Annotated in this window: 105 protein-coding genes, 2 pseudogenes and 2 other annotated features (1 of these 109 cut by a window edge); of the genes and pseudogenes, 31 read left to right on the top strand and 76 right to left on the bottom strand. The window is 37.6% G+C overall.

The window, feature by feature from the left end:
- The 5 genes from C1726_RS07150 to C1726_RS07130 form a co-directional block, all read right to left on the bottom strand.
- Window positions 1-320, bottom strand: the 5' end (the start) of a protein-coding gene (locus C1726_RS07150; RefSeq protein WP_102272564.1) for an amidohydrolase. The gene continues 1,480 nt to the left of window position 1, outside the view; 320 of the gene's 1,800 nt are visible here — the first part of the coding sequence; it begins with the start codon at window positions 318-320; its stop codon lies off the left edge, out of view.
- A 69-nt stretch (window positions 321-389) separates the two neighbouring features.
- The gene (locus C1726_RS07145) at window positions 390-1,727 is read right to left on the bottom strand and encodes an APC family permease (RefSeq protein WP_102272563.1); all 1,338 of its coding nucleotides are present in this window, start codon (window positions 1,725-1,727) and stop codon (window positions 390-392) included.
- Between the two features lie 137 nt (window positions 1,728-1,864).
- Entirely contained in the window at window positions 1,865-3,334 is a 1,470-nt protein-coding gene (locus tag C1726_RS07140) for an aldehyde dehydrogenase family protein (RefSeq protein WP_142385080.1), read from the bottom strand.
- A 45-nt stretch (window positions 3,335-3,379) separates the two neighbouring features.
- Window positions 3,380-4,774 carry an aminotransferase family protein gene (locus tag C1726_RS07135; RefSeq protein ID WP_102272561.1) on the bottom strand — a complete coding sequence of 465 codons (1,395 nt, stop codon included), beginning with the start codon at window positions 4,772-4,774 and terminating at the stop codon, window positions 3,380-3,382.
- Between the two features lie 58 nt (window positions 4,775-4,832).
- Window positions 4,833-6,071 carry a M20 family metallo-hydrolase gene (locus tag C1726_RS07130; protein ID WP_102272560.1) on the bottom strand — a complete coding sequence of 413 codons (1,239 nt, stop codon included), beginning with the start codon at window positions 6,069-6,071 and terminating at the stop codon, window positions 4,833-4,835.
- Between the two features lie 186 nt (window positions 6,072-6,257).
- Between C1726_RS07130 and C1726_RS07125 the strand changes: the two genes are divergently transcribed.
- The 5 genes from C1726_RS07125 to ald all read left to right on the top strand — a co-directional run bounded on the left by C1726_RS07125 (window position 6,258) and on the right by ald (window position 13,184).
- The gene (locus C1726_RS07125; protein ID WP_102272559.1) at window positions 6,258-7,652 is read left to right on the top strand and encodes a sigma-54 interaction domain-containing protein; all 1,395 of its coding nucleotides are present in this window, start codon (window positions 6,258-6,260) and stop codon (window positions 7,650-7,652) included.
- Between the two features lie 241 nt (window positions 7,653-7,893).
- Window positions 7,894-8,991 (top strand): agmatine deiminase, encoded by a 1,098-nt coding sequence (aguA, locus tag C1726_RS07120; RefSeq protein WP_102272558.1) that lies wholly within the window; start codon window positions 7,894-7,896, stop codon window positions 8,989-8,991.
- Window positions 8,992-9,235: 244 nt separating this feature from the next.
- The gene (locus C1726_RS07115; protein ID WP_102272557.1) at window positions 9,236-10,549 is read left to right on the top strand and encodes an aminotransferase family protein; all 1,314 of its coding nucleotides are present in this window, start codon (window positions 9,236-9,238) and stop codon (window positions 10,547-10,549) included.
- 57 nt (window positions 10,550-10,606) lie between these two features.
- Window positions 10,607-12,031, top strand: coding sequence for an aldehyde dehydrogenase family protein (locus C1726_RS07110; RefSeq protein ID WP_102272556.1), 1,425 nt, complete (start codon window positions 10,607-10,609; stop codon window positions 12,029-12,031).
- Window positions 12,032-12,050: 19 nt separating this feature from the next.
- Window positions 12,051-13,184: an alanine dehydrogenase gene (gene ald / locus C1726_RS07105; RefSeq protein WP_102272555.1), complete on the top strand. Its 1,134-nt coding sequence runs from the start codon at window positions 12,051-12,053 to the stop codon at window positions 13,182-13,184.
- Between the two features lie 150 nt (window positions 13,185-13,334).
- On the opposite strand, the gene C1726_RS07100 is transcribed toward ald, so the two are convergent.
- The 8 genes from C1726_RS07100 to C1726_RS07065 all read right to left on the bottom strand — a co-directional run bounded on the left by C1726_RS07100 (window position 13,335) and on the right by C1726_RS07065 (window position 22,570).
- A complete protein-coding gene (locus tag C1726_RS07100) occupies window positions 13,335-14,999 on the bottom strand; it encodes a glycoside hydrolase family 13 protein (protein ID WP_102272554.1) in 1,665 nt (554 codons plus the stop codon).
- A 26-nt stretch (window positions 15,000-15,025) separates the two neighbouring features.
- Complete coding sequence (locus C1726_RS07095) at window positions 15,026-16,060, bottom strand: LacI family DNA-binding transcriptional regulator (RefSeq protein WP_102272553.1); 1,035 nt, start codon at window positions 16,058-16,060, stop codon at window positions 15,026-15,028.
- 25 nt (window positions 16,061-16,085) lie between these two features.
- Window positions 16,086-16,901: a carbohydrate ABC transporter permease gene (locus C1726_RS07090; RefSeq protein WP_102272552.1), complete on the bottom strand. Its 816-nt coding sequence runs from the start codon at window positions 16,899-16,901 to the stop codon at window positions 16,086-16,088.
- Window positions 16,901-17,761, bottom strand: a complete 861-nt coding sequence (locus C1726_RS07085; RefSeq protein WP_102272551.1) for a carbohydrate ABC transporter permease — start codon at window positions 17,759-17,761, stop codon at window positions 16,901-16,903. The genes C1726_RS07090 and C1726_RS07085 overlap by 1 nt, the downstream gene beginning before the upstream one ends.
- An 83-nt stretch (window positions 17,762-17,844) precedes the next feature.
- Window positions 17,845-19,146: an ABC transporter substrate-binding protein gene (locus C1726_RS07080; RefSeq protein ID WP_102272550.1), complete on the bottom strand. Its 1,302-nt coding sequence runs from the start codon at window positions 19,144-19,146 to the stop codon at window positions 17,845-17,847.
- 246 nt (window positions 19,147-19,392) lie between these two features.
- Complete coding sequence (locus C1726_RS07075; RefSeq protein ID WP_102272549.1) at window positions 19,393-20,280, bottom strand: ROK family protein; 888 nt, start codon at window positions 20,278-20,280, stop codon at window positions 19,393-19,395.
- Between the two features lies 1 nt (window position 20,281).
- Window positions 20,282-21,973, bottom strand: a complete 1,692-nt coding sequence (locus C1726_RS07070) for a glycoside hydrolase family 13 protein (RefSeq protein WP_102272548.1) — start codon at window positions 21,971-21,973, stop codon at window positions 20,282-20,284.
- Window positions 21,974-22,102: 129 nt separating this feature from the next.
- Window positions 22,103-22,570: a DinB family protein gene (locus C1726_RS07065; protein ID WP_102272547.1), complete on the bottom strand. Its 468-nt coding sequence runs from the start codon at window positions 22,568-22,570 to the stop codon at window positions 22,103-22,105.
- 157 nt (window positions 22,571-22,727) lie between these two features.
- On the opposite strand from C1726_RS07065, the gene C1726_RS07060 reads away from it, so the two are divergent.
- The gene (locus tag C1726_RS07060) at window positions 22,728-23,636 is read left to right on the top strand and encodes a nuclease-related domain-containing protein (protein ID WP_102272546.1); all 909 of its coding nucleotides are present in this window, start codon (window positions 22,728-22,730) and stop codon (window positions 23,634-23,636) included.
- 382 nt (window positions 23,637-24,018) lie between these two features.
- On the opposite strand, the gene C1726_RS07055 is transcribed toward C1726_RS07060, so the two are convergent.
- Window positions 24,019-24,438 (bottom strand): VOC family protein, encoded by a 420-nt coding sequence (locus C1726_RS07055; RefSeq protein WP_102272545.1) that lies wholly within the window; start codon window positions 24,436-24,438, stop codon window positions 24,019-24,021.
- Between the two features lie 168 nt (window positions 24,439-24,606).
- Entirely contained in the window at window positions 24,607-27,690 is a 3,084-nt protein-coding gene (locus C1726_RS07050; protein WP_102272544.1) for an efflux RND transporter permease subunit, read from the bottom strand.
- A gap of 99 nt (window positions 27,691-27,789) precedes the next feature.
- On the opposite strand from C1726_RS07050, the gene C1726_RS07045 reads away from it, so the two are divergent.
- From C1726_RS07045 to C1726_RS07025, 5 genes are all read left to right on the top strand, one after another.
- Entirely contained in the window at window positions 27,790-28,629 is an 840-nt protein-coding gene (locus C1726_RS07045) for a TetR/AcrR family transcriptional regulator (RefSeq protein ID WP_102272543.1), read from the top strand.
- Between the two features lie 128 nt (window positions 28,630-28,757).
- Entirely contained in the window at window positions 28,758-30,533 is a 1,776-nt protein-coding gene (locus C1726_RS07040; protein ID WP_102272542.1) for a sensor histidine kinase, read from the top strand.
- Window positions 30,502-31,233 (top strand): LytR/AlgR family response regulator transcription factor, encoded by a 732-nt coding sequence (locus tag C1726_RS07035; RefSeq protein WP_102272541.1) that lies wholly within the window; start codon window positions 30,502-30,504, stop codon window positions 31,231-31,233. Before C1726_RS07040 ends, C1726_RS07035 begins: the two co-directional genes overlap by 32 nt.
- Before the next feature lie 158 nt (window positions 31,234-31,391).
- Window positions 31,392-32,843, top strand: coding sequence for a carbon starvation CstA family protein (locus C1726_RS07030; protein ID WP_102272540.1), 1,452 nt, complete (start codon window positions 31,392-31,394; stop codon window positions 32,841-32,843).
- A 213-nt stretch (window positions 32,844-33,056) separates the two neighbouring features.
- Window positions 33,057-33,983, top strand: a complete 927-nt coding sequence (locus tag C1726_RS07025; protein ID WP_102272539.1) for a ketopantoate reductase family protein — start codon at window positions 33,057-33,059, stop codon at window positions 33,981-33,983.
- A 43-nt stretch (window positions 33,984-34,026) separates the two neighbouring features.
- Here C1726_RS07025 and C1726_RS07020 read toward each other — a convergent pair whose 3' ends face one another.
- From C1726_RS07020 to C1726_RS06990, 7 genes are all read right to left on the bottom strand, one after another.
- Window positions 34,027-34,860 (bottom strand): MerR family transcriptional regulator, encoded by an 834-nt coding sequence (locus C1726_RS07020; RefSeq protein WP_102272538.1) that lies wholly within the window; start codon window positions 34,858-34,860, stop codon window positions 34,027-34,029.
- 17 nt (window positions 34,861-34,877) lie between these two features.
- Window positions 34,878-36,059: a multidrug efflux MFS transporter NorA gene (norA, locus tag C1726_RS07015; RefSeq protein WP_102272537.1), complete on the bottom strand. Its 1,182-nt coding sequence runs from the start codon at window positions 36,057-36,059 to the stop codon at window positions 34,878-34,880.
- 144 nt (window positions 36,060-36,203) lie between these two features.
- A complete protein-coding gene (locus tag C1726_RS07010; protein WP_102272536.1) occupies window positions 36,204-36,938 on the bottom strand; it encodes a glucose 1-dehydrogenase in 735 nt (244 codons plus the stop codon).
- Window positions 36,939-36,957: 19 nt separating this feature from the next.
- On the bottom strand, window positions 36,958-37,398 hold the full coding sequence (locus C1726_RS07005; RefSeq protein WP_102272535.1) for a MarR family winged helix-turn-helix transcriptional regulator: 441 nt from the start codon (window positions 37,396-37,398) through the stop codon (window positions 36,958-36,960).
- Window positions 37,399-37,425: 27 nt separating this feature from the next.
- Window positions 37,426-38,181 carry an SDR family NAD(P)-dependent oxidoreductase gene (locus tag C1726_RS07000; protein WP_102272534.1) on the bottom strand — a complete coding sequence of 252 codons (756 nt, stop codon included), beginning with the start codon at window positions 38,179-38,181 and terminating at the stop codon, window positions 37,426-37,428.
- A gap of 177 nt (window positions 38,182-38,358) precedes the next feature.
- Window positions 38,359-40,095: an ABC transporter ATP-binding protein gene (locus C1726_RS06995; protein ID WP_102272533.1), complete on the bottom strand. Its 1,737-nt coding sequence runs from the start codon at window positions 40,093-40,095 to the stop codon at window positions 38,359-38,361.
- Complete coding sequence (locus tag C1726_RS06990; RefSeq protein WP_102272532.1) at window positions 40,092-41,834, bottom strand: ABC transporter ATP-binding protein; 1,743 nt, start codon at window positions 41,832-41,834, stop codon at window positions 40,092-40,094. The genes C1726_RS06995 and C1726_RS06990 overlap by 4 nt, the downstream gene beginning before the upstream one ends.
- 665 nt (window positions 41,835-42,499) lie before the next feature.
- Between C1726_RS06990 and C1726_RS06985 the strand changes: the two genes are divergently transcribed.
- Entirely contained in the window at window positions 42,500-42,688 is a 189-nt protein-coding gene (locus C1726_RS06985; protein WP_102272531.1) for a DUF3976 domain-containing protein, read from the top strand.
- Between the two features lie 78 nt (window positions 42,689-42,766).
- Here the strand turns inward: C1726_RS06985 and C1726_RS06980 are convergent, their stop codons facing one another.
- The gene (locus C1726_RS06980) at window positions 42,767-43,630 is read right to left on the bottom strand and encodes a DUF2167 domain-containing protein (RefSeq protein ID WP_102272530.1); all 864 of its coding nucleotides are present in this window, start codon (window positions 43,628-43,630) and stop codon (window positions 42,767-42,769) included.
- Between the two features lie 506 nt (window positions 43,631-44,136).
- Here C1726_RS06980 and C1726_RS06975 point away from each other — a divergent pair.
- The gene (locus tag C1726_RS06975; protein WP_102272529.1) at window positions 44,137-44,355 is read left to right on the top strand and encodes a hypothetical protein; all 219 of its coding nucleotides are present in this window, start codon (window positions 44,137-44,139) and stop codon (window positions 44,353-44,355) included.
- A gap of 45 nt (window positions 44,356-44,400) precedes the next feature.
- On the opposite strand, the gene C1726_RS06970 is transcribed toward C1726_RS06975, so the two are convergent.
- Window positions 44,401-45,504: a response regulator gene (locus C1726_RS06970; RefSeq protein ID WP_102272528.1), complete on the bottom strand. Its 1,104-nt coding sequence runs from the start codon at window positions 45,502-45,504 to the stop codon at window positions 44,401-44,403.
- An 80-nt stretch (window positions 45,505-45,584) separates the two neighbouring features.
- Window positions 45,585-48,623, bottom strand: a complete 3,039-nt coding sequence (locus C1726_RS06965) for a sensor histidine kinase (RefSeq protein ID WP_102272527.1) — start codon at window positions 48,621-48,623, stop codon at window positions 45,585-45,587.
- A 330-nt stretch (window positions 48,624-48,953) separates the two neighbouring features.
- Here C1726_RS06965 and C1726_RS06960 point away from each other — a divergent pair, with 330 nt between their 5' ends.
- Entirely contained in the window at window positions 48,954-50,237 is a 1,284-nt protein-coding gene (locus tag C1726_RS06960; protein WP_102272526.1) for a DUF5068 domain-containing protein, read from the top strand.
- A gap of 226 nt (window positions 50,238-50,463) precedes the next feature.
- A protein-coding gene (locus C1726_RS06955) for an IS3 family transposase (RefSeq protein WP_235822726.1) occupies window positions 50,464-51,794 on the top strand; the annotation gives its coding sequence in 2 pieces (ribosomal slippage) (window positions 50,464-50,833 and window positions 50,833-51,794; 1,332 coding nt in all).
- 64 nt (window positions 51,795-51,858) lie between these two features.
- On the opposite strand, the gene C1726_RS06950 is transcribed toward C1726_RS06955, so the two are convergent.
- Together C1726_RS06950 and C1726_RS06945 are read right to left on the bottom strand one after the other, a co-directional pair.
- Window positions 51,859-53,067, bottom strand: a complete 1,209-nt coding sequence (locus tag C1726_RS06950; protein WP_102272525.1) for an MDR family MFS transporter — start codon at window positions 53,065-53,067, stop codon at window positions 51,859-51,861.
- Between the two features lie 174 nt (window positions 53,068-53,241).
- Window positions 53,242-53,916: an AlkZ-related protein gene (locus C1726_RS06945; protein WP_102272524.1), complete on the bottom strand. Its 675-nt coding sequence runs from the start codon at window positions 53,914-53,916 to the stop codon at window positions 53,242-53,244.
- A 238-nt stretch (window positions 53,917-54,154) separates the two neighbouring features.
- Here C1726_RS06945 and C1726_RS06940 point away from each other — a divergent pair, with 238 nt between their 5' ends.
- Entirely contained in the window at window positions 54,155-55,054 is a 900-nt protein-coding gene (locus C1726_RS06940; protein WP_102272523.1) for a 3-hydroxyacyl-CoA dehydrogenase, read from the top strand.
- Window positions 55,055-55,137: 83 nt separating this feature from the next.
- Here C1726_RS06940 and C1726_RS06935 read toward each other — a convergent pair whose 3' ends face one another.
- From C1726_RS06935 to C1726_RS06925, 3 genes are all read right to left on the bottom strand, one after another.
- On the bottom strand, window positions 55,138-55,824 hold the full coding sequence (locus C1726_RS06935) for an ABC transporter permease (RefSeq protein WP_235822725.1): 687 nt from the start codon (window positions 55,822-55,824) through the stop codon (window positions 55,138-55,140).
- Window positions 55,814-56,737, bottom strand: coding sequence for an ABC transporter ATP-binding protein (locus tag C1726_RS06930; protein ID WP_102272522.1), 924 nt, complete (start codon window positions 56,735-56,737; stop codon window positions 55,814-55,816). Before C1726_RS06930 ends, C1726_RS06935 begins: the two co-directional genes overlap by 11 nt.
- Before the next feature lie 488 nt (window positions 56,738-57,225).
- On the bottom strand, window positions 57,226-58,203 hold the full coding sequence (locus C1726_RS06925) for a DUF5050 domain-containing protein (RefSeq protein ID WP_180968131.1): 978 nt from the start codon (window positions 58,201-58,203) through the stop codon (window positions 57,226-57,228).
- A 403-nt stretch (window positions 58,204-58,606) separates the two neighbouring features.
- Here C1726_RS06925 and C1726_RS06920 point away from each other — a divergent pair, with 403 nt between their 5' ends.
- The 3 genes from C1726_RS06920 to C1726_RS25880 are packed head-to-tail and all read left to right on the top strand — an operon-like array spanning window position 58,607 to window position 60,159.
- A complete protein-coding gene (locus C1726_RS06920) occupies window positions 58,607-59,509 on the top strand; it encodes a hypothetical protein (protein ID WP_102272520.1) in 903 nt (300 codons plus the stop codon).
- A gap of 32 nt (window positions 59,510-59,541) precedes the next feature.
- Window positions 59,542-59,844 carry a helix-turn-helix transcriptional regulator gene (locus C1726_RS06915; RefSeq protein WP_102272519.1) on the top strand — a complete coding sequence of 101 codons (303 nt, stop codon included), beginning with the start codon at window positions 59,542-59,544 and terminating at the stop codon, window positions 59,842-59,844.
- 33 nt (window positions 59,845-59,877) lie between these two features.
- Window positions 59,878-60,159 carry a helix-turn-helix transcriptional regulator gene (locus C1726_RS25880; RefSeq protein WP_142385065.1) on the top strand — a complete coding sequence of 94 codons (282 nt, stop codon included), beginning with the start codon at window positions 59,878-59,880 and terminating at the stop codon, window positions 60,157-60,159.
- A gap of 426 nt (window positions 60,160-60,585) precedes the next feature.
- Here C1726_RS25880 and xylB read toward each other — a convergent pair whose 3' ends face one another.
- The 13 genes from xylB to C1726_RS06845 form a co-directional block, all read right to left on the bottom strand.
- Window positions 60,586-62,082, bottom strand: coding sequence for a xylulokinase (gene xylB, locus C1726_RS06905; protein WP_102272518.1), 1,497 nt, complete (start codon window positions 62,080-62,082; stop codon window positions 60,586-60,588).
- A 23-nt stretch (window positions 62,083-62,105) separates the two neighbouring features.
- A complete protein-coding gene (locus C1726_RS06900) occupies window positions 62,106-62,936 on the bottom strand; it encodes an aldo/keto reductase (protein WP_102272517.1) in 831 nt (276 codons plus the stop codon).
- Between the two features lie 306 nt (window positions 62,937-63,242).
- A complete protein-coding gene (locus C1726_RS06890) occupies window positions 63,243-64,157 on the bottom strand; it encodes a ketopantoate reductase family protein (RefSeq protein ID WP_102272516.1) in 915 nt (304 codons plus the stop codon).
- Window positions 64,158-64,161: 4 nt separating this feature from the next.
- Window positions 64,162-64,305 (bottom strand): hypothetical protein, encoded by a 144-nt coding sequence (locus C1726_RS26115; protein ID WP_180968130.1) that lies wholly within the window; start codon window positions 64,303-64,305, stop codon window positions 64,162-64,164.
- Between the two features lie 38 nt (window positions 64,306-64,343).
- The gene (locus C1726_RS06885) at window positions 64,344-65,327 is read right to left on the bottom strand and encodes a 2-hydroxyacid dehydrogenase (RefSeq protein WP_102272515.1); all 984 of its coding nucleotides are present in this window, start codon (window positions 65,325-65,327) and stop codon (window positions 64,344-64,346) included.
- Between the two features lie 77 nt (window positions 65,328-65,404).
- Window positions 65,405-66,553 carry a galactonate dehydratase gene (gene dgoD, locus C1726_RS06880; RefSeq protein WP_102272514.1) on the bottom strand — a complete coding sequence of 383 codons (1,149 nt, stop codon included), beginning with the start codon at window positions 66,551-66,553 and terminating at the stop codon, window positions 65,405-65,407.
- A 15-nt stretch (window positions 66,554-66,568) separates the two neighbouring features.
- Window positions 66,569-68,050, bottom strand: a complete 1,482-nt coding sequence (locus C1726_RS06875; protein WP_235822724.1) for a tripartite tricarboxylate transporter permease — start codon at window positions 68,048-68,050, stop codon at window positions 66,569-66,571.
- 15 nt (window positions 68,051-68,065) lie between these two features.
- On the bottom strand, window positions 68,066-68,509 hold the full coding sequence (locus C1726_RS06870; RefSeq protein ID WP_102272513.1) for a tripartite tricarboxylate transporter TctB family protein: 444 nt from the start codon (window positions 68,507-68,509) through the stop codon (window positions 68,066-68,068).
- Between the two features lie 89 nt (window positions 68,510-68,598).
- Window positions 68,599-69,597 carry a tripartite tricarboxylate transporter substrate binding protein gene (locus C1726_RS06865; RefSeq protein WP_102272512.1) on the bottom strand — a complete coding sequence of 333 codons (999 nt, stop codon included), beginning with the start codon at window positions 69,595-69,597 and terminating at the stop codon, window positions 68,599-68,601.
- Between the two features lie 25 nt (window positions 69,598-69,622).
- Complete coding sequence (locus C1726_RS06860) at window positions 69,623-70,642, bottom strand: 2-dehydro-3-deoxygalactonokinase (RefSeq protein ID WP_102272511.1); 1,020 nt, start codon at window positions 70,640-70,642, stop codon at window positions 69,623-69,625.
- A 26-nt stretch (window positions 70,643-70,668) separates the two neighbouring features.
- On the bottom strand, window positions 70,669-71,307 hold the full coding sequence (locus C1726_RS06855) for a bifunctional 4-hydroxy-2-oxoglutarate aldolase/2-dehydro-3-deoxy-phosphogluconate aldolase (protein WP_102272510.1): 639 nt from the start codon (window positions 71,305-71,307) through the stop codon (window positions 70,669-70,671).
- A gap of 55 nt (window positions 71,308-71,362) precedes the next feature.
- On the bottom strand, window positions 71,363-72,259 hold the full coding sequence (locus C1726_RS06850; protein WP_102272509.1) for a sugar phosphate isomerase/epimerase family protein: 897 nt from the start codon (window positions 72,257-72,259) through the stop codon (window positions 71,363-71,365).
- Window positions 72,256-73,083, bottom strand: a complete 828-nt coding sequence (locus C1726_RS06845) for a sugar phosphate isomerase/epimerase family protein (RefSeq protein ID WP_102272508.1) — start codon at window positions 73,081-73,083, stop codon at window positions 72,256-72,258. The genes C1726_RS06850 and C1726_RS06845 overlap by 4 nt, the downstream gene beginning before the upstream one ends.
- A 285-nt stretch (window positions 73,084-73,368) precedes the next feature.
- Here C1726_RS06845 and C1726_RS06840 point away from each other — a divergent pair, with 285 nt between their 5' ends.
- Window positions 73,369-74,568, top strand: a complete 1,200-nt coding sequence (locus tag C1726_RS06840) for an ROK family transcriptional regulator (RefSeq protein WP_102272507.1) — start codon at window positions 73,369-73,371, stop codon at window positions 74,566-74,568.
- Between the two features lie 635 nt (window positions 74,569-75,203).
- On the opposite strand, the gene C1726_RS06835 is transcribed toward C1726_RS06840, so the two are convergent.
- The 9 genes from C1726_RS06835 to C1726_RS06795 all read right to left on the bottom strand — a co-directional run bounded on the left by C1726_RS06835 (window position 75,204) and on the right by C1726_RS06795 (window position 83,461).
- The gene (locus C1726_RS06835) at window positions 75,204-76,139 is read right to left on the bottom strand and encodes a sensor histidine kinase (RefSeq protein WP_102272506.1); all 936 of its coding nucleotides are present in this window, start codon (window positions 76,137-76,139) and stop codon (window positions 75,204-75,206) included.
- Between the two features lie 3 nt (window positions 76,140-76,142).
- The gene (locus C1726_RS06830; protein WP_102272505.1) at window positions 76,143-76,838 is read right to left on the bottom strand and encodes a response regulator transcription factor; all 696 of its coding nucleotides are present in this window, start codon (window positions 76,836-76,838) and stop codon (window positions 76,143-76,145) included.
- Between the two features lie 120 nt (window positions 76,839-76,958).
- Window positions 76,959-77,462, bottom strand: coding sequence for a DinB family protein (locus C1726_RS06825; protein ID WP_102272504.1), 504 nt, complete (start codon window positions 77,460-77,462; stop codon window positions 76,959-76,961).
- Window positions 77,463-77,625: 163 nt separating this feature from the next.
- The gene (gene corA, locus C1726_RS06820) at window positions 77,626-78,567 is read right to left on the bottom strand and encodes a magnesium/cobalt transporter CorA (RefSeq protein WP_102272503.1); all 942 of its coding nucleotides are present in this window, start codon (window positions 78,565-78,567) and stop codon (window positions 77,626-77,628) included.
- Window positions 78,568-78,718: 151 nt separating this feature from the next.
- Window positions 78,719-79,522, bottom strand: a complete 804-nt coding sequence (gene mutM, locus C1726_RS06815) for a DNA-formamidopyrimidine glycosylase (RefSeq protein ID WP_102272502.1) — start codon at window positions 79,520-79,522, stop codon at window positions 78,719-78,721.
- Between the two features lie 116 nt (window positions 79,523-79,638).
- On the bottom strand, window positions 79,639-80,847 hold the full coding sequence (gene thrS, locus C1726_RS06810) for a threonine--tRNA ligase (RefSeq protein ID WP_102272501.1): 1,209 nt from the start codon (window positions 80,845-80,847) through the stop codon (window positions 79,639-79,641).
- Between the two features lie 58 nt (window positions 80,848-80,905).
- Window positions 80,906-81,141, bottom strand: a binding site (T-box leader).
- Between the two features lie 33 nt (window positions 81,142-81,174).
- Window positions 81,175-81,410, bottom strand: a binding site (T-box leader).
- A gap of 174 nt (window positions 81,411-81,584) precedes the next feature.
- Window positions 81,585-82,727: a diguanylate cyclase gene (locus C1726_RS06805; RefSeq protein WP_235822723.1), complete on the bottom strand. Its 1,143-nt coding sequence runs from the start codon at window positions 82,725-82,727 to the stop codon at window positions 81,585-81,587.
- 44 nt (window positions 82,728-82,771) lie between these two features.
- A complete protein-coding gene (locus C1726_RS06800) occupies window positions 82,772-83,119 on the bottom strand; it encodes a DMT family transporter (protein WP_102273226.1) in 348 nt (115 codons plus the stop codon).
- A gap of 18 nt (window positions 83,120-83,137) precedes the next feature.
- Window positions 83,138-83,461, bottom strand: coding sequence for a DMT family transporter (locus C1726_RS06795; protein ID WP_102272500.1), 324 nt, complete (start codon window positions 83,459-83,461; stop codon window positions 83,138-83,140).
- Window positions 83,462-83,592: 131 nt separating this feature from the next.
- Here C1726_RS06795 and C1726_RS06790 point away from each other — a divergent pair, with 131 nt between their 5' ends.
- From C1726_RS06790 to arsC, 3 genes are read left to right on the top strand one after another with little or no spacing between them, the layout of a single operon-like run.
- A complete protein-coding gene (locus C1726_RS06790) occupies window positions 83,593-83,934 on the top strand; it encodes an ArsR/SmtB family transcription factor (RefSeq protein WP_407642013.1) in 342 nt (113 codons plus the stop codon).
- Window positions 83,935-83,952: 18 nt separating this feature from the next.
- The gene (locus C1726_RS06785; protein WP_102272498.1) at window positions 83,953-85,251 is read left to right on the top strand and encodes an arsenic transporter; all 1,299 of its coding nucleotides are present in this window, start codon (window positions 83,953-83,955) and stop codon (window positions 85,249-85,251) included.
- Between the two features lie 22 nt (window positions 85,252-85,273).
- Window positions 85,274-85,687 (top strand): arsenate reductase (thioredoxin), encoded by a 414-nt coding sequence (gene arsC, locus C1726_RS06780; protein WP_102272497.1) that lies wholly within the window; start codon window positions 85,274-85,276, stop codon window positions 85,685-85,687.
- Between the two features lie 67 nt (window positions 85,688-85,754).
- Here arsC and C1726_RS06775 read toward each other — a convergent pair whose 3' ends face one another.
- The 3 genes from C1726_RS06775 to C1726_RS06765 all read right to left on the bottom strand — a co-directional run bounded on the left by C1726_RS06775 (window position 85,755) and on the right by C1726_RS06765 (window position 88,293).
- The gene (locus C1726_RS06775; RefSeq protein WP_102272496.1) at window positions 85,755-86,666 is read right to left on the bottom strand and encodes a class I SAM-dependent methyltransferase; all 912 of its coding nucleotides are present in this window, start codon (window positions 86,664-86,666) and stop codon (window positions 85,755-85,757) included.
- 174 nt (window positions 86,667-86,840) lie between these two features.
- A complete protein-coding gene (locus C1726_RS06770) occupies window positions 86,841-87,278 on the bottom strand; it encodes a GNAT family N-acetyltransferase (RefSeq protein WP_102272495.1) in 438 nt (145 codons plus the stop codon).
- A 121-nt stretch (window positions 87,279-87,399) separates the two neighbouring features.
- Window positions 87,400-88,293 (bottom strand): LysR family transcriptional regulator, encoded by an 894-nt coding sequence (locus C1726_RS06765; protein WP_102272494.1) that lies wholly within the window; start codon window positions 88,291-88,293, stop codon window positions 87,400-87,402.
- Between the two features lie 142 nt (window positions 88,294-88,435).
- Here C1726_RS06765 and C1726_RS06760 point away from each other — a divergent pair, with 142 nt between their 5' ends.
- Window positions 88,436-88,975, top strand: a complete 540-nt coding sequence (locus C1726_RS06760) for a flavodoxin family protein (protein WP_102272493.1) — start codon at window positions 88,436-88,438, stop codon at window positions 88,973-88,975.
- An 87-nt stretch (window positions 88,976-89,062) separates the two neighbouring features.
- Here the strand turns inward: C1726_RS06760 and phoU are convergent, their stop codons facing one another.
- The 10 genes and pseudogenes from phoU to C1726_RS06710 form a co-directional block, all read right to left on the bottom strand.
- Window positions 89,063-89,722, bottom strand: coding sequence for a phosphate signaling complex protein PhoU (gene phoU / locus C1726_RS06755; RefSeq protein ID WP_102272492.1), 660 nt, complete (start codon window positions 89,720-89,722; stop codon window positions 89,063-89,065).
- Window positions 89,723-89,740: 18 nt separating this feature from the next.
- A complete protein-coding gene (gene pstB / locus C1726_RS06750; protein ID WP_102272491.1) occupies window positions 89,741-90,550 on the bottom strand; it encodes a phosphate ABC transporter ATP-binding protein PstB in 810 nt (269 codons plus the stop codon).
- A 14-nt stretch (window positions 90,551-90,564) separates the two neighbouring features.
- Complete coding sequence (gene pstA / locus C1726_RS06745; protein ID WP_102272490.1) at window positions 90,565-91,389, bottom strand: phosphate ABC transporter permease PstA; 825 nt, start codon at window positions 91,387-91,389, stop codon at window positions 90,565-90,567.
- 1 nt (window position 91,390) lies between these two features.
- Window positions 91,391-92,305 carry a phosphate ABC transporter permease subunit PstC gene (gene pstC, locus C1726_RS06740; RefSeq protein ID WP_102272489.1) on the bottom strand — a complete coding sequence of 305 codons (915 nt, stop codon included), beginning with the start codon at window positions 92,303-92,305 and terminating at the stop codon, window positions 91,391-91,393.
- A 62-nt stretch (window positions 92,306-92,367) separates the two neighbouring features.
- A complete protein-coding gene (locus C1726_RS06735; protein ID WP_102272488.1) occupies window positions 92,368-93,213 on the bottom strand; it encodes a phosphate ABC transporter substrate-binding protein in 846 nt (281 codons plus the stop codon).
- 376 nt (window positions 93,214-93,589) lie between these two features.
- Window positions 93,590-93,696: pseudogene (locus C1726_RS06730) on the bottom strand (butanediol dehydrogenase); the annotation flags it as partial.
- 61 nt (window positions 93,697-93,757) lie between these two features.
- Window positions 93,758-94,444, bottom strand: a complete 687-nt coding sequence (locus C1726_RS06725; protein WP_102272487.1) for an SDR family NAD(P)-dependent oxidoreductase — start codon at window positions 94,442-94,444, stop codon at window positions 93,758-93,760.
- A gap of 12 nt (window positions 94,445-94,456) precedes the next feature.
- Window positions 94,457-94,828, bottom strand: a complete 372-nt coding sequence (locus C1726_RS06720; protein ID WP_235822722.1) for a MarR family winged helix-turn-helix transcriptional regulator — start codon at window positions 94,826-94,828, stop codon at window positions 94,457-94,459.
- Between the two features lie 405 nt (window positions 94,829-95,233).
- A complete protein-coding gene (locus C1726_RS06715) occupies window positions 95,234-96,253 on the bottom strand; it encodes a 2,3-butanediol dehydrogenase (RefSeq protein WP_102272485.1) in 1,020 nt (339 codons plus the stop codon).
- An 18-nt stretch (window positions 96,254-96,271) separates the two neighbouring features.
- Window positions 96,272-96,877: a TetR/AcrR family transcriptional regulator gene (locus C1726_RS06710; protein ID WP_102272484.1), complete on the bottom strand. Its 606-nt coding sequence runs from the start codon at window positions 96,875-96,877 to the stop codon at window positions 96,272-96,274.
- Window positions 96,878-97,037: 160 nt separating this feature from the next.
- On the opposite strand from C1726_RS06710, the gene C1726_RS06705 reads away from it, so the two are divergent.
- The gene (locus C1726_RS06705; RefSeq protein WP_235822721.1) at window positions 97,038-97,613 is read left to right on the top strand and encodes a hypothetical protein; all 576 of its coding nucleotides are present in this window, start codon (window positions 97,038-97,040) and stop codon (window positions 97,611-97,613) included.
- A gap of 44 nt (window positions 97,614-97,657) precedes the next feature.
- On the opposite strand, the gene C1726_RS06700 is transcribed toward C1726_RS06705, so the two are convergent.
- Window positions 97,658-99,241: an acetolactate synthase large subunit gene (locus C1726_RS06700; protein ID WP_102272482.1), complete on the bottom strand. Its 1,584-nt coding sequence runs from the start codon at window positions 99,239-99,241 to the stop codon at window positions 97,658-97,660.
- Between the two features lie 304 nt (window positions 99,242-99,545).
- Here C1726_RS06700 and C1726_RS06695 point away from each other — a divergent pair, with 304 nt between their 5' ends.
- Together C1726_RS06695 and C1726_RS06690 are read left to right on the top strand one after the other, a co-directional pair.
- Complete coding sequence (locus C1726_RS06695; RefSeq protein WP_102272481.1) at window positions 99,546-100,421, top strand: MerR family transcriptional regulator; 876 nt, start codon at window positions 99,546-99,548, stop codon at window positions 100,419-100,421.
- A complete protein-coding gene (locus C1726_RS06690; protein WP_102272480.1) occupies window positions 100,422-101,444 on the top strand; it encodes a serine hydrolase domain-containing protein in 1,023 nt (340 codons plus the stop codon).
- Between the two features lie 79 nt (window positions 101,445-101,523).
- Here C1726_RS06690 and C1726_RS26930 read toward each other — a convergent pair.
- From C1726_RS26930 to C1726_RS06650, 8 genes and pseudogenes are all read right to left on the bottom strand, one after another.
- Window positions 101,524-101,835, bottom strand: a pseudogene (locus C1726_RS26930) (DUF5915 domain-containing protein); the annotation flags it as partial.
- Between the two features lie 88 nt (window positions 101,836-101,923).
- Window positions 101,924-103,006: an AI-2E family transporter gene (locus C1726_RS06680; protein ID WP_102272478.1), complete on the bottom strand. Its 1,083-nt coding sequence runs from the start codon at window positions 103,004-103,006 to the stop codon at window positions 101,924-101,926.
- A 103-nt stretch (window positions 103,007-103,109) separates the two neighbouring features.
- A complete protein-coding gene (locus C1726_RS06675; RefSeq protein WP_102272477.1) occupies window positions 103,110-103,769 on the bottom strand; it encodes a uridine kinase family protein in 660 nt (219 codons plus the stop codon).
- Between the two features lie 344 nt (window positions 103,770-104,113).
- Entirely contained in the window at window positions 104,114-104,917 is an 804-nt protein-coding gene (locus tag C1726_RS06670; RefSeq protein WP_102272476.1) for an ABC transporter ATP-binding protein, read from the bottom strand.
- Window positions 104,917-105,954 (bottom strand): FecCD family ABC transporter permease, encoded by a 1,038-nt coding sequence (locus C1726_RS06665; RefSeq protein ID WP_102272475.1) that lies wholly within the window; start codon window positions 105,952-105,954, stop codon window positions 104,917-104,919. The genes C1726_RS06670 and C1726_RS06665 overlap by 1 nt, the downstream gene beginning before the upstream one ends.
- On the bottom strand, window positions 105,951-106,991 hold the full coding sequence (locus tag C1726_RS06660; protein WP_102273225.1) for a FecCD family ABC transporter permease: 1,041 nt from the start codon (window positions 106,989-106,991) through the stop codon (window positions 105,951-105,953). The genes C1726_RS06665 and C1726_RS06660 overlap by 4 nt, the downstream gene beginning before the upstream one ends.
- Window positions 106,984-108,051, bottom strand: coding sequence for an iron-siderophore ABC transporter substrate-binding protein (locus C1726_RS06655; RefSeq protein ID WP_102272474.1), 1,068 nt, complete (start codon window positions 108,049-108,051; stop codon window positions 106,984-106,986). The genes C1726_RS06660 and C1726_RS06655 overlap by 8 nt, the downstream gene beginning before the upstream one ends.
- 180 nt (window positions 108,052-108,231) lie before the next feature.
- Complete coding sequence (locus C1726_RS06650) at window positions 108,232-109,146, bottom strand: tetratricopeptide repeat protein (protein WP_102272473.1); 915 nt, start codon at window positions 109,144-109,146, stop codon at window positions 108,232-108,234.
- Between the two features lie 229 nt (window positions 109,147-109,375).
- Between C1726_RS06650 and C1726_RS06645 the strand changes: the two genes are divergently transcribed.
- Both C1726_RS06645 and C1726_RS06640 read left to right on the top strand, forming a co-directional pair.
- On the top strand, window positions 109,376-109,654 hold the full coding sequence (locus C1726_RS06645; protein WP_102273224.1) for an ArsR/SmtB family transcription factor: 279 nt from the start codon (window positions 109,376-109,378) through the stop codon (window positions 109,652-109,654).
- A 95-nt stretch (window positions 109,655-109,749) separates the two neighbouring features.
- A complete protein-coding gene (locus tag C1726_RS06640; protein WP_102272472.1) occupies window positions 109,750-110,133 on the top strand; it encodes a VOC family protein in 384 nt (127 codons plus the stop codon).
- Between the two features lie 206 nt (window positions 110,134-110,339).
- Here C1726_RS06640 and C1726_RS06635 read toward each other — a convergent pair whose 3' ends face one another.
- Together C1726_RS06635 and C1726_RS06630 are read right to left on the bottom strand one after the other, a co-directional pair.
- Window positions 110,340-110,546, bottom strand: a complete 207-nt coding sequence (locus C1726_RS06635) for a cyclase (RefSeq protein ID WP_102272471.1) — start codon at window positions 110,544-110,546, stop codon at window positions 110,340-110,342.
- 302 nt (window positions 110,547-110,848) lie between these two features.
- Entirely contained in the window at window positions 110,849-111,625 is a 777-nt protein-coding gene (locus tag C1726_RS06630; protein WP_102272470.1) for a helix-turn-helix transcriptional regulator, read from the bottom strand.
- 212 nt (window positions 111,626-111,837) lie between these two features.
- Here C1726_RS06630 and C1726_RS06625 point away from each other — a divergent pair, with 212 nt between their 5' ends.
- A complete protein-coding gene (locus C1726_RS06625) occupies window positions 111,838-112,812 on the top strand; it encodes an aldo/keto reductase (protein WP_102272469.1) in 975 nt (324 codons plus the stop codon).
- Between the two features lie 483 nt (window positions 112,813-113,295).
- Complete coding sequence (locus C1726_RS06620; protein WP_102272468.1) at window positions 113,296-113,835, top strand: GNAT family N-acetyltransferase; 540 nt, start codon at window positions 113,296-113,298, stop codon at window positions 113,833-113,835.
- Window positions 113,836-115,343: the final 1,508 nt, after the last annotated feature.

Here is a 115,343-nt window from a genome sequence, read left to right as displayed (position 1 = left end):
TTGTCTTCCAGATCAATGACCTCCGTGTCGTCTCCTACATACTTTTCTACATCAGAACTGCTTCCTACAAACTGGATTTCTCCATCTTTTACGGCGACCGCTTCAGCAATTGGCTGATCTTCCTCCATGGTGTAAACGATCCCATTTTTTAATACGAGTGTGGCTTGATCATCAGATGCCTCCTCGTTCTTTTTACCTGTAGAATCTGTTTTCTTTTGGGGGGTTACATCTGATTTCTCAGTACAAGCACCTAGCATGAAAACAAACGGAATAAGGATGAAGATCAAAAAAAGCAGCTTGCTGCGCAAAACACTATTCATAAACATTTCACTCCTTATTGTTTTTGGATATTTTAAACATGCCAATATTAGAAAGTAGGGATTTTAAGGTTACATTTCTAACTCTTCAAAGTCGATCTTTGGAGGGTCTTTCTTGAAGAAGCCGGTTGAGAAGATTAAATAAATGATACCAAGGAAAGCCCATATTAATCCTACAATAATTGAAGTTAAATCAAGGCTGCTCCATAAATAGATAATGAAGCCCAGTCCAATTAGGGGACCGATCAAATTTCCAAAGGTAAATCCAATCGTACGCTTTATATTGGATTTAAAATAATCTACAATTACACAGATATTTACAAAGCTAAACGCGGTAAATGCACCGACATTTATAAGGGATGTTGCCATTGTTAAATCTAGAAATAAGGAGGAAAGCGCTAGAAGCCCAATAAATAGAATATTTGGAACGGGTGTATTAAATTTAGAATGAAGATGTCCAAAGAACCGTTTAGGCAAAACCTTATCCCTTCCCATAGCATATAACAGCCTTGATGCACTTACTTGAGATGCTAAGCCGGAAGCAAATACGGAGAATATGGCACCTGCTGTGAATATTGACAAGAAAAGGTTTCCTCCAATGGTAAAGGCAATCTCTGGAGAGGCACCTTCGATATCATTAAACACAGATACATCTGGAAAAAGGGACTGCATAAAGTAAGTAACCAAGAAGAAAAAGATTCCCCCTATTGACGCTACTAAAATAATTGCCCTTGGAATTGTCTTTTTCGGTTCAACCGTCTCCTCTGAAAGTGTAGTAATCGCATCAAATCCGATAAAGGATAAAGCTAGAAGCGCAGCACCTGCAAAAAGACCAGAAATCCCCATACTAGAAGGAAATAATTCACTAAGAGAAATAAAGGATTCTGGACCTTTTATAATTGAACGCACATTAAGGTAAATAAAGATGACCCCAACAATAAACTGGAAAGCGACAAGCAGCATATTTAAAGAAGCCGCCAGCTTAACCCCGAAAATATTTAAAATACTAATGACAAGAATTAACCCTACAATCCAAACCCAATCAGGCACTTCAGGCATGGCAGCAGATAAATAGATTTTGGCCAATAAGGCATTGATCATCGGCAAGGCTAAATATGCAAGAAAAGTGATCCATCCAGCAATTATTCCTAAGTATGGATTCAAAATATTTTTAGTGTATGTGTAAACTGAGCCTGCTGTCGGATATTTCTTTACTAACTTTCCATAGCTTAAAGCAGTAAAAAGGATTGCCGTAAAAACGACAATATATGCTGCCGGCACATGTCCTGAAGACACGTCTGAAGCAATTCCAAAAGTATCAAATACAGCAAATGGAGACATATAAGCAATTCCAATTGCGACAACATGCTTTAATTTCAGCCTTCTCTGAAGCTGATTCGTCTCATCCATATGAACACCCTTTTCCTCTAAGACTTTAAGTTTAAATAATTTCTCTCTTAATTGAATCCGCTTTCAATTTTTAACAGTCTTACCTAACACCCTTCAATTACCCATCCTATTAATTGAGGGTTGTTAGGTAAGGCTTTTTATTCTAAGTTAACCCATACGCTTTTCACTTCTGTGTAATTATTTAAAGCATACGATCCCATCTCGCGGCCGAATCCAGATTCTTTATACCCTCCAAAAGGAGCAGCTGCATTCGTGATGTTATAGCAATTAACCCAGACAGTGCCTGCCTTTAATTTTCTTGAAATCGTATGAGCATTTTTTAGATTTTCCGTCCACAAACCTGCTGCTAATCCGTATGGGCTGCTGTTGGCACGTTGTACAACTTCATCGATACTTTTATATGGCATTGCAGCTACAACTGGACCGAAAATCTCTTCTTTGGCTATGGTCATATCATCTTTTACATCAGCAAATACGGTTGGCTTTACAAAATAGCCTTTGTCAGAGCTCTTCCCGCCGATTAAAAGATTCGCTCCTTCTTTTATCCCCTTTTCAATATAGGAGGTAACAATTTCTAGCTGCCTTTTAGAGACGAGAGGACCCATTTCTGTTGACTCTTCCAATCCATTTCCTAGTTTTACCTTTCCAGCATACTCTACTAATCTATCCATTACCTCGTTATAAAGATGATCTGGTATAAACACTCTTGAGCCTGCACAGCATACTTGACCTTGATTTGCCATAATCCCTGAAAATACACCTGGAATCGCTTTATCCAGATCCGCATCAGGTAAAATTATATTTGGTGATTTGCCTCCAAGCTCCAGCGTGACCCGTTTCATTGTGTTTGCGGCCTCTTTCATAATGGCTTGACCAACAGGGGTTGAACCAGTGAAAGCAATTTTATTGACTTTTGGATGTTTGACTAGCGCATTTCCAGCTATTTTTCCAAAGCCATTAAGAATGTTGATAACTCCTTTAGGAAATCCTGCCTCCTCTATTAACTTAGCTAAATATAAAGCTGATAAAGGGGTTTGTTCCGCAGGCTTTAGGATGATTGTACAACCTGTTGCAAGAGCAGGGGCAATCTTCCATAGAGCCATCATAATTGGAAAATTCCAAGGAATAATCTGTCCAACCACACCAACTGGCTCATGGTGGGTGTAGTTTAAATGGGATGTTGAAATAGGAATCGTCTGACCAGTCATTTTTGTCGTCCAGCCTGCAAAATATCTAAGCTGTTCGATTGCATTAGGAAGATCGCCAGTTAGCATTTCTTTAATTGGCTTGCCATTATCTAATGTATCAAGCTCTGCAAACACCTGTATATCCCGCTCCATTAAATCAGCTAGTTTATGCATGAGTTTCGATCTTTCTGATGAGGAAATGTTTGGCCAAGGCCCCTCTTCAAAAGCGTTTGAAGCAGCTTGGGCAGCTAGATGAACATCCTTCTCTGATGCCGCATATACATCTGCTAGTTTTTCTCCTGTTGCAGGATTAATCGTTTGAAAAGTTTCCCCTTCAACAGATTCAACCCATTCTCCATTTATAAATAATTTTTTTGGCCCTTTTAAAAACTCAACTACTTTTGGGTGTAAATGAACCATGTTCCCTATCAATTAAACTGCCTCCTTTCTACCCTTCAATTTCTCTTAAAGCTTTTTTGAAAAGGCCGCTAAAGAATCATCTACTATATTAATAATTCGTTCTAGCTCATTATCAGTAGTGATAAAAGGCGGTGCAATCGCGATAATATTCATCCCTGGTTCAAAATCAAATGGCCTGATCAATAAGCCCCTTTGATAAGCTTCATCTACAACACTGACTGACGCTTTAACGGATTCATCGAAAGGAATATGTTTATCAGGATCTTTCATTAAATCAAAACCAGCCAATAAACCCTTAACTCTTGACCCTGATACAAATTCATATTTATCTTCTAAATAGCGAAGCCCTTTCTCTAGTTGCCCCCCCAATATTTGGGTTCTGCCAATTAAGCCGTCACGTTCTAATATCTCAATATTTTTCAAGCCTACTGCACAAGCTGTTGGATGCCCGCTGTAAGTGAAACCATGCGCAAGCATGCCATCATATGACGTGAAAGCATCTCTGATTTTTTCTCTCATCACAACACCGCCAAGCTGGATGTATCCGCTAGTGATCCCCTTTGCAATGGACATAAAGTCAGGAACTACATCCCAATGATCTACCCCGAACATTTTGCCTGTACGTCCAAAGCCACAAATAACCTCGTCCGCAATAAGATGGATATCAAACTCATCACATAGTTTTCTAACCGCCTGAAGATACCCATCGGGAGGAATATGAACTCCGCCAGCACCTTGAATTGGTTCCAAAATAACAGCCGCAACCTTATCTTTGCCGAGCTTTTCAATGATGCTTCTAATACACCCCTCATACTCTGGATGATTTTTGTCACCAAGCTCACATTCTGTCAGATGCGCTTTAGCATTTACAATATCAGGGTCAGTTGATCCCGAGAATTCACGGTAAACCTCTATGCCAGTTGCCCTTTGTGCAGCTACTGTTACACCGTGATACCCTCTCTTTAATGAAATAATCGTTCTTTTCTCTGTATATCCTTGTAATTGCCAATAGAACCTCGATAATTTAAATGCAGTATCATTTGATTCTGATCCTCCGGAAGTGAAGAAAACTGTATTTAAATCTCCCGGTGTTAATGAAGCAATTTTTTCAGCCAAGCGAACAGTGGGCTCATTTGCATAGCCATAAAATGCAGAAGCATACGCCACATTTACCATCTGATCGTAAGCAGCCTCTGCCAATTCTTTGTTTCCATGCCCCAAATTGACATTCCAAAGCATGGAAACTCCATCAATATATTTTTTTCCGCTCATATCATGGAGATAAATTCCCTCTCCTCCTGTAAAAATAAGTTTGGGACCAGTTTGCGCCTGTAATTTTGGATTTGTGGATGGGTGAAGAAGATGTTTACGGTCTAATCCAGAAAGTTCAACTGCCAATGATTTGTACTTTTCATTAATAATTGTTTGATTTTGATTCATTTCAATCATGCCCCCAGTAAATATATTTTTATAAAAGTCAGTTTAACTAAATTAGAAGTTATTGGGTCATTGCAAGTTTTAGAATGGTGTACAGAAGGACATTTGCCCCCTTCTCAATATCATCCTCGAGAGTCAATTCTTTTTCATTATGGCTTATCCCGTTAATACTAGGTAAAAAAATCATCCCAGTATCAGCTATTTTACTTATATATTTTGCATCATGTCCGGGGCCGCTAAATAATCTTGTCTTTGAATATCCCAGCAAGTCTGCCGCTTCATTAATAGCATCCATGACACTCGAGGAAAATAGTACGGTATCTGAATGCCAGTCCGTTGAAATGGTAACCTCTACATTATTCATTACGGCAATGGTACTTAACTGCTCTCTTAGTCTATCAATTGCACTCGCTCTAACTTCATCATCCTCATGCCGAACGTCAATCATAAATTCAACTTCACCGGGTATAACATTCGTAATATTCGGTTTGACATTAAGTTTTCCTACTGTTGTTTTTAAACCTTCCATTTCATTTGTTATTTCATAAACTTTCGTGACCATTTTAGCGGAAGGTGCAAGTGCATCTTTGCGGTTTTCCATCGGAGTAGGTCCAGCGTGATTTGTCTCTCCTACTACCTTTACATTCAGCCAGCTTATTCCTTGAATTCCTTCAACAATTCCAATTAACTTGTTCTTATTTTCAAGAACGGGGCCTTGTTCCACATGGAGCTCGATAAAGTTCTTTATATTTCTCAATCTGTGCCTTTCTTCCCCCATGTATTGAATTTTTAATAATGCCTCTTGAAATGAAATGTCTTCATTATCCTTTGCACTATAGATAAAGTCTTTTGTAAATTCTCCTACAACACCACCAGAGCCTAGCATCGGCGGTTCAAAGCGGGCACCTTCTTCATTTGTAAAATTAACAATTTCAATCGGATAATCAGTCTCAATATTATTCTCGTTAAGTGTACGGATTACTTCTAATGCAGTTAAAACACCTAATACTCCATCAAAGCGTCCGCCGCAAGGCTGTGTATCTAAATGTGAGCCGACTGCTACGGCTGGACGATCATTCCACTTCCCTTTTCTTCTTCCGTATATATTTCCAAAGTCATCATATCGAACTTCTAACTTCTCATCTTGCAGCCATTGAACAAATATGTTTCTCATCTCTTTATCTTCTTCTGTTAAAGCTAGCCGATTTAACCCCCCATTATCTAATGTTCCTATGGAAGAGCTTACATTAATAGTATCAAGTAAACGCTTTCTGTTAACTCTAAGTTTCGTTATCTCCATTCACTTACCTCCTCAATCAATATTGATGCAATTTTTATGCCAAAGTGCAATTCATTGAAAAACTCTAAAGATATTTGACTATTAATCTGAAAATTTATAATATAGTAATTATTGTGAATCATATTCGACTCAATCCGAACCAAAAACGAATCAATACTCAAACGATCATGCTTTGGGGGCGTTAGTATGAGCAAAAAGTTTTTTGAGGATAAACATTTTCATCAAATGTTTAATTATCTTAAAGATGGGATCTTTATTGCTGACCATAATGGCATCGCTCTATGGATTAATGACACAAGCTCTAAGCAAATGGGAGCACCGCGCTCCAAGGTAATTGGCAGAAGTGTATCCGACCTTGAAAAAGATGGCCTGTTCACTCCATCCATTACGAAAATTGTGCTAGAGAAAAAAGAAACAGTGACAAAGGTTCAAACATCTAAAGGCCGGCAATACTTAGCCACTGGCTATTTTGTTGAAATCAAAGAAGATAACACCCAGTATGTCCTCGTCAATGTGAAAGATATAACGGATACTGTCAGGTCCTCCCTTCAGCTTGAAAAGGCTGAAATACTTCTCCAAAAGTATTGGGATGAGCTTCAAGAAATGAAGCTCAAAGAATCGGAAAATAAAAACAACCAAGTTATTATTGGCAATAGCAAAAGACATGAAGAGATTTTAGATTTAATCGGAAGAATTGCTTCATTAGATGTAACCATCCTCTTAACTGGAGAGACTGGTGTCGGGAAAAGTATGATTGCTTCAAAGATCCATCGAAAGAGCAATCGATCTGATAAACCCTTTATTCAAATAAATTGTGGGGCAATTCCAGAAACTCTTCTGGAATCTGAATTATTTGGCTATAAAAAAGGAGCATTTACGGGGGCAAACAGTAGCGGGAAAATTGGATTAGTAGAAAAAGCAAATGGAGGCACTTTATTTCTTGACGAAATTGGAGAATTGCCATTAACACTGCAGCCAAAGCTTCTTCAATTAGTGCAGGAAAAATCATTTTTCCCCATCGGCTCCACTGAATTAAAACAGGTAGATATACGAATTATTACTGCTACCCACCAAAACCTTCTAGAGATGGTCCAAGAAAAGCGATTTAGAGAAGATTTATACTATCGATTGAACGTTGTTTCAATTCAGATCCCGGCACTAAGAGAAAGGAAGGATGATATACTTCCTCTGGTTTTTCATTACCTTGAACTATTCAAAACAAAGTATCGAAAGTCATCTGTCTTAGGAAAAGAGCTAATTGAGTATCTGCAAAACTATAGCTGGCCAGGAAATATTCGTGAATTAGAGAATATGGTGGAACGTCTAGTTGTTACCGCCAAGTCAAACATCATTGATAAAAGCGACCTATCGGAAAAGGTATTGAGGGAAGTGCAAAATGAAAGTGAATTTCCTATGAATCTAAATGGACAAAGCCTGCCTGATTATATTGAGGAAATTGAGAAGAAGCTAATTATTGAAGCAAAAAAGGAGCACACATCTACTAGAAAAGCGGCTAAAGCGCTTGGAATCACACAATCCTCATTTATAAGAAGACTGCAAAAATATAATTTATTAGCTTAAATTGACTGATTCGCAATCGGTTCAGTTATTCGAAAATTCAATTTACTATTAGATTTAGTAATTGGACATCGCAAAAAAAGTATATAGAGAGTCTATATCTCTAGTTTTACTTGGCATGGAACTTGCAACAGAAACTTAGTAAATACATTTTAAGGAGGGAGTTTTTAAAAGCATTCGCTGCTTATTTCATTTAAAAGCTCTGTCAACTATTACTATGATTACTGAGTTTAGGGGGATAAACATGGTATTAACAATCAATGGTACACCAAAAAAGGACGGCTTTAGAATGCCTGGAGAATTTGAAAAGCATAAGGGGACATGGATGCTTTGGCCAGTTAGAACGGATACCTGGAGAGCTGGTGCTAAGCCTGCTCAAAAAGTTTATGTTGAGGTTGCCAAGGCGATTGCACAATTTGAACCTGTTACCATGTGTGTAAGACCGGAACAATTCGAAAATGCTCGTGCCCTTTTACCCGAACATATCCGGGTAATTGAAATTTCCTCTAATGATGCTTGGATGCGCGATATTGGTCCAACCTTTGTAAAAAACGATCAAGGTGAAGTTCGCGGAATTGACTGGGGATTTAATGCCTGGGGAGGAATTGAAGAGGGATTATATTTCCCGTGGGATTTAGATCTTCAGGTAAAACGAAAAGTATTGGAAATTGAGCATATTAACCGCTATGATGCAACGGACTTTGTTTTGGAAGGCGGAGCGATTACCGTGGATGGTGAAGGCACACTAATCACTACTGAGCAGTGTGTTTTAAATAAGAACCGAAATAAAAATTTGACAAAAGAAGCGATAGAAGAAAAACTTATTGAATATCTAAATGTAGATAAGATCATCTGGCTAAAGGATGGGCTGCTCGGAGATGAAACAGATGGGCATGTGGATGAGGTTTTATTTTTTGTTAAGCCTGGTGAAATTGCCCTGGGCTGGACAGATGACCCGGCTCATCCGCAGTTTGCAGTACTTCAGGATGCTTACGAGAGACTAAAAAATACAACAGATGCAAAAGGCAGAAAGCTAAAAATACACAAAATACAAATGCCGAAGCAAATTACATTGAGCGAAGCAGAAAGTTTTGAAATTGATTACTCTAGACATAGTTACGCACGTTCATCAGATGTAACCTTTATCTCTACTTATATTAATTGCTATTTATGTAATGGCGGAGTTATTTTGCCAACATTTAATGATCCTCAGGATGAGCATGCTGTTGCTGCTTTTCAAAAATTGTTTCCAGACCGCCAAATTGTTACTGTTAACACACGTGAAGTTTCAGTCGGAGGAGGAAATATTCATTGTATCACTCAGCAGCAGCCTTGGCCATAAGAAAAGTGCTGGCGAAATAGAACTAAACATTTTCATATCTTCTATATCAATCGTCGAGCTGAATTTTAAATCATTCAGCTCTTTTTTTGTAATCCTCCGAAAAAACGACTTAACAATAATATTTGGCACAATCCTTGCATTGTAAATACATAGAGGGAAGAAAAGATTCTTTATTTTTCAAAATAGGTTTCATATGAAACAAAGTTTCTGTAAATTAAATTTTTTGTATGAGGAGAGAATCATAATGATCGCTAATGAACGTACTTATCAAGATTTAGTGGAACTGGACAAAAGGCACTTTTTGCATCCGACCTCCCCTATTCAGCAACAGCAAGAACATGGTCCAGCCTATATTTTTTCAAAAGGAAATGGTGTATATCTCGAAGATATTCATGGAAAAAAAGTGATTGATGGCATGTCCTCTCTTTGGAATGTAAATATTGGACATGGGAGAAAAGAGCTGGGTCTTGCAGCCATGGAACAAATGAATAAGTTAGCCTTTAGCTCATGTTTCGCAACATTTAGCAATGAACCTGCCATTCGATTAGCTGCAAAAATAGCCGAAGTCGCTCCTGGGGATTTAAATACAACCTTTTTTACATCTGGAGGTTCAGAAGCCAATGATACAGCTTATAAGTTAGCAAGGCATTATTGGATATTAAGAGGGCAGCCAGAGAAAAAGAAAATAATTTCTCGAATAAAATCCTATCATGGGGTTGCAATGGGAGCAACTAGCGCAACAGGTCTAAAGCCTTTCCGAGATTTCACGAATTCCTTGGCACCAGATTTCTATCATACAGATAACATGTCGGCAAAAGCGCTAGAAGACGTAATTATTTCTGAAGGACCTGATACAATCGCAGCTTTTATCGCCGAGCCTGTACAAGGAGCTGGCGGAGTTCATATCGCTCCTGAGGATTACTTTAAAAACGTCAGAACGATTTGTGATCAGTACAATATTCTATTTATCACTGATGAAGTTATTACCGGTTTTGGCCGGACAGGAAAATACTTCGGAATTGAGCATTACGGGGTTGCACCCGATTTAATGTGTTTTGCAAAAGGAGTGACTAGCGGGTATGCACAGCTTGGCGGAGTTGTCATTTCTGAAAAGATATATGAAGATTTTAAACGATTATCCACTGGAACACTCTTACATGGCTATACTTATAGCGGTCATCCAATGGCTTGTGCGGTAGCCTTAAAAAATATTGAAATTATTGAAAATGAAAACTTAATCGAAAACGCTAAAAATATGGGTGAGGAATTACTTAAGGGCTTTAGATGGATCGAAGGAGAGAGAGAGATTGTCAGAAATGTTAGGGCATTAGGGCTAATGGGAGCTATTGAGCTTAATAGCCAGCAACTAACAACAGGGCCTGTAGCCCCACTGATTGTAAATGAGGCAGCAAAGCAAGGACTCATTTGCCGATCTGTCGTATTCGATGGGATGGATATACTTGTATTTGCTCCTCCGCTTTCAATTAATAAGCAGGAGATTGATCGTTTAGTAGAAATTATTGACCGTGCAATCTATACAATCGGGACAACTTTATAAACATCTATCTCTTATTAAGAAAATTGGCCGGTTCAAAAATTTGGAGGTTATATTCTAATGAAAAAACATCATTTGTTTATCAATGGAGAGTGGGTAGAAGCAAAGCATTATATCCCCCTATTCTCTCCATATAGCAGAGAACTGATTGCAGAAATCCCAAGTGCTGCGGTTGAGGAAGTCGATTCAGCTATAGATGCAGCATACAAGGCAAGAACGAGTATGGCTGAAATGCCAAGCCACCAGCGGGCCAAAATCCTTGAAAACCTTGCTAATCTATTTGAAGCACACTTTGATCAAGCTGCTGAAATTCTTGCCTTAGAAGCAGCCAAACCACTAAAAACCGCTAAAGGAGAAGTGTCCAGAACGATCCAGACTTATAAATTTGCTGCTGAGGAAGCTAAGAGAATAAGCGGGGAAACGATTCCACTGGATGCAGCTCCTGGCGGTGAAGGGAGATTTGCTTACACTGTTAAAGAACCGCTTGGAGTTATTGGAGCTATTACGCCTTTTAACTTTCCAATGAATCTTGTTGCCCATAAAGTTGGTCCTGCCATAGCTGCTGGAAACACAGTTGTATTAAAGCCTGCAAGCCAGACACCCCTTTCCGCCTATTTTCTTGCTGATCTTTTACAGAAAGCCGGGTTGCCGTCAGGTGCTTTTAATGTAGTAACAGGAAGCGGTACAGTCGTTGGCGAAAAGTTAATTTCAGATGATCGAGTGAAGAAAATTACCTTTACAGGCAGCCCTGAAGTAGGAATTGGCATTCGAAATAAAGCCGGACTAAAACATGTGACTCTTGAGTTAGGATCCAATGCTGCACTTATTGTTGATAAAAATATTAATATCGACAAAATCATTCAGCGCTGTGTTGAGGGTGCCTTTAGTTTTCAGGGCCAAGTTTGTATTTCCCTTCAAAGAATTTATGTCCATAAGGATAGCTATGTCACCTTCGTTGAAAAATTTGTTAAGGCAACACAACACTTAAAGATCGGTGATCCTTTAAATCCTGACACAGATGTTTCTGCATTAATTCATCCTAAAGAAGTGGAAAGAACACTTGACTGGATTTCTGAAGCTAAACAAAATGGGGCAACCGTAGCTGCAGGCGGGATCAGTGAAGGCAATGTTCTCCTCCCTACCGTTTTATTAGGAGTGGATCCTGCATCAAAGGTATCATGCCAGGAGGTTTTTGCTCCAATCGTATTAATAAACAAAGTTGACTCTGTCGAGGAAGCAATTGATTATGTTAATGATTCTCGTTATGGGCTGCAGGCTGGAATTTATACAGACAATATTCATACGGCCATGCAAGCATCAAAGAACTTGCATGTTGGCGGAGTCCTAATCAATGATATACCAACCTTCCGTGTTGATCATATGCCTTATGGCGGTGTAAAAGAAAGCGGCGTGGGTCGCGAAGGGATTAAATACGCAATCCAAGAAATGACAGAGCTAAAGCTAGTAATCTTTAATAATAATTAATTTTATGGAGGCTATTCAAATGATTATTGGAGTACCAAAGGAAATTAAAAATAATGAAAATCGTGTAGCACTAACCCCAGCTGGTGCTATGAGCCTTATTAAAGCTGGACACACAGTAATTATTGAAACCAATGCAGGGCTTGGAAGTGGATTTGGAGATCAATCCTACCAAGAGGTTGGTGCATTAATTGAAGCTGATGTAACAAAAGTTTGGGCAGATGCAGAAATGATTATGAAGGTAAAAGAACCAATCTCAAGTGAATATAAATATTTCCGGAAAGGTCTTATCTTATTTACTTACCTGCATTTAGCCGCGGAACCAGAACTTACAAAAGCATTAGTAGAAAAAGAAGTAACAGCTATTGCATATGAAACCGTTCAAATAGGCAGAACGCTGCCGCTGCTTACTCCAATGAGTGAAGTAGCCGGAAGAATGTCTGCTCAAATTGGTGCCCAGCTTCTAGAGAAAACAAAAGGCGGGAAGGGAATTCTTCTTGCAGGTGTACCTGGCGTTAAGCGTGGCAAAGTAACAGTCATCGGCGGTGGAGTTGTAGGAACAAATGCTGCAAAGATTGCAATGGGTCTAGGTGCTGATGTAACGATCATCGATTTAAGTCCAGAGCGCTTACGCCAAATTGATGATATTTTCGGCAACCAAATCCAAACACTAATGTCTAATCCATTTAACATAGCTGAGGCGGTTGCTAAATCCGATTTAGTGATTGGGGCTGTCCTCATCCCAGGCTCAAAAGCACCGAGACTTGTGACAGAAGAAATGATTAAATCAATGGAAGCTGGATCTGTCGTTGTTGATGTCGCTGTTGATCAAGGCGGCATTATCGAGACTGCTGACAGAGTCACTACTCATGATAACCCCACTTATACGAAGCATGGTGTTATCCATTATGCGGTGGCAAACATGCCAGGAGCTGTTCCGCAAACATCAACTATTGCCCTTACAAATGCGACAGTGCCCTATGCATTGCAAATTGCTAATAAAGGTGTAAAGAAAGCATTGACCGAAAACCCTGCTCTTGCAGCAGGACTAAACACAATCAATGGAGAAGTCACATACGAGGCTGTGGCAAAAGATCTCGGCTATGACTTTGTTTCACCAATGGACATTTTAGCGAAAGAAAAAGTTACTAATTGAGGTGTCTTTTCATAACTGCTATAGATGGGGACCTTTTCATGGTCCCTTTTTTTAATATATAGTAGCTGGAGTTAAAAATTATCATAGTAGAAATTGAATACCCCGTTCTATATTTTAGGACGGGGCGAAAAATGTTCTTTTATTATTCCTTTACACTTTATAAATTCTCGCCTCAAATGGGGCAAGCTTAATAGTAGCAGTCTCGGTATGATCCTCTACTTCAAGATTTGCCAGTATTAGATTTGGCCACTTATAGGTAATACCCTCCACCGGATCAACAGACACCTGCTTTTCCGATAGATTACACAAAACAAGCACCTTCTCTTGACCTAATGTACGAGTATATGCGTAAAGCGATGGATGCTCCTCTAACACTAAATCATATGCACCATACACAAATACCTCATTGGATTTACGTAAGTGAATCATCTTTTTATAATAATTCAATATAGAGTGCGGGTCTTTTTTCTGGGTATTTACATTAATTTTAGTATAGTTCGGATTTACTTTGAGCCATGGGATTCCTTTTGTAAAGCTGGCATTTTCTTCAGCAGACCATTGCATCGGTGTACGTGAATTATCTCGGCTTGTTTTCCTGATGACGTCCATTACCTGGTCAGAGGATTCTCCTTGTTCTATTCGGTATGAATATAAATTTCTTGTAGCAACATCATTGTACTCCTCAATGGTCCGGTAGTTTACATTGGTCATGCCCAATTCCTGTCCCTGATAAATAAAAGGCGTTCCTTGCATAAAAAAGTACATCGTTGCAAGTGACGTCGCACTTTCCCTCCAGTATTCACCATCATTTCCCCAAGTTGAGACACAGCGTGCCTGATCATGATTTTCTATAAATAGCGCATTCCATCCGCTTCCTTCTAACGCTTTCTGCCACCTTGTTAAAACACGTTTTAACTCTTGAATGTTGAGCTTTTTCTTTGTTTCTGGATCCCATAAACTCAGATGTTCAAATTGAAAAATCAAATTGAATTTTCCATCTGTCCAATCCACCCAGTCATGTATATCCTGAGTTCCAACACCATTTGCTTCTCCTACAGTCATAATGTCATATTTTGCAAAAGTTTCTTGTTTTAATTCTTCAAGGAAATTCATGATGCCAGGAACGTTCATATACTTTTCCCATGCAGGAACATAAGAAAGCTGATCTGGATTTGGCATATCAGCAAATGTTGTGTCTTTTTTAATATGACTGATTGCATCTACTCGGAATCCATCAATCCCTTTATCTAACCACCATTTGATCATTTCATATAAAGCATCTCTTACATTCTTATTCTCCCAATTCAAGTCAGGCTGCTTCTTCGAAAATAAGTGTAAGTAGTATTGCTCCGTCTCTTGATCAAGTTCCCAAGCAGATCCATTAAAAATACTTCCCCAGTTATTCGGCTCTTTCCCGCCGATCCCATCTCTCCAAATATACCAGTCACGCTTCTCTGAACTTCTTGAAGACCTGGATTCAATAAACCAAGGATGTTCATCACTCGTATGATTAATGACTAAATCAATTATTATCTTCATACCGCGCTGATGTACTTCTTTAAGGAGCTGATCAAAATCAGCCATCGTGCCGAATTCTCCCATGATTTCTTGATAATTACTAATATCGTATCCATTATCATCATTCGGTGACTGATACATGGGGCAGATCCAAATGACATCGATCCCTAAATCCTGAATGTAATCTAATCTAGAGAGAAGTCCTTGCAAATCTCCAATTCCATCATCATTCGAATCTTGAAAGCTTCGTGGATACACCTGATAAGCAACTACTTCCTTCCACCAAATTCTCTTCATAATTATCCCTCTTATCTGTCTGTTGTTTATTCAACCAATCCGTTCATTCTTTTACAAGATTCTCTTTCAATTAAAGTAGTTGACACAAAATGGGATTTTACTGTCACCTCTGGATTACTAACCATTTCTAATAAAAAGTTTGCTGCTTCAAAGCCTAGTTCAAAAATAGAAATGTCAACAGATGTTAAAGGTGGCTTCACATAAGCTGACAGTGCGTGGTTATTAAAGCTCACGATTGAGACATCCTTAGGAACTTGAATGGAAAGCTCTTCTAAATAACGTATGATCTCATATGCAACTAAATCATCATGTGCAACGATGGCAGTCGGTGGAGCATCTTGCTTCATCAATTCATGAACTGAGCCTTTTCCTTGTGATTTAAATACATCATCATGGATAAAATAGGCATCTGAGTAAGAAAGACCAGCCTCTATTAGAGCTTGACGGTATCCTTCCAAACGGTCAGATGAAACGACATAGTCGAGATTCCCCCCAATGAAGGCAATCTTTTCGTGCCCTAAGCTAAAAAGATAATCAACGACCTCATGTGCTATTTTTTTATTATCATTATCTATATATGTAATCTCATCCTCGTATTGATACGGTCGGCCTACCATTGTAAACGGAAAGCCTGAACGCTTTAAATAGTTCATTGTCCGATCATTCACACGAGAGTAAAGCAGAATAATTCCATCAACCTTTCTTCCTTGCACCATTGATACAACTTCTTGATAAATCTCTTCCTCTGTACCGCCTGTAGATAAATAAATTCCATATTGGCTTGAATGAGCACTTGTGCAAATCCCACGAATGACTTCAGGAAAAAAAGGATTTTGGAATGCCAGTGAAGTAGAGTGCGCCATGATCACGCCAATTGTTTTCGTGCTTTTTGCAGCTAAGTTTCTCGCTTGAAAGTTTGGATGATACGCTAAACGCTCCATGACCTCTCTTACTTTACGCTTTGTTTGTTCACTAATTCTTGGACTATCTGCAATGACACGGGAAACGGTAGACGGGGAAACATTGGCTTCTCTCGCTACATCAATGATTGTCACAGTCATTCGAACACCCTCCTTTTTTTACATTTTACTTTACGGCTCCCTCTGACACACCTTTTATTATTTCTTTTTGAGCAAAGAAATACAGGATAATGACCGGAATGATCGCCAATGTTAACCCAGCCAATGCTAGATGCCACTGCTTTGTATACTCTCCAAAAAAAAAGAACATCTTTAACGGAATGGTCTCCATCCCTTTCTGGTTAATAACAAGCGATGGAAGCAAGTAATCATTCCATATCCAAATCGTATTCAAAATGGCAACAGTCACTGTTATCGGCTTTAGCATTGGGAAAATAATGTACCAAAATACTTGAAATTTATTCGCTCCATCAATGGTAGCAGCCTCATCTAATGATTTAGGAATGGAAGATAGAGCGCCATGATACAAAAAGATCGATAAACTTGCACCAAAACCCAGATACATAAATATCAATCCGCCCCGATTAAGCATTTCAAACTTCCCAAAGATTGTCACGAGCGGAATCATGACAGATTGGAACGGGATGAGCATGGCAGCCACAAATACAAAGAAGATAATTGTACTTAGACGGCTCTTTACACGTGAAAGGGCATATGCTGCCATCGATGAAAAAATAACGATAATGGCTACGCTAAGCACGGTAATCAAAACTGAATTGGAGAAGGTTCTTAAAAAATCCAATTCCGAAAATGCCTGCACATAGTTTTCAAATGTAACAGTACTAGGCGGCTTCAATGTATCCTCAAAAATTTCCCGTTTAGTTTTCAGCGAGTTTACGATCATTAAATAGAAGGGCGCCAGCCAAATAAGCGCTAAAAATATCCCAGCTGCCTCTAGGGGAACTAAATGCTTTTTCCGCACTACATTTCCACCTCACGTTTCTTAGAAAGATAGACTTGCAGTAAAGCAATAACTGCAACAATTAAGAAAAAGATAACCGCTTTCGCCTGTGCGTAGGCCATATCATAACGGCCGAAAGCTGTATTAAAAATCTCCATCGCTACCATTTGTGTTGAATTATATGGGCCCCCACCTGTTAAAGAGAGGTTTTGATCATACAGCTTAAATGTATTCGACAAGGTCAAAAACATACTTACCGTAAACGCTGGAGCAACTAACGGAAACACAACATGGCGGAAACGCTGGAAAGCATTCGCACCATCGATTTCGGCTGCTTCAATTAACTCTTTTGAAACACCCTCTAAATAAGCAATATAAATCACCATAATATACCCGGACATTTGCCAGCTCATCAATATAACAAGTCCCCAGAACCCAGTTCCTGGCGTTGAAAGCCAGCCTTGTAAGCTCTCCATTCCCACAATGGAACCAAAGCCTGCAAATGCTTTAGTAAAAATAAACTGCCAGATAAATCCTAGAATTAGTCCGCCAATTAAATTTGGCATAAAGAAAATGGTCCTCAATGCTTTATTTGTTTTTAATTTTGCTGTAACAATTAAAGCAAGTGATAAACCTATTAGATTAATTAGAATCACAGAAACGATTGAAAACTTTACCGTGAACCAAAGTGAATCCATGAAACGCTCGTCTTGGAACAATGCGATATAATTATCAAAACCTACGAATCCCTTCGTCTGAATGCCATTCCAGTCTGTGAATGAATAATAGATCCCAAGCAATAAAGGGGCGATGACAACTAGCAGCAGCGCAGCTAGCACCGGCATTAAAAATAGCCAATAGGATAGATCTCGTTTACGCATTTGTTCACCTCTTCTTAATGAAAGATTCTATTTCGCAAAACAAAGTAGCACGAATGCTACTTTGTTTCTAATTAGATGTATGCTTACTGGCGAGAAGACTCCCATGCCTTTTTCGTAGCATCGATCACGTCTTCCCAGCTCGCTTCATCACTTAAGTATTTCTGAATCTCAACGCCTAATTCATCCTGTCCCCAACCAGTTGGATATCCCATGAATGTCCAGCCAATCGTTTTGCCCTTCTCCGCATATTCATAAACAGCTTTTGAAAGAGGATCTGATATTTTCGAAGAATCATAGCCGTTATACGCAGGTATAAATTTGAAATCATTTAACACTGTTTCTTTTCCTTTATCTGAAGTGTAAAGCCAATCCAAGAATTTCTTCGCCTCTTTAACAACAGCTTCGTCTGCATTGCTGTTTACTCCCCAGTACATTGGAATCCCTACTGGAATATGATCTCCTTTGAACCCTTCCACTGGAATCGGTAATAACCCAATTCCTTTGTTAGCAAATTCCTCATCAATCCCTGCAATGGAACCATACACCCAGTTTCCTTGTTGAATAATCGCCACTTTTTGTAACGAGAATAACTCTTCTACTTGTTTTGAATAATCAAGGCTAACTGTCGGCTGCACTGAAAAGTCATTCTGCAGATCGAGGACCTTTTGGAACGCATCCCCATATTGAAATTCAATATTTTTTGACTCAAAAGCTTTTAATACATTGCTATCGAACTCTGGAGCAATAAACGTATTCGATAAATGCAATCCAGTTACCCACGTTTCTTTCCCTGGCAGAGCAAATACTGCTTCAAGACCTAATTCGCCTTTTTGGCTGTCCAGTTTTTTAACCGCTGCCTCTAAAGAAGCAAAGTCAACAATCGTCGAAGGATCGATTCCAGCTTTTTCGAATATATTTTTGTTATATATAAATCCGTAGCCTTCCTGATTATACGGAAGTCCTAGCACTTTCCCATCTACTGTGACCCCATCAAGCGTCCCATCTAGTGCCGCATCAGCTGCTGCTGAATCGGATAAGTCTGCTAATTTATCCTTCCAATCTTCTACATCCTGCGGTCCTCCAATATTATATATAGCTGGCTCATTGCCGGAAGCAAACTTCGAACGAAGTGCTGCACCATAATCTTCTCCTCCGCCAACAGTCGTAATATTAATTTTCACATTCTCATTTTCTTCTTCGTACGCTTTTGCAACTGCCTCGAATTGGTCTTTAAATTCTACTTTAAATTGAAAAATATCTAATGCTACTTGTTCATTTTTCGAATTATTATCCGATTTGCCTGCCTCGTCTGAACTGCAGCCTGTTAAAAACCCAGCTAAACCGATTGAAGCCGCCAATATTCCTGCTCGGCATTTCCTTTTCATTTTTCTCTCCCCCAAAATTTATTATTTTGTGAAAACGTTTGCGCAAATGGACAAAAAGAAGAGCAAAGCTAATGAAAGCGTTTGCGCAATGTAGATTTAAATTTATCCTATCACATCGTCTGGGCTACTACAACTAATTTATAAAAAATTCTGTTTTTTTATAAATTCTTTCTGTACGCTGAAATAAATTCGCTCCCTTGTTTGCACAGTATTTCTTGTATTCACTTTTCGATCCTTCTATTTAAATTAATCGATAATAAGCATTGCTGCACCAAGCATTCCTGCCTCATTGCCAAAAACAGCCCGCCTCATCTCGAATGGTTTAAGCTTTAATGGTTCTACTTTCTCAAGCAGGAGATCCCACCAATCATCCGCCGAATCTGATACCCCTCCGCCGATTACGACACAGTCCATGTCCAATACTGCCTGAAGGCTGGAAATAACAATAGCAAAATCAGAAAGAAAGTGTTCGCGAACCGAGATGGCACTTGCTACCCCATCCACTGCTAACCGGAAAAGATTTTGCGGCATTGCAAGTTCACCTGTTTCGGGATCGATTACATTCTCCTCGCGAATGAGCCTTCTCAATGCCGTGCCAGACACATATTGTTCACTGCAGCCTTTTCTGCCGCATCCGCAAAGCAGCCCATTTGGATATAAGATCATATGGCCGACTTCTCCGGCACCTCCGTTGGCCCCATTCATTATCCGCCCATCGAAAATGAATCCGCCTCCGAGTCCTGTTCCAACCGTCAAACATGCAGCCCTTCGAAAACCTTTTGCTGCTCCTAAATGAACTTCCGCAAGAGCTGCACAGTTCGCATCATTATTGACTTCAACCCTCAGACCCGTTGCGACTTCCAACTGGGATTTAACCGCAGTACCCTGCCATCCTTCCAGTTCCTTTTCAAAAGTGATGATACCTGTCTCTGCATCCACCATTCCTCTTGTACCAATACCTATTCCTGAAAGATCTGGAAAATCCTTTTTTATCCTAAGAATCTGTTCTTCTAAATACGGATATAGAGGAATCTTTGTAGGAATCGTCCAATCTGCCAATACTTCGCCTAACTCATTTACAATACCAAAACGGATTTTTGTTCCTCCAATATCAATACCAGCTATTTTTCCCATCTTACTGCCTCCTTTCATAAGCAAGCACAAACGCCTCATAAGGGCGAAGGTTTATTATTTCTTTTTCTAATTTAAGAGTATCATAGTTAGCTATGATAAGATTCCCTTTCCAATTTGGGACATTACATTCCTCACAGGTTAACTGCTCCATCTGTTTAGAGAAATTGGCTGCAACGAGCCATTCTTCCTCCTTTGTTTGCCTTTTAAAAACAAATAAATATGGATGGTCTGGCAATAACAATTGAAAACTTCCATTAGAAATGATGTCATGCTCTTTTCTCAAATGAATCAGTTTTTGGTACGTATAAAAAATAGAGGATCGATCTGCAATGGCTTCCTCAGAATTTATTCTAACTGTATTCGGATTCATCCGGATCCAAGGAACCCCATCTGTAAATCCTCCTTCTGCAGTCCATTGCATAGGAGTACGTGCATTATCCCGCCCTTTCGCATAAATACTTGCCATGATTTTTTCATGAGAGATTCCCAGTTCCCGTTTCTCTTTATACATATTGTGCGTTTCAATATCCCGATAATCATCAATCGCATCAAACTGCACATTTGTCATGCCTAGCTCTTCTCCTTGATAAATATATGGAGTCCCTTGGAGCATATGCAGACAAATGGCCAGCATTTTCGCTGATTCCTCCCGATACACCTGGTCATCCCCAAACCTTGAGACAATTCGCGGCTGATCATGATTATTCCAATACAGACTATTCCATCCAACATGATGCAGCTTATTCTGCCATTTCTTAAAGTTTCGCTTTAATTCTTTTAACTTTAATGGCCGAACATCCCATTTTTCAAAAGGACCACTGTCGAGATTCATATGTTCAAAAGTGAATACCATATTCACTTCCTGATTCTCCGGACTTGTATAGATTTGCGCATCCTCAGTCGTTGCTCCAGGCATTTCTCCTACTGTTAATACATCATAATGGCGTAATACCCTTTCATTCATTTCTCGTAAATACGTGTGAATCCTTGGTCCATTCATATAAAATGGGCTTCCATCTCCATACTTTTGATTAGGAGGAATTGCTCCATTAGGTAATTGCAAATCTTTCGAAATAAAGTTGATCACGTCCATGCGAAATCCGCCAATTCCCTTTTCCAGCCAATAGGTCATAATGTCATAAATTTCATTTCTTAGAGGTGCATGCTCCCAGTTCAAATCGGGCTGTTTTTTTGAGAATAAATGCAAATAATACGCATTCGTATTTTCATCTTTTTCCCAAGCAGACCCAGAAAAAACAGAACCCCAATTGTTCGGAGGATTGTGTTCATTCCCTGTACGCCATATGTAATAATCCCGATATTTTGAATTTATAGATGAACGTGATTCAACAAACCAAGCATGTTCATCAGATGTGTGATTCACAACGAGATCCATTACAATTCGAATGCTTCGCTGTTTTGCTTCTTTAACTAATTGTTCAAAATCAGCCATTGTGCCAAATTCTTTCATGATTTTCCGGTAATTCCGAATATCATAGCCATTGTCATCATTTGGAGAATCATAGATTGGACTCAGCCAAATAACATCTATTCCTAGCTTTTGCAAATAATCTAATTTTGAAATAATTCCCTGCAAGTCACCAATTCCATCTCCATTTGAATCCTTAAAGCTTCTCGGATAAATTTGATACACTACATTGCGTTTCCACCACGGATCTATTGACTGGGACAACTCTTTCCACCACCTACAGTATTTCGATGGAATTATTTTAATATTTAAACAATAATAATGCAATCGATTGCACAAAAAATAAATAGAAAGAGAGCGCGATACAGCCCTCCCTTTCTATTTACATGTATTTTATTTTGCTTGTGCTGCTTCTATTACACGTTTCATCGCTTGAATTTGACCAAAATGAATGGATTCGTGAAATAATGAAAAATTACTAATCTCACCGAACGTTTCCTGACCCAAAAAAGGTGTGGACAATTTTTCACTAAAACGTTCTGCTGGAATCTCTTTCATGCGCAGTAATTGATCTTTTAACTGTGCTGTAAGTTCAGAAACTGAAGGAACCTCCCCCTGCCAATCTGAAGGTTTTGTACCAGTTGCAAACAGCTCCAAGTAATTCGCAGGGATACTTGCTGATTTGTGAGGATATCCAAACATAAATTGCTCTGCTGAAGTTAGCACATGGCCAATATGCCATTTAATTGTATTGTTAAAGCCTTCAGGCTGAACATCTACAATCTCTTCATTTAAGCCAGCAATAGTTTTTAAAAAGAAACCCCGTGTTAATTCCATATTTTTAAATAATAACTCACTCATTTTAGCAGCCTCCCTATTTTTCAATATCAATCTATATTCTATACTAAAGTTATCCAATACTTAATTAATAAATGCTAATAAATTTCATGGATTTTCCATAAAATTCTCGTTCTACTTATTATAGAATGAACATAACAGGATGGAAAGGAAGTGAAATATGCTTATAAAAAATAGAAATGAATCGATGGAATTAGTCATGTTAAAATTATTACATGCCAGAATGAAGTTAACGGGAAGTGAACAACAGCATCACTTAAACCTTAAGAAAGGCCTTGAAGGAGAAATGAAATTTGACTCATTAATTTCCAATCTTAATAGTAAATTTCTTATATTGAATGACCTTCTTATTGAAAGCAACAAAACTACCTTTCAAATTGATTCTTTACTCATTACGCAAGATGCGATCATCCCCTTCGAAGTAAAAAATTATGAAGGCAATTACTATTACCAAGATAAGAATTTTTATATTTGTTCTACTGGAAAAGAAATTACGAATCCACTGCATCAATTGAATCGCATTGAAACACTGCTTCGCCAATTTCTTCAAAAGCACGGATTCAATTTTTCTATAAAAGGTTACCTTGCCTTTGTTAACCCCGAATTCTTCTTATACAACGCACCCCAAGATGAGAAAATGATCTTCCCACCACAATTAAATTACTTTATAAAAAACTTAAATATGAAACCATCCAACCTCAATAGCTTGCACCGCAAACTAGCCGACCTATTAATACAGGCTCATATCTCAGAATCACCTTACACCCGGCTACCCACTTATCATTATGACCAGATGCGGAAAGGGATAACTTGTGCAGCTTGCCAATCATTCCTTCTGTCTGTTGGCGAAAGAATAGCACTCTGTGATCAATGCGGGCATAAGGAAAATATACAAGAGGCCATCATTCGCAGTGTCGAGGAATTCAAATTACTTTTTCCAGATAAAAAGGTTACGACTAACGAGGTTTATGATTGGTGTCAACTAGTACAGTCTAAAAAGATGATTGGAAGAATATTAAGGCAAAATTACCAGGCTACGGGTTATGGTCAATGGACTTACTATAAGTAAACCCATTTTCGAGAACTTCAAGAGTTTAATTGGAAATAATTTGTATTGGATACTCTTATATCTACTTTTTCGGTTATACGGTAGCTAATAACCTCTATTGGCTACCCAGTTCCTTTTTTCTTTCCTTATCCGGTCGTTAATGACCCTTATTAGATACTGCCAACTCTTTTTTCTCGATTGTTCGGTCGCCAATGACCCTTATTAGATACTGCCAACTCTTTTTTCTCAATTGTTCGGTCGCCAATGACCCTTATTGGCGACCCGTTCCTCTTTTATGCCTCTTGTTCGAGTGCCAACCTTATCTACTTTATTTAATTACAAGCCAAATCCGCATTGAAAAAATAGTTCAACGCGGATTCTGTATTTTCCTAAAATATTTAAATTAACCCTCTTGGCCAAACGCACTTTCATCCATATAGGAAACCTCCCATAGATGGCCATCAAGATCCTGGAAGCTCCATCCATACATAAATCCATGGTCAGTTGGATCATTCGAATGCTTTCCGCCGGCATCTAATGCCTTGTTTACAATCTCATCTACTTGTTCTCTGCTGTCAGCTGATATCGCTACGATTACTTCTGTACTTTTTTCCGCATCCGAAAGGTTCTTTTTCGTGAAGGTCTTAAAGAAGTCTTCTACCAATAACATCACAAATGTATTCTCGTTGATTACCATGCAGGTTGCATTTTCATCGGTAAATTGAGCATTAAATTCAAATCCAATTTTCGAAAAAAATTCAACAGATTTATTTAGATCTTTCACCGGCAAATTTAGATATAGTTGCCTTGCTTGCAATCCCATTTGACTCACCTCATTTTAGTATTCTTTCATTCATAATATAACTCATAGAAGATAAATCTGTAAAATATTATTACTAAAAATTCCGAATATTTACGATATATTAACCCACTGTTAATAAAAAAACCTGCAAGGCTATTTTCGCCTTGCAGGTTTTTGGTTCGATGGGAACTAGTTTTCCTGAATGTCTTTACGGTTCTTCTTAAATAGCTTTGATAACACTTCATAGACGATTGGTACAACGATTAATGTTAATAGTGTTGAACTTGTTAATCCGCCGATAACTGTAATACCAAGGCCTTTTGAGATGAGTCCGCCGCCGCCAGAACCAAGTGCTAATGGAATTAAAGCACCGATTGTTGCAATTGCAGTCATTAGGATTGGACGCAGACGTGTTGCACCCGCTTCTAGGATTGCTTCACGCATAGTCAATCCATCACGTTCCATGTGAATAATTCGGTCTACAAGTACGATCGCATTTGTTACGACAATACCTATTAACATTAGTAGACCCATCATGACAGATACAGAGATCGTTTCACCCGCGATTAATAAACCAACAAATGAACCAATAACCGCAAATGGCAATGAGAATAGAATCGAGAATGGAGCGACACCTTCACCAAATGTAACAACAAGGATGAAGTATACAATTGCGACTGCCGCAATCATCGCTACACCAAGTTGTGTAAATGTTTCAGTCATGTCTGCTTGCACTCCGGCAACACCAACTGTTACACCTTTAGGTAAATCTAATTTATTTATTGCTTTATCTACTTTAGATGTTGCTTTGGAAATATCGTCACCAATGATTGTTCCAGAAACACTTGCATAGTATTCCCCTTTACTGCGCGCAAGGGTATTTAACGTTGTCCCCTTCTCAACTGTTACAAGTTTAGAAAGCGGCATCGTCGTGCCAAGTGCTGTTGGTACTTCTGTTGCTAAAATATCATCGACTGATTTTGGCTGTTCTGTTTGTTCTTGCTGAACGATGACTTCTAATGTATCTCCGTCTTTTTCAACCGTAGTTAATACATCTTGTGTTTTATTCGGGTTCAACATCATCACAATTTGACCAGTTGTTAACCCGTACTGCAGCAGCTCATCCTGTTCTACTTTAAATGTATATTCAACATAAGCATCCTCTGCACTTGAAGAAACATCTTCCAATCCATCCGTTTCTTTCATTACATCTTCTACCATTTTTACAGCACTGTTTAGTTTATCTAAATCCTCACTGTAGAAAGTATAGCTCACTTCATTTGTTGACATCGACATGGATGAGAAGTTCTGGCTCTTCCATTCGCCCGATTGTCCGATATTAAACACATAGTCTTCAATTTCCTCACGCACTTCTGGGAAATCTTCCATTTCAGGGTCAAAGATGAGGTACATTAATGCGCCGCCTCCGCCGCCGCCCATCATTGCCGACATCTCATCCCCGCTCTCAGTTACAGAAACTTGAACGATATCAATGTCACCTCGTTTTAACATCTCTTCCTCAACAACCGCGACATTGGCTAACGTATCTTCTTTTAATTCTCCTGTTTCTGGAGTGTACGTTAAGTACATTACCTTTTCCTCTTCACTGCCCATAAAGCTAAAGCCAATTAATGGTGTTAATGCTAAGCTGCCTGCTAATAAAACAATGGAAATAATGGACGTTATCACTTTATGGTTCAAAGTCCAATTTAAGATACCTTTGTACGATTTAGCTAATTTACCAGCCTCTTTATGACTTCCTTCTGTCTTTTCACTATATAGCTTCTTCTTAAATAAGAAGTGAGATAACGCGGGTACAACTGTAATAGCCACAATTAACGAAGCTCCAAGCGCAAATGTCATCGTTAATGCGAATGGCATAAACAGTTCGCCGACCATCCCGCCAACGAAGATAAGCGGAGCAAATACCGCAACTGTTACTAGTGTGGATGACAGAATGGGTTTGAACATTTCAATCGTCGCTTCACGTACAAGTGCACGACCTGTTAATTTCTCCCCTTTTAAATGCAAACGGCGATAAATATTTTCTACTACTACGATGGAGTCATCAATTACACGGCCGATCGCCACAGTAATCGCTCCAAGCGTCATGATATTTAGCGTAATATCCAGCCAATTCAATAGCAATAAAGCCATAAAAATGGATACTGGAATGGAAATAATCGAAATAATAGTAGATTTAAAGTCACGCAAGAATAGGAGGATAATTAATACAGCGATTAATCCGCCAAATAATGCTTTTTCAACCATCGTTGAAACGGAATCTTCAATCGGCTTCCCTTGGTCAAGCGAGACATCAACCACAAGGCCATCGATCTTTTTCTCTTCATCCTTAATTAAATCCTTCACACTGTTAACAACATCAACAGTGTTTGCTTGCTGTCCTTTAACAATTTGAATCGCAATCGCATTTTCACCGTTCGTACGTGAAACAGATTGTACTTTACCTACTACTTCAATAGTAGCAATATCGCTTAGCTTCACAAAAGGAGAAGGCTGGGTTGCAGATGGTGTTACAGGAATAAGCATTTCCTTTAATTCATCCGCTGTCATGAACTTTCCATCAATTGCTACAGCCTGTTCACCTTCTTCAAATTCGTAAAGCCCTAATGAAACGGCCAAGTCACTTGCTTGAATCATTTCTTTTACTTTATCTTCCGTTAAACCAAGCTCAGCCATTTTTTCTTCATTATAAGTTAGCTGAACCTCTTCTATATGCTGACCAGTAATCGTAGCAGAGGCAACTCCATCGATTTTTTCGATTTTCGGAAGTAAAATTTCCTCAACTGTTGATGTCAGTTCAACAATATCCTCTTTCTTACTGCTAACGCTCAACGCCACAACTGGCATCATATTCATGCTAATTGCTGTAATGGTCGGCTTTTGTGCATCTTCTGGTAAAGTCACTGCATCAATAGCAGATTCTAATGCACGTTTTGCTTCATCCATATCGATTCCATAATCGTATTCGACCTGAATATTTGCCATGTTTGAATATGAGTTGGAATAAACAGCCTTCACATCTTCAAGGTTTTCTACCGCTTTTTCCAATGGCATCGATATATCATTCATTACTTGTTCAGGAGTTGCTCCAGGATACACACCCATGACCATTAAATACGGAATTGAAATATCTGGAATCGTCTCCGTTTTCATTTGGGTACCCGAATAAATACCAGATACGGTAATAATTATTGTAAGCAACCAAACTGCCAGTTTATTCTTCAGAACAAAATTAACTAAGCCTTTCACTTTTACACCTACCCTTAATTGACTTATCAAGCTCATTTTTTTATAATAATGACTAATAAGTCATTTGTCAACAAATAGGCCTAGGAGCGATTAATATAGATGATAAAAAAACAATTAATTATGGAGAAAGCACTGGAGCTCTTTGCTCAACAAGGAATTGAAGCTACTCCTATTCAACAAATAACAGATTATTGCGGCATTTCAAAAGGGGCTTTTTACCTATCATTCAAGTCAAAGGACGAACTGATCATCGCTTTAATTGACCATTTTATGAAAGAGATTATTTCTGATATTGACTATATGGTCAACAACACAAAAAATGATGAAGAGCTTTTATATACCTTTTATTACTCAACATTCCATGCTTTTCATAAGCATTCCGACTTCGCCAAAATCTTCATTAAAGAACAAACACAATCGTTCAATGAGGAGCTTATTGTGAAAATTCATTATTACGACCGATTAATGGAGGGCATTATCTTGTCATTGATTGAGCGATTATACGGCGAAAAAGTTGAGCGTACAAAATATGATTTAATTTATTGCATCAAAGGACTAATGAACAGTTATTCCGGGTTGTTTTTATTTAATAATGCCCCATTGAATAGAGAGTTACTCTGTCAATCACTTGTAGAAAAAACGAACCTTTTAGCAAGCCATACAACCGTTCCATTTATTACACATGAAGATTTCCAGATGCTTAAGCACCCAATAAAAGAAGAGATAACAATCGAGCAGATCATACAAATGATTGAACAAGTACTAAAAGAAATAGATGAGCCAATCGAAAAAGAATCTTTAATTCTATTAAAGCAGCATCTGCTGGAACCAACTTTAAGCCCCGCGATTGCGAAAGGCCTGCTTGAGAATATTCGAAATCATCCTCATTGTAAGTGGATTACTTATTTACTTTTTAGATATTATGAGATTGAAAAATAAGAAAGGCAGAATGCTTACCTTGCATTCTGCCTTTCTTATTTCGTGTTCAATTTAGATATTTCTAAATATTCTACATTCTAGTAAAATAGAATCTAACATAAACGGTATCTTCCTAAAGGAGAATTCACATGTTCGAACTGCTGCTGACTATGCTTGAACGACTTGGAATTATCGTAACGATTGCATTTATCTTAACGCGGTTTCAGTTTTTCAGGGATATGATCTATGGTGAAAAATTAAATAGACAACAGCAATATACAGCTATTTTATTTTTTGGATTTTTTGGCATTATTGGCACCTATTCTGGTCTTTCCTTAGACACCGATACCCAAAGTTTTAACCGCTGGGCAACCGAACTCTCTTCAAATGAGGCGCTTGCTAATTCAAGAGTAATCGGGGTTGTACTCGCTGGACTGCTTGGGGGCTATAAAGTAGGCATTGGAGCTGGTTTAATCGCAGGGATTCACCGCTTTACTTTAGGAGGATTTACTGGAATTGCCTGTGGATCAGCCACGATTATTTCTGGCATCCTTGCTGGATTTTTTCACTTTAAAAATAAGCATGTCAAGCTATCCACTGCCTTTTTTATAGGTGCCTTGGCAGAAAGTATACAGATGCTTATAATTCTATTGATTGCACGGCCATTTGATAAAGCCCTTACCTTAGTTGAAATTATCGGCCTCCCAATGATTATTGCCAATGGTCTCGGCTCGGCACTTTTCCTGCTTATCATAAAAAATGTTATGACCGAAGAAGAAAAGGCAGGAGCTTCACAGGCGCAGTTAGCACTAAGGATTGCGGATCAAACGCTCGTCTATTTGCGTAAAGGCCTTAATATTGACTCTGCTCTTGCTGTTTGTACAATCCTGCATAACGAAATCCAAACAAAAGCTGTTGCTCTGACGAATTTGACCGATATTCTCGCACATGTAGGAGTTGGAGATGATCATCACAAGCCAAATAGCCCGATTCAGACTCAGATAACAAGAGACGTTATCCAAAACGGCAAGCTAATTGTAGCCAACGATCAAACGATACATTGCCGTGTAGAAAGCTGCCCGCTTGGCGCAGCTGTCATTGCTCCTTTAAAACAGCGCAGCGAAACAATTGGCACACTTAAATTCTATTTCAGCAATGATAAAGAAGTAACAAGCCTAGCTATTGAGCTGATTTCAGGTCTTAGCGCACTTTTAAGTAACCAGCTGGAAATTTCTGAGGCAGATAAAGCATACCAGCTGGCAAAGGAAGCAGAGATTAAAGCACTGCAAGCACAGATCAGTCCTCACTTTTTATTTAATTCATTAAATATTATTGTTTCCTTAATTCGAATTGATCCTGATAAAGCTCGAAAGCTTCTCGTTTCCCTGTCCCACTTCTTAAGGCAAAATCTAACAACAACGACCGTCAACATGACTACTCTTGAACAAGAGCTTAAGCACACGAAGGCATACCTATCGATAGAAGAAACACGCTTTGTTGATAAACTGAAGGTCTTCTATGAAATTGATGAAGAGGCTCTTCTAGAAAAAATCCCTCCATTGACCTTACAGCCAATTGTAGAAAATGCGATTAAGCACGGAATTAAGGATAAGGATCACGATTGCATCATTAAGGTTTCTATTAAAAAACAACAGGCAATGACATACGTTAAGGTAACAGATAACGGACAAGGAATAAATGAAGAAAGAATAAAAAGAATTGGCAAAGAAACCATTCAATCTGAATCTGAATCAGGCTCAGGACTCGCACTTTATAATGTGAATCGGAGACTGACAATGATGTTCGGAGCCCATTCATCTCTTTCCATTAAAAGTGAGCTTGGCAAAGGCTCCTCAATTGGCTTTGCTATTCCACGGGCGGAGGAAGTTTTAAATGGAAAAAACAATCAAAGTATTAATAGCTGATGATGAACGATACAGCAGGGATGAATTAAAACATTTACTAAAGCCTTTTTCTTCGTTACAGGTGATTGATGAAGCAGAATCGGGGGAGGCAGCTATTATGAAGGCCGTACACCTTCAGCCTCATGTCGTTTTTCTGGATGTTGAGATGCCTAAAATGAACGGGATGGAGGTGGCTAAATCATTAATGGCACTGAAAAAAGTTCCTTTAATCATTTTTGCAACTGCTTATCCGCAATTTGCTGCGGAAGCATTTCGTTATGAGGCAACCGATTATTTACTTAAGCCGTATGACGAAGAAATGGTGAGGCAAGCAGTCCATCGAATTGAAAAACAATTACTTCATAAAGCTAAACATGAAACAGTTAAAACAGCAGGAAAACTTGCCATCGAAGAGGATGGAGAAATTATTTATATTGAACCGAAAGATATCATCTATATGTATAGGGATGATAAGGTTTCTAAAATCATTGCTAAATCTGGCAATTATGAAACAAAAATATCACTTAAAGAGCTGGAAAGCCGACTAATCCCATTCTCCTTTTTTCGAATTCACAAAAGCTATCTTGTAAATTTAGAATATATCACTCGGCTTACCCCATGGTTTAACGGAGCCTATCAGCTAGAATTGGAGAATCGAAAGGAAATGCTATCCGTCAGCCGAAACTATGTGAAGGCATTAAGAGCACGATTGGAAATTTGATAGTTGTCAGATTATACAGATTATTATTTGCATCTTAATCTCCTTTAACCGCCTTTTAATCTGTCATTTTAGCATTTCAGACACAAAATGGTCACATATAAATCTAGCTCTTTTATACTTTATGTAAACGTATTCAAATTTTCCTAAGGAGGTTTTTTATGTTTACATTTCTAGGCTGTATTGCACTCTTAATTATTGGTTATTTTACTTATGGAAAATATGTTGAAAAAATGTTTGGCGTGAAAGCAGCACGGCCAACCCCTGCCCTCACTCAAGCGGATGGTGTTGACTACATTCCAATGAGCACAAAAAAGAATTCATTGATCCAGCTGCTCAATATCGCCGGAACTGGGCCTATCTTTGGTCCAATCATGGGAGCACTTTATGGACCTGTTGCTTTTATCTGGATCGTTATAGGCTGTATTTTTGCGGGGGCAGTTCATGATTATTTAACTGGAATGATTTCCATTCGCAACCGCGGGGCTCATCTGCCTGAACTTGCTACCAAATTTCTTGGGAAAGCGATGAAGCATGTCGTTAACGCATTTGCTCTACTGCTTCTATTATTAGTTGGAACCGTATTTGTTACTACACCCGCAGACCTTCTATACGTCTTAATGGATGGGAAAGTAGCCTTATTTCTAATCGTCGGAGCCATTTTCATTTACTACATTTTAGCTACACTTTTACCAATTGATAAAATTATCGGTCGCCTTTATCCATATTTTGGAGCATTATTATTAATTAGTGCTGTTGGTGTATTTATCGGATTGCTTGTAACAGGCGCCAATATTCCGGAAATTTCTTTAAGCAACTTCCATCCTGCCAATGCACCTATTTTCCCGTTACTATTCTTTACAATCACTTGTGGCGCCCTTTCAGGCTTCCATGCAACACAAACACCCATTATCTCGCGGACTACACAAAATGAAAATCAAGGCCGTAAAATTTTCTATGGCATGATGATTGCAGAAGGAATTATCGCTATGATTTGGGCTGCAGCTGCTATGAGCCTATTCGATGGCTATAACGGGTTGAACGATCTGTTGGCAGCTGGAGGACCAGGACTAATTGTAAGCGAAGTGTCTAAGATGATGCTTGGAGGTATTGGTGGAACACTAGCTGTTCTTGGGGTTGTTGTCTTGCCAATTACATCAGGTGATACTGCTTTCCGAAGTGCGCGTATGATTATCGCAGATTATATTAACTTTGCCCAGAAAAAATTATCAAGCCGATTATGGATTGCTGTTCCATTATTTGTTATTTCACTGGCATTAACACAGATTGACTTCAATATTTTGTGGAGATATTTCAGCTGGGCCAACCAATCGACAGCCGTTATTGCTTTATTCGTCGGAGCGATGTACTTATATATCGCTAAGAAAAATTACTGGGTTTCACTAATACCTGGCACCTTTATGCTAGTCATGGTTTTAGCCTATATTTTAAATGCTCAAATTGGATTCCGTCTATCGATGACGACTTCATGGATTGGTTCTGCAATCGGCACTGTCATCCTTGTTGCATTATTCTTCCATACTGCTAAAAAGAACCGATCACTTGCCCTTCCCCTCGAGGATGATGTATCAAACTGGAAAAAAGCAGCCTAATGAGCTGCTGCAATCCTAATTATCGTAAGACGGTGAACGATCAAGAAGAGAAAGTGAACCTCAAAGGAAATGATACTCTTCCTTTATTTATAAAAATCATAATGATAGTCATTTCGATTACCGCAGGTTTGTTAACAGTTATTTTAGTATAGTTAAACACTTAAAGTGCACGTTACTACGTGCACTTTTAAATTGAAATAGGAGGCAATCAGAATGAGAATTTTAGTCGTAGGAGCAGGAGCCATTGGAGGTTATTTCGGGGGCCGTTTGATAGAAAAGGGAGAGGACGTAACCTTTCTAGTTAGAGAAAAAAGAAAGCAGCAGCTTGATCAGGATGGGCTAATAATTGAAAGTATTCATGGCGATTTGAAACTGAAGCCAAAAACTATTTTGAGCGGAGATAGCGCAGACCCATTTGATGTTATTCTTGTCTCTACAAAAGCTTATCAGCTAAAAGATGCAATGGAAGGCTTTCGTGCCTATGTAAATGAAAACACAATGATCCTGCCCCTTCTGAATGGCTATGCACATCTTGATAGATTAATCAGTGAATTTGGAGAGGAGCGCGTACTTGGAGGCTTATGTTTTATCGAGTCCACACTTGATCATAGCGGAAAAATCCTTCAAACAAGTCCCGCCCATGATTTAGTATTTGGTGAACGCACAAGGAAAAAAACAAATCGCATCCTTTCCCTTCAAGCATCATTTTCAGACACAAAAGCTGCTATTACTCTTTCTGAAAATATCGAACAGGATATGTGGCATAAATATTTATTTATCACGACCTTTTCTGGTGTTACCTCCCTACTCCGCTCACCAATCGGTCCTATACGCGAGCAGGAGTACGGTCTAAAAACTGTTCAAAATCTCCTAAATGAAACAGCTGCCATTATGAGGGAGATTGATGCCCCTATTGATAACCATATTGAAGAAACACAGATGAATAGAATACTGGGACTTAGCTATGGAATGAAATCTTCTCTGCAAAGAGACATGGAGAAACAACAGCCAACTGAAGCGGATCACTTCTTCGGCTATCTCCTCCAGCATGCAAAAGAAAAAGGAATTGACTCCCCGCTACTCTCAGCCATATATGCAAATTTAGCAGTATATGGGATAGGTCACTTGTCCTTGAAATAGGCAGTGGGACAGCGGGACTGGTCCCTTGTCCCACTTCTCCCATCTAATCATCTATACGGATTTTCATTTCAACGATATATTCATGTTCATTTGGAGAATAATTACTGGAAGTAAATAATTCATAAATATCCCCAGTTGCTTGAAGGTCATGATCAGTTACATATTCCATTAATTTTTTTAAGTTTAGAAAATATACTTCTGGTGAAAAAATATAGTAAATACAAGCGTAGCGGGCAGCTGGTATTTTCGAAACCTCTATTTCAGTAGAAATTGTGGAGATTCGTTTATCTGTTAAGATTGGCGTAAAAATTTTCGTATAGGTAATTTCGTCAATATGTGAATATGGCTGATAAGAAATAATAGCCCCATAGCTATTATTAATCACCCCTTCTTCTGCCTCAACAATTCGTTTCAATTCACTATACGATGCGTTTAAAAGATCTAAAGGAGTTAAATTTTTTGCCGCCGCTTGTATGATGCGCATCTCTTCCTCATGCCGAATAACCACTTCACCAAACACTGGATAGTTTAACTGTTTTTTAATACGTCTTTTCGCATGAACGACATTTTGTTGAATCTCCCTTAAACGGGCTAGCTGTGCCTCAATAATCTGCTCCTGTTCATTCATAAACTGCAATAAATCTTCTCTTTTTAACTTCTGAACCTTCTTAATATCCTCTAACGATGTCCCAATATATTTAAGCGACTTTATTAAATCTAAGTGGTATAGCTGCAAATCTTTATAATATCGATAATTTGTTTCCGGATCGACATAAGCAGGCTTAAATAAACCAATTTGGTCGTAGTATCGAAGTGTCTGAATCGAGACATTTGCCAGTTTTGCTACCTCTCCAATTGTATATAAAGTTTCTTCCATCGCATCATTTCCTTTTTCTATCCTATTTCTTGTGGTTTTCCCTTCTTCATTTGTACTGGCTGCTTCCAAACAACTGAAAGAACAATACCAATTACCAAAAAGACTGCAGAAAAATAAAACGGATAATTTAAATCTACATCAAATAGGATTCCACCGACAATAGGACCAAACACATTTCCGATACTTGTAAACATAGAGTTCATCCCACCAACGAATCCTTGCTCGTTCCCTGCAACTTTTGACAAGTATGAAGTAACAGCTGGCCTCATAAGGTCAAAGCCAACAAAAATAACAAAGGTAACCAATAAAATGCTGAAGTAGGAGCTAGCTACAGTCATGACTAACACAAGGATTGCTGAAAAAATAAGACAGTAGCGAATCAAACGGATTTCACCAAAGTACAAGGTTAACCGGTCGAATAAAGCAACTTGTGCAATTGCCCCAATAATCGCTCCTCCTGTAATCGCAATTGCAATATCCTTTGGTGTAAAGCTAAATTTGTGATCAACAAATAGGGAAAATAACGATTCAAATGAGGCTAGGCCAAATGCCGAGATTAAAATGATCATAAAGGCAATAAAATACATCGGTGAAAAAATTCGTTTAATCCCTGACTTTTGCTCCTCTGCTTGCTCTTCATGGTTTCTTTCCGGTTCACGAAGCGTAATTATTGATAATATAGCTGCAACTAACGCAAGTACTGCTGCTGAAAAAAACGGAATACGCGTGCCAATTTCAGCTAAAAACCCCCCAATTCCCGGTCCTATGATGAAACCGGTAGAGATAGCTGCTGACATATAGCCTAATGCTTTCGGACGCGTTTCGACTGTTGTAATATCAGCGATAAACGCGGTTACCGCAGGCATAATAAACGCTGCACTTACCCCGCCAAGCATCCGTGAAATAAAGAGCACTTCTACCGTTTTTCCTACTCCAAATAACAATTCCGAAGCACTAAAGAATAATAGACCAAGAATAATCATTTTTTTACGCCCAAACATGTCTGCCCAGCGTCCTGCAAGCGGGGATACAAGTAATTGTGTAACAGCAAACGCTGCAACCATATATCCAACAACAGAACCTGATAAATGCAGCTCATTCATAATTGTGGGCATAACTGGAATGACAAGTCCAATTCCTAAAAAAGCAATAAATAAATTTACCAATAATATGGCTAATGTTGTATTTTGATTTTTCATCTTTTTCCTTCTCACTTTCTAAACAAAACGTATAAGAAACAATATAAACCCTATAGTAACTATAGAGTCAATTATTTTATCCCCACGCTTTGAAAAACAAAAAAATGGAGCTCCTTTTAAGTAGGATCTCCATTTTAGTATTTCTTATTGGGCTGTTAATCCGCCATCTACCACAAACTCAGAGCCTGTGCTGTAGCTAGATTCATCTGAAGATAGGAATAAAACAAGATTAGAAACCTCTTCAGGCTTAGCTACTCTTCCTGATGGGATATATTTAGCAAATTCTTTAATCGCATCCTTTGAATCCTCTTGAACGATCATTGGAGTCTCAATCACTCCTGGATGAACAGAGTTAACACGAATGCCGTAATGAGCTAATCCTAGTGCAGCCGCTTTTGTCATCCCTCTTACAGCAAATTTTGTATCCGTATATCCGATCGCACCACCAACAAGCCCATTAATGGATGAGATATTTACAATCGAACCGCCATTGCCTTTTTTCATTGAAGGGATAACTGACTTCATGCCAAGAAATACAGAAACTTGATTTATATCAAGAATTCTTCTGTAATCCTCTTCTGATGTTTCTTCAATTGATTTATTCATACTGATGCCTGCATTATTCACTAATACATTAACTGGTCCAAAGGCTTTTTCAGTTTCCGCAACAACTTCTTCCCAGTTTGCTCCCTTTGTTACATCCAGCTTAATAAATTTCGCATTTTCTCCCAGTTCATTAGCTAATGCTTGTCCTTCTTGTTCAAGAATATCAGCAATCATTACTTTTGCGCCTTCTTTTATAAATAAGCGTACATGGGATGCTCCCATCCCACGTGCTCCTCCTGTAATAATCGCTACTTTGCCATTTAATCTGCTCATGCTAACTCCTCCAATAATGTTAATTTTGATTTTTTCTATCTTGTATGCCCTTTACTAGTTTTTCTTGAATACGTAAATATTGATTAATTTCTTCTTCATTCAATACTTCAAAAAGTTGAGTAAAAACATCTTGCCCGATTCTCTGTGCTTCTGTTAGCGCTTGGTCCCCAGCAGCTGTTATCTTTAGCTGAATGGTGCGGCGGTCATTTTCATCATACAGCCTCTCAGCAAGTCCTAAATCAACAAGCTTGTTTGCAATATTCGTCATGGCGCCTTTTGTATAGCCAACCGTTTCTGCTAATTCAACCTGCTTCTGCGGGCCCTTCATACGCAGCTCACTTAGTACCAATATTGGCGATATGCCAATCGGATACGGAAATGCCTTCGTAAACCTCATGATGTTGTCGTTATTCATTTGTTCAATTGCTTGAATAAGTTTAAAAATATTTGTTTGATTCAAAAAATTCCTCCTAAAAACCGAGAATTTTTAATGCAGCATTAATGATCCACCATCAACCATAATCGTCTGCCCTGTAATGTATTGTGAATCCTCTGAAGCTAAGAATACTGCAACTCGCCCGATATCATTTTCTACATCACCAAAGCGTCCCATTGGAATTTTGCTTCTAACTGCTTCGTAATATTCAGGTTGTGCTTTTGCCCATGCTTGTACACCTGGTGAATCTGCAAGCGGACTAATAATGTTTACATTAATGCCAAAGCGTCCCCATTCATTCGCAGCTACACGTGAAAGTCCACGGATGGCTTCTTTCGCCGCAGCATAAGCACCTTGTGTCTCATGCCCAGCAAGACCGGCACCAGACGCAAAGTTAATCACATTTCCTCTTGATTCCTTTAAATACGGAAGTGCAGCTTGCATTAGATAAAAGGTTGGATAAAATCCAGTACCAAATGATAAATCTAAATCTGCTTGTGTTGTTTCTTCAATCGTTACCTGTTTTGCCGCATGTGCATTATTTACTAATACATTTAGTTTACCGTATTTACCAACAACAGTTTTGATAATTTGCCCAAGATTTTCACGATCCATTAAATTTGCTTGAAGAAACATTGATTTTGGAGAAATGGCTTGTAATTCCATTTCCATTGCTTTTCCTGCTTCTTCATTTAAGTCTACAATTGTTACGATTGCCCCTTCTTTTGCCATTGCTTTCGCCATTCCGCTGCCGATGCCGCCTGCACCGCCAGTAATAATAACGACTTTATCTAGTAATTTGCCCATCCTAAGCATCCCCTTTTACAAATTAACCACAAATATAGTTTAGCACTAAACTATTTTAATTAAAAGCATTTTCACTCCGTATAAATAGGTATTTTGTGCCACTAGCAGGATGGGTTCCTATCCTCTTGTCTCACCCCTTCCATCGCACAAAAAGGGACAGGGTTTCTGTCCCCTGTCCTAAACCTGAAGTGATTTCGCTTGCATTTGGTACATTTGATTATAGATGCCGCCTTCGGCGAGCAGTTCGTCATGGGTGCCTCGTTCTTTAATGATCCCGCGGTCTAATACGAGAATGCGATCAGCATTTTTGATGGTTGAGAGGCGGTGTGCAATGATAAATGTTGTACGGCCTTTCTTTAACACATCCATCGCATGCTGGATAATTTCTTCTGTCTCCGTGTCAATATTCGATGTCGCTTCATCCAATATTAAAATCGCAGGGTCAAAGGCAAGTGCTCGTGCAAATGATATAAGCTGTCGCTGACCGGAAGATAACGTGCTGCCTTTTTCAATAACAGGTTCGTCAATGCCTTTTTCAAGATGACCAAGTACTCGTTCCGCACCTACTGCCTTCAGCGCTTCTTCTACCGTGTCTCTTGTTATCCTCGGATCATTCAAACTTACATTTGATGCAATCGTACCTGTAAATAAATACGGATCCTGCAAAACAATACCCATATGCTGTCGTATCGTTTGTCTTGGCAAAGCCGTTACATCTATACCATCAATATATATTTTCCCTTTCGATGGATCATAGAAACGAAATAACAAATTCATAATCGAACTTTTTCCTGACCCTGTATGGCCAACAAGTGCAACTGTTTCTCCGCGCTTTGCTTCAAAGGATAAATGCTTCAAAACATATTCGTCATCTTTATAGGCAAATGAAACATCCTCAAATACAACATTTCCCGCGTATCTTGGCATTGTTTCTTGTGAAACATTCTCCCCGGTTATATCTAACACCTCAAACACACGCTTCCCAGCTACAAGTGAGCGTTCAAGCTGCGAAAACTGATTAACGACATTCGTAATTGGATTAAATAACTTTGTTAAATAATCAACAAATGCATAAAGTGTCCCTGCAGATACCACCTCAACAGCTGTTAGCGACTGCGTCCCAAAATAGATAATAAATATTGTAAACATAATAAGCCGCAATGTATTTACAAGATTAAATGAGGTGGCCGAATCCAAGAACAATAGTTTTCTCCCATAAGCATAATGTTCCTCATTCATCTCATCGAATTCATTCGTCATTTGCTTTTCACGGCGAAAGGCTTGAATGATTGTCATTCCTTGAATAGACTCATTAATCATTGCATTAATATCGGCAATTTTTGTACGAATTACTTCATTATATTGTGATGCATATTTTCGGTATAATATCATCCAGAGATAAACAATCGGGATCATGGTCAAGGCAATCAGTGCCATTTTCCAATTTAAAATAAACAGCGCAATATACACTCCAGCAATAGAAATGAAGCTTGTCGCGAAATTTGAAAGCACTTGCACATATAAATTCCTTACTGCTTCTGTATCATTTGTGACTCGTGCAACAATTTTCCCTGCTGGCAAGTGGTCGAAATATTGAATAGGCAATGTTTGAATATGCCCAAATACATCCTTACGCAGCTTTTGCACGACCCGATTCGCACCCATTTGCAAATATATATACATAAAATAACGCAAAATCGCTGTTGCTATCGCTAAGATCAAATATAAACAAAGCAGCCAGGCTATCGGTTCCATTTCAATTTTCCCAATGGTCATATGTTCATCAATAATATATTTTGCTATAAATGGACCTGCAAGCTCGGTAAATACCGCAGCCGTTAAGAAAAATAACCCGAGAAAAATAGGTCCCTTATAGTACATGGCATACTTCATTAATCGTTTACTTGTGCTCATGACGCGCCTCCTTCTAGCTGTTGACGGTCAAATTGTTCCTTATACCAGCCATTTTGTCTGAGCAGCTCTTCATGCGTTCCATGCTCTGTAATTTGCCCTTCATCTAATACGATAATCTGATCTGCATGCTGTACACCAGATAAACGATGAGTCGTTATGATTGTCGTCTTCCCGCTTCGTTCATTCTGGATGTTTTGAATAATCCTCGTTTCCGTCTTTGCGTCAACTGCTGATAAAGAATCATCTAGGATTAATATTTCTGGATCTTTGATAAGTGCACGAGCAATTGATACCCGCTGCTTTTGTCCCCCTGATAAAGAAACGCCTTTTTCCCCAACAAGGGTTTCAAGCCCCATCGGTAAATTTCCCAAATCCTTCTCAAAATAGGCAAGGCGAATAGCTTTCTCTAAATCATCCTCTGTCGCATCCTCTTTCCCGAATAAAATATTTTCTCGTATTGTCCGCGAGAACAGCACATGATCCTGTGGAACATAACCTATCCAATCAAGAATCTGCTCCTTTGTTTGTGAGGCTATATCGATACCGCCAATATTTAATTGCCCTTCATCAATCGGATACTCACGCAGCAGCTGTCTTAGAAAGGTTGTTTTTCCTGCACCCGTTTTTCCGACAATCCCAAGCGTTTCCCCCTTCTTCAGTGATAAGGAGATTTGCTGTAAATTTTTCACCTGGCTCGTTGGGTATTGAAACATCAGGTCATCAAAGCCAATCGTACTTGGTGACTTCATTACTACAGGATCATCCGTGTTTTGTACATCTGCTTTATAGTTAAGCGTTTCCTGAACACGGTCTAAAGAAGCATTCCCCTGCTGCATAACATTAATCAACTCACCAATAGCAAAGATTGGCCATACAGCAAGCCCTAAATAGACATTAAACGTTACGAGCTGGCCAACAGTCATTTCCCCATTTGACACAAGAAATGCACCGTAACCAAGTGCAACAACAAAGCTAATCCCTGTTCCAATTTTAGTTATCGGTCCAAATAACGCATTAATTTTTGCTGTATGCATATTTTTCTTATATACTTCCTCACTCATATCTGCAAAGTTCTTTTCATCTTTACTTTCTTGTACATAGGCACGAATCACGCGCACACCTGCAATTGACTCTAAAACATTATCATTCAGTTCACCAAATGCATCCTGTGCCTTCATATATCTTTCATGTACAAGCTTCCCTAAATACTGAATTAAAACGGCCATGATCGGTACAGGCAGCATCGCAAAGAACGTTAATTTCCATGAAATCATAAAGCCCATGGCAAATATAATCGAACCTAAAAATAACGTAGAGTCCATTAATGTCATGATTCCAAAGCCCGCTGTTAAAGAAACAGCATTCAAATCATTCGTTGCACGAGCCATTAAGTCACCCGTCCGATTTTTTTCGTAAAAGGTCGGCGTCATTTTTAAAAATTGCAGCATTAACTTACGGCGCATTAATTTTTCAAGATTAAGCGCCCCTTCAAATAAACGGTATTGCCAGAAGAAATTCAAGAAATAGCCAAAGACAATAATAGCAGCGAAAATCAGTATATATTGGACTAATACCGCTTTTGTCATATCACCAGCTGCTATGATGTCGATAATAGAACCAAGTAAGTATGGTGGGACGACTTCTAACAGGGTGGCTATCATTAATAGAATAATCGCAATCGTATACTGCTTCCAATACTGTTTAAAAAACCAGCCTAGCTTCCCTAAAACATCAAACATGTATCATTCCCTCTTTCCCCTCAAGCTTTGTACAATCGCTACCCACTATCCAGCAACTCACCATTAAAAATCAATAATCTTAATCTGCTCCACATCGTCCTCGACTCCTTATAATTTTTCCACTAAAAAACTCCATCAACAAAAAGATGCATACCCTAGAAAGAGCATGCATCTCTAGAAAAGGCATAGGAGTCGTACCTATACCTTTTATCGTATAAAGGAATTCACAATTATACTAGAGAAGAGGCATGGACAATGTATGAAATTAATATCAATGAAGTGTATTCTTAGATCTCGCATTGTCCATACCTCCTTAGTAAAAAATTTTTTAGTGTTCTTGAAGATTACCATTTTTATCTAATAATTGTCAACAGTCAGACAATAATAATTCTCCCTCCAAATTTTTTGCACATACAATCATTCTTATGATATTTTTCCGGGAATTATTTCAAATTTTTCACTCTCCAGGAAATACTGCTTTTTTAATAATAAAAAATGAATCCCATTGTTCACATATCATCCATTCTTTTATAAGGTTAATAACGTTATAATATTTTTTGAAAATAAAATTTAAGCAGCTCAAATGAAAAGGTTGCCCAAGTGCTTCAGCAATGGATATATAGCATACATGCATTCTCAATTTATTAGGCAAGGAGTTGGACATTGTGGTTGGTTATTTTTCATTAACAATTACAATTATTGGATTAATTGCGGCCCTTATCATTACAAGAAAAGATAGCGCAGCAAATAACAGATTAACGAAAAAGGGAATATACAAGCTAGTAGCTATTTTAGCAATCGTCTTTTTTTCGGTAGTTACTGAAGTATTCCTTACTCCTGAAAGCTGGCTGTAATTAAACAAAGCAGCCTGAATGCAAGAGCAAAAAACCTCTTAGGCCATTGCTCCTAAGAGGTCTTTATTTCTAAATCATTTATTGATTTAAGGAATCATCTGAATTAGTTGATTGATTATTTCTTTTCTTTTTCCTAAGGAATCCAAATAAAGCTACAATACCCGCTACTGCAATCACGCCAAATTTTTTCCCAAATGCAAGAACAACCGCAAGAATGCCCGCCTTTTTAGCTACAGCTAGACCAGCACCACCTAGAATAAGTCCAGTTAAACCGTAATCTGCAACTTTATCAGTAGACTTATCAAAGTCTTCATATCTTTTTCCTTCATTTACCTTGAACTTTGAAAGGATTTTTTCGTCTAGGAGCTTTTTATCCGCTTCTCTGTTTTGTGGATCAGTTACAAGAATAACAGAAATGTTTCCCTCTCTTGTGAGGATTCTTGTATTATAGTTTAAAAATGTTTCTTTGTTTTCATCTTCAAGCAGCATAGACCAAGTCAGGTTATGCGTTTTTTTCTCGTAGAAAGGTTTAATATCCCATCCCGTTACATGGAAACGGTCACCTGGCTGGCGCTCTTTGTTTGCTTCTTCGGTACCTTCCTTATAGCTCTTTAGTAATGCCTTTGCATCAATTTTCTCTTTTTCAGCATCTTTAATGTGACCGGTCTCTTCATAGTCAAAAAAGACTGCCCAGGTTGCATTCTCATCCGTTGGAAAGATACTGCCCACTTCAAGACCTGTAACTGGGTCACCATAATCCATACTCATTTTCTTTGTATTTTCTGCGTCAAGAAAGACAAAGTCCGGATCAAGATCAACGGTCGCAATGCCACCAAGATCAACTGTTTGGCCTCCCTCAATCCAATTATAATCTTCCTCTGCTGCAACTGTTGTACTAAACATCATGCATAGTACGAACAGCATTAATAACAGTCGTTTCATAATAAAGTTTTCCTCCTAATCTCTCATCCACTAAAAATTTATAATATTATTCACTTACCAAAATTACCCATCCATGATTTTATCACACTATCATTGCAAAAAAATGGGTATAATCACATAAATTTTACAATTGTTAACAAACGCGATGACAATGGTTTCCACAACTGGTTCTAATTGCTCAAATATAGGTGATATGTAATTATCTTTTATTTATATATACACTCTGCAAACCTTAATAAATAACTAATTCTGTATAAATAGGTACTTCTTTTGCACTTTACTATTTAATAACCTTTTCATCTATTTATCTCTTTAACAATTAAAAAACATTGGTAAATACCCCTTTTTCTACAACCAAAGAACTAGGTCTTTTTGGGCATTTTTTTTTTTGGGAGCATATGAAAAAAAGGCAACTTTTTATATAATTTTGGTCTTTACCTACCATTCCTTACATAAGTTTAAGAGAAGTAGAATATCACATTATATATGAAATAGGGGAGGCCGAAATGTTTACTGTTTATTTTTTTGAAAACAAAAATCTTTTATTAAGCCAGCTGCTTAATCGTGTTCCTACTGTTGGTGATCATTTAACGATCAAAGGGCGAAAGGGTAAAGTTTCAAGCGTTTCTAGCTCCGATGAAAAAAGTTACCATGTACAAGTTCTCCTAGAAAAGGTTACTAAAAACAAAACGCCAATTGACAACTCAAAAAAGAAGAAAAGATAAAAATAGGGCAAGGGAATAAAAATGTCCCCTTGCCCTTACTATATTTTAGGATTTGATCTTTTTTATCATAGCTTCTAACTTTTCACGTGGCATAATGCCCAATTGAATCCAAAGGGAAGTTTTATACTTATCATAGATATTCATTGCCTCGCGTTCATTTCCTTGCTGAATGTAATACTGAATTAATTCCATTGTGTAATATTCTTCCCAAGGGTCTAACTCAATTAACTTTTCAATTGCCTCTTTATAAACGTTATCCAACTTTGTTTCATCCGGGGAACCCTTAATAAAGGTTCTTACATATTGTGTGGTCATTTTCCTTAGCTGCTCACGCTCGTTAATCGACCAATAATAATCTTCTTCTACTAGATAATCACCTTTATAGAAAGAGAGCAGAGCCTTTACATTGTTGTTTGTATATTGCTTTTGATTCAAAATACGTTTTATTTCCATCACATCACTAGTTATATCTATGACAAAAGAATACCTCTCATTCACATACTTAATTGCTTCTAGAAATCCCCGATTTTTCAATTCCTTTCGAAGATGATAGACACTTGTATGCAGAAGAGCAGATGCTTTCTCATGTGATTGATCCGGCCAGAGCTCCTCCATAATTTTATCCCGGTGAACTGGCTCATTTTGATGGACTAAATAGGCACAAAGCTCCTTTACCTTTTTCGTTCGCCAATTTATTTGCTTGCCTTGGAGATCTGTTAATCGAAAGCTTCCTAGAAAATACGCCTTAATTGCTAGGATTTGATTGGGTTTTGATTGTTTTGCTTGGTTTCTCCGTTGATATATTCTTTGAACTGTTTTATTTAAGCGATCCTTGTCAATAGGCTTAAGAACGTAATCAACTGCTTGGACATTAAATGCCTCGAGCGCATATTGATCATAGGCAGTAACAAATACAATTTCTGCTTGTCCTGCCATTCCTTCCAATTTTTCAGCCAGTTTTATGCCATTCATTTCCTGCATTTCAATATCAAGAAACAATATATCAGGCTTAAAATGATCAATCATCTCCAAGCCTTCTATTGGATTTGTATACTTTCCAACAATATCAACTCCGCCAATCTCCTTAAGCATCGCCTCTAATAAATCTAATGCCAATACCTCATCATCAACCAAGATAGCTTTTAACATTGCTTTCACCTCTTTTCCAAACGACAGCCAAACAAAGGGCTACTATCTCCCAAATTGATCATCTATTCCTGAAACTGCACTCAATTATGGCTATTGGCATCACGAATCACCGGGAATTTAATTTCAACTGTCGTACCATTATTTTCTTCACTTTCAAAATGAATAGAGGCTTCCTCATAATATTTTAGCCGTTTAGCAATATTATGAAGTCCAACTCCATGTTTTAAAGGTCTATCTCCATTGCTATATTCTTCAAACCATCTTTCAGAAATTCCCTTTCCATTATCAGTAACTCGGCATATGACCATCTCATTTTCCTCTTTGATTGCAAGTGTCACTTTTCCGCTTGTTTTTTTCGCTTTAAGTCCGTGGATAATCGCATTTTCTACAAGCGGCTGCAGCAGCAGAGGTGGAATAAAGCAATTAATTGGCTCCTCTATTTGCAGATTAAACTCCATTTGCTCCGGAAATCTCGTAAGATGAATATTTACATAGGATTGAATAAGTGAGATTTCCTTTTCTAGCGGCACCAGTGTACTTGTATTTTCAAAAGAAAAGCTTCCTCTTAAGAAATGCGCAAAGTCTGTAATCATAGTTCTTGCCTTGTCCAAGTCCAGATAGCTAAGGGATAGAATCGAATTTAAAACATTATAAATAAAATGCGGCTTAATTTGTGCTTGTAAAAAGGCAACCTCCATTTTTGTTGCTGTTTCTGCTGATTCCTTCATTAAAATAAGATTTCTTATTCTTGTTTTCAATTCTGATGCATCGAGTGGTTTATGCAAAAAATCATTTGCACCTGACTGAAAAGCTGCAACCATATCTTCAGGCCGAATCGCAGCTGTAAGCATTAATACTGGCAGCTCAGAGAGAGGATAGGATTTTCTTATCTGCTGGCATACTTCATATCCGGACATTTCAGGCATCATAATATCCAAAATGACTAGATCCACATCAGGGTGTTTTTTAATTTGTTCAAGAACCGCATTTCCACTGTCAACAGCAATAATAAAATATCCCTCTTGTTTAAGCGTGTCGATTAGTACTTTTAGGTTAATATGATCATCGTCAGCAAGTATAAGCTTTTTCTGCCCTTCATTTTTAACAAGGTAAGGAATAGAAAGCTGAACCGGACGCTGTTTTCCATAGTCTCTTTTATCAACCTTTCGCTTGTCTCCATCTGTTTTTGCTGCACGAGGAAGGGTGAAAGAAAACGTTGTTCCCTTTCCGATAATGGAATCAACTGTTATTTCTCCGCCCTGAATATTAACAAGCTCTTTTGTCACACTGAGACCTAGACCAGTCCCGCCAACTGAATTTTCAAATTGCCGGAATGGTTCAAATAGCGTCTCTATATTTTCAGGCGGAATGCCAATACCCGTATCACTTATTTCAATGACCACTTTTCCACCCTGTTCGAAGCAATTAATTTCCACTTTTCCTTGGTGAGTATATTTAATCGCATTTTCTATTAAGTTATATAAAATTTGCCGGATTCTTTCCTCATCCGCTAAGACAAATTGCCCCCGTTTAATATGATTAATAATCTTTACATCTTTGTCTATCATGTATGAAAATGTTTCTACTACGACATGTGTAATAGCAAATAAATCTACTGGAGCAATAACTAGCTTTAATTCCCCGACTTTCAGCTTAGAGAAATCTAGAATATCATTCACAAGATGAGATAGCCGCTGAGCAATATTAACAATCAGTGTTACTTTTTCCTTTTGATCATTTGTGAAAGAGGTTTCATCCCTGTCTAACATCGATTGCGAAATGGCAATGATTCCATGCAGCGGAGTTCGAAATTCATGTGATGTTTTTGCAAGAAATTCATCCTTTACTTTATCAACGTGTAAGAGCGCATTTGAAAGCTCTTCCTTTTTCAAAAACGAATTCGTAAACCGATGTGATATATAAAGAGCAAGCAGTGTTAAGCAAATAAAAGGAAAAAGTGGCGGAAGGGCATTCAATTCGATATCTATCATCACATTTAGCGTTGCAACGATGAAATAGACAAATATTGTAAGGGAAGTGAAAATTAAATACGTCGCCCCGACCGACTGTCTATAAATAGCAATAATTTGGATATAGATGATATAAATTAAAACAATAAATATATAAAGTGAATTAACACTTTGCAAATTAGAGTTGATATGCACTGGCAGCAATGCCGAGCCTAATAATAGAAATCCAATGCTGCTAAGTACGGTCACGATTTTGCGATGAGCAAATTCCTTTAATGCATAATGAAAATATAACAGCACAAGCAACCCAATTAAAATACTTGATAGTGATTGAATCCTTTCAAATATTTTATAGGGGGTATCAGGAAAAAGAACAAGAAAAACCTTTTCTCCATGAGAGAATGTATATAAAACATTTGCAAAACAAAATAGCGAAAAGAAAAGCTGATCTACCCCAATCCTCGCATGCAGATAAGTGCCTAAGAAAAAAATAAACATTGTTAAAAAAGCAGCAATTGTTACCCAATCATAAACGATGGAGCTCTCCCGTATTTTACCAATACCTTCTTGTCCACCCATAAAGATGGAGCCTAATATTCCCCCACCTGAAGCATAGTCAAAATTAGCCACATGGATTAAGAGTTCGATTTCATGCTTTTCAGGTGAAAAATAGGATACGTATGGGATATTATGTGGGGTATACGATGAATCCTCGGCAGGGCTCCCACTTTGGCCGATCAGTTTCCCATTCATATACACAGCGTTAGACATACGAATATTGCTTGTCTTTATGCCTAATATTTCTTCTGTATTACCAACCTTGATCTTTAAGCGATATGTGCCACTCGTAAATTTAGGCACTTTTTCCCCATTTAGGTCATAGCTTGTCCATAAGGAAGGAACTTGTACAAGATAAGGTGTCTCATCTTCAAATTCAATGGAGTCTAGCAATTTTCCAGGGAAGAACTCCCACTCTCCATTCAACTCAACAGGCTCTTCTTGACTAAAATCATAATCGCGAAGATCTAAAATTCCATTAACCGCTTTTGGCTGAACAGCCTTCTCTTGACTTACCCATCCATAGAAGACAATTACACATACAATTAAAATACTAATAGGTATACATATCCTTAAAGTGCGATTTTTCATTTGTTTGAGTATCCTTATGGTTTATTTTTATTAAAGTGATTTAGCAGGCAAATCGAATATATAATATTTGAGCCGTATTGCAAAGAATTTCAAAACAAACTAAAAAAATTCTATCCATTGTCATGTAAATATTTGAGCCTTTTAACACTTTATTTATTCACATAAATAGAATTACGGTGTACTTTTCCCATTTTTTAGACCAAACGGAATAGATTCCCTCTCCTTATCATTAGACATATTTTGCCAACATTAGACCTTTTTACACTTGTGAGATTACCATATTATAGTAGGATTAGAGAATAATTTTTTATTTGGAGGTTGTTCAGATTTATGCCAAAAAAACTATTTACCTTACTCCTCGCTATGCTGGCAGCTGCATTCGTCCTAGCTGGCTGCAGCGGAGATAAGCAAGCTTCTAAGGAGAAGGAATCAGAAGGTTCTAAAGAACCAGCTGTAGAAGAAACGGATAAAAAGGAAGAAAGTAAAGAGAGTGAAGATAAAGAAGAAGCGGAAGAAGATGTTGATACAAAAGAAAGTTCCAGTGACTTTTCAGAATTAATTAGTTATATGGAAAAAGAAACAGAAGGAACAACAAAGATCCTTTATGAAAATGACACCCCGCAAACGCATGAGATGGAAGGTGTTTCTGTTACACTAGACGCATATAAACTAGTTGAATTAAAAGACTTTCATACTGATTTTAGTATTCCTTTTAATGATCAAACAAATGGCGGTGTTATCATTGCTAAATATACTGTGAAGAACGAAACAGATAAGGATGCCTATTATATGCCTGCGTTTTATCTGAATTTTACAGGTGCTCCAAAGGCATACAATAATTATAGAGATCTTTTGCCTGAAGAGGAACAGCTGCCAACAAAGCTAGCTCCTTCTAACGGATACTTAATTAAATCTGGAGAAACGATTTCCGGCTATTATACGTACCCATTTGGTGATGATCATTTAAAACAAGTACTTAATGTAACAACTGCAGCAATTGAAGTCCCTGCTCCTCAATCTGTGAAGGATGATTTTTCATCTACATTTGGAAAGGAAGGGCAATTCACTCTGTCTCTCAATGAAAGCGGCGAGAAAAAAGTAGAAGGAAATAAGAGCTTCTATCAAGATAAGGCAACTGTCGATGACTGGGGCACAAAGACAATGATCGAAGAAAAGAGCGGCATTGGAAAAAGTGAAACACTAGGAAATGCTACTGTTACTTTAGATGGATATCAATTCACTGAATTTGTACCAAATGAAGTGGAAGCACCAAGATTTGACGCGTTCAATAATGGGGTAGTTCTATTAACTGTAAAGTTTAATATTGATAATAAAGAGTCTTCAGAAATCGCCCAGAGTTCAATTAGCTCTAAACTAACGGTAAATGATGGCACACAATACATGCTTAATGAAGGCATGCTGCTTAATTATCGATATGATGATGCCATTGCCCCTGGAACTTCGGGTGAACTGCTGCAAATCTATGTTTTAGAAAAAGAAATGTACGACAAAATTTGGAAAGATAAATCATTTGAAATTGAAATCGGACCAATGAAAGATAAAGAAGCAAAAGATCTTTCAAAAGGGAAAAGAGTTACGTTCACTCTAAAATAATTTGATCTCTTTAAAGCCGTTCCTCGCTTAAAACGAGGAACGGCTTTTTATTCGCGGGACATAGGAACAGGTCCCTTGTCTTATTTAATAAGCATCAAAATTTAAAGGGACAAGGTTCCTTAAAATGTACCCTATAGAGTAGACACTTTAAAAAAGTGCTTTCTATAGGGTACTTTTTTTGTATAATTTAATAACACAACTAGAGACATACTGGAGACGGAGAAACATGAGTAAAAAGACTTTTACAGAGAAAGAAATCGTAATTTTATCTAAAAACCCCTATGTTAAATCTGTTAGTTCAAAAGGAATCACTTATTCTGATGAGTTTAAACAACATTTTGTTTCGGAATTTAGTAAGGGGAAGTTTTCAAGACAGATCTTTGAAGAAGCAGGTTTTGACGTTGAAATCATTGGAAGGCAAAGAATTAAATCTGCTTCCGAACGTTGGAGGGCTACATATAAAGCTGAAGGCGTATTGGGGCTGAAAGACACCAGAAAAGATAGTTCCGGAAGGCCACGATTAAAAGAACTAACAATTGAGGAGAAATATGCAAGATTAGAAGCTCAGATGAATCTTGTAAAGGCAGAAAATGAACTCTTAAAAAAGATTCATATGTTAGAAAGGGGGCTGAAAAGGTAAAGCTTCCTGTAAGTCAGAAGTACATTCTTATTCTTGAAGTTATTGAAAAATATAACTTGAAACACATGGTGAAATTCCTCTGTGAAGCTGCCGGTGTGTCAAGAAGTGGTTACTACAATTACTTCTCAGCTAAGTCAGAAGAAAGACGGGAATACCAAGAAGCGAAAGATGAAGAGGCAAAAACCATGATCTTAAAAGCTTTTCACTTTAATAATCGTAAGAAAGGGGCACGTCAAATCAAAATGACATTGGCGGGTCAATTTCAGTGTGTCTTCAATTTGAAAAAAATTCGTAGAATCATGAAAAAATATGATATCGTTTGCCCAATTAGGAAAGCAAATCCTTACCGGAGAATGATGAAAGCTACTCAGGAACATCGAGTCGTTCCGAACCTACTAAATCGTCAATTCAAGCAGGAGACGCCCGGCAAAGTACTTCTTACAGACATCACTTACCTAAACTATTACGGTGGACAGAGAGCTTATTTGTCCGTCATTAAGGATGGGTCTACAGGTGAAGTTTTAGCACATTATATGTCAAGCCGTATCACCATGGAATTGGCCACTAACACCTTGACCAAGCTGAAGAAGAACAAAAGCTTTAAGCAGGCTAAAGATGCCCTCATCCATTCCGATCAAGGTACTCATTACACGCATCCTGATTTTCAAAAACTCGTTCGAAAACTAGGATTGCGCCAATCCATGTCTAAAAGAGGGAACTGTTGGGATAACGCTCCTATCGAGTCATTTTTTGGTCATCTTAAAGACGAAGTTGATATAAAGGTATGTAAAACAATTGAGGAACTTCAACGGGAAATTAATAAATATATCCACCATTATAACCAAACTAGATATCAATGGAATCTAAAAAAGATGACTCCTGTACAATACAGAAATCATCTTCTTCAGGTTGCCTAAGCCTTTTTTCAAAATGTCCTTTACAAAGGGTACACTTTACCTGTCCCCTCGCCCCTTATTTTTTCTATAGCGCCTCAAATCTCTGTACTTCTTTAGCAGATTTGGCAACATGGTCGCCCGCCCGATAAAAAATTATACTAAGCAATACAAGCAAAGCCATTGTGCCAAATAAATAGGCGCCGCTGCCAAACGTCAATAGCCAGCCGCCGATTATGGGACCGGCAAAGCTGCCGATATTTCTAAATTGTGCTGCCCCTAGAAAGGTACCCTTTTGATCATCTGGTGCAATTTGATCAATAAGAATATTCATAGAAGGAAATGTGAAAATTTCACCTAATGTTATGACTGTGATTGCCACAATAAGCATAGGGAGATTTGTTCCAAAAATAAAAAGTATATAGCCCGCAACAAAAAAGAGAATCCCGATGGTCATTGAATTGACAGCCGATAATTTTTCACTCCAAAGACTAATTGGAAATTGCAGCAGAATGACGATCGCAGCGTTTAACGAAATAATGACTGAATATAAATATACCCCATTTTCGAAGTTCATTTCTAAAAATTGCGGAATAGTGGAATCCAATTGAGAATATCCAATATTAATAAAGATCGCCCCTAAAATAAAGAAAACAAGTGCGCGATTAGAGGATACAATTTTCAGCATTTGATAAATATGAACCGGTGACTTGCTTATTACTTGCCGCATCGTATAGCGATTTAAAATAATGAAGAGAAAAACGCCATACACACAATACATAAAACCTGTAATAAAAAATGGGATGCTTTGCGTTGAAACAGTTGCAATGTACGCCCCAAGCAACGGACCGATGACACCAGCAATATTAATGGCTGTATACCGAAGCGTAAACATCCTTTTACGCTGATTAGGTTCAGTGAAGTCAATCATTAACGCTTGTGTCGATGGCTCAAAAAACGAACGGCATAAACCATTTAAGGCATTCAGGAAAATAAACAAGTAAATACTTTTAGCTAAACCAAAACCAATAAAAACGAAACTCCAGACAAAAATGGTTGCGAGAATCACCTTTTTCCGACCAAATCGATCTGTTAAATACCCGCCAATAAAACCGCCGATTGTTGAAACGAGCGGTGCGACCCCTACGGTAAGTCCGATTAATATCGGATGAACATCCTGCGTATTATGCAAATATAGGGCCAAAAACGGAATAGCCATAAAACTTGCTATTCTCGTAAAAACCGTGCCCCCAAGAATAACCCAAACAAGAATGTGGAATGATTTTGTCGTTTTCATTATGTACGTATCCCTTTCCCTTAGAAACTGTCCGGCCAATTTGTATAAAAATTGCCACAAAAAAACACACGTTCGATTATGTTGATTATAATCGAAGGCGTGTTCCTTTTAAACATTTTTTTGCAATTAAATGGTTTATCAAAGACTTTCATGATAAATAGCATGTTTCCTATATCACTCAAGAATTTTTTTGAGTTTTTTTACGGATGTTTCATTCGTACATATATTTTTAAAGTGTGTCAGAAGATAGTTCCTGGCTTCATCTTTATCGAGGCTAATTGATTCTATACCGTTTCTTTTTGCCCACGAGTCATACGTTTCAAAAGAGGTGCTGCTCCAGCCATTCTTTTCTCCATTTTCATCCCTTTTTTCCTGAATGCCCGAAATGACTATATCCATTGTTCCTTGCAATTCAACTAATGCATTTTCAAATATCTTCTTTTTTCCCTTCTCCCGCATTTCTGCTTTCGTTCTTAATGCCCTTGTATCGATCCCTTCTTCAAGATTAATAATCCTAAACAAATGCAGTGCTTCTTTTGATACATTCCCATTGTTATAACGTTCTTCAACCGAATCATTATAGCCAAGCACCTTTTTCACATAAGGGAGTAACTGCCGGGATATAAGTATTGATTTTTTCTTCATAAATTTCCCGTATCCTGCCACTCCATCTGCAGAAAACTTCGTCCTCCAATTCCAGGGATCAAATTCTGTCCCTGAATGCCATGCATCTTCCAAAGTAATGCTATTTAGGGATGGAAAATCAGGTATCAAATGGGCTAGAGGCAGCAATCCAACCTCTTCAACTACTTTTACAGCTTCCTCATACGTTTTCACTGTATAATTCATCCACATAACTCCTTCGTATAAATCTTTTCCTCCTATCTTCGATAAACCCGTCAAAATTCCCTTCTTTACGGGACATAGGGCTGTCCTAAAAATATATTTTTAAAAAACGGGACAAGCTTCCTATTCCCTCGTCCCTAGGCAAATTCTTTCATCTTTTCTTAAGATATGTGCCATAATAAGAAAGCAGATTTTAGGTAATAAGAAGCAGTTATTTAAGAGTAAGTAAAGGAGAATTGCTATGAATTATAAAACTATTACAGTTGCCGGGAGCGGTGTTTTGGGAAGTCAAATTGCGTACCAAACCGCTTTTAAAGGATTCGATGTAGTTGTATATGACATTAATGATGAGGCATTAGCACGTGCAAAAGATAGAATCATGAATTTAAAGCCGCATTACCAAGAAGATTTAGACGCTACGGAGGAAGAGGTTAACACTGCATTCAATCGAATTTCTTTCAGCAGTGATCTGTCTGAAGCAGTCCGTGATGCAGATCTTGTAATTGAAGCCATTCCAGAAGTAGTACAAATTAAAACAGATTTTTACACAGAGCTTGGGAAGGTTGCACCTGAAAAAACAATTTTTGCAACGAATTCTTCCACATTGCTGCCAAGCCAATTTGCAGAGGCAACTGGGCGTCCTGAAAAGTTCCTGGCCTTACATTTTGCCAATGAAATTTGGAAAAACAATACTGCTGAAATCATGAAACATTCAGGAACAGATATGAAAGTTTTTGATGAAGTCATTGAATTCGCTAAAGCCATTGGAATGGTTGCATTGCCATTACAAAAAGAGCAGCCTGGCTATATTTTAAATTCTTTATTGGTTCCTTTATTAGATGCAGCACAAATGCTTTTAATAAAAGAAATTGCTGATCCGGAAACCATTGATAAAACTTGGATGGTAGGAACAGGCGCACCACTTGGTCCGTTTGCAATTTTAGATGTAGTAGGAATCAATACTGCTTACAATATTACACTTGCAAAAGCGAAGGCAACAGGGAAGGAAGAGTTTGAAAAATTAGCTGAATTGTTAAAGGCTGAGTATATCGATAAAGGAAAACTTGGCCGGGCAACAGGAGAAGGCTTCTACACGTATCCGAATCCCAGTTTTATGAGACCGGATTTTTTGAAGAGTTAATTTACTTGAATAAGCAAGTCAAACCTATGATACTAAAGTGTTCCTATTAAAAACTGGGACAAGGTTTCTGACCCTCTGTCCCACTAAATATCCCCCAATTTATCGACTAGTTTAATGGAAAGATACACACTTGCAGCGCCTAATATGCATAGCACGAGATTCACAAGATCTGGATTCAGATTCATCTTCAGAAGATAAGAAAAGTTTTGAAATTGCATAAGAAAGATCGCACAAAGGACTAGCGGGATTGTTGCTCTTTTCCATAATCCAAATAAAAAGAGTGGAATTAGACTGATAAGGGTAATGATAAAAGAATGAAGGAACATTTTAATGAAAAATGTTGATATGTCCGAACTTGTCGGTTGCCCATTAATAGTAGAAAATGCCTGATCAATCAAATAGGTGGTTATACCTGTCAGCAAAAAGGATCCTAACGTCACCAGAAAAACAAAAAGTGAGATAAACAGCACCTTTGCCATAAAAAGTTTTTTCCGGCTCATTGGATAGCCAAATGATAGGGATATCGTTTTATTCTTATATTCATCAATTACTACTTGATTAATGAGCGATGCGCCAAAAAGAACAAACCCCATCTGAATCGGCAAGATCAGTTCGATCATTGCTGCATAGCTCTGACCAAAATCAGCAATAACCATTTTTATAAAAAATGTCGGTAAAAACATCACGATAAGCAAATATACAACTACTTCACCAATAATAGACTTTTGTTTTAATTTCCCCCATTCCAGCTTCATTAGTTTAAACAACATTCCCACCCCCATGTATTTGATTATAGAAAAAGTCTTCCAATGAGCTTGTATGTTTTTGTATTTCTTCAATGACAATATCGTGCAGAACTAACACCTTTGAAAGTTCATTTTGTGATCGGGTCAAATCGTATATCCGAATTCTGTTTCCTTGAATAATTTTCATGTTAGTAATGCGGAGTTTATTTTCAAGCAAATACACCGCTTTTTCCACATTAGGAGTCACAAGCTCTATATAATCTGTCCGCTGCTTCCGAATATCCGCTAACGTAACTTCATTTAAAAGCTTCCCCTTATTAATCACACCAATCCGGTCAACGACCTGTTCCATTTCTCCTAAAATGTGGCTAGAGAGCAGAAAAGAAATGCCGTATTCCTTGTTAAGCATCCTAATTAAATCACGTATATCCTTTATGCCAATCGGATCTAGACCATTTGTCGGTTCATCTAAAATAATCAGCTCCGGCTTCGTTATAATCGCACGGGCTATCCCTAGACGCTGCTTCATTCCAAGTGAAAAGTCCTTCACTATTTTATCCTCTATTCCCTGTAAATGAACCATATCCAACGCCTGTGTAATTGCAGCCTTATCATAAAAACCTAAATATTCACAATGGAGCAGAAGATTCTCCATTGCTGTTAAATGCTCAAAAAAGACCGGATACTCAATAATACTCCCAACCCGTTTCAAACTAGCCTTTGAGGCTTCTGTAAGCTTCTGGCCAAATAATTCTATTTCACCTGCTGTTGGGCTTAATAATCCAGTTAGCAATTTCATGATCGTTGTCTTCCCAGCACCATTTTGCCCAAGAAAACCATATATTTCCCCTTTTTTAATATGAAGATTTACATTAGACACAAGCGCTTTCCCTTTTACAATTTTCGTTAATCCACTTGTTCGAACAACGTATTCCATTCAAGTGACCTCCCTTAATCCTTCTACTCCTATCATAAGCAGGGAAAGTATCTTTTTTCTTTCGCATTCCTTACATGTTTCTTACGTTTATAGTTCCCTTCAGAAATGTTTATAGTTAGCACTATTTTTCTTATAGTCCACCGTTAAATCCCTTGATATTACTTTCATACAGCATCCTCAAATATCATTTGCAAAATCTTTTTGGAAAATTAGCTAAATTTAAATTAAAAAAATCGCCTGCAGGCGGAATTACATTGTCATTAACATATCTCATTTTATTTTAAGTTTTTCTTTGATATTTCAATATCTTCTTTGTCAATCTTACTTTCCCTCAATCTAACTCTGACAGAAAGCAGGAAATAAATTAAACAAGCCGTATATTTCTATAAAAGAAAACAAAATATACGGCAATTTGCGAGTATAGAATGGTTACTTATTTTGATAACTCGGGCTTACAATGAACGTGGCTAAGATAATCGTTTAGGATTCTACTTAATGGATACTTTAAATAATTCCATAGTATAAGATGCCGGAAGCCGTTGGATTTCCATATAAAATGCACCATTTAAATATTCAATATTTGATACAGTGCCTGGAATCATTGCTATTCTTTTCTTATTCTTTCCGTCTACCGTCATTTTATATAAATATTGCTTTTCATCAAATGTGTTATATTCAAAATAGATATATTTCGAATCTATGAACGCTGAAGATACATTAGAAGATGAAATCTTTTTAATGTTTTTTCCATCTAAATCCATACGGAATAAGTTTCTGCCATTCTCGTCAGCATACTTATGAATTACAGCATAAATAAAACCATTTCTAATGATAATCGAATCAATATTATTTATGTTGTCTAATAATACAGATTCTTCATCCGTCCCATTTATCGGGACTTTAGCGAAGTATTCATCGATTGTATAATCCCCTTCTTCTTCATCGCCTAAGAAGATATCATAAACAAAATAAATCCAACCATTGTTTATCGTAAATTCCTGAACAGTACCTTGTGGTTCATAAATAAATGTATTTTTAGTTCCATCTATATTTATTTGGAAGAATCCATCTGCTCCTATGTAATAAATTTTATCTTTATTAATTACATAGGATGAATTATTTACTCTTGAGTATTCCTTAATTACTTTTCCTTTAAATGACATTTGTTGAAGTTTAGAACTATCGTCATTAAACACAAACATACTATTTTTGTAAACTTTGATGTTTGAAAATAACCCTTGTTTTATAAGAGTAGCCTTTTTTAAATCCTTGCTCATTTTATAAATTCCGCTTTTTTTCCCCGGCAAAGTGTAGTTGTTTAGATAATAAATGTTTCCGTCCTTTTCAGCAAAAGAGCTAGATAAAACATTACTACCTTCGAGCTGCGGTGCTGTTTTCCCTAGTGCGTTAAAAGGGAATAGTAAACTAGAGGCTAACAACAATAAACATACTATCCATTTTTTCATCTTACTTCTCCTAATCTCGTATTGTAGTGAATAGACTACTAGGAGTATCATATCATATTGCCAAAAGAGAACCATATCATCTATAGTAACTCTTTTTATGGTGTTGCCTCCTAAGTTTCTATTCTCCCTGTGTTCTTCTTTCATTAAGTCAGGCAAATATTGAGGGGAGAACTTGCTGCTGCATTCTTTTTATTAGAGTGCCCGATTCTTTCCACTTCCCCTGCCCAACAGAATAGTTTCAAGCATTTCGTTAATCTCTTCATTTTATATTTTTATTAGTTATGATACAAAATCAATATAAAATAAATATAATTTTATAATATAATTGACAAAATCGATAAAAATCGGTATAATTTAATTAACAAAGGACGAAAATCAGATACATAAAAAGGGAGATGCTCTTATGACAGGGATTAGTTGGTTTTCACCACAACAAGGAATGTTAACGATATCTATTGCTTCTTACGGGATTACTTTAAGCCAAGCTGCTACTCAATATTTAAAAGGCGGAGAAAAAGTTCGATTTGGTATATCAGAGGATTCTAATCAGTTATTAATTCAAATAGTGGATCAAAATGAAGAGGATTCTTATAGTATTCCTGATGGTATTAAAGAAGGGAAACCGATTCGCATTACATGCAAAGAATTCATTCGTTTTCTTCAATTTAAAACAAATATAAATATAGAAACGACAAGTAAATATTTTGCTTCATATGATACAAGTTCAAAAATAATCACAGTAGATTTAAATAAAGAATTGAGTAAAGTCAGAGAGTCCAAACAGCTTACAAAAGATGAAAACTCAAATAACGAATTTATTCAAAATCTTTTTAGCCCTTTATATAAATCTTCAAATAGAGCGTTTACCCCAGTCTCAATAGAAGACGGAGAAAATAAAATGGTAAATACTGAAGTAAAACCAATCATTCGATATGGCGAAGTTGCTTTTGAAATGGATACAGAAGGAATACAAGATTTCCAATTAATTCTTAATCTAGTATTAATAAATGATATTTCGGAAAAGCTCTTGGGTTATTTTTTAACAGGCGGAAGTTTAGAGAAAATGACTGAATCAGAAAAACAAGCTATTTATGATGAGGATTTTGGGCTATTAATAGGTGTGAATAATAATCAGATACAACTGATGTGTTTTGTAGAGGTGTATAATCGGACAGGTAATGATTCTATTGTTTCATTAAGTCATTTTGAGAAGAAAAAAGGGATTAATAATGACTTTATTATTAGACAAATGATAAATAAACAGTTGCCATTTCTTTTAGAAGATGTAAAGAAACAAAATATATAAAAGACAACTAATTGGGAAAAGGAGAATCTGCAATGTCATCTAGAAATGCAGTATACACATACTCGACAACTAACACTCTGCGTCACTACATTAATATTAAAAAAGCAGAAAAGGTTGCTGAAAAGAATGGATTAAATGTCCTGATAAGAGAGGTAGAGCAGGATTTAGCTGATTATTGCCAAGTAACTAGGGATTCCATATTAATGATTAAGAGGGGCGTAAATCAACCTTCCTTACCCGTTGCATTGAAGATTGCTGAATACTTTCAAGTACCTGTGGAAGAAATATTTAAACTAAAGGAAGATCAAAAAATTAAAACGGGTACCAATGGGTAGAATTGATTAGACAATACATACGGAGGTCTTTTTATGGCTAGAAGAGAATATCCATTCAAATTAAAAAATAACTTAGACAGGTATTTAAGAGTTAAACAGGCTAAACTTACAATTGAACGCAATCAGTCTTTGACATTACAAGATTTATATAAAGAGATGGCTGCTTATATGGGAGTAACGGTGAATACGGTCGCCCTCATTAAAGCTAATAATTACAATCCATCTGTAGTGGTTGCTTTGGCAATGGCAGAATTTCTAGGGGCAACAGTCGATGAATTGTTTTCTATCGAACCAAGGGAAGTCATAGGAAATTAAATTATATACGTATCGTTCTGTATATTATTTTACATTATTTCTATACATAACTTTTAAAGACAAGAAGAAGAACATCGTGCTCCCGCACCGTGTTCTTCTTATATTAAGTCGGGCAGCATTCTCTTTGAATAAAGTTAAAGGCAAGGAAAAGAATGTCGCCAAAGTCGAGTCAACCTAGATGAGTAGAGTCAGGAAACTGCATAACTCATTTACAACAATCTTATCTATCGTATATAACTTATATCTTTTGCCAATTCAATGTAGTTCTTAATTTTAGTTATTCTGTATCATAAGAAAACTGATACACAATTTGATGACCATCTCTCTAAGGTTGCTGCTGGTGATATCTAAGAGTTATTGGTGACTAGAATAGATTACCTTAACTTATCTTTAGGGTTATCCCAGGTGCCGGAATTAGAAATTATGTTATGAGCGAAACTGGATTAATTTCTCGTTGATTTCCTTTGTATGAGAATACACCATTTGATAGACTTCAAATAACGATTGGTATTGTTCAACTTGATCCTTTTGAGGGTGAAAATCCTTAGTATAAATAATAAATTTCTTGGCACATTCATTCAATGAAGGAAACCATCCAACTCCATATGCGGCTAACATTGCAGCACCTAAACTAGGTCCTTGTTCATTTTTCAGCTTTACTATACGGGCATTAAAGATATCAGCCTGCATTTGCAACCAACTGTCATTTTTTGCTCCACCACCAACAGAAATAATTGTATCCACCCGTTTTCCTTTTTGACGAAAAAGGGAAATAGATTCGTTTAGGGAAAAAGTGACTCCCTCCATCACAGCACGAACAAAATGCGATCTATGATGGGCACCGTTCATTCCTATGAAACTTCCACGAATGATAGCATCCGGATAAGGGGTTCTTTCTCCAAACAAATAGGGGGTAAAGATTAATCCATCTGAACCAACTGGAATCTCATCAATCCCTTCTATTAGTTGATTAAAAGTTTCATTTTCTGCAAATGTGTTTTTAAACCAAGTTAGACTTTGACCAGCAGCTAAGGTTACGCCCATAGAATAAAAGGCGTCTTCCTTTCCATGATTAAAAAAGTGAAGCCTGCCTTGATATTCTGTTTCTTTATTCGATTCATAGGAAAGAATAACCCCTGATGTGCCAATACTACATAATGTTGTATCTGGTGACAAAATCCCCGCCCCAATTGCTCCACAGGCGTTATCAGCACCTCCAGCAAACACTTTCGTTTGGGCTGCAAACCCTAATAGATTGGCAACTTCTGGTTTTACTGTGCCGACAAGTTCATGAGACTCCAACAGCGGTGGACACAGTGTTTCGGGAATATTAAATTTATTAAGAATCTCCGCATTCCATTCCTTGTTTACTATATCTAAAAGAAGAGTTCCTGCTGCATCAGAATAGTCAGTATGAATTTTTCCTGTCATCCAATAGCGAATATAATCCTTAGGTAGTAGGAATACGGCTGATTGTTTAAAAATATCAGGTTCATGTTCTTTCACCCATAAGAGTTTAGGAAGGGTGAAGCCTTCTACTACTGAATTTTTTGAGATAGCCAAAATCTCCGTTCCAAATTCCTTAATAATTGATTTACATTGGGAACTTGTTCTTGTGTCATTCCAAAGAATCGCAGGACGTAATAGTTGAAAATCCTTATCTAATAATACTAGCCCATGCATTTGTCCGGAGTAACTAATTCCTTCGATATCGCTAGGATTACCTTTAAACTTCGCCATTATATCCGCAATGGCCTTTATTGTTTGTCTAACCCACTCAGCAGGATCCTGTTCACTATACCCCGCTCTTTTTTGAATAAGTGGATAGGAATACGAAGCTTCCGCTATCAATTCACCGGACTGATTAATTAAAATTGCCTTGACTGCACTCGTTCCTAAATCAATCCCGATTACGTATTTCATCCTTTTCACTCCTTAACGATCCATTAAAAGTTAAAGGTATCGGGATCAGCTCCAGTACGTTCATTTAGATTGAGGGAGTTTATTTTTTCCATTTCTTCCTCAGAAAGCTGAAAATCAAAAATATCAGCATTTTCGATAATCCGATGTTCTTTAATTGATTTGGGAATCGTGATGACTTTATTTTGCAGATCCCAGCGTAATATCACTTGTGAAGGAGCTTTTTTATGGCTAGCAGCAATATTGACAATCGTTGGATCATTAAGAAGAAGACCCTTTTTTAAGGGTGACCAAGCTTCCAGCTGGATTCCATTTTGCTTACAAAATTCTTGTAGCTCTACCTGAGTTAAATGCGGATGGTACTCCACTTGATTGATGGCTGGTTTAATCTCACAATCTATTAGTAGGTCTTCCAAATGGTGGATATTGAAATTACTTACACCAATAGCCCTTACTTTCCCCTCCTTATATACTTTTTCTAACGCTTTCCATGTTTCTTTATACTTCCCTTTTACCGGCCAGTGAATAAGATAAAGATCAAGATACTCTAAACCAAGTTTGGTAAGACTTAATTCGAATGATTTTAAGGTTGATTCATACCCTTGATCAGAATTCCACACCTTTGAGGTAATAAACAGTTCTTCTCTAGGTACACCTGATTCCTTAATTCCCTGCCCTACACCTTTTTCATTATTATAATAAGAAGCCGTATCAATGCTGCGATATCCATTCTTAATTGCAGATTTCACTGAATCCACAACAACCTGTCCATCTTCCACTTTAAAGACACCCAAACCTACCCAAGGCATTTTTACACCATTATTTAATGTAACTGTATCCTGCAAACTTGTTAACATACGTTTCCCCTTCCTTATTCATAGTTTTTAAAGAGATTGTAGTTCAGGCACAACATTTTCAGGTATCTTGCTTGGTAACACCAGCAACTAAGTTCTTAGCGGCTTTCATCGACATATCAAATCGTGCTTTTCCAGTAGCAGATCCTATATAAGGAAGAGCCACACTTTACAGATGCCTGTAAACCTTCTTTTAAATATTTTACGGTTTAACACCTTTTTTCTGAATCCAGTACTGAAACATCAAGGTCTTTTTCAATAATCAGATTTGTTAGCTAGGCTGTGACAATCAAGAATCGTAGTTGTTAATTAGGCTTTAAATCCAAGTTTTTGTGCAATGAATTCATAAGTGGGCACAGGAACATCATATTGTCTGCCCAAACGAACTACTTCAAATATAAGTCCATCTATTTCAGAATTCCTACCCTGTTTTAAATCCCTCTGCATAGAACTAGAAGCTGAGGGTGATAGATTATCTAAGATCTCCAAATTGGTTTCTACAATATCCACAGAAAAGTATATACCCATAGCTTGAGCCAGTGCATCAATCTCCCACATTAAAGAAACAAAAGTATCTCTTACTTTTCCCTTATGCTGAGCAGCTTCAGCATTAATATCATAATACACACCGCATGCAGAAAATGGAGATACATAAGTAAACTTTTGTAGAGTATCTCTCTTGATATTATCAGATATAATTCCTTCGATGCCGCTATCCTTCAAATCTTTGGATACCTGTTCAAGAACTGGACGATATTCCTCTGTTTTTCTTACACCATATACTATCCGGAAAATATCTCCATTCTGCCAAATCACACCTGGCTCTTTAATCTCCGCAGCCACATAAATACAGCCATCTGTCACCAATATGTCTGGCAAAAGCACTTGTAGCTTACTGCCAGTTCCATAGATATTTAGTATTGGAATAACGACCGTATCATGATGGGCTACTCTTTTGATAAAAGGAACGGTATCCTCCAGCGAATAGCCTTTTACACACACGAAAATTACATCTGGCTGTTCATGGTAATGATCCATATCGCATGCCTTCATGGGGTAGACTGTATAATCTCCTTTAGATGTCGTCTCCATTTTCATACCATTTTTTTGAATCTCCTCAAGATGTTTTCCTCTGGCGATTATTGTTACATCCTTACCAGACTCTGTCATAAATGCACCGATAATTCCACCCGTACCACCGGCTCCTATTACTAAGTATTTCATAACGTTAATTCTCCTTTATACTGCAATAACCATTTCGTATGACAGGTTTTACAGCTTCAACAACAACTTGACCAACCTCCACATCAAAGACTCCTAAACCAACCCAAGGCTTTTTTACTCCATTAATCAGAGTATTTGTACCCTGCAATCAAATTAGCCCTCCACTTCCTCCTCATTAATCAGCTACTATTTTACAAGACATTTCAGTTCCTGAACCACGTTTTCAGGCACTCGTCCTGTGACACATGCTACTAAATTCTCCGCCGCTTTCATGGCCATATCAAATCGGGTTTGTTCCGTGGCGGAGCCGATATGCGGGAGCACTACAACATTGTCCATTTTCAAGAGTGGGTTCTCCTTATCCACTGGTTCTACTTCGAATACATCCAACCCTGCCCCATAAATTTTGCCTTCTTTTAGTGCAGCAATAAGCGCTGTTTCATCTACCACCTGTCCCCTTGAACAATTGATAAAAATCGCATTTGATTTCATCCGGTTAAACTGCTCTTCTCCAAAAAAATGATAGGTGGAATTATTCAGCGGCAGCATCAATAACACAAAATCTGCACTTTCTAATAAAGGATTGAGCTCACTATAATGAATGCCATATTTCTCCTCCAAAACGGGTTTTCTCCTTATACTGTTATAGAGAACTTTCATTTCAAATCCAAGTGCAGCTCTTCGGGCAATTTTTTCACCAATTCGTCCCATACCAATAATACCTAATGTGGCATGATGGACATCTTGACCGTAGAAATACGTTTCACGAATGGATTTATCCCATTTTCCACCTTTAACCATATTGTTAAATTCTGTTATTCTTCTAGAAGCAGAAAGGATCAGACCAAAAGCCAAGTCGGCAACCGATTCATCCAGCACATATGGAGTATGAGTACCTAATACGCCTTGTTCCTTCATGGCATGGATATCAAAAGCATCATAACCAACTGCAATATTACTAACAATTTTCAATCGCGGGGCTTTTTCTAAAAACTCCCTCGTAATAATCCCTTTTGGTGTCATGAGACCTTCCACGTCAGCTACTTCCTTTAAAAGAACATCCATGGGGATTGGCTCCTGGTTTTTCCATATCTTGTAATCACAATATTGCGCAATATAATTCTCTACTTCTTTTGGAATAGGCTTTGCAATAAAAACTTTTGGCTTCATTTTAACTCTCCCTCAAATGTATTCAGGGTCGTTCTACTTTAAATAACAGGTTTTTTAATCTCAACATAATCATGATTCTACCATTCTGCAATACTACCATCCTTATGACGCCAAACAGGATTTTTCCAATTATGGCCCACTTCGGCTTGTTTTCTTACAAACTCTTCATCAATCTCAATCCCTAACCCAGGACCTTGGGGAATGCTGACATACCCATCCTTATAATCAAAAACAGAAGCATCCTTTATATAATCAAGCAGATCACTTCCCTGGTTGTAATGAATCCCCAAACTTTGCTCCTGAATGAAGGCATTATATGCGGTTGCATCTACTTGCAGGCAGGATGCAAGAGCAATCGGTCCTAATGGACAATGCGGTGCAAGAGCCACATCATAAGCTTCCGCCATTGAGGCGATTTTTTTGCATTCCGTTATTCCTCCAGCATGAGATAAATCAGGCTGAATAATGTCAACATATCCATCAGCAAGTAACGATTTGAAATCCCAACGCGAAAACATTCTCTCCCCCGTTGCGATTGGAATGGTCGTATGATTTGCGATGTCTCTTAGTGCTTCAAGATTTTCTGAAAGCACAGGCTCTTCAATGAACATTGGACGGAATGGCTCTAATTCCTTTGCAAGGATCTTTGCCATTGGTTTATGTACACGACCATGAAAATCGATTCCAATTCCAATATAATTTCCGGCTGCTTCACGTACAGCAGCAATTCGCTCTATCACCTGATCAATCTTTTCGTAAGAATCCACATATTGCAATTCCTCAGTTGCATTCATTTTTACGGCTGTAAAACCGGCGTCAGCAACCATTTTTGCTGCGTGCCCAACTTCAGAAGGGCGATCTCCGCCAATCCATGAATAGACCTTGATGGAATCCCGGCATGCACCACCTAGCAGTTGGTAGACCGGAGCATTATAATATTTTCCTTTAATATCCCAAAGGGCTTGGTCAATTCCAGAGATTGCACTCATTAAAATCGGACCGCCACGGTAAAAACCGGAACGATATAGCATGCTCCAGTGATCCTCAATTCGTAATGGATCCTTATCGATTAAATATTCCATCAACTCTTCTACACAGGCCTTAACAGTCGAAGCTCTTCCTTCAATGACTGGTTCTCCCCATCCAACAATCCCTTCATCTGTTTCTATTTTCAAAAATAACCACCGCGGAGGGACTTGAAATAGTTCATAGCTTCTAATCTTCATAGTTAATCCGTCTCCTTATGATACATTCGACTTTTTGAGAAACCTTGTAATCATTGGTGTGAACAAAGTAATAATCGCGATTATGATTAGCACGGCTGATATTGGTCTAGTAAAAAAGATACTAATATCCCCTTCAGACATAACAAGAGAACGACGAAGATTGCTTTCCATCATTGGTCCTAAAATTAGTCCTAATATTAATGGAGAAGCTGGAAAGTCATACCGTTGCATAAAATATCCAATGATGCCTGCAATAAACATAACAATCACATCAAAATAGCTATTACCTAATGAATAAGAGCCAACAATACAAAGAACAAAGATCAGTGGTGTTAACACTGCCTTCGGTACAAGTAAAATCTTCGTAAATAAACGAATTCCAGGTAAACCAATGATGATAATTAATAAGTTTGCAAGAAGCATCCCAATAAATAAGGTGTAGACTAAAGAACCATTTGTTTCAAATAACATTGGACCAGGTTGGATTCCTTGAACCATTAAAGCCCCTAAAAGGACGGCTGTAACAGCATCCCCTGGAATTCCTAATGTTAATAAAGGAATCATCGCACCGCCGGTTACAGCATTATTCGCCGACTCCGGTGCTGCAACACCTTTTGGTTCTCCTTTTCCAAACATCTCTTTATTTTTTGAAAAACGTTTTGTTTCGTTATAAGCAACAAATGCAGCAATGTCAGCACCCGCACCTGGAATCATCCCAATAAACGTACCAATTCCAGTTGAACGCAGAATAGTTCCAATTAACGCTTTAAATTCACGCCACTTTAACTTCACCTTTTCTACCGTAATAATTAGTTTTCTGGTTGAAAAAGCATCCTCCATTGATTTAAATGCTTCTGATGCAGCAAATAACCCAATCATAATCGGAATAAAGTTAACCCCGCCAATTAGTTCCATCCGATCAAACGTAAATCTCGGAATCCCAACCATAGGGTCTAAACCAATGGTGGCGATTAACAATCCCATGACTCCAGTAATAAGACCTTTTACAAGAGACTTTCCAGCCAAACTTGAGATGATCGATAAACCAAATAACGCGAGTGCAAAAGTCTCTGGAGCGCTAAACTTTAGCGCAAAGTTTGCTAATTGTGGTGCTACCAATATCAACACGATGACACTTAGAGTCCCGCCAATGGCTGATGAGAGTGTTGATATTGTTAATGCTTTATGCGCTAATCCTCCTTTTGCCATCGCATAACCATCAAGCGCCGTTGCTGCCGAAGCAGGGGTTCCTGGTGTATTGATCAAAATGGCGGTTAAGGAACCACCGTATACTGAACCAAAATACACACCAATAAGCAATAAAATACCAGTAACCGGCTCCATCCCAAAGGTTACTGGCAGTATCACCGCAACCCCCATCGTTGATGTTAGCCCTGGTAATGAACCAATTGTGATTCCGATGATCGTCCCCACAATTAACGTTAACAGAACTTGCCACTGCATAATATTCGTTAATCCGTCTACTAATATATTCAATTCATTCACCTCCACCTATGAAAATAACGAACCCACTGGAATAGCCACTTTTAACAGTTTTTCAAATCCGATATAGATAAATAATGCAGCCCCTAAAGGAACGGATGTAAGGATAATTTTATTTCTAACCTTTGAAAACCATAATAATCCAGCTACAAGCAATACGGTGGATAGATAAAATCCGGTAAATGGGATCAATAAGATATATAGAAGGACAAACCCCATTGATGCAACTGCATAGCCCATAGTGTTTTCCCTTTCCTCTTTAGCACTCTTATCTAAAAACCCTTGAATGACGACGATTCCGCCTAGAATAATCAAAAGTCCGCAATAAATCCTCGGTATAATAATCGGTCCTATTTCTGCAACATTTACTTCTTTAATCTGATAAGACTGTGCGTAAAAGAATCCTGCAATACACATAACAATAAATCCACAAATGACGTTTGGAGTTCTCATCTATCTTCCTCCCCCTAGAAATTTGTCTCTTTGCACAAGTTTCATTTTAAAAATAGAGATTGGGAATTTCCCAATCTCTTATTCTTTGTTTAATTCAAATCAAGTCCAGAGATAATTTCTCCATAAAATTCGTAGTTTTCATCCATAAACGTCCTAAACTCTGAAGAGCTTTTCAGCTGGATACCAAGACCGCTATTAGACATGAATTTCGTGAAGCTTTCCTTTTCAGCAGCCTTTAAGAATGCATCTTCTAAAACTGCAACGACTTCATCAGGAGTATCTTTTGGAACAGTTAAACCTCTCCAAGTACCTATTGGTGCTACATCCAAACCAGCTTCCTTAAATGTCGGAACATCTGGAATGATATCTGAGCGATTGTCTGACATAACTGCAAGTGTTTTCACATTTCCTGCATCGAGCTGTGCTTTTACCTCCGCTGGACTTACTGTGACTGCGTCCACATGACCGCCAACAAGTGCGGTAGCTGCTTGAGCTGCACCTTCAAATGGAACGTGATTTACTTTAATATCAGCATTTGTTTCTAAATTCGCAGCAGCAATATGCCAAATTGAGCCTGTACCAGAGTTGCCAATTTTCACTTCACCTGGATGTTCTTTAACGTAAGCAATGAATTCATCTAAGGTGTCATATGGTGCATCAGCGGGTACAGTTAATGCAGCAGGATCGAAATTGATTAATGCAACTGGCTTAATTTGCTTTGGGGTAAGCGGTGAAAGACCAAGGTGTTCATACATCGTTAATTCAACAAAAGCCATTGTTACTGTATATCCATCTGGCTTAGCATTGGCACCCTCAGTCATTCCAATAGATCCACTACCACCTGGCTTATTCACAACTCCAATGGCTTGTCCTAACAATTTCTCCGCTTCGGCCGCTAAGGCTCTAGCGGTTGCATCTGTTCCACCACCAGCAGTGCTAGGAGCAATTAACGTTATGGACTTTTTGGGGAAATCTGATCCCTTACCAGATTCAGAATCCGTAGTGCTAGTATCACTGCTGCATGCTGCCAATACTGTAAGTATAATTGAAATAATAACCGCTCCAAATACCTTTACCGACTTCTTCATATTTTCCCCACCTTAGTTAATTTGGTTACAACCTTATCGAGCGCATTCCTTTTTTATTTGAAATAATGTCACTAGCACCGAATATGAGGGAATTTTCTACTTGTTGTTCATTTGCCTCAATGATTTCCCACTTGCAATTAGTATATTTTAATAGATAAGCGAATGCCTTCCTTAAGGGGTTAGATCCCCCAACAATGAACCATTTGATTTCTCCCTTATCCTCTATTGATTGAAAAAGGGCTTGAACATCATTGTAAATAATCGATCCAACAAAATAATTAGCCCGTTGATTCTCATTCAAATGCGCAAATAAATGAAGTAATCGGACATGATAAAAGCTCCTTGTTAACCCATATTGTTTTGCAGCGTTAAAACCGGCTTTGAGCATTTCTTCGTCAATACTTTCTACCAACGTTTGGTCAAGCGAACTAGAAAGGATTGTTTCTTTCTGCAATGCCATTAGGGTTTCTCCCCCCAACGTTGATAGACAATGCGTTAATGACTGGTGCTCATCTACTGCGACAAATTTTGTATGAGAACCAGGAAGTACCATTATTCCTTTTCCTTTAACATCAAATTGTCTTATCAGACCAAAAGATTCCACTTCCTCACCGCGCATGACATCAAAATCATTTATGTTTGCTAACAAATCATCGCCATCGACATGCACTTTGTTTTTCATCCCTGGAATAAAAATACATGGTATTTCATAGAACGCTTCTAATTTTATAACTTTAGAATGAACTGCGAAGTCCGACAGGCTTGCAGGACTAGTAATATGAGGAATTTCATATACTCCTAGATTAGAAGTGATCATTCCTGAAGCAGCTATATATTCGATATCATCAGGTACAAGCTTATTATTTGTTAATAGCTTTCCTATACCCGCTCTTATCTGCTCGATCAAATTTTTATTGTTCCCTTTTATGGCGGTATCCCTAACACCGACACGAACCTTTTCTGAATCGATGATCGTATAGCTTTCTCGATCCATTAGTCTAAGTCTTGAATTCGTTGTACCAGAGTCAATTAAGATAACTTTCATTACCTATCACCACTTTTCTTATATTTCTATTGGTGATTAAAATTTTTTACGCTTTCCACAAATTGCGCTGCCCGTTTCTCAATTTCTCCAAAATCACCTTGTTGGACTAGTTGGTCATTAACGAGAGTGCTGCCAATTCCTACAGAATTTGCTCCAGCCTTAAAATAAGTGTGAACATTATCCAAGGAAATCCCTCCGACTGCCATGGTTTCAATAAATGGCAAGGGTCCCTTTAAATCGGTAAGATATTTGGGTCCAAAATGGCTTACGGGAAAGATTTTTACCATTTTCGCCCCGTATTCATATGCCGTTAATGCCTCCGTAGGGGTAAGTACGCCTGGAATAATTGGTGTATTATAACGATTGGCTATCTCGATGGTTTGATGTTTCAGCGTTGGTGTTAGTAAAAAACTAGCACCTGACAAAATAGCAAGTCTAGCTGTCTCCGAATCTAAAACCGTCCCTGCACCAATAAGCAAGTCGGGATACAGCTGTTTTACTCTTTCAATTCCGTTAAGGGCACCCGGTGTATTCATGGTTATTTCTACTGCACGAATCCCGCCTTGATAAAGGCTTCTCACAGTATTTTCAAGTCCTTCAGAAGAGTGGCTACGAATGATGGCCACTAACTTTTCCCTTTTGATTTCATCTAATGGGTATCTCATTTTCACTCATTCTCCTAATATAGCTAGGGCAATTGCAATTACCCTTTGGTTATAACTAGCTGTGTATTAGTAACGCTTTTTCTAGTACGACCCGTAACAATTTTTCATTCTCATGAAGAGCTTGTTTCTCTGACCCACGCACCTCAATTGACACGCGCAATCCTTGATCACTAGCAATTCCAATATCTTTAACCGCTTGTAAAATATTACCTATTTCACGATTGTCCAAAAACCCAGGTTTACCAATTCGAATGTGGCGGTCACCATATAAATTATGGTCAATATTTAATACTGCATTTGAAAAGTGAAGTTGATTTATATAAGGTTTTGCTAACGCTAACGCTTCATAAATACTTTCGCCATTGAGTGCTGCATGAGCAGTATCAAAGGCGAAACCAATATTAGAGTAGGACACTCTCACTTTTTCAAATAACGCGACCGCCTCACTCGTTGGTCCTAAGAAACGCTTTTTGTGGGCCTCTCGATCAAGTGGCTCGACTAATACCTTCATATTAAACCGTTCTGCTTCCTCACAAACTTCACATAATGTTTGATAAAAACTCTGAAACGCATCCTTCCGGAAGTTAATCCCCGGGTCTAAGCCGCTAATAAATGCGATATTAGATGCGCCACACTCTGCGGCTGCCTGTAAGGCTTCTTTTAAATATTTTACGGCTTCACGCCTTACTTCTGAATCAAGTGCTGAAACATCAAGATTTTTTTCAATAATCAAGTTTGTTAGCCAGGCAGTGACAATCAAGTTATGACTTTCAGCTGTTTTTAATATTGACTTTCGTTCGGATGTTTCATATCCACTTCCAATTTCAACTGCTCGATAGAATCCATCCTCAGCAACCTTTTCAATAATATTGGCGGTAGCTCCCTTTTCATTACTATATGGATAGTACACTTCTGGTATCAGCAGTGTGGGGAGAAATAATTGTTTATTCATGTCCTTGCTCCCTTAACAATCGGCTCTAAATGTTTTTTTACATAAGTTCCAATGTTGCCCACTGCACTATCAGGATCAGCTGTTGATTCCTTGGTTTCTTCCTCAACCATTATCCAACCCTCATACCCATGCTCCGTCAGGATTTGTACAATCTGAGGAAAATCGATATCCCCCTCGCCCATGGTTTTCCATTCGGGTGTAAAGGAAGCATCCTTAATATGTACATGCTTGATCATTGGCAAATATCTTTTAAAAATTTCTACTACGTCCATACCCCCAAAGGCAATATGACCTGCATCAGGCGTGTACCCAATATATCTTGCATTCAACCCTTCAAACAGAACTTTATAGTCTTCTTCCGTTCTAAAATAAGAAGTGGGCGGAGAACTTGGATGAAAGCAACAAATAATTCCTTGATCATGTGCTCTCTTTGCTAATGCGTTTGCACATTGGATAATATCCCTTTGTCGTTCTGCCAAATGCTCACGATCGGGGCCGACTCTTGGAGCAATATTCATAAGGGCACCAGGAAAGTGCTTTAAATAATCCATATAATAATCAGCTAGTTTACGTTCCCCCTCTGTTTCTTCATTATGGCTCCAAGTAAATGGAAGTGTAAGAGCAGCAAGCTGAACACCGTGTTTATCAAGTTCTGCTTTGAGAAGTTCTGGTGCATTCTTAAACCTCCCAAGTAAAGAGACCTGGACGTCAATTCCCTGAAAGCCCGTTTCCTTTACTACACGAATAATATGATCTAGGTAATCTGTTTCTTTATCATAATCCAACTCCCAGGTTGAACCATGACACCCAAATTGAATAGGCAAGGTACAATCTCTCCTTCTTTATTTATATAGAAAATGGACTGCGCGAAATAAAGCGCTTACTTTCTAAAAAAAAACATTTCTTACGTTTCCGTTCAATCGTGGTAAATTTATTATTTTAGAGACTTAGTTTGAAAAAATAATCACCTAAATTTCTATATTCTGAATATTAACACACACAAACTTTGTTTGTCCATAGGATAAACAAAGTTTGCTATATTCTATTTGACAAATTATACTAAAATGGAAAATGATTAAATGCAACCATAATATCCAAGAGGTGACATTATGACGTTAACGGGTGACCAATTCCTCGTAAAAGAAATAAACAAAACGCTGGTGCTTGAAGCAATTAGACAGCACTCTCCTGTCTCTCGCTCTGAATTATATAGACTTACTGGTCTTAACAAGAGCACTGTTTCTAATCTAGTCAATGAATTAATTGAGAGTCATTTTGTATATGAAACTGGTCCTGGCATATCTAGTGGTGGTCGAAAGCCGGTGATCCTAATGTTCAACAATCTTGCAGGTTATGCTATAGGCATTAACTTAAAAGTTGAACTTATTTCGGCCATCTTAACAGATTTAAAAGGAAACGTAATTGAAAAAGTTGAGGTCCCACTTACTACCATTCTTTTGGACGATATCTATGGGAAATTAAAATGTGTGATAGAGACCCTTATTTCAAAAGCACCTGAAAGTCCTTATGGCATCGTTGGAATTGGTCTTGCATTCCCTGGAACCATCAATGATAACGGTAGCGTCCTGATAGCTCCGACACTAAAGTGGAAAAATATACATTTAAAAACTATGCTCGAGAAGGACTTCTCCCTTCCTGTTGTCGTGAATAATGAAGCTAAGGTAGGAACACAAGGAGAAACGGATTTTGGACTTGGCAAGGATTCTACGAATATGCTTTACATTAGTATTGGTCACGGTATTGGAACCGGTCTCATGATAAATAAAGAACTTTATAAAGGGAATCTTGGCTTCTCCGGTGAGGCAGGCCATACAACCTTCGACATAAATGGTGAGGTATGTGAATGCGGGAATGTCGGTTGCTGGCAGTATTATGCATCCGTAAAGACACTTTTAAATCGAGCAGAACAAATAGAGGGGATGAACGAAATAATAAACCGTTTTGGCAAGACCCATCTAGATATGGATATCCTTGTACAGCTCGCTAAAGAGGACAACCAAGAAGTTGTCAAGCTTTTTGAGGAAATCGGGAAAAATATCGGTATCGGCATCAGCAATCTCGTTCGAATTCTTAACCCTGAACTAGTCGTTATCGGTGGGATCATGGCAGCTGCGGAACAATGGTTAATCAATCCAGTCAAAGAAATTGTGAAGGAGCGCGCAAGACTCTATTATGAAAGTCAACTTCGGATCTGTTTCTCCCAACTAGGCGATGATGCCATCGTCTTGGGAGCAGCAACCATTGCAATCTCACAGCTCTTTAAAAAAACCCGAGTAACTATAGGATAATATTCAAAGAAGGAGCTATTACGGAGTTCGGCTTTCAATTATTTCCGTTCCAGATAGGGAAGACAAATTTAGACACGCTTAAAAATAAAATTTAGTGAATTTTTAGAGTATTAGGTACTAACAGCCAAAGACTAAAAACATACGCTAAGAATTTATTTTGAAAGTTAGAAGTTTTTGAGCGCTTATGAATAAAGGAATTATGAAGATTTTCCTCAGTTATTGATGTACAATAATCCATTCGCTTATCTATGTTCAGTTTATAGATCAAAGATAAGTTTTGTAACAACCATTATAATCTTAGCGTATAGAAAACGTGTTATTTCTATATCGACGTTTGCTTAATGTATGTTTTCCGTAAAATATCGGTGCTTCCTCTGAAAGAAGAACATCGTGCTCCCGCACCGTGTTCTTCTTTCAACAAACGTTTTTGAAGGAAGCAAACGCTGCAAATTCCTTTTATAAGAGTGTTCGACACTTTCCCCATCTTTCTTCCATCTGTCCCCAGATAAAAGCGAAAGGCTCTATACAAAATGATAGATTTTTATGGTTATTTAAAAGAAGAAAAGATATAACAATCCTCGTTTTATGATTTTCTTGATTGCTTCAATATAAAATTAACCTCTTTTTACGAAAGATTAATAGGTAATTTGTTTAAAAACACATGTGAAAGTTGTTTTTTCAAAGGGTTTGCTGCTTAGGTGGATGGTACCCTTCATTGCTTCAGTTAAACGTTTCGTAATGCTTAGACCTAGACCGCTTCCTTGAAATTGCGGATTTCTTGCATCATCTAATGTATAGAGCCTTTCAAATACCCGATCTTGATGAACCTCTTCAATCCCCTTCCCTCTATCCCAAATTTCAACTGCAACTGCTCCTTCCTTTTCAAGGAGGGATAAACCAAATATTCCACCATCACTTCCGTACCTTATAGAATTTGAGATTAGGTTATTAAGTACGCGGGTTAATGCTTCCTCATTGCCAAGGATATAAAAATTTTGCTCAGGAATGTCGATATCTACCCGAAGTCCTTTCGCAATTAGCAAATCATAAAATTCCAAAACAGTCTTTCTGCAAATCTCATTAATGGGTATCTTACTTAATGGGATCACATAATCATCTGATTCAATTTTAACTAGGTCAAAGAATTGATTAAGTAATGAGATTAAGCTCAAAACCCTTTCGTGAAGGCGTAAAAGGGTCATCTCCTTCTCTTCCTCAGTTATCTTTTTATCCAGTTTTAATTTTTCCACATACCCTAAAATAACGGTTAGCGGTGTTTTTAAATCATGTGACATATTCGAGATCATTTTTCTCAAGCTATCTTGCGTTTTTGCATAATCTGCAGCTACCCTTTGGTTGTAATCCAGGAGACGATTTATTTGGATAAGCAAAAGCTGGATGAAATGTTCATCCGTTTGAAGTAATACTTTTTCAGCTGTCTCTTGTTGGATGATCTCTGTTAACTTGTCACTAATTTCATTTATGTCTTTGTTAATTTTCCTGCGAGAAAAAAATAGCCATCCATTTATAACAACTAAAACGATAATAATGGCACTTAGACCAAGAGTCATGAATTATTCACCTAATTTATATCCGATTCCCCATATTGTTCGAATGTACTGTGGGTTAGACGGATTCTCTTCAATTTTTTCCCGTAGCCTTCTTATATGTACATTTATCACATTTTCATTTCCATAATAATCGTCTTCCCAAATAAAATGGTATATTTGTTCTTTCGTAAACACCCTGCTCTGATTTGTCAGAAACAGTTTTAAAATATGAAATTCCTTTGATGTAAGCTGCACCGTCTTCCCCTTAATTTGTGCAGAAAAAGAATGCAAATCGAGGGATAATTCCTTAAAACAAATCGTATTTGATGCAGATTGATTCATAATAGGTGTATATTGTGTAGCCCTGCGAATAGCTGCCTGTACCCTAGCAGTCAATTCGATCATTGATACAGGCTTGCTTATATAATCATCTGCTCCAAAGCCGAGACCAAGCGCTTTGTCTATATCACTCCCTTTAGCTGAGATAATCAATACCGGGAGCAAGCTTTTTTCTCTAATTCGTTTCAAAACATCCATCCCACTTAATTTAGGGAGCATTAAATCAAGCAAAATGGCATCAAATTCCTCTTTAGTAAAAAGAGCTAAAGCTTCCTCTCCATCAAATGCAGAACATACCGTAAAACTTTCCTGTTCCAGATGATCCTTAATCAGCTTGCTTATTTCCCTATCGTCCTCTACAAGCAAAATCCGCTTTTGCATACAGCCCCACATCCATTCAATTGCGGGACATTGGGACAGGTTCCCTGTCCCAATGTCCAAATCGTTTAATCTTTTATACACTAATCAATTAGTGGGACGAGTTTCCTGTCCCCTTGTCCATTATTTAAAAAGATAGTATATATAGTCCGTTGGAATTCCTTGTTCGCCTTGCTGATGCAGCATGGCTGATATGTTACCACGGTGATAGGTTCCATGATTGACTACATGGTGAATAAGATCAGCAAGTACGAATTCCGCACGTCCAAATCGAGGATGCTCCGTAATAATGATTTCCTCTCCATCCTGCTGCTCTGCAAAAAAACGACCATATTCTTCTGAAAGCGCTTGATAAAGCCCTTCAAGTTCATCGATCGATACTTCCGATGCCTCTTGCTTTCGGCGGTTAACCTCTGTAACTGTATTCTGATAACTGTTTCCCTTCATCGTCTCCAGCCACGTAACATCTGTTGCATACAGGTGAATCATTACATCTGAAATCGATGAAAACACACTCTTTATCTGCTCTTTATATATCCTCTCAGGCAATTGCTTCAAATGCTGGAATACTTTCTGGTTAGCCCAAACATGGTAATCATACATTTTCTTGGCTCTATTATCATCCATTTCCCTATTCCTCCCGCATGTATTATTCTTTGAAACTATTACTACCAAAAACTCTATTCTCCACTTATTCCATTAAATCCTTTTTCAAATAGCTATGAACAACATACTTATTTGATTCAAAAAACAAAAATGGGACAAGGTTCCTGTCCCCCTGTCCCACTATTTATTTAAACCAGCCTTTAATCCATAATGCAATTAACATAACAGATCCCACTACAAACATAACTGTTAATACACCGAAGTATCCAAAATGCCAGGAGAGTTCTGGCATATATTCAAAGTTCATTCCATAAATGCTTGCGATAAAGGTTAAAGGAACAAAAACAGATGTCATTACAGTAAGCGTCTTCATAATCGTATTCATTCGATCAGAATTAATGGAAAGATAGCTGTCCCGAATATCTGCTGTCATTTCTCGGTTGGACTCAATCATTTCAGAAAGCTTCAGCAAATGGTCATATATATCCATAAAATATATCCGCTCTTCTTTTGGAATGATTAAGTTCTCGGAATTTAATATCCTGTAAAGCAGTTCTCTCATTGGTAAAATCGTTCTGCGTAATCTAAGCAATTTTCTTCTGATTTCATAAACTTCCTCAATTAAATTTTGATTTGCATCTTTTGCTTCGATTTCATTTAATTCATCTTCCATTTGATAAACACTTGGGAAAAATTCATCTACAATTTTATCCATGATCAAATAGTAAATATACTTAGCACCTTTACTTAAGATAGCCTTATCTTTCAATAATCTTTCTTGAATAAATTCAATTTCAACTGATTCTGTAAGATGGAAAGTTACAATGAAATTATGTCCTACAAATACATCCACTTCTTCAGGCATTAATGAAGATTGGTTTAATGTATGCAAAACAAAGAAATCATAGCCCTCGTAATGGTCTAGTTTAGGCCGCTGCAAAAAGTGCAAGCAGTCTTCTATCGCAAGTGGATGAAATTTAAAATATGTTTTAAGAAGCTTTGCTTCCTCTTCAGTAGGTGAATCAAAATCGATCCAAAACCATTTAATAGTTGAATCAGATAAACAATCCATTGGAATATCATTTATGAGTTTCAAATCAGCAGTAACTGCAAAAGTTCGAATCATGTGTAAAATACCTTCTTTATTTTTGGCAATATACATAAGCTTTTGCTATCATTACTAAAAATATGAATTGAAAGTAGTCTTAAAAGAAAAAGCACTGTAGTCATATCAAACTAGCTACAGTGCTGTTTGTGATAATTTCTATCTTTTTTTCTTAATGCTGGCAGTTTTGACAGAAATACGTTTTGCGCGAGGAAATCTCATTCATTACTATCAGTGAATGACACCGTCTGCAATTTTCCCCTTCGCGGCTGTGGACAATCATTTCATAGCCGCCAGTTTTTTGATCTCCCTTAAAAAGAGGCTCCTCCATATAACCGCCCTGCTGAATTCCCTTCTGAAGAATATACTGCATTGATTCGTATAGGCGCCCAAGATCACCAGAATCTAGTTCATTTATCTTTCTTTCTGGCAGAAGCTGTGCCTGCCAAAGAATTTCATCCGAATAGCGATTCCCGATACCTGCAATGACCTCTTGATTCAGCAGTGTTGTTTTCAATCCGCCTCTCTTGTCTTTCAAAATAGTTTGAAAAGCATAGAAAGAAAAGTTTTGATCAAGCGGTTCAGGACCAATATGTTGAAATTCCTGCTGTACCATTTCATGTGATAAAAGATGTAAATACCCTAAACGGAGACCGATAAAGTAAAGTTGATGATTTCCAAATGATAATTGTACCTGTACTGTACGATCTGGACGGTCTTCTTCGTTTCCCAAAAATATTCGGCCCCCAAGCATTAAATGCAAAAGTAAATTCGAGTCATTTTGCAGCTGGAAAACTAAATATTTTGCTCTTCTTTCAATGCTTTTTATCTTCTGATTAATAACAAGAGAAGTAAATTGCTCAACTGGTACATTAATTGATTTTTCTCGGTTAATCGTGACACCTGTAATTGATTGACCGCCAATCAATGGTTGCAGCAGCGATTTATATGTCTCCATTTCAGGAAGTTCCGGCATGACTTCACTCCTATAAAAGCATCACTACTAGCATTATTCCTCCATACTTATACCCCTATTCAGATGTCTTATAATCTACTAAGGGAAAGAGGGACAAGATTCCTGTCCCCACGTCCCTACTTTCCCTTTATTTTCTCGCCGAAATGCTCAATTACATCTCGAACACTCATGATGCCAAGATTTCCTTCCTTACGCTTTCTTATTGCTACAGATTGATTCTCCGCCTCTTGATCACCTATGATCAGCATATAAGGGATTTTTTGCTTTTCCGCTTCTCTAATCTTAAGTCCCATCTTCTCAGACCTTGAATCGAGTTCCACTCGTATTCCTGCAGATTCTAATTGAGATTTAACCTCAGACGCATAATCAATATGGGAATCTGAAATAGCGATTATTTTTGCCTGAACAGGTGCCAGCCATAGTGGAAAATCACCCGCAAAATGTTCAATTAATATCGCCATAAAACGCTCAACCGAGCCATAAATCGCCCGATGAATCATAACAGGGCAATGAAGTTTCCCATCTTCACCTACATATGAGCAGCCAAACTTTTCCGGCATTTGAAAATCAAGCTGAACTGTTCCGCACTGCCAGCTTCGTCCGAGTGAATCCAAAATATGAAAGTCAATTTTAGGACCATAAAAAGCTCCATCTCCAGGATTGATTTGGTATGGCAGCCCTTTGCTTTTCAGAACAGACTCCAATGCAAATTCAGCTTCATCCCAAATTTCTTTTGAACCCATATATTCTTCAGGCCGAGTAGAAAGCTCTACCTTATACTCAAAACCAAAATGAGCATAAAATTCATCAATTAAGGATAATACCTTATCTATTTCAGATTCAATTTGGTCAACCCGGACAAATAAATGAGCATCGTCTTGAGTAAAGGAACGGACCCGTAACAGTCCATTAATTGACCCTGACAGTTCATGCCGATGGACTAATCCAAGTTCAGCAAAGCGGATTGGCAATTCGCGATAACTTCTGCGTTTGTTGTTAAAAATTAAAATCGCCCCTGGACAGCTCATTGGTTTAATTGCATAACTATGATCATCCACATGGGAGAAGTACATATTATCCTTGTAGTGATGCCAATGGCCTGATTGCTCCCAAATTTCCTGTTTCATCATAATTGGTGTTTTAATTTCCTGATAGCCTGCCTTTTGATGCTTCTCCCGCCAAAGATTTTCAAGCTCATTACGAATGATCATTCCTTTTGGCAGAAAAAAGGGCATCCCTGGTGACTCTTCCATTGAAGTAAAAAGCTCTAACTCTTGACCTAACATTCGATGATTTCTTTTTTCTGCTTCGATTTGATTAGACATTTTAAGGTCCCCCTAATTTTTATAATTTTTATAAATAAAAAAACGCACCCGTCCCAACAAAAGGGACGAGTGCGGTCGTGGTGCCACCCTAATTCCATAAGGGCACATATGAAATGTGCTTTATGCTCAAAAAGATAACGGATTTACCGATTATAGTTAATTTGGTTTCAAACCAGTTCCCCATAATTGCTCCAAGGCGGTAAACTATTCCCTTTTCTTCAGGGCTTCCAGCCAATGACCCTGTTCTCTGATAAGAAAGTTAAAAATAATTCATGTCCTTTTCAACGCGATAAATATTTGTTTTAAAAAAAACGCACCCATCCCTATAAAAGGGACGAGTGCGGTCGTGGTGCCACCCTAATTCCATAAGGCACATAATGAAATGTGCTTTACGCTCAAAAAGATAACGGATTTACCGATTATAGTTAATTTGGTTTCAAACCAGTTCCCCATAATTGCTCCAAGGCGGTAAACTATTCTCTTTTCTTCAGGGCTTACAGCCAATGACCCTGTTCTCTGGAAAGAAATTAAAAAAAAGTTCATGTCCTTTTCATTGCTAATAACTGATCATATTTTATTATTGAAAACAACTCTATTGCAAAAATTTAAAAATGTCAAGCAGATTCATATAATTATCGCAAGCATCATATTTTAACTATTTTGGAATAATTTCATACAATACTGCCTGCTGCTAAGCTGACAGCTTTTTGTAAAGGTTCTTCTTATCAAGTGAATGCTTATTGCCCGTAAATACAAACTTTATTCCTTCCAGATTGCTTAGCTTGATATAAAGCTTTATCTGCATCCTCTATTAGCATAATTGGGTAGTTAGTCGTTTCTTGATAGCATGCTACACCAACAGAAATAGTAAGATCAATTTCTTCCCCTGAATTCAGGGTAAAAGGCGTCTCCTCAACATTTTTCCTAATTCGTTCCGCTAATTCATTTGCACGATTTAACGGGCAATCTAAAAGAAGAACGGTAAATTCTTCTCCGCCATTACGGCTTACAATATCAAAGGCTCTAGTGCTGCGCTGAAGTCTTACTCCCAGTTCTTTCAGAACTGCATCGCCCTCTGAATGCCCGTACGTATCATTTACCTTTTTAAAAAAGTCAATATCAATAAAAAGAAGCGCTAGTTTCTGTCCATTTGTTTGTAAATCTTTGATTAAGCGGGCAAACACTTCTTCAAATTTTCTCACATTGTTTAATCCTGTTAATCCATCAGTTGTAGATTCTGTTTGGTATTTATTAAATAGCTTTTGACTCTTCCTTATATAGCCTATTACAAAAAATGATAAATAGGCTGATAAATAAGATACGACCCAATAGATTGGCAAAACCTTTAAAACTATGATGAGGCTACTGACAAGATAACTAAATACAATAGAAAACACTACATTGTTAAAGGTTACTATCGCAAGGACCTTTACTTTTTTAGAATAATTTTGTTTTGAAAAAAATATTGCAAACAAAGTCCCTGACACACTAATAAGTATCGCAAGATAAGAAGATAAACTCGCTGAAATTAGAAACCTTCCTATAAGCGTCATAATCATAGAAATCAACGCAGGTATTGCTCCACCATAGTAGGCTAATAGAATAGTCGGAATATGCCTGAGATCCACCATTGTCTTATCGACGGGGATACTGTATTGCATAAGAATATTACTTAAAACGCCGCCTAATACACCTATTAAAATCTTTATTTTAAGCGTAGATTTAGCATGAAGAGGATACTTATTTGATACTTGAGAATAGAAAAACAAAACTGATACGAGAATAGCCAAATTCGTAAAAAGGTCTTTAATCATCATTTTTATCACCAAAAAGAAAGATAGCATACTTTCAAGCCGATGAAAATCATTATTTCCTTCCATTCCCTGCCCATTCACACCGTAAAAACTTAATAAAAAAGGAACTATCAGTTTGATAGTTCTTTTGCCGTTTCTGGTTTATCTGATAGATTCAAAAGAACCACTCCGCCAATAATCAGGATAATACCTGATAGTTTAAGCATGTTAAATAGTTCACCCCACACTAATACACCAATTAGAGCGGTTAAGGCTGTTCCAACACCTGACCATATCGCATAGGCCAGACTTAATGGAATCGTCTTAAGGCACAATGATAAACAATAAAACGAAAGTGCATAACCTATAATAACTCCAACTGAAGGGAATAAAACGGTAAACCCTTCTGACATTTTAAGCATGGAAGTTGCAAATATTTCTCCTATTATAGAAATAGATAAGTAAGCAAATCCCTTCATTTTTGCATCCCTCCACATTTAATGAGCTCCCCCGACATTCAATAGAATGACTCCACCGATGATTAAAATTAACCCTATTAGCTTTTTGCTGCTAAACTTTTCTTTGTAGATTGTAAATCCTACTACCGCTGTAAGCGCCGTTCCTAATCCTGCCCAAATCGCATAGGCCACTCCAAGTGATAAAGTTTTTAACGATATAGATAAAGCATAGAAGGCAATCCCGTATCCGATTACGATTCCTATAGAAGGGAAAATTCTCTTAAATCCATTTGAGACTTTAAGCATGGAACTGCCAAATACTTCGCTTACAATGGCTATTAATAATAGTACAAAAGCATTCATCTCTTACTCCCCTTTATGTAGGATTGAGTTATATTAAAAAAACACCTACATAAGAATATGCTTATATGGTAATATAAGATTATCATAACCACTCCAATAATATTATGATTGATTAGGAGGTTCTCATGCAAATGAAACATGAGTTAGATATTGAAACAGCAGCCAATATCCTCAAGCTTTTAGGAGACAAAACTCGTTTAACCATGATAAAAATTCTCGCTGATCACGAGTGCTGTGTATGTGAATTTGTAGCCCTTTTCCAAATGACCCAACCCGCTGTTAGCCAGCATTTAAGAAAATTAAAAGACAGCGGTCTAGTAAAGGAATCAAGAAAAGGCCAATGGGTTTTTTACTCTTTAAATCCTTCACACCCTTCCCATGCCTTTGTCCGTAATGTAATCAGCGATTTGCCAAATCAACTATCAAAATTAGAAGAATTAGAATCACAAGGGAAACGTATTTCCTGTGACTAACCATGGAGGATTAACTGAATGATTTCAATTATTTTAGCCATTATCATCTTTTTAGCTACATTGACTTTAGTCATTTGGCAGCCAAAAGGTTTAGGCATCGGCTGGTCTGCCTGTGGAGGTGCTTTCTTAGCACTTTTAGTTGGAGTTGTAGACTTTCATGATGTGATCGATGTAACTTCAATCGTATGGAACGCAACATTAACATTCATTGCCATTATCATTATTTCCTTAATCCTTGATGAAATTGGATTTTTCGAATGGGCAGCACTTCATATGGCAAGAGCAGCAAGAGGAAACGGGATACTTATGTTTGTCTATGTGTCCTTACTTGGTGCATTAGTAGCTGCATTCTTCGCGAATGATGGTGCAGCGCTCATTCTGACTCCTATTGTATTAGCCATGGTTCGTAATCTAAAGTTTAATGAGAAAATGGTATTCCCATTCATTATTGCAAGTGGGTTCATTGCAGATACTACATCACTTCCCTTAATCGTAAGTAATTTAGTGAATATCGTATCTGCTGACTTTTTTGGAATTGGGTTTGCTGAGTTTGCTTCAAGAATGATTATTCCAAACTTCTTTTCATTAGCTGCAAGCATTCTTGTGCTTTTTCTATTTTTCCGTAAAAGCATTCCGAAGAATTATGATATGTCCCAACTGAAGCAGCCCGCACAAGCCATTCGGGACAAAAAAATGTTCAAATTATCATGGGGCGTATTAGGGATCCTGCTTATTGGGTATTTTGCAAGTGAATTTACGGGTGTGCCTGTATCAATTATTGCTAGCATCGTTGCAATCTTTTTCCTTTTCATGGCGAAAAGAAGTCATGCTGTGAACACACGTACCGTCATTAAGGGTGCTCCTTGGGCCATTGTATTTTTCTCCATTGGGATGTACGTGGTTGTTTATGGATTAAGAAATGAAGGGCTTACTGATGTATTAGCCAATCTTATTCAAGCAACAGCTGATCAAGGATTATTTGCTGCAACAGTAGGAATGGGATTTATTGCTGCGATTCTCTCTTCGATCATGAATAATTTGCCTACAGTAATGATTGACGCACTTGCCATTGCAGATACCGAAACAACCGGGATAATTAGAGAAGCACTTATTTATGCGAATGTAATCGGGTCAGATTTAGGTCCTAAAATTACACCAATTGGTTCTCTCGCAACTTTATTATGGCTTCACGTCCTTTCACAAAAAGGAGTCAAAATTTCTTGGGGGACTTATTTTAAAACTGGGATTGTGTTAACGATTCCAACCCTGTTTATTACTTTAGCTGGGTTATATATATGGTTGTTAATCATTCATTAAGCATAAAAGGAGGAGCAAATTCATGAAGAAAACAATCTACTTTTTATGTACAGGAAACTCTTGCAGAAGCCAAATGGCAGAAGGGTGGGCAAAGAAATATTTAAACGGCGAGTGGAATGTATACAGTGCTGGAATTGAAGCGCATGGGTTAAACCAAAATGCAGTCAAGGCGATGAAGGAAGCTGGCATTGATATTTCTAAGCAAACCTCAGATATAATTGATCCTGCTATTCTAAATCATGCCGACTTAGTCGTTACTTTATGTGGAGACGCAGCAGACAAATGCCCAGTTACACCACCGCATGTAAAAAGAGAGCATTGGGGATTTGATGATCCGGCAAAGGCAGAAGGAACAGATGAAGAAAAATGGGCTTTCTTTCAGCGTGTTCGTGATGAAATTGGCGATAAATTAAAACATTTTAGCCAGCTGCAATAGGAAAGAAATAAGATGATAAGAAAATCCCAACTTTGATCAAAAAGTTGGGATTTCATGTAACAATCAATTATTTCTTTACAGCATGTATATAATGAATCGTTTCAAAGGCAGATAGATAATCTTCTCGGTTGCGAAAATAACGATCATCAATCTCAAGCGGAGTTAGATGCTCATATATGAGCAGACCTACATCCTCTAAAAGGCTTTCCATTTCATCATAGGAGAAACAGGATTTCATCGGTTCCCCGCCAACAGCTGCCATGGCTACAGTATTTTTTACTCGATTGGATAACCCTGATTCGTGAAATAAATTCTCATCTGCATAGTCAAATACTATGGAACTGCCCAAAGGCATTTGATCAAATAGATTTTTAATCATAACCTTGATTTCTGATTTTGTTAAATAGTACGTGACACCCAAAAGGCTAAAAAAGGTCTTTTCTTGCTTAAATCCAGCTTTTGCGAATGCTGCATTTGAGAACTCCTTCGTAAAGTCCATAGGAACAAAATGCAGGTTATTCAGAATCTCTAGTTGCGCATCAGCTATTCTTTTCTTCTTAGACTTTTGTGTAATAGGATGATCAACCTCAAAAATATTTAGACTGCTAGTTAATTCAGGATAGCGGAAAGAAAATGTATCCAATCCAGCCCCCAATATCACGTATTGTTTAACTCCCAGCTCTATTTCATTTAATAATACGGACTCACAATATGCAGCCCGTGCCAATGGTGTTGGTGAAAGCTGTACTTGTGTAATCCATTTTAATATTTCATCCGGATGATGTTTAAACCTTTCAGCAATCTCTTTATTGAAGAATTGTATCCCTTGGAGCATATTCTTTTTAATATTGGAAAATTCATTTTCAGTTAACAGCTCTTTTGCTATAAAATCATCAAAAATCTTGGGTGTGTCAAATTGGCTATGGTATAATCGACCAAATGCTGAAACTAAAGACGTAACGGATTCATTTTTTTCCACACAATCGTCCCCCAAAAAAAAATAAGATTCCCCCTGGCCAGGAGAATCTTATTATATAACCGAAATTATTAATTGTAAATTATAGCATAAACGATAAATTTCGTCAAATATATTGTCTTTATTTAAAATTCCCCTTTCATTTCAAATGGATGGATGATTTAATTTTGAGATTGCTTATAACTGCAAACTCATAGTGACTGTTCTTATGCTAAATCCTAATTTTTCATAAAGTTTAATAGCATGATTGCCTGCAAATGCACTTAGCCGTACTTCTGAATGTCCTTCTTTTTTTAAATGGTCAATTCCCTTATTCATTAACTTTGTAGAAATTCCATTTCCTCTAAACTCTTCTAAAACATATAATTCATAAATAAAACCATACTTTTTATCTGTAAATTGGTCCTTGCTTGTTCCTATGAGAATCCATCCCATTAAAGTATTGTTTTCTGTTGCAATCAAATAAGAGCTGCCCTTCTCCAGAAGAGGCTCTACAAGCTGTTTAATCTTCTCATTTGACGGTTTTATTTCCCCCAAAGTGCCATCAAATAAGGCTTGCGGCGAAAGTGATATAATTTCTTCAAGTTCCAGCTTAGTAGGTTTTCTAATCTCCATTTATCATTGTCCTTTCCTCATCCTTTTACAAATTTTAACACATCATCCTAAGGACTTTTCTAAAACCTAGCACCCTATTTATCTATTTTCCGTACTATTCACAAAAATTTACTGCTTTATATTACACAAGCCATTCAGTTAAGTAAATCTCACGTGTTAAACGAATAAATGCTTCCAATGGAGGAGTCATCAATTTATCTTTATGCCAAGCAATTTGTGTATAAAGCGAGGAGTCGAAAATCGCCAATGATAATTCTTTCATTCTGCCCTCTTTAATATCTTTTTTTACGGCCATCTCAGGCAATAGCGCCACACCTAGCCCCGCAATAACACATTGCTTGATTGCCTCTATACTGACAAATTCTATTTTATCAAGCGGATATACTCCCGCATATTTAAGGGAGTCTTCAAGCATCATTCGATAAGAACATCCTATTTCTGTTAGCAACAAAGTTTCATTCTTAAGATCATCTAGTGAGAGGATCGAATTAGAATGGTTGGGTGCGACGACTAGCTTCAGCTCCTCTTTGATTAGTTCCTCTACTCTCAAAGATCCCTCTGGTCTAACCTTATCCATAATAAAAGCAATATCTAATACGCCTTCCATAAGATGTTTTCTCGCCATCTCATCCGAATGTGCTGGTTTAAAAACAAGCTTAACTTTTGGAAATGCAGCCTTAAATTCTTTGAGTATTGGAGGTAATCGATAAGTACACTGGCTTTCCTGGGCACCAATTGTTAAGGTACCAGTTGGTACTTCTTCCCCATTGGCTGCCATGATTGCTTCTTCGCTTAACCGAATCATCTTTTCTGCATATTGTTTAAACTTTTTTCCGGCTTCTGTTAATATTAATCGCTTTCCTAGACGCTCAAATAAGGGTTTGCCAATTTCATCTTCAAGTGCTTTTATTTGAGCTGTTACACTTGATTGTGCAAAATTCAAAAGTTTAGCTGTCTGCGTAAAATTCAAATTTTCCGCAGCATGATTAAAAGTAATTAATTGCTTAATCTCCATAATAACCGCCTTTTATAATCGTTTTTTTCGATTTAATTAATCAAATTAATCATCTTTATCGATTTATACATTCATTATAAGATAGAACTAATCAAGGAACAATTAGTATACAATTTCATTTAAAGAAAAGGAGAAATATACAATGACAATTGCAGTTATTGATGGAGGAACCCGGCAAAATGGCAATACAGAAATGCTGACAAACTACGCCATTCAAGGAATTAACGCGGAAAGAATTTACTTGAGAGATTATCAGATCGAACCAATTATTGACATGCGTCATTCACCAGATGGCTTTCAGACCAGAAATGATGACTATAATTCCATTATTGATCGTATTCTCCCGCACGAGATTTTAATCTTCTCTACCCCTATTTATTGGTATAGCATGTCAGGAATCATGAAAAACTTCATTGATCGATGGTCTCAAACATTAAGAGATTCTAACTATCCTGATTTCAAAAAGAAAATGGCTGCAAAAAAGGCATATGTCATCGCTGTCGGAGGGGACGATCCATCGATTAAAGGACTCCCGATGATTCAGCAATTTAAATACATTTTTGACTTTGTTGGAATTGAATTCGCGGGGTATATCATTGGAGATGGAAACAAGCCTGAGGAGATTAATCAAGACATTGAAGCATTATTCAAGGCTGAACAGCTTCAAAAAAAGCTATCATAATACCGCCTTAGAAATTAATAGATAATATTAAAGGAATGCCTAAACAGGGGCATTCCTTTAATTAAACACAAGCATTCTTCACAATTTTTAAGAATTTAAATCATATATACGCCCTTTAATCAAATAAGCTGCACTCTCTGCAATATTCGTGATATGATCAGCTGTTCGTTCAAGATAACGATTAATAAATAATAATTGCACTAATTGATTGGTTTCCTCAGGATGCTCACTTAAGTAGCTAGTGATCCGCTTATATGTCTCGCCATAGTACTCATCCACTTGATCATCCAAACTGGCTACCTCTTTTGCAAGCATCATGTTTTCATCTAAAAATGCCTGTACTGCCTTTTGCAGCATGATAATCGATATTTCCTTCATTTCTTCAATATTTGTCATGCTTAATAGAGATTTGGAATTTCCAATTTTTATCGTAGATTTTGCAATATTCACAGAAAAATCCGCAATTCGCTCAATATCTGAGGAGATTTTTAAAGCACCAATAATTCCTCGTAAATCTCTGGCAACAGGCTGCTCTTTTACCATTAGCCACACGACAAATTGATTAATTTCCGCTTCCAAATTATCAATCGCCGTATCTTCTTCGATTACTTTTAATGCCAGTTCAATATCTTGCGTTTTGAAAGCAGTAAAAGCCTTTTCAAACGAAGAAACGGTGAGCCTGTTCATTTCTATTATTTTATCTTTTAATTCCTGCAGTTTATTCTCAAAGTTTTCACGAACAACCATTTATTCTCACTCCTATATTTAACCGAATCTGCCAGTTACATAATCTTCCGTTCTTTGATCCTTCGGCATGGAAAAGATATTGTTTGTTTCGTCATATTCTATTATTTCACCATTTAAGAAAAAGGCAGTTTTATCTGAGACTCGTGCAGCCTGCTGCATATTATGAGTAACAATTACGATTGTATAATCCTTTTTCATGTTGGCAATTAACTCTTCTACTTTTAACGTTGATATTGGATCTAATGCAGAAGTAGGTTCGTCCATTAAAATAATTTCTGGTTTCATCGCAATGGCACGTGCAATACAGACACGCTGCTGCTGCCCGCCTGATAATCCGAGCGCTGATGTCTTCAAACGATCTTTCACTTCATCCCAGATTGCTGCACCACGCAGGCTCTCTTCAACAATTTTATTTAATTCCTTTTTGCTTTTTATCCCCTGCATTCGCGGACCATATGCGACATTATCATAAATACTCATTGGGAATAGATTGGGCTTCTGAAATACCATCCCTACCTTTGTCCGCAGCTTGATGACATCATTTGTTTCGTATATATTTTCGTTATCAATCACTATATCCCCTGTAATTTTCACTCCATCAATTAAATCATTCATACGGTTTAACGATCGTAAAAAAGTTGATTTTCCGCAGCCCGATGGACCGATTAAGGCTGTTACTTCTTTTTCATGAATATCTAATGATACTTTATAAAGTGCCTGTTTATCACCATAGAATAAATCTAAGTCTTTTACAATAATTTTAGCTGTTTCATTTGTTTGCTTCGAATTCCTTACTTCTTCATTGCGTCCAATCACTGTTGTCCCCATTCATTACACCCCTCTTAATAGTCAGCTTTGTTTAACTTTTTGGATATAAATGTAGCCGAGAAGTTCAGAATCAAAATGATTACAATTAATACGATTCCAACCGCAGCTGCAAGTTCGATGTCACCTGACTCCTGTGTAACTAAAAAGGAATGAACCGTTAATGTTCTTGCCGATGAGAAAATACCTTCTGGCATAGCAGCAACTGTTCCTGCTGTTAAAAATATTGCTGCGGATTCGCCAACAATTCGCCCGATTGAGAGAATAATCCCAGATAGAATACCTGGCATGGCACTTGGCAAAATGACCTTATACAGTGTTTGAAGCTTGGTTGTTCCTAAAGCAAGAGATCCTTCACGATAAGATTGTGGCACTGTTTTTAATGCTTCCTCAGTTGTTCGGATAATGACCGGCAATACGATTATCGCTAATGTTAACGAGGCAGCGATGATTGACATTCCGAATTTGAGCGTTGTCACAAAGAATACTGCACCGAACAATCCGTAAATAATCGAAGGAATTCCTGTTAAGCTTTCCGTTGCATAACGGATTAGCTTGACCAATCTGCCTTGTTTTGCATACTCCTGCAAATACACAGCTGCTAATATCCCGATTGGAGTGGCAATAATCAATGATATGAAAATGGTATAAAGAGTTGTAACAACCATTGGCCATATGCCGCCATGCCCTACTGGAGAGTAATCACCAAAAATAAAATTGAAGTCAATTAATCGAAAGCCTTTGTAAAAGATATAGCCAACAATAATAACGAGTACGGCAACAGTTAAGAAAGCTGATGCCCATAGACATCCACGCAACAACTGATCCTTAAACTTTCTCAACTTAATTCCCACCCTTCGAACCGATTTTTGCTAATACAAAATTCAACAATAAGATAAAGGAGAATAAAACAATACCTGTTGCAAATAGCATTTCTTGATGTGTACCGAATGCATAGCCCATTTCCAGCGCAATATTCGTTGTCAGCGGACGAACACTGTCAGTTAAGCTCGTCGGCAGGATAAGACTATTTCCCGCTACCAAAATAACAGCCATCGTTTCTCCAATCGCTCTACCTAAACCTAGTACAATCGCAGCCATAATCCCCGACTTTGCTGCTGGTACAACAACTTTAAAAATCGTTCCAATTTGTGAAGCCCCTAATGCCAAGGAACCTTCACGATACATTTTTGGAACAGCGCGAATAGCCGTTTCGGCTACAGTAACAATCGTTGGCAGCATCATAATTGCTAAAACAAGAATGACTGCCAATAAACTTTGCCCTTTTGCTAAACCTAAATTGTTTTGCAAAAAAGGGACAATGATAGCAAGTCCGAAAACGCCGTACAATACGGATGGAATACCTGCCAGCAGCTGGACTGCTGGAGAAATAATTTTAGCAACCCTTTTTGGTGCTATCTCAGCTAAGAAGATAGCTGTAAATAATCCTACCGGAACGCCAAGAATTAACGCACCCATTGTAGCGAATAAAGAAGCAACGATCATTGGAAAAATCCCAAATTTATCTTCGCTCGGTACCCAATCCATCCCAAAGATAAAGTCAAAAAAACTATACCCTTCTGCCACAAATGGATGGGAGCCTTTATAAAATACAAATCCGACGATTAGTAATAAGCTAATCACTGAAAGAAGTGCACAGAATAGAAATATTCTTCCTGACAACTTTTCCAGCATGTATTTCCTTCTATTTGATTTCTCGATAGTTATGAATTGCTTATCATTTGATATGCTTGGCATGTTGCATTCCTCCAAGGTCGCTTATACACATTTAGTTTTAGAATGTGCCATCAGTAAAATGATTATTTTACTGGTATCGCTCCAGCTTCTGATACAATCGCTTGTCCATCTGAGCTTAGAATAAAATCAATAAATTGTTTACCTGCTTCAGTAATGTTTTCTTCCTTGTGGACGAATAAGAATGGCCGTGACAAGCTATATTTTTGCTGCAGTACATTTTCAGCTGTGGCCTTTACACCATCTATCTGTATAGTTGATATAGAGTCATCAATATACTCAAATGATATAAACCCTACTGCATGCTTGTTTGTAGCGACAGTTGTTTTAATATTCCCGTTGCCGCTTGCAATAATGGCATTTCTAATTAATTCACCGGAACTATATCCAACTATTTCTTGGAATGCATCACGAGAGCCTGAGCCGTCCTCCCGAGATACAACAACAATTTCCATATCCTCTCCACCAAGCTGGTTCCAGTTTGTCACTTCACCCGTAAATATTTGCTTCACTTGCTCTAACGTTAGATTATTCACTTTATTGCTTGGATGAGTGACTACTACAATTCCATCATAAGCGATGATTGTCTCCTTCAAACCATTTGCCTTTTCTTCTTCTTTCAAATCACGCGATGACATTCCGATCTCTGATACACCGCTTGTTGCATTTGTAATGCCGGCAGATGAACCAATCTGATTAACTTCTATATTAATATTCTCATTATTGCCTTTAAATTTTTCTGCTAATTTTTCTGCTAAAGGTCCTACCGATGTAGATCCCGAAATTGATACGATTTCTTTACTGCCGTTCGACGATCCTGTGCCATTACCAGTAGTTTCGCCACATGCTGATAATACAGCAGCTAAAAATAACACCAATAAACCGATTGTTGTTTTTCTAATTAACTTCATATTTAAGCCTCCAAGATGATCGATTGGCAACGACTCTGTTCCCTTCTGTCCTCTATAATAAGCTTGCTTAGTAAATGTTTTATTAATGGATTGTAAAGAGTTTGTAAATTTTATAAATGAAGTGTAAATAAATTATGGTATTTGTGTAAAAATGAGCCATCCATTAGACCCTTCAACAAAATATATACTTGACCTAAAAATGGCCTTTTGCTTGATGATATAATAAAACACCGTTCAAATTTTGAACGGTGTTTGAAATAGTTGTTTAATACTTATATGTTTTTATTTAAATCAATGAGAATCTTTGCATGACTTTTATCTCTTTTTAATAATTCGAGTCCATTTTCTACTAAGTCCTCTAACCTAGATTGAATCCCCATAAATGCAAATCGCTTCCACAAATTCCAGCCCAGCCTACTTTTACCTTTACTTCATTTTTGATACAGAAGGTTCTTTTATTTCTTCAATTTTTACATCTTTGATTCAATAAATGACAGCTGCTTTCATAATAAAATCCTCCTTTATGTATGGATCCTGTGTTTTTTTATTGGTTCGCTCTGATAACCTGTCCATTCATTCCGTCTGCTGGTAAGGTTGCCAACTTCACAATTCCAGGAACAACCGTAGCAGGATCTCCTTCTCCATAAGGGTTTTGTTCTGTTTTCAAATTTCCAGGATCGAACATGTTTACTAATATATCATGTTTATTTTCTTCCATTGCCACTGTTCTCATTAGGCCTTCCAATCCTGCTTTAGCAGCGGAATATGCTCCTAATCCCTCGTACTCATAGTTGGCCATCGCTGAGGTAATGGATACAATTCGGCCATATTGCTGTTTTCTCATTATTGGGAGAAAGGCATTAGTTACTAAGAAAGAGCTATATAGGTTGAGACGAATCGTGTGATCCCATAATGAAACTGTCATGTCATGCACTGTGCTGTAATCTCCAGTTCCACCAACGTTATTGATTAACACGTCAACCCGACCTACTTGCGCAATTAATTCTTCACGCAGCCTGTTAACCTCTTCCGAATCGGTTACATCCGACGGGAATACAATGGATTGTCCACCTGAAAGTTCAATAATTTTTGCTACTTCCTCTAATTTTTCCTTGCGTCTTCCTGTTAATATCACCTTTGCCCCTTCGGCCGCCAATTGAATAGCCGTAGCTCTGCCTAGCCCCGTTCCCGCACCTGTTACTAAAGCCACTTGATTAGTCATTAATCCCATATTAAAATCTCCCTACCTATTATTTTTTTCTATCAATTCACTTGCTTCATGAAGCAAGTGGATCAACTGCTGACTATGATTTTCATCCAAAATTTCTAAGTGGCGTAAATAAATATTATTCAAACACTCATATATTTCGTTACACAAAGATTTCCCCTCTTTTGTTAAATGAATCAAAATATGTTTACCGTCAGGCTTTCGCTCCACAAATTTGTTTTTTACAAGTTTATCAATGAATCTTGTACTTGTTGAAGGAGCAATCGTAAGCTTTTTACATAGTTCCTTTTGTGAAATTCCTGGATAATCATTGATTGTAATAATCAAATATGCATAAGAAGGGGATATATCCATTGATGAAAATGCTTCCTCAGCCAATTTTTCCATCTGCCTAGCGAACCGGGAAGCGGTAAAATAAAGGCAGTTACTTAACAAAAAATCAGAATTGGGTGTCTGCATGATAATCCAACCTATCCATCTTGATTTCCGTCATTATTCGGTTTTCCTCTACAGTTTTTTCTTTCAACTAGTCACTTTCTCCCTTTTTGCTAGATATTTGAAAAGCTAATTCCACCTTCATTTGTATATACAAATGTTTATTATATTTATTATATTCATGTATTACTCTATTGTAAATAAAAAGACTTTTGTTCAGTTTAGTAGAAAAAAGAGAGACTAAAAGAAGTCTCTCTACTGTTGACACTATGATTTTTTAAATCTACTAGGTGAATACTTTTCGCTGGTTTTGAAATTATAAACTGGTTTAAATAGGCAGGCAATCTTGGATTTTAATTATAAATTCATATTCACCAAGATTTTACATTGGCTGCGATCTTTTGTTAGCAGTTCAAATCCCTTATCTACAATATCATCTAGTGCAATCTCACTTGTTATAACTGCCTTCCCATCAATCACGCCACTTGCAAGCAGACGGATAACTTCAGGGAATAAACGAACATATGCATAGGATCCACTGATCTTCGCTTCCGTTCTTACAATCATATTAGGATCAAAATTAACCGGTTTCTCCCAAACACTCACTATCTTGAATTCACCGCCTGGACGGACAGAGCTAACCCCGCTTGTAAATGTTGCCTGAACACCTGCAGCATCATAGACCACATTCACTCCACCATTTGTTTTTTCACGGATAAACGCAGCTGCATCTGTATCGATTGGATTGATCACATGTGCAGCGCCAAGTTCTAATGCTTTTTGACGACGCTCCTCTGATACTTCTACTACAAAAATTTCACTGGCTCCTGCTGCTTTGACAGCTTGTAATAACAATAATCCGATTGGACCAGCACCAAATATAGCTGCAGAATCCCCTAGCTTTAATTGGCTTTGACGGACCGCATGGACAGCAACAGCTGTTGGTTCAACAAGGGCACCAAGCTCTAAACTCATGTTTTCAGGCAAGTGAAAAACATTCTCTTGCTTCACCACTGCAAATTGGGCAAATCCTCCTGAAACTGTATATCCATATCCTTGGCGTGCTGTACACAAGTTGACAAACCCTCTTTGGCAATTATCGCATTTGCCACAAGGAATGAGAGGCTCAACTGCTACCCGGTCACCAACCTTCGCATTTGTTACTTCCTCTCCAACTTCTACAACAACACCAGAAAACTCATGACCTAAAACTGGCTGAGTACGCATTGGATAAGCACCTGCTAAATACTCATGCATATCGCTCCCACAAATACCGGCATACTCAACTTTTACCTTCACCATTCCTTTTTCAAGGACAGGAATGTCTGCTTCTTCTACTCGAATATCTCTTGGTCCATATATTTTAGCTGCTTTCATGTTCTAAACCTCTTCCCCTTATTCTTTAGCTGCTTGAAGTCCATTGATGATAAACCTTACAGCGAGATCCGCTACCTGTTCTGGAGACAATTCCGATTGAGTTCGGTTCAGAAATGCATTATTGTGTGAATGCATTAAAGTTCCCATTATAAAATTAAGTGACACATCAACCGATGGAAATCCAATTACTTTTTTATCCTGGCATTCTTGTAAAATCACTCGAAGCTGCTCCCAAGATGGCAGAAAGACATCTGTCAGCATCTCTAATCTAGGACTATTCATCACTAACTCTTGCTGTAAAATGGCAATTAATTCATGTTCTTCATTTCTAAAAATAATAAACTGTTTACAAAAATTTTTAAGTGCATCTAGTGGATCTGTTAAATCATATTTCATATTCAAAAATAACTGCCTTATTGGTTCAAATAATTGGAAGAAAACATTTTCTTTTCCACCAAAATGATAGGATACAAGGGCTAAAGAAACTTCTGCCTCTTGACAAATCTGCCTAACGGTTGTCCCTTCATATCCTTTTTCTGCAAACAATATTCTAGCTGCAGAAAGGATTTGTTCTTTAACCTCTTTATTTTTTTCATTCCCACTAGTTTGTTTGAATTGAACCATCCCCTTTATCAATTTTAAACAAACGTTTTGAACAATTGTTCAATTATTAGTATACGCCTATGGCTTTATATGTCAATGAATAAGCAGAAGGTACAGTTTAAGATAAAAAGACTTTCCTTGCATATAGTGAAAAGTAAGGGAGGAATTGCAAATGAACATAATGAAAAAGGATATTCATCAAATACAAATAGAATTTGGGAAGTGGCCCAAGGCAAAAAAGATTGTGCTTATTTCTATTTTGAGCAGCATCGGTGCCATTTTTCAATCAGCAGGAGGCTTTTTACCCGGAGCTGGTTATCTCATCAGCCCTTTGGCCACTGCCCCCATCATTCTATGTACGATTTTCTCCATTCCGCTTGGTCTCGCTTCTTATGTTTTAACAGCTCTTTTACTTTTGATATTACAGCCTGCCGAGCTGATTATTTTTCCATTTACAACAGGTCTGCTGGGTTTATTTATAGGAATTTCCTTTAATCTATTTCAAAAAAAGTCAAGTCATATTTTGAGCGGATCGGCAGGCTTAGTGATTGGCATCTGCATTTTATTATATGGTGTAAAATTCCCAGTGTTAGGGCCTGCCTCCTCCCATCAATTTAACTTTCCAATGATAGGCTTATTTTTTATTTTCTCTGCTTTTTATAGCTGGCTTTGGGTTGTTTTAAGCACTAGATTCATAAAAAGAATCAAAGAACTATATTTTCGTAACCTTCCAGATGACACCCGTCTCAGGAATTGATTGAATACTATCTCTTCACATGCTTTCATTCCGCTAAAGAACCTTTACTCATTCTCTAATTTAATCTCAATCAATGTTAATTCATTTTGCGATAATGCCTTATCAAGTATTTCTTCAAATTCTTGAATAGAAACTGGCCACTCTCCTCTTATGCCAAAACTTTTGGCAAGCTGCACAAAATCAGGGTTTCCAAAAGCCGTACCGTGATTATTGCCCAGTTTTTTCAGCATCATTTGTTCTTCAAGTTTCAGCTTCGAATCGTTAAGGACAATCATCACAAAAGACAGACCTAGCCTTACTGCTGTTTCAATTTCGGCAAAGTTCATTAATGCACCGCCATCACCAGTTATACAAATTACCGGATCAGCTGGACATGCCAATTTTGCACCAATAGCACCAGGAATACCTATACCCATAGAAGCTAAGCCGTTTGAAATGATAACCTTATTTGGCTTCTTCGGCTGAAAGGTTTGGGCTATGGAATTTTTATGAGAGCCGACATCCGATATGACAATCGTATTTTCGCAGATACGCTTTTCAACAGCGTGTAAGATTGATGTAATCGATAAAGAAGAATCTGCCCCACGATTCAAATGGTAAGTTTGTTTTATTTGCTCTCGCAAATTTCCAGATGGCTCCCAGGGCTTAGGATTAATTTCAAACTCAATCAACGCTTGCATTACCCGTTTTACATCTCCTATGAGCTCGCCTTGAAGAGGATAATATTCATCCAGTTCTGCTGAAACTGCATGTATATGAATAACCGGTACCTTCTTTTTATTCCACTCCTTAGGGAGACGCTCCACAAAATCATAGCCAATAACGATAAGCAGGTCTGCCATTTCGATTCCCGGCAACACCACATCCTGCTGGCTAAAGCCAAACGTAAAATAATTGAACGGATGATTTTTTGGAAGAATTCCTTTTGCTTTCATGCTATGAATAGCTGGCGCTTGAAGAAAATTAATGAATGTCTGTACCTCTGTTACTGCCTCCGCTCGAATAACCCCGTTACCAATGATGATAAACGGTCTTTGGCTATTATTGATTTTGGCAATTGCAGCGATAATCTCCTCGTCTACAGACATGAATATTGGTGCCGGTTTAATAGTTATCGCATCATTAGAGATCTCTTGTGCCGCTAAATTTTCGGGTAATTCCACAATAACAGCACCCGGCTTTTCCATTTTTGCCGTTCGAAACGCTTTATGTACAATCTCTGCGAGCGTTAAAGAATCCTTTATTTGAATGCTCCACTTTGCTGCGGGCTCGAATATTTTAACCAAATCCAAATATTGATGGGATTCCTTATGCTGTCGTTCAAATCCAGCCTGACCGATAATCGCCACAACAGGTGAAAAATCAAGAGTGGCACTGGCAATGCCCGTTAATAAATTGGTTGCCCCCGGTCCCAATGTGGACGTACACACACCTGCTTTATGAGACAGCCTCGCGTAAACATCTGCCATAAAGGCAGCCCCTTGCTCATGCCTCGTATTCACAAATTGAATTTGCTTTGATCTAGAAAGCGAATCAACTAGATCCAGTGTTTCTTTTCCCATTATTCCAAAAATATACTCCACACCTTCATTTTCTAAACATTGAATAAGAATATCTGTCGCTTTCATATGATCCTCCCAAATAGACTTTTCACTTACAAAAATAAGTTGTTATTTTATAGCTTTGCCTATTATTCCAGGAATCATTAAATGTAACTACACCTGGTGTATTTGTTATATTTTTTCCCAGTGACGGATATGGCAATCTGTTTACCAAGAAGGAGATTTTACCCGCGTATAGTAACCCAAGAGGCGTATATTTTTATTTATTAAATACACAGTTGACTTTACCCTTAGGGGAAAGTGTATAAATGAATGGAACACAAGGTATATAAGAATCATTTAAATAAGCATGAAAAATGGAGGTGGTCTCTTGCTATCGATTGGCGAATTTTCAAAGATATGCAAAGTATCTACAAAAACACTTCGATATTATGATGAAATTAGTTTAATTACTCCTGATGAGATTAACCCAGAAAACGGTTATAGGTATTATTCCATCAGCCAGCTAAAAAAGATGCTATTAATAAATCGCCTGAAATCTTATCATTTTTCTCTTGAAGAAATTAAAGCCATTTTAGAATTGGAAGAAGATCAATTAGAAGAGAAACTTTATTCTGCTCTTAATTGCAAGAAAAAGGAGATACAAGAAAGACTAAATGCCTTTGAACACACCCTAAATCAAATAAGTTGCGATATTTTAAATTTAAAGGAGGGGAATTCCATTCTGTCTCACCTTGATCGTTTAGAAGTTCAGCTTGTTGAAACCCAGCCAATGAACCTACTTTATATACGTCAGATGATGAGCAGTGACGACTTTGCTGATGGATATGGCAAGTATTTTAGCAGGCTGTATGAAAAGATAGCTGCTGAAAAGCTCACCTTACTTGGCACCCCCATGACAATTTATCACAGCCCAGAATACAATCCTGCAGGCAATGATACAGAGTTTGCGATTCCAATAAAGGAAGGTATAAAAGGAACGAGAGATTTAACTGGAAGCCTTTGTGCGAAATCTGTTTTAAAGGGATCCTATTCAGAATTAACATCGGTATATGCCAGATTAAGAGAATGGGCAGAAAACGAAGGATATGAATTAGTGAATTCTCCATTTGAAGTATATATAACCGACCCCTATCAAGCTAATGTTCCTGAAGATTTTATTACCGAGGTTTATTTTCCTGTTAAGAAAAAGCAGCAGGCTAAACACCAATTGCCAAAACTAACTTCTAATAGGGAGGCATACTAAATGAAAAGAAACTATTTGCCAACGGGAGAATGGCAGATTGCTGCTCCAGAAGCATTGGAAATGGATGCTGAAAACCTTTCAAGGCTAGAATCTATCATAAAATCTGAGTATTGGAATGTGAACGGGATTGTTGTAGTGAAAAATGGATTGATCGCTTATGAACACTATTTTAACGGATACAGTTCAAATGATGTGCACCATGTGGCATCTGTTACTAAAAGTATCCTATCTGCCCTTATCGGAATTGCCATTGATACAGGATATATTAAAAACGCAGACCAATTGGTACTGGATTTCTTCCCAGAGTATTTTTCCAAAGATGCTGATAGTGAGAAACAAGAAATCACCATACGCCATCTTCTTACGATGACAGCTCCTTATCCATTTGAGGACTGGCACGAACCGCTGGATAAGATGTGTATGCAGCCAGACTGGGTAAACTATACGCTGGATATGCTGGGGCAAAAGGGGAGTATTGGAACATTCAAGTATTCGACTGCGGGGGCACACTTGCTTTCAGCCATCATCACTCGCAGCACTGGAATAACTGCCCGGGAATTTGCCAACGAACATCTATTTAAACCACTCGGTATGAGGGAAATTCCTGATTATAAAATGGCGTCATTTGAGTTTGATGATTTATTCGGAAAAAATGTAAAGGGATGGGTTAAAGACCCAAACGGCATCTCTACAGGAGGATGGGGACTTACACTAAATCCTCGAGATATGGCACGTTTTGGTTTACTCTATCTAAACCATGGCATTTGGGATAATGCACAGATAATCTCCAAGAAGTGGATCCTCGAATCAACAGCGATGAATTCCAATCATTACGGGTATCTATGGTGGTTACTTAATGAAGATGGGCTGTTAGCATACTCAGCACTAGGTGATGGCGGGAATATTATTTGCTGCATACCAGATAAAGACCTCGTTGTAGCCATTGCATCAGAATTCATGGTAAATGCTCGTGATCGATGGACGCTAATAAAAGAACATATTATCCCAGCTGTAATTGACTAAATCTCATTGTCACAATGCAAGAGAAAATATTAGTAGTAACATTAAAATTAGGAACCCCTGTATAAAACAGGGGTCTGCATTATGACTGAATGTACAATTTCACTTCATTTCCTTCCACCTTGAAACTTTTCATAGTTGGTTTGCTTTCAAAGTGGATTACATTCAATATAAGATTCCTTTGCACTAATTCATCATATTCGATCAATATTTTTTCAAGCCATGGATCAGCCTGAATATAAAGGTCTGCTCGTAAATCAACTGGCAGGTTCAATTCCTTTCGATAAGTTTGAACAGCCCGAACAACTTCCCTTACTAGCCCTTCTTCTTTTAATCCTCGTGTTAATGTTGTATCTAATAAGATTAAGAATTTACTTCCTTCTGCTAACTCATAACCATTTCTTCCTTTTTAAAAAATTGTGTTGTAATCCAATCCATATAAGAAAAAAGCCATCAAATAATTGATGACTTTTTCATTAACATTATTCTTCCTTAAAAATTTTTACGATATTCACTACAAGCACTTTTGCAATGGAATAAGCCGGGATGACAAATATAATCCCAATAATCCCCATAAAGTTGCCAGCTGACAATATTAAAACAATGATTGTTAATGGATGAATGTTTAGCGTTTTCCCCATTATATTTGGCGAAACGATATTTCCTTCAATTTGTTGAGCAACTAACATGATAATCGCAACGTATAGAGCCATAATTGGATCTTGAAATAACGCTACTAGAAATGCAGGAACGACTGCAATATATGGTCCTAGGAATGGAATAACATTTGTGAACATTCCAAACATCGCTAGTACAAGTGAGTAGTCCAGGTCTATAATCAAGTAGCCAATATACAAAAGTACCCCGACAATAATACTGACGAGCATTTGACCTTGAATGTAGGTTGAAATGGTCTTGTCCATTTCTTTTAATATGTTTTTCACATGTTGTTTTTTAGACTGCGGGAACAAAACAGCCACACTTGGAGCAAAACGATGACTATCCTTTAACATATAAAATAAAATAAACGGAACAAGAACAAGATAGAAGATCGTATTAATAAAACCGCCAATCCATCCGAAAACACTGAGAATTCCGTTCGCAATATTCCCTACATTGGATTCAATTCGAGATTCTAACTCTGTGCTTGCAGTTAACAAAGCTTCTTGAACGAAATCTGGAAAAGTAGACCGATTTTCCTGAACATATTTAACCCCATCCATTACAGTGGAAACCATGGCTGGCACATTATCTACAAATCGTTCTAATTGGTCATTGATGACCGGTCCAACCAATCTTATAATTCCATAAATAATCAGGATGATGGCAACATAAGCAACTAAAATGGCAATCCATCTCGGTACTTTCTTCTTTTCTAGCCAAGCTACTAATGGACGGCATAAATAAAATAAAATACCTGCTACAACAAACGGCAAAAAGATGGTCTTAAACAAAACAATTATTGGCGTTAATATAAACTGATTCTTATTTAGTAAAAACACAATGATTAAAAAGAGGATAACGGCAACCATACTTTTAAACCATCTTTTTTCGAACATCGACATATACCATTCTCACTTCCTAAAGCTGCTAATATTTCCCTCTCTTGAATATTACAATTAAATGGCTGAAATTCCAATCATATAATATCGGAAATCATTTTAAAACTTATAGGTTCCTTATAAATTCTGTTGTGTTTTTTTCAATACTAATTGCCTCATTTGAGCTTTTAATAATAATATCAAAGTGCTGGCTGTACGGATGCATAAACAATTCATACTGAATCCGGCGTTCCTCATGAGACTGCCTCAAATAATTGATATTGGTTCCCCTTTCAACAATATCACGACTTGATCTTCTCATTAATTCTGTTTCCCCATCTGTATAGAAGTAAATCTTTAGATCAAATAAATCCGGATTAATGAATGCGATACTCATTCCTTCTACAATTGTTACCTTCCGTTTTGAAGAAATTAACTCACTTTTCCTATAGTGGGTGCCAATCGTAGATAAGTCTAAGCCCGCTCTAATCATCTGAACATCTCTTTCAAGCGAAGGCAAATGGTGTGCAGACGGATGACAAGCTGTCATTTTATAACGATGATTTTCGTTTTGATATGTATATTCAATCTTCGTATGCTTTCGTATATCCGAGCTAATAATATATGGATCTGTATTCATATCATTTACTTCATTTTCGTTTAATCGGTTAACGAGCAGGTTTGCAAAAGTAGTTTTACCAGCAGCTCCATGTCCTGAAATGCTAATAACCACCTGTTTATCTATCGTTTTGAGCCAATTTATGATTTCTTGTAATAACCTATCCATCATCGACCTCCATCTTTTTTCATGTACATCCTATTTTCATAAGATGATTATGAGAATGAATCAAGTAATTAAATTAATCCTCCCAATAAAAAATAGCATCCAAGGCTAAATATTCCCCAGGTTCACGATAAATCGTTGGAATTTGCGTTTGAAAGGGCAAAGGCTGGTTATTAAATCTTGTAATTGTTTATTAGAAAACATTCACAAAACCCCTCTCCTGAAAAAAGTTAATCAAGATGTGAGCTAAAAAATAGTAACAGAAACACTTATTAAAGAAGCTCACCAAAGCTAAGGAATCTGCTTTGTTGAGCTTTAAATTTTAATATAGATGAACTTTTTAGAAGCTATGCATTAACATGATATCTTCCCTTTGGCACAACTAAAGGGGTAGCTGAAATAGGATCATTAATTACGGTACAATCCAGTTCAAAAATATCTTTTATTAATGCACTTGTAATAATATCTGATGGCGTACCTTCCGCTACAAGCTCTCCTTTTTGAAGTGCAAAAATATAATCTGCATAACGTGCTGATAGATTGATATCATGAAGAACCATAACAATGGTCGTACCGTATTTTCGATTAAGGTCAGTTAGCAAATCTAAAATTTCCACTTGATAAGTAATATCTAGAAAAGTTGTCGGTTCATCAAGAAATAAAATATCCGTTTGCTGCGCTAGTGCCATTGCAATCCAAACGCGCTGTCTTTGGCCACCTGATAGCTCATCGATATCATGATTGGCAAATTCGGTAATATTCATAATTTCCATCGCTTCGGCAACAGCTTCATAGTCCTTTTTCGACCATCCGCTCAGCAGAGATTGATGAGGGAACCGTCCGCGCCCAATTAAATCTGCTACTGTTATTCCTTCTGGTACAACTGGGGATTGAGGTAAAATCCCTAGAACTCTAGCTAATTGCTTCGGCGGAATTTTACTGATTGCTTTCCCATCAAGGGTGATTTCTCCAGATGACGGTTTAATAAGTTTGGCTAGCGTTTTTAGAAGCGTGGATTTTCCACAGCCGTTTGCTCCAATAATCACACTTATTTTATTGCTCGGTATTTCAAGCTCGATGTCTCGTATAATTACTTTATTATCATAGCCTGATATTACCTTATCCGCTCGAAAACTATGTGTTATTTCCATTATAATTCTCCCCTTCGATTCATTCGGACTAATAACAGGATTAGATAAGGTGCTCCAAGTAATCCAGTTATGATCCCTACAGGGAACCTATATTCAAAAGCAAATTGTCCAATTAAATCTGCTGCTAAAACTAAATTAGCCCCTACAAGACCTGCTGGTATAATATTAGAAAAACTAACACCAACTAATCGATTAGCAATCGGCCCTGCAAGGAAAGAGACAAAGGCGATCGGACCCGTTGTGGCTGTCGCAATAGCAATCATCAAGACAGAACTTACAATAAGCAAAAGTCTTGTCTTATCTGTAGCAACACCTAGAGAAGAAGCCATTTGCTCACCAAGTTCTAACATATTTAAGTGCTTTCCAAATAAGATAGCAATAGGAGTGAAGATTATAACCGTTATCATCAATGGAGGCAATTCATCCAGTTGAGAGCCATTGAGGCTGCCATTCAGCCATCTAAGTGTAGCTGGAATATCTTGCTGTGCACTAACTAATAGAAGATAGGATATCACCGCATCAAGCATCGCCTGTATCCCTATCCCAATAAGAATTAATCTTCCAATTGAAAAGGATTTTCCTCGAGATAGTAAAAACATAATGACTACGGTAATGAGACCCCCAATGATCGAAGCAATAGATATGATTGTGTTGCTTGTATGAAACACCGTAATACATAAAACAGCTGCGGCGCTTGATCCAGATGTAATACCTAATACGTTGGGATTCGCAAGCGGGTTACGCAATATCGTTTGAAAAATGTAACCTGCAACACCGAAAGCGAATCCTGCAAAAAGACCTGCTGCCATTCTTGGAAGACGGATTGTATTCACAGCAAAAGAAACACCTGGAATTTGCTCTCCGGAAAGTGTTCGGATAACCTCCTGAATGGGATAAATAGTGTTTCCCAGCAAAAGCATAGCACAACAAAGAACGCCAGCTAGGATCGTAAGTAAGCTTGTAACGAGTATCCAACGCCGCCTTCTCTGACGCATGCCTTTCATAATAAATTTAACTTCTACAGGTTGATTGTTCATAATGACCGCACTTTCGATTTCATAGCTAATATGATAAGGATGGGTGCACCTATAAATGCTGTAACGACACCGACTTCGAGTTCTCCAGGCTGCGCAATGAGCCTTCCTAATACATCCGATACTGTCAAAATAATTGCTCCAGCAATCGCGGACATGGGGATGATAAACCGCAAATCAGGGCCAAGAATAAGACGCATTACATGTGTAGACAAAAGACCAATAAATCCAATAGGACCTGCCAATGCAGTAGCCGCTCCACATAAAATAACCCCACCTACCGCTGCGCCAAAACGTAAAAATCCTGGGCGAACACCCAGTCCTGTCGCAACGTCATCGCCTAACGCAAGAGCATTAAGCGCTGGTGCCGTAATAAATGCAATCAAAACGCCAATAATCAGAAACGGAATAAACGTTGTGATGGAATGCCAAGTTGCTGAACCAACGCTGCCTACTTGCCAAAACCTGAATTGATCCATTGCATATGAATTAGGAATCATAATCGCTGTGACAAGAGAGGAAAGAGCGGCGCTTGTAGCCGCTCCAGCCAAGACTAATTTAATTGGCGTAGCGCCCCCTCGTCCCATTGAACCTATTCCAAATACAAACACCGCGGTCAATGCTGCACCTATCAATGCTAACCAAATATATTGATTGGCCGTACTAATGTTAAAGAATGCTAGGCCGCAAACAACAAATAATGCTGCCCCAGTATTCACACCAAGGATGCTAGGGTCTGCTAGAGGATTTCTAGTAACCGCTTGCATTAATGATCCAGCTACTCCTAATGCTGCCCCACAAAACAAGCTGAAAATGGTTCGTAAAAAGCGCTTACGCACAATACTTGCACCATAGGAATCTTTATCCTGGTTAAACAAACCGTCTATTAATTCCTGAAAGCTGACTACACGAGCACCTAAAGAAAGCGAGGCAATCACACTTACAATTAATAAAATTATAGAAACAATCATTGTAAGTTTAAAATTTTTCGGCATCCGCAACTCTAGCTGCTTTTGTTTTATAGCAGAGGAACTATTCATTGATCTTATCAATTGCTCCGCCTATTAATTTTAAGTAATCATCAATCGTATAGGCAATTGAAAGCGGAGTTGGTGTTCCCGCTGCAACTATCGGAGAATCAGCTGCTATAAATGCTACTGAACCTCTTTCAACAGCAGGGATTTTCCCTAGTAATGGATCTGCACTAATCGCTTTATATAATTCATCATCACCATATCCAACAATGATATCAGCATCATAAAGAGCCTCTACGTTTTCAGCACTTAATTCAAGAGAATAACTGTTTGGATCTTTAATTTGTTCTTTTACACTTTCCGGATATTCCAAGCCTAATTCCTGTAAGAATGAACCGCGTGCATCAATTGGTGTATAGATATGCAGCTTAGATAAATCCTTCGCTGAGAAGTTCACCCAAACAACTTTTTTGCCTTCAATCTGAGGGTATTTGCTTAATTTTTCTTTTATCATATCTTCGGTTTCTTTAATTAGCTGTTCTCCTTCTTTTTTCATGCCCATACCAGTTGCATTCCATTCAACCTGTTCTCGCCAAGTTGTTGCCCAAGCTGCCTTAGGATAAGCAACTACAGGAGCAATTTGAGAAAGCAGATCATAATCTTCTTGCGTGATGCCAGAGTAGGCAGCAAGAATAACATCTGGTTTTGCATCTGAAATCGCTTCAAAGTCTAGACCATCTGTATCTTGGAAAACATTTGGTTTCTTTTCACCAAGCTCTTCTAACTGTTTTGCTGTCCAAGGCAACAGACCGCTGTCATCTTGTACACCAAAGTTAGCTGCTGAGAAACCTACAGGAACAACATCAAGTGCTAAAGCAATATCCTGGTTTCCCCATTGAATCGTAACTACTCGTTCTGGTTTACTTTCAATAATTGTTTCGCCAAAGGCATGTTCAATTTTGATTGGATATTCGGAATCTGCTGTTTTTGAATCGGTTTCTTTTGGAGCAGCTTTTGATTCATCAGATTCAGATGATGACTCACTAGAACAGCCAACTAGTGCTAGTATTGCCACAACTGAAAACAGCAGCATTAATAAGAATGGCATTTTTTGTTTCTTATACATAGGTATGTCCTTTCTTGTTACAAAGTATAGTTTCGATTAATTCTGAAAATTCATGATAAGAATGGAAATAAATTAGGATTGAAATTCATTATTCTCCATATTCATTAATGATTATCATTCTCAACTAAAATGATACTTTCTTTTCTTTTTGCTGTCAATTAATAGTTTAGTATTTTTGTTTTATCCTTTATATTCAGGATGATTATGACGATTACAGCCAAAAAGATAACAGGATTTTTGAATATATATATCAAACTCCATAGCAGGAATATAGCCAGATGAGATTTTTTCAAACATTTGTTCATATTCTCTTTTTTCATTAAGCAGCCTTTTAATATAGTCTTGTTTATCTCTTTCTGACCAATCTTCATCACATTCTTCTTCATATGCTTCTTTCATTTCTTCTATCTTTTCATTTATCCCTTTATTCAGCAGTTCTTTAGACAAGATAGGATTATTCATTTTCAGCAATGCATAGCTATATCGGCTAATCCAGTTCGGTTGTTTTACGTAATGATTCCAGCCTTTTTTAAACCATTTTATAGCTTCTTCGTAACATCCCAACTCTACATATAAATCAGCAGCCTCTACTTCTCCAACAAAATCAGCATCATCCTTAGAAAATGCATCAAGTTTACATTTAGCCTCACTTTTTTTACCTAATTCAATTAAACATACTATATGGCTATACATCGCATAATCAGAGGGTTCTGAAGCTATCAGAAAGTATTTTGAAGCCTCTTCTATACGTCCAAGATAATAATTAGCCGCAGCTAAATTATTGTAGGCTGCTTTTGAAGGCTGAATGGAAATGGCCTTCTCCAATATGTCTTTTGCGGAGTTCCACTTTTCTTGTCTGCAATAAATCTCCCCTAACAAATTATAAGGAAAATGAGATTTGGGATTCATATTTAATAGTTCTTCTAATAAAGGAAGAGCAGCTATATCATTCTCTTCTTCATTACAATAAATCCAGGCTAGATTATTCAGGGATTGTACATCTCTTGATATTTCTACTGCTTCCTTAAATAGTTTTAATGATTCATCATATTTATTTTCTTCCAGCAATTCAATCGCCTTTTGGTTAATATTCATTAGAACGCCTCCCTCAAGCTAAAATAATACTCATGATAAGAAAGCTCTTTTGCTTTATTTCTAATGATAACAGATTCCCAACTTACTTTATGGATTGACCCTGTTGAATATCAATAATTAACATTAAGCATAAGAAAAAAAGACCCGTGACTTTAACTTGTTATCATCACGCAACCACATAGTTGCTTATTAGTTGACAAGCAACCCCAGAGTTGCTTATACTCAACATATGAATGGGGACAAAGATGCTATATTCAAAGCACTTGGCGACTCGACTCGCAGGCTTATTTTAGACGAACTATCCGAACGCAACGAGCAGACGCTGTATGAACTTACGGTACGTCTTATTACGAAGCACGGTCTTTCTATTTCGCGGCAGGCGATAGCTAAGCATCTTTCTGTATTGGAAGATGCTGGGCTCATCATATCAAAACGAAAGGGAAAATACCGAGTACTGATATTCAACAACGGACCACTTAAAAATTTGCTGAAAGGATGGATAGAGTAATTTTATTTTCTGGCGAATGTATGGTTTTGTCTGCTTAGAGCCAAATTGTTAGCAGAGTACCATACATCACAACGATCAAAGGAGGAAAAACCGGTATGAAAATCATAGTTACCAGTATATTTGTAGGAGACCAAGATAAGGCACTAAAATTTTATTCAGAAACACTAGGATTTATAAAAAAACATGACATCCCCACAGGAGAATTTAGATGGATAACGCTTGTATCTCCCGAGGATCAAAAAGGGACCGAGCTTTTGCTTGAACCCAATAACCATCCAGCCGCAAAGGAATATCAAAAGAAGTTATTTGCTGACGGTATTCCAGTAACAATGTTTGGGGTTTCAGATATTCACGCAGAGTACAAACGATTAATCGAAAAAGGCGTGAAGTTTACTATGGAGCCGACAAAAATGGGCGAACTCACAATTGCTGTCTTCGACGATACATGCGGCAACCTTATTCAGATCATGCAAGAATGACTTTATGACAAAAATTAAAGAGCACCATCCTTGACATGGATTGGTGCTCTTTTTCCATCTTAGTGCAACATTATGAAGGAAAATATAAGAATTGCACCTCCAACAGTCAAGGATCTATCTTTCATTTATTCTTTTTTCCCATGAATAGAAAATCCACATAAGATTAGCAGCGTAAACATCAAGAAATATGATTTCTCATTAGCAGGTTAACGTTTATGTTTTTCGTTAATAATTTTCTTGTTAAGGATTCTTACCTTGCCAACCATTAGCAACCTCATATCTTCTACAATATACCTAGCTAACTCTTCGTCAGAAATGTCATCTCCATCAATATCAAGGCGGAATTCCTGCCCTTGAATTCCGCCTCCATTTGTAAACTCAATTTCAAAATCAAATAGAACTCTTTTATCCATTCCAGCACCACCTTACCCATAGTTTTAGAGTGCTATTAATATATTCTGATTTTAATAAACTAATGTCTTTCCTGATAAGCGGCCTTCATAAGATAAAAAAATCCTGCATAACACAGGATTTTAAAATTTAATGCTGAGAAATTAGGCTATTTTCATTGTTCCATTAAAGCGCCTAGATTGCAGAAAATCATCAATATGTTTCCGGTACAACTTTATTTTAAATCAACGGTGAACAATCTATATTTCATTCACCATAACGGCCATTATCTGAGGCAACGCTTAGATTTGCTGTGAACAATAATTTAAGAGATAGGAACATACAAACACCAATGAAGATCTTCGTTTCCATCTACATGGGAAGCAGAATGAATGCGGAAATTATTGGTTTGATTTTGTACGTCATTTATCGAAATGAAACTAACTTTCTTCTGTTGTATATTGTGCTGGTCCCATAAGTTTTGAAACAGCTTGCTTTGCCGTTTTAGATTTATAAGGAGTTGATTAAGAATGGGGTCCTCTGGGTAGCGCTCATAATTACTCCGCCAAACTGCTACTGAGTAGGTTGAAAATTCGCTCCAGTTTTGAATACGATCCCGAACACTTGGTTCTAAGAAAAGAAGTTGCAGCAAATACCTTTCTTCCGGGGCACAAGAAGAAAACGGGAAAATCATTCTTTCTGACTCTTGATTCCAAAAAATAACCTTAGACCGCTGATCTGTAATGAAGGATGGAAATGGCAACTTGTTTACAGTGGCTTGCAATGAATCATCATATTGTTTTTCGATTGGCAGAGAAAATGATTCATTGTACGCTAAGTTGAAAAGATGCTCTTGCTCGTCCGGACTAAGCTGTAATGCCCTGCTAATATTTATTAAAACCTCCCGTGAAGGATGAATGTCTTTTCCCTGTTCTAACCATGTATAATACGTCACACTAACATGACTGAGAAAGGCAACCTCCTCTCGGCGGAGTCCCGGAGTTCTTCGTCGTCCCGAGGTCATGAGAATGCCAGCTTCTTCAGGTTGAAGGCGTTCTCTCCTGGACTTTAAAAATTGGCCAAGCATCTTCGAAGTTTGCATAAGGATCGACCCTTTCTCTATTTCATACTACTAGTATAGTTTTCATTTTGCTGAAGATAAAGCAATCTACTTTGTTTTGATGGCAGAGACAAGCGTTTCGAACAGCCGATTTTAATCCTGTTAATAGCATTACTAGTATTGATATGAAAAGGATACAGCCATGTCTACCTGTTAAGATAAAATATGAACAATAATCAAAGGAGGACATTCTAATGAGCAGTAATCAAGTTCCAAAACGAAGGCTAGGTAATGAAGGGTTAAAAGTTTCTGCTATCGGACTTGGTACGATGACAATGCCGGACAATCAGGCCTCTGTCGATACTATTCGGGGAGCTTTGGATTATGGTGTTACCCTATTTGATACTGCAGACCTTTATGGGACTGGGGCTGGAACAGAGGCTTATCTTCAGAAAAGGTTTGGAGATAATGAAAAGCTCCTAGGCAAAGCATTAAAAGGACGGCGGGAAGAAGCAGTGATCGCAACAAAATTTGGGATCACGCATACTCAAGGTTATAAGGGAGATCCGGCCTATATTAAAAAATCCATTGATGCCAGTTTGTATAGTCTAGGAATTGACTATATTGACCTATACTATCAGCATCGTTATGATCCGAATACTCCCATTGAGGAGACCGTCGGAACGCTGGCTGATCTAGTCAAACAAGGTAAAATTCGTTATATAGGCCTCTCTGAAGCGCCAGCCGAAATCATTCGTCGCGCACATGCAGTACATCCGATAACCGCAGTGGAAACCGAATTTTCTTTGTGGAGTAGGGAAGTGGAAGACGAAGTCTTGCCGCTTCTCAAGGAACTGGGGATTGGCTTGGTGCCATATAGTCCCCTGGGTAGAGGTTTTCTGACCGGTCAAATTAAAAAATTTGAAGATCTCCCAGAGGATGATTATCGTCGTCAATATTCTCGATTCCAAGGTGAAAATTTCACTAAAAATCTGGAGGTCGTCACGCTCATTGAAAAAATGGCTATGCAAAAAGGCTGTACTACTGCCCATCTCGCACTGGCATGGCTGTTGGCGCAAGGAGACCAAATCGTTCCCATTCCAGGAACCAAGCGTTTAGAACGAGTCAAAGAAAACCTTGGTGCTCTGCAAGTTACCCTTACAGATGAAGACCTGGCAGAAATTGAACGCATATCACCGAAGGGGGTAGCTTCTGGGAGCAGGTTCTAATTGAATTATTGTTTGAAATGTTTATATAAATATCGAAGCAAAAAAGGCATAGACTACTCTTCTAAAATGTAGTCTAAGCCCTTTTTTACTCCGGTTTTGTAAATTTTTGGTTAGGCTCTTGAATGAGGCTAAATCTGATTTGCTTAAAGAGTTTTGAATCAAACAACATATAAACATCCTTAATCCTTTCCCCTATAAAGTTCAAATTGACCTTAGATTTATATTCAAAAAGCCTGCCCTTTTACGTATTTGTTAAAAATAAACGGTAAATATTCCTCCTGCTTTTTTAGGCATTATAAAACAAAAACACAGGAAAGAATAAAATTCACCCTAATTTCCACTCGTATCATTTACCAATTCGTTTAGTTGAGTGTACAAATTGTTTGAACGTATACCGTTTATGTTTGACGGGAACAAGAGGTAAAATATATTGTATAATTTAAGGGATATTAAAGTTGTTTATTGGAATAGGAGTTATCAAATATGAACTTGAAAATTAGGCAAGAACAAGTAGATGATTATGATTTGACCGAAATGGTTGTGAAGAGTGCATTCGCTAATGCAGAACACAGCGACCAAAAAGAACATTTGTTAGTTTCCCGAATAAGGAAGTCCAAAGGTTTCATTCCAAAATTATCATTAGTGGCAACAGATGAAGATAATAACAAAATTTTGGGACATATTCTTTTGTCTAAGATAAAAATTAGTAAAGACAACAATGAATCTATAGAATCACTTACCCTTGCACCAGTTTCTGTCTTACCAGATTATCAAAACAAAGGTATAGGAGGGCTTTTAATTACCAAAGCATTGAAAGAAGCAAAAGAACTTGGATACAACTCAGTTGTTGTCTTGGGACATCCAAAATATTATCCGAAGTTTGGCTTCAAAATTGCATCCTTATGGGGGATAAAAGCACCTTTTGAAGTACCAGAAGAAGCATTTATGGCAATAGAACTACGTGAAAATGCTCTCAATAATGCTTCAGGGATTGTTGAATATCCAAGTGTATTTTTTGAATAAGCGATTTCAAATATCGGTTTTTTTATTAAAGGATGCGTTGAACGAGATATAGAGGAAACCCCAATACATTAATAGGTTTCCTTTAATTTTTTCACTCTTATCACTCACTCAAAAGTTTATTTCCTATCATCATTGAGATAACAATCACAGTTACTCTAATTATATCATTTCAACGTCATAACAGCTTTTCATTAGTTGTGTATGAATTTATTGTTCTTTCCCTAACCCCTTTCCCCTACTAAGATTAGAATCACCTTAGATTCTTGCTCAATAAAACACTGCCTTCAATGTAGTTGCAAATCAATAAGGTATTCTCCCCCATTCTCACAAACCCTTGTCATTCCTGCATTTTCCCGCTTTTGGACACAAAAAAACGAGGAAAACAGGAGGAAAGACTCCGATTTTCACTCGTTTTAGGGAACGACTTATTCGACCAAGGGAACAAACTATTTGCCTTGGGAAGCACTACATTTTGCTATAACATTTTTGTTAAATGAAAATAAAGTTTGCTGAAATTGGTTATTGGGTAAACCCCTTGATACATCTGACTTCAATGGCATTTTCTCAATTATTCTTTGAGAATATAGTTTGCTCAAAGATTTACTCACTTTCAGCCAAGAATGAACACAGAAAATTAATAAGATGAGAATAAAGTTTGCTTAGTGATACAGGGGGGATCACCAAATGAATTGAGTAGCCTAAAACTAACAAAGGCACCTTACGGTGCCTCCTGTTCTATATCCAATTCATGCCTTCTGAAGAAAGTATCTATGCAATTGTTTATATTTGCTGGAATTGACGATATTAGTGGAATAATGTATTGGGCTATAGGTTAAGAGAAGATAAGCCATTTATTTTGGGAGAGTATATCTGAGAATGGAGGAGTCGTTCCGTATATGGGGATGGGGTATACCTGATTTACACAATGGATAGGTGCTGGCATAAGTATTTCAGATATGATATTCGGACATTGCCAATAAAGGGGTATCGAAGATACGTTTCCAATTCGATAATCTAATCTCTTATACATAGTACCTTGCGGTTTCTCCTTTACCACCGTCAATCCCATACTTACCTCGTTACCCAATCCTAATTATTTATTTTAATTTTTATTTATTTTTTATGGACGAGTGCTAAAGTCTGAAGCCGATCACACGTTTCGGGACTTGGGCTAAAGCACACTACTATATCTTACGGTTTCGCCTTACCACCGCCATCCCCATACTTACCTCGTGACCGATACCTATTTATTTATTTTTTTTATGGGCGAGTGCTAAAGTCTGGAGCGAATCACACGTTTCGGGACGTCGATTCCCTCGAAAGATGAGGCACACTACTATACCTTACGGTTTCCCCTGTACCACCATCATTCCCTGACTTACCACCTGACCAATGCCTAATTATTTATATATATATTTATTTATTTTTTTATGGGCGAGGAACTTGCTTGGGCTTATTACAAGTTGCTGGACGTGGGCTTTCTATTATTTGCTTGGAAACCTTGCTTC

This window comes from Cytobacillus massiliigabonensis, from assembly GCF_900199725.1.
Taxonomy (GTDB): Bacteria; Bacillota; Bacilli; order Bacillales; family Cytobacillaceae; genus Cytobacillus; species Cytobacillus massiliigabonensis.
The sequence above is the reverse complement of the archived record's forward strand: the minus strand, read 5'-3'. Positions and strand labels throughout refer to the sequence as shown.

What these genes read in the sequence shown, in the direction of transcription:
- C1726_RS07145 (WP_102272563.1), bottom strand. Translation starts at nt 1,727, where the DNA reads ATGGATGAGACGAATCAGCTTCAGAGAAGGCTGAAATTAAAGCATGTT.
- C1726_RS07140 (WP_142385080.1), bottom strand. Translation starts at nt 3,334, where the DNA reads ATGGTTCATTTACACCCAAAAGTAGTTGAGTTTTTAAAAGGGCCAAAA.
- C1726_RS07135 (WP_102272561.1), bottom strand. Translation starts at nt 4,774, where the DNA reads ATGAATCAAAATCAAACAATTATTAATGAAAAGTACAAATCATTGGCA.
- C1726_RS07130 (WP_102272560.1), bottom strand. Translation starts at nt 6,071, where the DNA reads ATGGAGATAACGAAACTTAGAGTTAACAGAAAGCGTTTACTTGATACT.
- C1726_RS07125 (WP_102272559.1), top strand. Translation starts at nt 6,258, where the DNA reads ATGAGCAAAAAGTTTTTTGAGGATAAACATTTTCATCAAATGTTTAAT.
- aguA (WP_102272558.1), top strand. Translation starts at nt 7,894, where the DNA reads ATGGTATTAACAATCAATGGTACACCAAAAAAGGACGGCTTTAGAATG.
- C1726_RS07115 (WP_102272557.1), top strand. Translation starts at nt 9,236, where the DNA reads ATGATCGCTAATGAACGTACTTATCAAGATTTAGTGGAACTGGACAAA.
- C1726_RS07110 (WP_102272556.1), top strand. Translation starts at nt 10,607, where the DNA reads ATGAAAAAACATCATTTGTTTATCAATGGAGAGTGGGTAGAAGCAAAG.
- ald (WP_102272555.1), top strand. Translation starts at nt 12,051, where the DNA reads ATGATTATTGGAGTACCAAAGGAAATTAAAAATAATGAAAATCGTGTA.
- C1726_RS07100 (WP_102272554.1), bottom strand. Translation starts at nt 14,999, where the DNA reads ATGAAGAGAATTTGGTGGAAGGAAGTAGTTGCTTATCAGGTGTATCCA.
- C1726_RS07095 (WP_102272553.1), bottom strand. Translation starts at nt 16,060, where the DNA reads ATGACTGTGACAATCATTGATGTAGCGAGAGAAGCCAATGTTTCCCCG.
- C1726_RS07085 (WP_102272551.1), bottom strand. Translation starts at nt 17,761, where the DNA reads ATGCGTAAACGAGATCTATCCTATTGGCTATTTTTAATGCCGGTGCTA.
- C1726_RS07080 (WP_102272550.1), bottom strand. Translation starts at nt 19,146, where the DNA reads ATGAAAAGGAAATGCCGAGCAGGAATATTGGCGGCTTCAATCGGTTTA.
- C1726_RS07075 (WP_102272549.1), bottom strand. Translation starts at nt 20,280, where the DNA reads ATGGGAAAAATAGCTGGTATTGATATTGGAGGAACAAAAATCCGTTTT.
- C1726_RS07065 (WP_102272547.1), bottom strand. Translation starts at nt 22,570, where the DNA reads ATGAGTGAGTTATTATTTAAAAATATGGAATTAACACGGGGTTTCTTT.
- C1726_RS07060 (WP_102272546.1), top strand. Translation starts at nt 22,728, where the DNA reads ATGCTTATAAAAAATAGAAATGAATCGATGGAATTAGTCATGTTAAAA.
- C1726_RS07055 (WP_102272545.1), bottom strand. Translation starts at nt 24,438, where the DNA reads ATGGGATTGCAAGCAAGGCAACTATATCTAAATTTGCCGGTGAAAGAT.
- C1726_RS07045 (WP_102272543.1), top strand. Translation starts at nt 27,790, where the DNA reads ATGATAAAAAAACAATTAATTATGGAGAAAGCACTGGAGCTCTTTGCT.
- C1726_RS07040 (WP_102272542.1), top strand. Translation starts at nt 28,758, where the DNA reads ATGTTCGAACTGCTGCTGACTATGCTTGAACGACTTGGAATTATCGTA.
- C1726_RS07035 (WP_102272541.1), top strand. Translation starts at nt 30,502, where the DNA reads ATGGAAAAAACAATCAAAGTATTAATAGCTGATGATGAACGATACAGC.
- C1726_RS07030 (WP_102272540.1), top strand. Translation starts at nt 31,392, where the DNA reads ATGTTTACATTTCTAGGCTGTATTGCACTCTTAATTATTGGTTATTTT.
- C1726_RS07025 (WP_102272539.1), top strand. Translation starts at nt 33,057, where the DNA reads ATGAGAATTTTAGTCGTAGGAGCAGGAGCCATTGGAGGTTATTTCGGG.
- C1726_RS07020 (WP_102272538.1), bottom strand. Translation starts at nt 34,860, where the DNA reads ATGGAAGAAACTTTATATACAATTGGAGAGGTAGCAAAACTGGCAAAT.
- norA (WP_102272537.1), bottom strand. Translation starts at nt 36,059, where the DNA reads ATGAAAAATCAAAATACAACATTAGCCATATTATTGGTAAATTTATTT.
- C1726_RS07010 (WP_102272536.1), bottom strand. Translation starts at nt 36,938, where the DNA reads ATGAGCAGATTAAATGGCAAAGTAGCGATTATTACAGGAGGAGCACGT.
- C1726_RS07000 (WP_102272534.1), bottom strand. Translation starts at nt 38,181, where the DNA reads ATGGGCAAATTACTAGATAAAGTCGTTATTATTACTGGCGGTGCAGGC.
- C1726_RS06995 (WP_102272533.1), bottom strand. Translation starts at nt 40,095, where the DNA reads ATGAGCACAAGTAAACGATTAATGAAGTATGCCATGTACTATAAGGGA.
- C1726_RS06990 (WP_102272532.1), bottom strand. Translation starts at nt 41,834, where the DNA reads ATGTTTGATGTTTTAGGGAAGCTAGGCTGGTTTTTTAAACAGTATTGG.
- C1726_RS06980 (WP_102272530.1), bottom strand. Translation starts at nt 43,630, where the DNA reads ATGAAACGACTGTTATTAATGCTGTTCGTACTATGCATGATGTTTAGT.
- C1726_RS06975 (WP_102272529.1), top strand. Translation starts at nt 44,137, where the DNA reads ATGTTTACTGTTTATTTTTTTGAAAACAAAAATCTTTTATTAAGCCAG.
- C1726_RS06970 (WP_102272528.1), bottom strand. Translation starts at nt 45,504, where the DNA reads ATGTTAAAAGCTATCTTGGTTGATGATGAGGTATTGGCATTAGATTTA.
- C1726_RS06965 (WP_102272527.1), bottom strand. Translation starts at nt 48,623, where the DNA reads ATGAAAAATCGCACTTTAAGGATATGTATACCTATTAGTATTTTAATT.
- C1726_RS06960 (WP_102272526.1), top strand. Translation starts at nt 48,954, where the DNA reads ATGCCAAAAAAACTATTTACCTTACTCCTCGCTATGCTGGCAGCTGCA.
- C1726_RS06950 (WP_102272525.1), bottom strand. Translation starts at nt 53,067, where the DNA reads ATGAAAACGACAAAATCATTCCACATTCTTGTTTGGGTTATTCTTGGG.
- C1726_RS06945 (WP_102272524.1), bottom strand. Translation starts at nt 53,916, where the DNA reads ATGAATTATACAGTGAAAACGTATGAGGAAGCTGTAAAAGTAGTTGAA.
- C1726_RS06940 (WP_102272523.1), top strand. Translation starts at nt 54,155, where the DNA reads ATGAATTATAAAACTATTACAGTTGCCGGGAGCGGTGTTTTGGGAAGT.
- C1726_RS06935 (WP_235822725.1), bottom strand. Translation starts at nt 55,824, where the DNA reads ATGTTGTTTAAACTAATGAAGCTGGAATGGGGGAAATTAAAACAAAAG.
- C1726_RS06930 (WP_102272522.1), bottom strand. Translation starts at nt 56,737, where the DNA reads ATGGAATACGTTGTTCGAACAAGTGGATTAACGAAAATTGTAAAAGGG.
- C1726_RS06925 (WP_180968131.1), bottom strand. Translation starts at nt 58,203, where the DNA reads ATGAAAAAATGGATAGTATGTTTATTGTTGTTAGCCTCTAGTTTACTA.
- C1726_RS06920 (WP_102272520.1), top strand. Translation starts at nt 58,607, where the DNA reads ATGACAGGGATTAGTTGGTTTTCACCACAACAAGGAATGTTAACGATA.
- C1726_RS06915 (WP_102272519.1), top strand. Translation starts at nt 59,542, where the DNA reads ATGTCATCTAGAAATGCAGTATACACATACTCGACAACTAACACTCTG.
- C1726_RS25880 (WP_142385065.1), top strand. Translation starts at nt 59,878, where the DNA reads ATGGCTAGAAGAGAATATCCATTCAAATTAAAAAATAACTTAGACAGG.
- xylB (WP_102272518.1), bottom strand. Translation starts at nt 62,082, where the DNA reads ATGAAATACGTAATCGGGATTGATTTAGGAACGAGTGCAGTCAAGGCA.
- C1726_RS06900 (WP_102272517.1), bottom strand. Translation starts at nt 62,936, where the DNA reads ATGTTAACAAGTTTGCAGGATACAGTTACATTAAATAATGGTGTAAAA.
- C1726_RS06890 (WP_102272516.1), bottom strand. Translation starts at nt 64,157, where the DNA reads ATGAAATACTTAGTAATAGGAGCCGGTGGTACGGGTGGAATTATCGGT.
- C1726_RS06885 (WP_102272515.1), bottom strand. Translation starts at nt 65,327, where the DNA reads ATGAAGCCAAAAGTTTTTATTGCAAAGCCTATTCCAAAAGAAGTAGAG.
- dgoD (WP_102272514.1), bottom strand. Translation starts at nt 66,553, where the DNA reads ATGAAGATTAGAAGCTATGAACTATTTCAAGTCCCTCCGCGGTGGTTA.
- C1726_RS06870 (WP_102272513.1), bottom strand. Translation starts at nt 68,509, where the DNA reads ATGAGAACTCCAAACGTCATTTGTGGATTTATTGTTATGTGTATTGCA.
- C1726_RS06865 (WP_102272512.1), bottom strand. Translation starts at nt 69,597, where the DNA reads ATGAAGAAGTCGGTAAAGGTATTTGGAGCGGTTATTATTTCAATTATA.
- C1726_RS06860 (WP_102272511.1), bottom strand. Translation starts at nt 70,642, where the DNA reads ATGAAAGTTATCTTAATTGACTCTGGTACAACGAATTCAAGACTTAGA.
- C1726_RS06855 (WP_102272510.1), bottom strand. Translation starts at nt 71,307, where the DNA reads ATGAGATACCCATTAGATGAAATCAAAAGGGAAAAGTTAGTGGCCATC.
- C1726_RS06850 (WP_102272509.1), bottom strand. Translation starts at nt 72,259, where the DNA reads ATGAATAAACAATTATTTCTCCCCACACTGCTGATACCAGAAGTGTAC.
- C1726_RS06840 (WP_102272507.1), top strand. Translation starts at nt 73,369, where the DNA reads ATGACGTTAACGGGTGACCAATTCCTCGTAAAAGAAATAAACAAAACG.
- C1726_RS06835 (WP_102272506.1), bottom strand. Translation starts at nt 76,139, where the DNA reads ATGACTCTTGGTCTAAGTGCCATTATTATCGTTTTAGTTGTTATAAAT.
- C1726_RS06830 (WP_102272505.1), bottom strand. Translation starts at nt 76,838, where the DNA reads ATGCAAAAGCGGATTTTGCTTGTAGAGGACGATAGGGAAATAAGCAAG.
- C1726_RS06825 (WP_102272504.1), bottom strand. Translation starts at nt 77,462, where the DNA reads ATGGATGATAATAGAGCCAAGAAAATGTATGATTACCATGTTTGGGCT.
- corA (WP_102272503.1), bottom strand. Translation starts at nt 78,567, where the DNA reads ATGATTCGAACTTTTGCAGTTACTGCTGATTTGAAACTCATAAATGAT.
- mutM (WP_102272502.1), bottom strand. Translation starts at nt 79,522, where the DNA reads ATGCCGGAACTTCCTGAAATGGAGACATATAAATCGCTGCTGCAACCA.
- thrS (WP_102272501.1), bottom strand. Translation starts at nt 80,847, where the DNA reads ATGTCTAATCAAATCGAAGCAGAAAAAAGAAATCATCGAATGTTAGGT.
- C1726_RS06805 (WP_235822723.1), bottom strand. Translation starts at nt 82,727, where the DNA reads ATGGAAGGAAATAATGATTTTCATCGGCTTGAAAGTATGCTATCTTTC.
- C1726_RS06800 (WP_102273226.1), bottom strand. Translation starts at nt 83,119, where the DNA reads ATGAAGGGATTTGCTTACTTATCTATTTCTATAATAGGAGAAATATTT.
- C1726_RS06795 (WP_102272500.1), bottom strand. Translation starts at nt 83,461, where the DNA reads ATGAATGCTTTTGTACTATTATTAATAGCCATTGTAAGCGAAGTATTT.
- C1726_RS06790 (WP_407642013.1), top strand. Translation starts at nt 83,593, where the DNA reads ATGAAACATGAGTTAGATATTGAAACAGCAGCCAATATCCTCAAGCTT.
- C1726_RS06785 (WP_102272498.1), top strand. Translation starts at nt 83,953, where the DNA reads ATGATTTCAATTATTTTAGCCATTATCATCTTTTTAGCTACATTGACT.
- arsC (WP_102272497.1), top strand. Translation starts at nt 85,274, where the DNA reads ATGAAGAAAACAATCTACTTTTTATGTACAGGAAACTCTTGCAGAAGC.
- C1726_RS06770 (WP_102272495.1), bottom strand. Translation starts at nt 87,278, where the DNA reads ATGGAGATTAGAAAACCTACTAAGCTGGAACTTGAAGAAATTATATCA.
- C1726_RS06765 (WP_102272494.1), bottom strand. Translation starts at nt 88,293, where the DNA reads ATGGAGATTAAGCAATTAATTACTTTTAATCATGCTGCGGAAAATTTG.
- C1726_RS06760 (WP_102272493.1), top strand. Translation starts at nt 88,436, where the DNA reads ATGACAATTGCAGTTATTGATGGAGGAACCCGGCAAAATGGCAATACA.
- phoU (WP_102272492.1), bottom strand. Translation starts at nt 89,722, where the DNA reads ATGGTTGTTCGTGAAAACTTTGAGAATAAACTGCAGGAATTAAAAGAT.
- pstB (WP_102272491.1), bottom strand. Translation starts at nt 90,550, where the DNA reads ATGGGGACAACAGTGATTGGACGCAATGAAGAAGTAAGGAATTCGAAG.
- pstC (WP_102272489.1), bottom strand. Translation starts at nt 92,305, where the DNA reads ATGCCAAGCATATCAAATGATAAGCAATTCATAACTATCGAGAAATCA.
- C1726_RS06735 (WP_102272488.1), bottom strand. Translation starts at nt 93,213, where the DNA reads ATGAAGTTAATTAGAAAAACAACAATCGGTTTATTGGTGTTATTTTTA.
- C1726_RS06725 (WP_102272487.1), bottom strand. Translation starts at nt 94,444, where the DNA reads ATGGGATTAATGACTAATCAAGTGGCTTTAGTAACAGGTGCGGGAACG.
- C1726_RS06720 (WP_235822722.1), bottom strand. Translation starts at nt 94,828, where the DNA reads ATGGAAAAATTGGCTGAGGAAGCATTTTCATCAATGGATATATCCCCT.
- C1726_RS06715 (WP_102272485.1), bottom strand. Translation starts at nt 96,253, where the DNA reads ATGAAAGCAGCTAAAATATATGGACCAAGAGATATTCGAGTAGAAGAA.
- C1726_RS06710 (WP_102272484.1), bottom strand. Translation starts at nt 96,877, where the DNA reads ATGGTTCAATTCAAACAAACTAGTGGGAATGAAAAAAATAAAGAGGTT.
- C1726_RS06705 (WP_235822721.1), top strand. Translation starts at nt 97,038, where the DNA reads ATGAAAAAGGATATTCATCAAATACAAATAGAATTTGGGAAGTGGCCC.
- C1726_RS06700 (WP_102272482.1), bottom strand. Translation starts at nt 99,241, where the DNA reads ATGAAAGCGACAGATATTCTTATTCAATGTTTAGAAAATGAAGGTGTG.
- C1726_RS06690 (WP_102272480.1), top strand. Translation starts at nt 100,422, where the DNA reads ATGAAAAGAAACTATTTGCCAACGGGAGAATGGCAGATTGCTGCTCCA.
- C1726_RS06680 (WP_102272478.1), bottom strand. Translation starts at nt 103,006, where the DNA reads ATGTCGATGTTCGAAAAAAGATGGTTTAAAAGTATGGTTGCCGTTATC.
- C1726_RS06675 (WP_102272477.1), bottom strand. Translation starts at nt 103,769, where the DNA reads ATGGATAGGTTATTACAAGAAATCATAAATTGGCTCAAAACGATAGAT.
- C1726_RS06670 (WP_102272476.1), bottom strand. Translation starts at nt 104,917, where the DNA reads ATGGAAATAACACATAGTTTTCGAGCGGATAAGGTAATATCAGGCTAT.
- C1726_RS06665 (WP_102272475.1), bottom strand. Translation starts at nt 105,954, where the DNA reads ATGAACAATCAACCTGTAGAAGTTAAATTTATTATGAAAGGCATGCGT.
- C1726_RS06660 (WP_102273225.1), bottom strand. Translation starts at nt 106,991, where the DNA reads ATGAATAGTTCCTCTGCTATAAAACAAAAGCAGCTAGAGTTGCGGATG.
- C1726_RS06655 (WP_102272474.1), bottom strand. Translation starts at nt 108,051, where the DNA reads ATGTATAAGAAACAAAAAATGCCATTCTTATTAATGCTGCTGTTTTCA.
- C1726_RS06650 (WP_102272473.1), bottom strand. Translation starts at nt 109,146, where the DNA reads ATGAATATTAACCAAAAGGCGATTGAATTGCTGGAAGAAAATAAATAT.
- C1726_RS06645 (WP_102273224.1), top strand. Translation starts at nt 109,376, where the DNA reads ATGAATGGGGACAAAGATGCTATATTCAAAGCACTTGGCGACTCGACT.
- C1726_RS06640 (WP_102272472.1), top strand. Translation starts at nt 109,750, where the DNA reads ATGAAAATCATAGTTACCAGTATATTTGTAGGAGACCAAGATAAGGCA.
- C1726_RS06635 (WP_102272471.1), bottom strand. Translation starts at nt 110,546, where the DNA reads ATGGATAAAAGAGTTCTATTTGATTTTGAAATTGAGTTTACAAATGGA.
- C1726_RS06630 (WP_102272470.1), bottom strand. Translation starts at nt 111,625, where the DNA reads ATGCAAACTTCGAAGATGCTTGGCCAATTTTTAAAGTCCAGGAGAGAA.
- C1726_RS06625 (WP_102272469.1), top strand. Translation starts at nt 111,838, where the DNA reads ATGAGCAGTAATCAAGTTCCAAAACGAAGGCTAGGTAATGAAGGGTTA.
- C1726_RS06620 (WP_102272468.1), top strand. Translation starts at nt 113,296, where the DNA reads ATGAACTTGAAAATTAGGCAAGAACAAGTAGATGATTATGATTTGACC.